Genomic DNA, 97864 nt, shown 5'->3' on the forward strand with positions numbered 1-97864 from the left:
TCGCGAGACCAACGCAAGAGGCCCGGTCCCGCCTGCTTGGTCAGGCGGGACCGGGCCTCTTGCGCGTCCGGCGCCGGCCGCGCGTCAGAAGCCGTCGGTTCCCGTGGCGCGGCGCACCTGACACAGGCGCAGGGTGGTCTCACGGCCGTTGTAGCGGATCGGCGCGCAGGTGTCGTCCAGACGCTCCAGGCCGTGTTCCCGAAGCGTCTGTTCCACGGGCGGGTCGCCGGTGCGGGAATCGATGGCGAAAAGCGGCTCCGGCAGGTGCCGCACCAGGGACAGGGCCTGGCGGCGCAGCAGGTTGTCTTGCCCGGGCTTTATGAGGTTGTTTTGCAGGGCCACGAAGCGGACGCGGGGGTCGAAAAAGGGAATGACGTAGGCCAAACCCTCGTCGTTGAGCAAAAAGACCGTGGACTCCGGCGGCAGGGCCGGCACCCGGGCATCCATGACCGTATCGCCAAAGGGGAGGCGGCCCCAGTCGGGATAGCGGGTCGTGGCCAGAAGGAGCGCGGCCAGGCAGGCCATGGCCCACAGCGCCCGGCGAGGGGACTGGAAGAGGACAAGGCATCCGGCGCACAGCAGGACGCCGGTCAGGAGTTCGAGGCCGGCCAGATAGCGCAGGATGGCGAATTTCTTGAGCCAGAAGGCGTAGGCCACAACCCAGAAGACGACAAGGCCCAGCCACGGCCGGGAGATGGCCGAACGACGCGCCACCAGCCATCTGCAGCCGGCCAGGAGGCCAATCACCAGGACCACGGCGAAACGTGGATCGCGAAGCGGCGGCTCGGACACCACCGTGGTCAGCCGCGTGGCCCAGACAAAGGGATAGGCCAGGGCCTGCCACAGGCCGGCCGGCAGAAAGCGCGGGTCGTCAAAGGGCAGCGGCGCGGCGTACGGGGAGTGAAACAGGTTATTGTAGAAGGGAAAGAACGGATTTCCGAAAAGCCGCCACATCTTCCACAGAAAAAATCCGTCCGTGACCAGGAGGCCAAGGCCGGCGGCCAGACAGAAGCGCCAGGCCTGGGCCGGAAAACGGCGCAGCCCGTAGAAACCGGCCAGGGCGGCGGCCACGGCCACGGCGTAGAGGGCAATGGTCAGCTTGAGGCCGACGGCGAGCCCGACCAGCCCGCCGGCCAGCCAGACGGCCCGGGAACTCCCGGCATCGCCGTTTTTCGCGTCGCGCAGCAGCAGGAACAAGGCCGCCAGGACCAGGGTCGTGGCCGGGGCGTCGTTCATGGTCGAGCCGACCACCGGCAGCAGGGCGGCCCCGGTGGCCCCGACCAGGGTGGCCAGCCCGGCCGCGGCCAGCGACAGGCCCGGAGCGCCCGCGACCACGAGCAAGAGCCGGGCGATGCGCCACAGGACGTAGTAATTGAGTCCCTGCCAGGCCCCGAGCAGAGCGGCCACCAGGCGGGGCCAGTCGTTTAAGACCTGGATCAGCCCGTAAAACGGCAGGTCCAGGAGCGGACTCAGAAACGTCTGGCGCTGGGCCGGGGCGATGTCGAAGCGGTAGCGGTCGCCGAGCCAGGCGTGGACGTTGTAGAAATGGTAGTTGCGCAGGTCCCAGTTGCAGTCCTGGCCCAGGGCCAGGCTGACCCCCGCGCCAAAGGCCAGGCTGAGCAGCAAGGGGAGCCAGGAAAAGCCCCGGCTCCCCTCGAAAAGGCCTTCCCGGCCCGTCATGCCCCCTCCGGCCGCCGCCTCCCGGCCGGGTAATCGGCCAGCAGGGCCGCCACGGCGTCGTGGAAACAGTCCCGGCTGTACTCCCGGTCGATGCGTGCGAGGGCCCCGGCCTGGACCGTGGCCCACAGGTCCGGCTCCCGGTAGAGACGCAGGCACTGGCGGGCAAAGGTCTCGGGATCGTCGCCGACGAGGAGTTCCACGCCGTCGTTCCAGCCGAGCTGCCGGGCCAGAAGCGAGGTGGCCACCACCGGCAGGCCGTAGCCGGCCGCTTCCACGATCTTCAGGGGAATGCCGGCGGAGAAACGGGTGGGGGCGACGAAAATCCGGCACTTGCCATACCAGGCGGACAGGTCGTCCACCCTTCCCAGCAGCACCACGTCCGGGCGCGCGGCAAAGGACCGGGGCAGGGCGTCGTTGCGGCCGGCCACGATCAGCCTGGCGCCGAGATTCGCCCGGCGCAACAGCGGCATGACCTTTTCCACGAACCAGACCATGGAATCGACGTTGGGCGAGCCGGGCGTGAAGAGGGCCCCCACAAACAGGATGTCGGCCCGCTCGGCAAAGGGCGTCCGGGTGGGGCAGGCCGCCACGGCGTGGGACAGGACCCGGACGTCGCCGTAGCCGCCCTGGCGAAAGACCTCCCGCTCCGTTTCGGACACCGCCAGCACGCAGGCCGCCGGCCGGGCCAGGTCCAGTTCCTGGCGCAGGGCCTGGGCGATCTGCCGCTCGGGCATGGGATGGCCGAACACGGCGGCCCGGTGGATGTCCCGGAAGGCCCACACGGCCTCGGCGTCGTACAGGACGGCCATGTCCCCGAGCAGCCCGGCCTGCTCCGTGAACAGGAAGGCCAGGCGCTCCATGTTGGACGGCCGGCTGACGAAAAACAGGTCGTAGTAGCCTTGCCGCGCTTCCAGAAGCTCGACCAGCTTGTCCGGGGTCAGGCCCGGCATGACCTCGAAGCCGGGCGGCAGCCCGTCGTCGGGACGCCTGGCCGGCGTGGTCATGGGTTCGGCCAGGGACACCACCGTGGCGAACAGGCCGTGTTCCCCCAGGGCGGCAAGCAGGGCCTGGGCGCGCGGAAACCCGCCGCCCAGGTCCGGACGCGGCACCCGGTCGTCGACGTAGAGCACGCGTGCGGCCCCGGTCCCGCGCATCCGGGCCCGGAGCATGGCCCCGGCCAGGGCGGCGGATTCCTGGTCGGCCAGGGCCCGGGCGTGCTTGGCCTGGAACCGTTTCTGGTTGGTGGCCATGCGCTTTGCGGCGGCCTCGCTCGATCCGGCGCTGCCGTATTCGTAGTGGTCGACCACGATCCAGGGGTCGTAGACCACCCGGGCCCCGTGTTCCCACAGGCGCATGCAGTAGTCGACCTCCTCGTAGTAGGCCGGGGCAAAGGCCTCGTCAAAGCCTCCGAGTTCCTTGAAAAGCCCGGTCCTGGTCATGAGGAAGACGCCGGAGCAGAAATCCACGTCCCGGCGGAACAGGGCCTCGGGCGCCTCGGCGGCCTCGCCCCGGAGGTAGCCGGCGCACGACCCGTCGCTCCACACCACGCAGCCGGCCTCCTGGAGCCGGCCGTCTGGCAGGAGGATGCGGCCGCCGACGGCTCCGATGCCGGCATCGGCCGCCAGGAGAGCCCGGGCCTGCCCGAGGCTCCCGGGACGCGGCACGGCGTCGTTGTTCAGAAAGAGGACGAGCGGCGCGGCCGCGGCCATGGCCCCCTGGTTGGCGGCCAAAAGAAAGCCCACGTTGTCCTGGTTGCGCAGGATGGTGGCCCCGTGGACCCGGTCGAGAAGGCTTGGCGTGGCGTCGGGCGAGGCGTTGTCCACGATGACGATTTCCACGCCCTCCCCGGCCTCGCCGGCCAGGGCCCGCAGGCAGGCCAGGGTCAGCTCGGCCTGGCCCCAGAGCACGAGGACAATGGACAGCCAGGGGCGGTCGCCCGGGGCGAAACGGATGGTCTCGTCGGAGGCCAGAAAGTCCCGGAACCCGGCCTCGGCCTGCTCCCGGAGCCGGGCCTTGGCCGTTTCCAGGGAAACGGCCGGATCGGCCGCCTCGCCCGCCGCCCCCTGGTCGCCCTTCCACTGGCGCAGGGCGAATTCGTAGAAAAGACGGGCCACGCCGGGCCAGCCGAACTGGCGGTACCGGTCGCGCAGGGTGTTCCAGCGGGTCCGGGGGCGCAGGCGATGGCGCAGCAACCAGGCAAAGGACCGCAGCTGCGAGGCCTGGACCGCGTCGATGCCGAACAGCATTTTCTGGAGATAATACCGGGTCAAGTGCCGCCGGGACTGGAGGATCTGGACCATGCCGGCCTGGGCCAGCCTGACGGCCTCGTACTGGCGCAGCAGGTTTTTGTAGCCCTCTTCGAGCCGGACATAGTGCTTGCGCAGGGCCTCGCTTTCTTCCAGCACGGCGGCGCACCGGGCGTCGTGCTGCGAGCCCTCCTCCCGCAGGTCCCGGCAGCGGTGGCCCAGGTTCTCGTTTTCGTCTTTGAGGTCCAGGTAGCCTTTTTCCAGAACAAGATAGTTGTTCTGCAAGAGGTCCCGTTCCCGGCGAAGGGCCGCATGGGCGCTTTTGAGATCGTCGTAAAGAAGCCTGAGGACCCCGTGCTCCTCGGCCGGGTCCGGCCCGGCCGGCAGTCCGGGCGCCTCCGGCCCTTCCGGCCCGGCCGCCGTGTCCAGACGCCGGCGCATGACCCTGGCCGGGTTGCCGGCCACCACCGCCAGGGGCGGCACGTCCGAGGCGACCACCGATCCGGCGCCCACCACGGCCCCGGCCCCCACCCGGCAGCCCGGCAGGATGATGGCCCCGGCCCCGATCCAGGCCCCGCGTTCGATGGCCACCGGCGCCGGGGCCGAGGGGTTCGGCGCGGCGCCGGCTTGGGCCGGCTCCAGGCCCTGCCCGGCCGAAAGGATCTGGACGTGGGGCCCAAGCAGGACCTCGTCCTCGATGACAAGGCCCCCTTCGCCGGACAGGTAGCAGCCCACGTTGACGATGACCCGGTCGCCGAGGGTCAGGCCCGAGGCCGGCGATTCCCGGGGGTCCGCCACCACCAGGCGCACGTTGTCGAGGAGGGTGCAGTCCCGCCCCAGGCGGATGAGGGCGGCATCGGCCGTGTCGCCGGGCCGCCGGACCGTGCAGGTCGGGCTGACCCGGCAGCCCGGCTCCAGAATGTCGATGCCCGGATGACTGGTGGTGAGATCCGGCACGCCTTGCTGTTTCACGTCAAAAGCTCCCATGGCCTTGCGGCTTAGGCGGATGCGCCCGGTTCGGCGCGGGTTTCCGGGACTGGGTCGTCGTGGGGGGGCCGGTGGGACAGGTAGGCGAGCTTTTTCGCCTCATGGCGGCCCGTGCGGACCAGATCGAGGATAAGTCCCGTAAAAAAGCAGTTCACGGCGATGCCCCCCAGGGCGGCGGCCAGAAAGGCCGACGGAAACCGGGGCACCACGCCGGTGGCGAAGTATTCGAAGACCACCGGCAGCCCGATGGCCAGACACAGCAGGGCCAGAACGGCGGCGATGCTGCCGAAAAAGGCCAGGGGCCGCTCGGCCCGAAGCAGGGTGAAAATGGCGCGCAGGATCCGCCCGCCGTCGCGGAAGGTGGCCAGCTTGCTGTGCGAGCCCTCGGGCCGCTCCTTGTACGGGGTCTTCACCTCGGCCATGGCCACGCCCATTTCCAGGGCATGGACCAGGATCTCGGTTTCGATCTCGAAACCCGAGGACAGGGCGGGGAACGACTTGACGAACCGTCTGGAAAAGACCTTGAAGCCCGACAGCATGTCCTCGATGCGGGCCCCGAACATAAGGCCGACCAGGCGGCTGAAAAAGGCGTTGCCGAACCGGTGGCCGGCCCGGTAGGCGGCCCCCCGGGTGGTGACCCGGGCCCCGTTGACCATGTCGCAGGGTCCCTGGCGCAACAGCCGGATCATCTCCGGCGCGCTGTCCAGGTGGTAGGTGTCGTCGCCGTCGGCCAGGACGTAGATGTCGGCCTCGATGTCCGCGAACATCCGGCGCACGACGTTGCCCTTGCCGCGCCGGGCTTCGGTCCGGACCACGGCCCCGGCCGCGGCGGCGATGCGGGCCGTGTCGTCGCTGGAGGCGTTGTCGTAGACATAGACCACGGCTTCCGGGAGCGCGCGCCGGACCCGGGCGACCACCTGGGCGACGGTCGGCGCTTCGTTGTAGCACGGGATGCAGACCGCGATCTCAACGTGCTGCGGAGCCATAGGCACCCTCCGAAACTCGATCCTGGTTTTTATGAATCCTCAAGCTCGGATTCCTGAAACCGCACGTCTTTGAGCAACAGCAGATGGCCGCTGTGCGAGACCCGGTCATGGGAGATGACCCGCAAGACCGAGGCATCGTGGACCCAATGGGCCAGCTGGTGGTCATCGTAGGTGCCGTCGCCGATGGCCACGGACAAGGGGTAGGTGCCGTCCCGCAGGAAGGGGAAGGTGAAGGTGGTCTCCACCAGCCGGCGCTGCCCCGGCAACAGCGGGGCGAGCGGCTGGCCCAGGGCCGAGGAGTTGGACCCCGTCACCGGGTTGCCCTTCTCGTCGGTGACGAAAAACCCGAAAAGGGGACTGTGCAGGGGCCGCACGGCGGTCACCACCGCCCGCAGGGAGACCGTTTCCCCGCCGGTCAGCACCGTGACCCGTTCCCCTCCCCCGGCCAGGCTCAAGGACACCTGCTCGATGACGGCCGCGCCGTTGCCAAAGGAATCGCGCCCCTCGGTCGATTCCATCACGCCCGGGGCGGCCACGGCCGCCTCGGCCTCGGGGGGCCCGGAGGCCGCCCGGTCCGTGTCCTCGGGCGGCAGTTCGCCGTAGGACATGTAGGAAATGAAATCGCGCACCACATCCTTGGTCACGCCCTGGCGAAAGACCTTGCCGTCCATGATCCAGACCACCCGGTGGCAAAAGGCCAGGATGGCGTTCATGTCGTGGGAGACGAAGAGGATGGTCTTGCCGCGCTTCTGGAACCCTTCGATGGTGCGCAGGCATTTTTGCTGGAACCGGATGTCGCCGACGCTCAGGGCCTCGTCCACGATCAGGATGTCCGGATCGACGTGGATGGCCGCGGCAAAGGCCAGGCGGACGTACATGCCGCTCGAATAGCTTTTGACCGGCTGGTCGATGAACTCGCCGAGCTCGGCAAAGGCGATGACGTCGTCCAGGCCGGCCAGGGCTTCCTTTTTGGTGCGGCCGGCCAGGGTGGCGCCAAAAAGGATGTTCTCCCGGCCGGTCAGCTCCGGGTTGAACCCGGCGCCGAGTTCCAGGAGGGCGGAAATGGTGCCGCCGACGGCCACCGTGCCGGCGGTGGGGGTGATGACGCCGGTGATGAGCTTTAAAAGCGTGGATTTTCCCGCGCCGTTCTTGCCGATGATGCCCACGGACTCGCCCGGGGCCACTTCCAGGTCCAGGCCGTTTAGGGCGTAAAAAAGGGAGTGAAACTGCTTCTTGAAAAGATGCAGGCTCTCCTTGAGCCGGTCCAGGGGCGAACCGTAGAGCCGATAGGCCTTGGTGAGGCCGGCGGCCACGACGGCTCCTGTGGCGATGTCCATGGGGCCTTCCGTATTCATCCGCAGGCCCCGGGCCCGGGACGCGGGCGGGCCGTCCCCGGCGCGGCCGGCACCCGCATCAGATGACGTCCGCGAAATGGGGGCGCAGCTTTTGAAACACGATGCGCCCGGTGAAAAAAATCGCCAGGGTGACGAGCCAGAAATAGCCGGTCAGCATCGGGCGTTCCCAGAACCATCCGCCGTAGAGAAAGGCGCGGCGATAGCCGTCGATGAGATAGTAGGCCGGATTGAGCGCAATCCAGGGCACATACCGGGCCGGCACCATCCCGATGTTCCACATAATGGGGGTGAACCAAAACCCGAACTGAATGCAGGTGGCGACCATGTAGCCGACGTCCGGAATGAAGACGATGAGGCTTGACGTCAGCCAGGAGAGGCCGACCAGCAGCACCAGCGAACCGGCCAGATAATAGGGGATCTGCAGCAGGGCCCAGCCGGGATGCTGGCGGTAGGCGACCAGGATGCCCACGACCACGACCAGAAAGAACATGTGGACGATGAGCGAGGAACCGATCTTGACCAGGGGCAGGATGCCCAAGGGGAAGACGATGTTTTTGACCAGATAGCGGTAGCCCAGGATCGATTGGGTAGCGGCGGCCCAGGCTTCCGAGAAAAAAAACCAGGGGATGAGCCCGGCCAAGAGCCAGAGGATAAAGGGCCGGTCGCCCTGGGGCCCGGCCCGAAAGCCGACCTCGAAGACGAACCACAGAAGCAGCACGGTGATGCCGGGTTGCAGAAAGGCCCAGACCACGCTCAGGTACGAGCCGAGAAATCCGGCCTTGAAGTCCCGCAGGACCAGTTCGAAAAAAAGGTGGGCGGTCCGTTTGGCCCGGGAGGCCCATGTGGGATATGACAAGCTGCTCACGTGTCCTGTAACGCTTGGGCCGTCTCTCGCGTCGGGCCATCGGGCCCGCCAGGCAAGGTCGGCTGTTTTCCACAGGCAGGCGCGCTGCCCGTTTCCCCGTCCCAGGGAGGCGGACCGACCGGGTGCCGGCGGGTGCAGGGCGCTTCCGGGGACCGCGCCGATCCAGGGAAACAAGGAACACCGGCGGCCTTACCATGTCCCCGGCACCTTGCCAATCGCGGCCCCGCGACGCCATTTCCCGGCGCTCAGGCCCGGCAAGGGAAGAGGGGAACGGAAGACCGTGGGGCACAGGCGGGACGTTGCCCGCCCCGCTTTCCTGGCGCCAGGCAAAAACGGAGGCCTCCAGGCCGCAACGGCCCGGATCGAGCGCTCCACGCGCAACATAGGAAGGTTTTGGGAAAAAGCGCCAAGGGGTGTGACGCGCCAACCGTCGGCTTCGGCTCCGGGACCCGGCAAGCGGGCGCCCCATGGCCAAAAGGGTGGCGGCAAAAACAAAACAAACGACGGAAGCTGTCGTGTTCCGTCTGGATTCCAGTGCTCTTTTAAAGATCCGCGGGGAGATCATCCCCTCGCCCGCCAGGCCGCCACAGGTGCCCGACGGGGGAAATGGTGAAACGAGGGACAATTTGGTCTGTCACCGGCGAGGTCTTTCCATCACCCTGAATATCAAGGAATTCTTTGCCTAATCCCAGCTTGCCCGTGTCTTCTCATGGCCGGCCAATCATTGTCGCCTCGTTTCACCTCCCTGTGTCGTTTTCCAGTATCCAGAAAGTTTTGGAGGAAGTCAACCTCCGTCGCGCCACCGAATGGCCGGGAATTGCATTCTTCCGGTACAGAGTCTCCGGAAAAATCGGCCGGAAACGCCGGGCCCGGCGGTCTCCGGCCTGGCTGCAACCCCAGGCGTGGCCGAGCCGGCGGCGGGCCTGGCCTGGCCTGCCCCGCCGCCGGGCGAGACGTGGCCGGGCCGGCGGCCTTGCGGCCAGGCGTGGCCGCTCAGGCGGAAACAAGGCGGGCCGGATTGCCCGCCACCCGGGCCAGGGGCGGCACGTCCCGCGTGACCACGGAACCGGGGCCGACCACGGCCCCGGCCCCGACGCAGCGGCCCGGCAGGATGATGCTCCCGGCCCCGATCCGGGCGCCCCGGCCGATCCGCACCGGCCCGTAGGTCAGGGCGTTGCCGACGATGGCCACGTGTTCCGTCCCGATGGCGTGGCCGGCCGAAAGGATCTTGACATGGGGGCCGACGACCACGTCGTCTTCCAGGGTCAGGCCGCCTTCGCCGGAAAGGTAACAGCCCACGTCGATGGCCACCCGATTGCCCACCGCCACCCGGGCCTGGGGAAAGTCGTCGGGCGAGGTCACGACGATGCGGACCAGTTCCCCGATGACCACCGCCTCGCCCAGGGCCACCACGGCCGGCGCGGCTGCCGGCCCTCCCCGGTCCCAGACGGAAAGGGAGGGGGCCAGCCGGCAGCCCGGGCCGAGGCTGGTGACGCCCGGATGGCCGGCCACGACCGGGGGCAATCCCATGTCGGCACAGGCCGCCCCAGCGGTCGGGGCTTCCGGGCCTGGCCCGTCAAAAGGCTGCAGGTCTTCGCGCATCGTGGGTCTATCCTTTCCGGAGCGTTCGTTCCAGAGGCTTGGGGTCCCGGGCCGGCCGTGGCGGCCATCCAGGCCGGGACCGGGGAAAAAAAGACCGGGGCCTGCGGTTTTGGGCCAGGGGGCGGATTTTGGCAAGCCTGGCCGGCCGGCCAGGGTACCCCGGGCCGGCCGGGATTGGCAACGTTGGGGCAAAAGGGTAACGTTACGCGTGGCGTTTCGGGCTCCAGACGAGGTATCCGGCCGCAATATGCCTCTTTCCGGTCGCGGCCTTTTTTCGCCCCAACGCACCTGGCTCGGCCTTGGCCGGAGCCGTCGCGCCGCATCCCCGCAGGGGGTGATCCGCAACGCCTTTTCCGCCAGAAACCCTAACCGGCAGCCGAGCCCGGCCTTTCGGGGCTCCGCCAGGGACGTTCGCTCATGGGCAGATTCACGTTGGAAAACCATCCCATTGTCTTCGATCCGGTCCAGCGCCTGGAAAACCCGCTGTCCTGGGCGACCCATATTCCCTTTGCCATGCTCCTGGTCGACCTGCTGCGGCCGAGGGTCCTGGTCGAACTCGGCGTGCACACCGGCAATTCCTATTTCGCCTTCTGCCAGGCCGTGCGCCGCCTGGGCGCGCCCACCCGCTGCCACGGCGTCGACACCTGGCAGGGCGACACCCATGCCGGTTTCTACGACGACGCCATCTACCAGGACGTGGCCGGCCACAACCAGCGGTTCGCGGACTTCTCCACCCTCCACCGCCGTCCCTTTGACCAGGCCGCCCCGGAATTCGGCGCCGGCCAGATCGAGCTGCTCCATATCGACGGGCTGCACACCTACGAGGCCGTGGCCCACGATTACGAGACCTGGGCCCCCCGGGTCAGCCCCACCGCCGGCGTGATCCTTTTCCACGACACCCAGGTCCGGGAACGCGGTTTCGGGGTCTGGCGCTTTTGGCGCGAAATTTCCGAAGGCCGGGTCGCCTACGAATTCAAGCACGGGTCCGGGCTCGGCGTCCTGGCCGTGGGCACGGCCCTGCCCGAGCCGTTCCTGGACCTGCTGGACCAGGCTTCGCGGTCTCCGTTTCTCGAGGACTTCTTTGCCAGCCGCGGCACGGAACTCGTTGCCAGCCACGTGCTGGCCCGGGACTGCCGGCCGCGCCCCGAACGCCAGGCCCGGCTCTACGTCGATACCGGCCTTGGCTACAACGAAAAGGAATCGTTCGCCAAAGCCATCACGGCCAAGACCATGGCCTTTTCCTGGGATTTCCCCGAGGACCTGCCGGTCAAACACCTCCGGTTCGATCCGGCCGACGACCTGTGCATCGTTCGGCTGCGGCGCGTGGCCGTAAACGGCCAGGACCTGCCCCTGGCCGACTGCCTGGAGCCGGAAACGAATTTTCTCAAGCAAAACTGGGATATCCTCTTTTTCGGCACCCTTGACCCGCAGATCCACGTCAGGCTGCCGGCCACCCTCGAAGGGCCCATCGCCCGCGTGGCCTTCGAACTCGAGTACCTCCTCGAGGAGGAGGCGTGCTACCACAGGATCGTTGCGCTTTATGATGAGATCCTGCGGCAACAGGCCTGCGACATGCGGCACAAAGACGCTACGCTGGCCCAGACGACGGGCGAGCTCGACCAGTTGAAAGCGGCCTTCGCCCGGGAAACCGCCGCCTTCGAAAAAGCCAGGCAGCAGCATCTGGCCAACGAAATCGAGCTTCGCACCGAGCTGTCCCGCCGCAAATACCACCTGCCCAACCCGAAATTCTGGAAGATCGCCCAGCCCCTGCGGCCCCTGAAAGCGAAGCTGGAGGAATTTTTCGGCGGCCCCAAGCGCCCGTAGGAAACTACGCCAGAAACACGAGCGGGCTCGACCCGAACACCTCGGCCAGCTTCCCGGCCATTTTCCTGCTGATGGGCCGACGCCCGTGCTCCAGGTCCGAGACCACGGTTTTGGAGACACCCAGGCGCCTGGCAAGTTCGATCTGCGTCCAGCCTTCGCGAGTCCGGCCGCCACGGATAAGGCGGCCGGGCTGGCGCGGCCCGAACACGTCTTCGGGGGTGTGGGCCAGGGCCGCATCCAAGGCCTTGCGAACTTCCCTGGCGATCATGTCCACGGCTATGGATTCGGCTTCCTTCCTGGGTATGCGGACCGTGATTTCAACATCGTCGCCCGTAATCGGCGCCCTCGTGACTTCCAACATAGCTCACCTCGATTTCGTTCTCTCCCGTCTCGCGCCACACCGCCACGTAGGTCGGGCGTCCCCGTAAGATATGGCAATGGTGGCAACGCGGATGGCCGACGATCTTTCCGTAGTGCGGCCACCTGGGGAGAACCGGGCCGGTCGATTCCAGGTCGGCGACTAGAAACTCCACGGCATCGCGGACTTTTGCAGGAAGCTTTTGCGTTTGCCGTTTCGTTGTCCCCGAGAATTTTACCGCCCAGTTCATCTACAAAAAGTACACTTTTTTTGTGAACTGTCAAGCAGCCTCTGCAGTCAAAGGGCAACATCTTCCCTCGCGTAGCTTCCGCCCTCCGGTTACCACGCTTTTTTGGAACGCTTGCCCCGCTTGGCGGCCTTTGGGTCCGAGACCACGCCGGCCTTGACGGAGCGGCGTCCGGTGTCCGATGCAACGCGGCATCCGACCCAAACGACTGGACGGTTGGGACCGGGATCGGCCTGGCGAGGCCGGCCGGCAACCCGTTTTCAAGCACGGGAGGAAACGACTTGATGGACAGGAACGGACGGAAACCCGGGAGCCGCTTGGCCCGGATCGTTGCGGCGAGCCTTTGGCTGGTTCTTTTGGGCAGCGGCAACGCCGCCGCCATTTTGCTGGAAAAACCCATCGACTGCCAGCCGGGGCGGGACTGCTTCGTGCAGAACTACGTCGACCTCGAGCCGGGACCGGGCTACGCCGACGAGGCCTGCGGGCCCCTGGCCTACGACAAGCACAAGGGCACGGATTTCCGCGTGTCCTTTGAGCAGATGCAGGCCGGGGTGGCGGTCAAGGCCGCCGCGCCGGGCCTGGTCCGGGGCCTGCGCGACGGCATGCCGGACATAAGTTTCAAGGCCGGCGGCAAGGAAGCGATCCAAAACCGCGAGTGCGGCAACGGTGTGGTCCTCCTCCACCCGGACGGCATGGAGACGCAGTACTGCCACATGCGAAACGGCAGCATCCGGGTCAAGCCCGGGGAGCAGGTGACCACCGGCCAGGTCCTCGGGCTGGTGGGGCTGTCCGGGCAGACGGAATTTCCCCACCTCCACTTCGAGGTGCGGGCCGGCGGCCAGACGCTTTGCCCCTTCACGGGCCGGATCATGGAAAGCGGTTGCGGCGGCGCGCCAAAGCCGCTTTGGAGCATCAATACCCTGGACGAGCTGCCCTACATGCCGAGCGGCGCCCTGGACGGGGGCTTCTCGGACGCGCTGCCCGACATCGACACCATTTTCGTGGGCGGGAAAAAGACCGATCCCCTGACGCCGCAGGCGCCGGCCCTTCTTTTCTGGGCGGGATTCTGGGGAGTGCGGGCCGGGGACACGGTGGCCATGCGGGTGACCGCCCCGTCGGGCGAGGTCTGGACCACGCCGGACCAGACGATCGACCGCAACAAGGCCCAACTCGTCCTTAGCCTCGGCAAGAAGCGCACCGCCCCCTGGGCCCCGGGCCCCTACAAGGGGGAGGCCGTGCTGACCCGGCAGGGCGCGAACGGCCAGAAAACGGTCATCCCCGTGGCCCGGACCTTCACCATGCCCTGAAAACGCGCCCGGGGGCGGGCCCGGGGGCCCGCCCCCGGGATTGGGCGGTTGCGACGGGGCAGACGGATGCGGCGGCTCAGGGCTCGCGCAGGCTTTCGTCCAGGCCCTGGATGATGGGATAGGCCAGATAGCTGATGACCCGGCGTTCGCCGACGACGATCTCGGCCGTGACGGTCATGCCCGGCAGAAAGCGGGTATCCTTGCTCACGTCGTGCAGGGTCGTGTTGGTCAGCTCCACCCTGGCCTGATAGGTCGGCACCTTGTTTTCCCCGCTGGAGCCGACGACATAGGCATCCTCGGAAACCACCCGCAGGTCGCCTTCCATGGTGCCGTGGCGCTGGAAGGGAAAGGCGTCGAGCTTGATGCGCACCGGGTCCTTGAGGCGCACGTAGCCGATGTCCTTGGTCTCGATGGAGACCTCGGCCTCGAGCGGGAAATTGAGGGGCACCAGGGTCATGATGGCCTCGCCTTCCTTGGCCACCGAACCGACGGAATAGTTGCCGAGTTCGAGCACCACCGCGTCAAAGGGGCTGGCCAGTTCCGCCAGTTCCCGATACCGGATGGCCTTGGCGTTCTGTTCGACCAGGGTGTCGCGTTCCTTGCGGGCCGTGGCCAGATTGTTGGCAATGTCGTTGCGCCAGTTGCTGATGAAGGCCTCCCGTTCGGCCTGGGACTGGGCGATCTGCTGCTGGCGGACCTTCATGTCGTTGGAGATGCCCTCGGCCTCGGCCTGGGTGGAGGAAAACCGGGCCTGGGCGTCCAGCACGCTCAGGCGCGAGTCCGCGCCCTGGGAAAAGACCTTCTGGCGCATCTTGAGGACTTCGTCGGCGGACTGCAGCTGTTCGCGCAGGCTCTCCAGCCGCTTCTTGAAGGACTCGTACTCGCCCTTGGCCTGGGCCAGCCGGCTGTCGTAGTTCTCGAGCTTGGCGTGGTACTCGTTTTGGCGCCCCCGGTAGAGGTTGCTCTGCAGGGCGGCCTCGCTCGGGTCCATGTCGCTTGTGACCTGGAACGGCTTGCCGGCCAGCTCGGCTTCCATCCGCTTGAGCTGCACGGACAGCGAGGCCAGCCGGGTCTGGACCTGCGCCTCGTCGGCCATGGCAAAGGTCGGATCCAGGGACACGAGGGGCTGGCCCTTTTTGACCACCTGCCCCACTTCGACATGGAACTTCTTGATGATGGAATTGATCAGCGGCTGGATGACCACCTGCTTGCCGGTGGAAATAAGGCGTCCCCGGGCGGTGACGATCATGTCCATCTTGGCCACGATGGACCAGACAAGGGCGGCGATCACCAGGGCCAGCAGAAAATAATAGGTCAGCCGGACACTGGTCGGCAGGGGCTGCTTTTCCAGCTCCACGGAATCGGCCTGGAACTCCAGGACCCGGTGGTCGAGGGCCTGGCGATCCCGGACCCGAATCGGATTGATCTTGGCTAAGAAATTTTTTCCCGGTTCTTTTGTCATGCCGATTGGACCTCAAGGACGGGTGCTTTCGTATGGCGGTTCTGGACGTCCCAGAGCTCGCGATACAGGGTGCACGTTTTGAGAAGTTCCTGATGTTTTCCCACAGCGATGACGCGGCCGCCGTCAATGACCACGATGCCGTCGCAGTCGGCGATCATGGAAAGCCTGTGGCTGATGATCAGCATGGTCCGGCCTTTGCTGATGGCCCCGAGGTTGCTTTGGATGATGGCCTCGCTTTCCGCGTCCAGGGCGGAGGTGGCCTCGTCCAGGATCATGATGCGGGGATTGAGCAGAAGCGATCGGGCGATGGACAGGCGCTGGCGCTGGCCGCCCGACAGGTTGGCGCCATTTTCCGTGATCGGCGTGTCGTAGCCCTGGGGCAGGCGCTGGATGAACTCGTCGGCCCCGGCCAGCCGGGCCACGTTGACGATCTCCTCGAAGGTGGCCGAGGGCTTGGTGTAGGAAATGTTCTGCCGGACCGTGCCGCGAAACAGGAAGTTCTCCTGGAGCACCACGCCGGTGCTGCGCCGCAGGTGGGGCAGGTCGATCTCCCGGATGTCCAGGCCGTCGATCTTGATGCTGCCTTCCTGGACCGGGTACAGGCCCTGGACCAGACGGGTCAGGGTCGATTTGCCGGAACCGCTGCGGCCGACAATGCCGACCGAAGCGCCGGGCGGCACGGAAAGCGTCACGTCCTGCAAGGCCGGCACGGTGCCCTTGGGATAGCGGAAGGTGACGTGCTCGAAATCGATGCGCCCGTTGATGGCCGGGGCCAGGCCGCGCACGTTCTGGGGCCGCTCGGTGGGCCTGTTCATGATGTTGCCGAGCATGTCGATGGAAAGGCCCACTTCCTGGTACTGGTGGAGCAGGGAAACAAAGCCGACCAGGGGCGAGCTGACGCGCTGGGACAGCATGTTGAAGGCGATCAGGGCGCCGACGGTCATCTGGTTGTCAAAGACCAGGGAGACGCCGACCCAGATTAGAAGAACGCTTGTTATCTTCTGAATGAAGTCCGTGATGGTCTGGATGGAAACGGAAAGCTTTCCCACCCGAAATTGCATGGAAATGGCCCGGGCGGACTGGTTGTCCCAGTTGCGCGACTGCAGGGGTTCCAGGGCCAGGGCCTTGATGGTCGGCATGCCGTGGATGGCCTCGACCAGGGTGGACTGCCGTTCGCCTTCCGCGTTGTAGAGATCCTGCAACCTCCGGCGGAAAATCGGAATGGCGAACCACAAGGTGGCGCCGATGATCAGCGACATGGCGACCACGATAAAGGAAAGGGTCACGCTGTACATGAAAATGATCGGGAAGACGACGAGCAGGACACTGAGGTCAAGGAGGGTGAACAGCAGTTTTCCCGTCAGGAAGCCGCGGATCTTTTCGGTCTGCTGCATGTGCTTGATCAGCACGCCGGCGGAACTGGCCTCGAAAAAGTCCGTGGGCAGGTAGAGCAGGTGGTTGAAGGTCCGCCGCGTCAGGCGCATGTCGATCTTGTTGGTGGCGTAAAGCAGCATGGTCTGCTTGATGTAACCGAAGGCGGCATCGAAAAGGAGCAGGACCCCCATGCCGATGGCCAGGGTCTGCAAGGTGGAAAACCCTTTGTGGACGAGCACCTTGTCGATGACCAGCTGAAAGAAGATCGGGCTGCCGAGCGCCAGGATGTTGATGATCATCGAGGAGACCGCGACATCCCGGAACAGGACCTTCTCGCGGATGATCTCAGGCAGAAACCAGCGCAGCGAAAACGGCTGGGATTCGTCGGAAATCTTGTAGTTGCGCTTGATGAGGATGGTGACGCCGTCCCATATCTCCTCAAACTCCTCTTTCGTCATGAGCTTGAAGCCGGCCTGAAGGTTCAGAGGATCCAGGATGGCCACGCGCTTTTCTTCCGTGACCTGGATGCCGGAAAGAATGATGCTCTTGCCGCTTTTCAGGCGGGCAATGGCCGGAAAGGCCCCGCCCATGCGGAACAACTTGTCCCAGCTCAAGCGGGCTTCCTTGGCCTTGAAATTGTGCTCCTTGGCAATCCGGAGCAAATGGGGGATCAAGACCTCGGCATCCTGCACCGCATACTTATGCAAAAGGCCTTCAAGGGAAAAATCAAGATGAAAATGCCGTGCCACCAGGATAAAGCAGATCAAAGCGGTATGGTTGGCAGGATTGATATTGGACATGCAGTTCCTCGCGTTGGAATCCCTCTAGGATGAAACAGAAAAGCGCTGCGCAGCGTACGTGATTTTGAGACAGGCCGAGGCGGCATCCCGACCTTTTCTTTCCTGAAAGGGGTAGGGGGCATGAAGACAACGAACCGTTTCACCTCTCGCGACAGGAGAGAACCAGCGGGTAGTCACGTGTGTTCGCATCAGCCGCCGTGCGTTCGAATTCTTGGAACGCGTGACAGAGGGAGCGCCGGGAATAACGCCCGATCGGCCGCCTAAACTGGACGAGACGGCCATTACAGCCATTCATGCCCTTTGTCGATGGCTTCTTCCCCGGGGCCGGCCGGGGGGCAAAAAGCCGGGCACCTTTTCCGTGGCGCCCGGCCGGCCGGGCACCGCGCGAAAAGGCCTCAGGCAAACGAGGACCCCAGCCCCTGTTTGCCGTCCACGCCGTCGGTGCCATAGATGTACTGCAGGGCCAGGACATCGTATTCCTGGTAATGATTGTACTTCGCAATATACTCCTGGGTGGTGCCCGGGGTATAGGTATAGGACATGATGGTGTTTTCCATCGTATCCAGAGACGACGGGAGGGTGATGCTGCCTTCAAACGGATGCTTGAGCCCCACGGCATGGCCGATTTCATGAATAACGACCTGGTACCAGCTGTCCGTCGAGGGATTATACGTGTGGTACTGGTCGTTATCGATGAAGACTTCGGAAACCACTTTCCCATTGTAGGAGGAAGGATAATAGGCCTCGCCGGCCACGCCCGGATCGAGATTGGCCGTTCCGAACAGAATGTTGGCCGCGCTCGCGTCCGTGGTCTGCACGAAGGTGAGGCCTGTTATCTTGGCGCAGTCGCCCAGGGCCGTGGCAACGGAATTCCGTTCGGCCTGGTCCATGGCGGCAAAGTTCACGGGATCGAAGGACAACACATCGTCGCTCGGGCTTTGCATGAAGGCGTAATAAATGATCGGGCCGGGATTGTCGTTTAACGTCGTGGAACCGTAGGTCAGGGCGCCGATGATTGGATCCGACGCGGCGCTGCTGAAGGCATCGGCATTGCTGGACGCCTTGGGGGTCAAGCCTTCCTTTTTCCCGTACAGGAGATAATGATCCACAGGATCGAGATTGCTGCCTTGAAAGGCTTCGGCCACTTGGGCGGCCGTCCAGTCGGTCCGGCCACCGGTGTGGTTCGTGTTGAGTTGCGTGGCCTTGTCCTGGTAGTATTTTCTGGTATTGAAATTTCGATTGGCATCGACGTCGATCTCGAAGGCGCTGTATTTAATATAATTCTCTTCCGGCGTCTGGCCGGCCGCTACAATGGCCTGCTTGGCGGTCTCGGCATTCCAATCCGTTTTCCCTCCGATCTGGCGGGCATTCAACGCATCGGCCTTGGAAATCAAAAAGAAGGATTCGTCAAACCAGTCCGCCATTTGTCCCTCCGGATCGGTCGGCTCTTTCTTGTGAAAAACATTTCCATTGCATTGGCATGCCGTTGCGGGAAGCGAGGAGGATCGGTAACACCACTTCCCTTTCCACGTTTTCTTTTGGAAACGTCCTAGGCCTGTTTCCGGCAGCAGTAGCCAAATTATTTTTCTTGATCAAGAACGCTGTGGTCCTGTCCTTTTCCCGTGGCCAACCGGTCAGGAAACACCGGCCGTCAAGGCCCGGGGCTCCCGTCCCCCCCGGGGCTCGTCCGGTACTGTTTCATCCACCGGCTTTTGAGCCACTGTTCCCTGGGTCCCCCCACGTAACCGACCATGGCCGCTTGGAGGGCCTCCGGGGAAAGGCCGGCCCGCCAGGCCTCGTACTGGGCCTGCTCCGCCCGCTGGCGGGTGGCGGCAAGCTTTTTGGCCGTCTCCTCGGCGTCGAGCAGGGCCTGCTCCTCCGGGGAAACGTAGCCCGGCGGCTTGCGGTAATAGCCGGTCCTGGCCAGGGACCGGAACACCCAGGAGCAGGGATCGGCCACGGGAACGCCGTTTTTGTCGAGCATCTTCCCGTGCTCCAACTCCCACTCCGCATGGTGCAGGCCCTGGACGACCTTGTCCGGCCCGGTCCCGAGTTCGGCCAGGGCCAGGACGATCTGGTCGACCTGGGGGACGCCGAAGCCGTGGCGGGCCAGGTGCGGCCAGGTCAGCTGGATCCGCTCTTGAGAGATAGATAGATTCTTCTTTCTATCTATCTTCATAACCGGCCTTTGGTCTGTCCGGTCGGTCTGTCCGGTTGGTGTGTCCGATCGGTCTGTCCGATCGGTCTGTCCGGTCCCTTGGCCGAGCTCGAAAAAGGCGAAGGCCAGGGCCCGGGTGTTCCCCTGCCACCAGTCGTTTTTTTTGAGGATGCCAACGGCTTCGAACTTGCGGATCACCGCCCGGACCGTACCCCGTGGAATGCCGATTTCATTGGAAATAACGTCGTAGGTGGTGACGTGGGAACCGTTTATCTGGAAGTAGCGGTAGACTGCGGCCTGGGCCGGCGTGGCCAGGGGGGAACGGGGGGTGAGCTTGACCCTGGTGGGGGCCTTTGGGGGCCTTCCTCTGTCCGGTACGATTGTCCGGTCAGTCTGTCCGGTTGGTCTGTCCGGTACGACTGTCTGGTCGGACAGTCCGATCGGACAGTCCGGTCTGTCTGTCTGTCCGGTCTGTCTGTCCGGTTGGTCTGTCCGATCGGACACACTAACCGGACAGACAGACCGGACAGACCCATCGGACAGTCCGGTTGGTCTGTCCGGTTGGTCTGTCCGGTACGACTGTCCGGTACGACTGTCCGGTTGGTTGGTCCGGTTGTTGTGTCCGGTCAGTGTGTCCGGTTGGTCTGTCTGGTTGGTCTGTTCGGTAGAAGTGTCCGGTTCGAGTGTCCGGTTGGTCTGTCCGATCGGTCTGTCCGGTTGGCCGGTCCGCCCGGCCGGGGTCAGGCCGGCCTTTTTCCGGGCAGCTTCTTCGTACTTGCGGGCATTGTCCTCGATTTCAGCCAGAAGGACCGCGTGTCCCGCCCCCTTGGACATCGTTGCCTGCGCCGAGGCGATGATCTGGTCGCGTAGGGTCAGACGGCGGGCCATGGGGCTACTCCTGGAACATGTCCAGCAATTCGAGGGCGAGTTTGCGGAACTTGATGGTGGCCGTGGCCTTGGGGGCCGCCCGGATCACCGTCTGGCCCAGGGCTTCGGCCTGTTTGACCGCCGTACACCGGGGAATCATCGTGTCAAAGACGAGCCCCGGATAGTTGATCATGGCGCTGGTGATAAAGGCCCGGTCCACGCCCTCCCGGCGATCTATCTGGTTGAGGACGAGCCGTAAAAAGCGCAGACTGGGATTGAGCGACTCTTGAACGTATTTGATCGTGTTGATGGTCCGGTCGAGACCGACGGCCGCATACTTGGATCCGCCGGTGACGGGGCAGATGACGAAATCGGCCGCCGTCATGGCCTGCAAGGTGAATAGGCCCAGGTTCGGCGGACAATCGATGATCGTGAAATCATATTTCTGGTTGACGTAGTCGCGCAGACGCTGTTGTAAAAGACTGTATCCCCTGTCCTCCCTGGCCATAAAGAGCGGCTCCAGGCCGCCGGAGTCCTCGGTATTGGGCAGAAAGAAAAGACGGTCGTAGGGCGTCGGATAAATGCATTTGCCTGGATCGAGTCCGTCGCCGTCCAGCAGTTCGTAAAGCGTCTCGTCAGGGACCTGCTGGAAGAAATTCGACGTGGCGTTGCACTGGTTGTCCATGTCCACGATCAGGACATCGGATCCCCTATTGGTCAGTGCATGGCCCAGATTGACCGTGATAGTCGTTTTCCCGACACCACCCTTGTTATTGACGACGGCGATGATCTTCCCCATGGGACGCCTCCTGCCTTTCTTCCTTCGCCCGATATCATGCGATAACCAAGGGTGGCAATAGGCTGTGGTCCTAAACAAACCCAAGGAAGCCTTCTGTCCCAAGGAGAGCATGGAGCCAAAAAGCTTCCATTGCAGGGGAAGATGCCCGGATTGTTTCCTTCCTCGGGAACTTGGCCCGGAGCCGTGGTCCGGGGGCGCTGCGGGCCGGGACCCACGCTTTGGCTTTCGGTCCTGTTCTTGCTAAAGCTTGGCCCGGCACGGAAGGGGGTCTTCATGCACGCACGCACCGCAGCCGACAGGCTCGCGGCCGTTCTCGCCAAAACGCCCAGGGAACACGACCGCGTGGTCTTTGTCGGCCGTTCGAGCGGCCTTTTCATCGACAACGGCAAATACGCCTTTCTCCATGCCCAGCGCCACGCGCCGCACCTGCGCACTGCCTTTATGACCTTCGAGCCGGCCCCGGCCAAGGCCCTGCGGGCCCACGGCCTGCCGGCCTTCTGTTTCACCGATGCCGAGGGCCCGGCCGAGCTTGCCCGGGCCGGCATCGTGGTGTCCGACGATTTCTGGTGGCGGATCAAGACCACGGCCCCGGACTGCACCAAGGGGGCCTTCATGGTCCAGCTGTGGCACGGCATTCCGCTCAAGGCCATCGGCTTTCCGGAAATCCGGTCCTCGGTGAACATGAACCCCCAAAAGGCCGAGGAACTGACGCGCGGCTATTCCGGCTACGACGCCGTGCTGTCCACCTCGCCCTTTTTCTGTGAAAAGGCCTTTTCCCGGGCGTTTGCGGCCGACCGGTTCTGGAATCTCGGCTATCCCCGAAACGACGCCCTGCTTCGCGCCCCGGACCGAAACGACATGCTGAACGTGGACGGGGCCTTGTACGCCGATCTGGTCCGGGCCCGGAAAAACGGCGACCGGCTGGTCTTTTACATGCCGACCTTCCGCGACACCGGCGGCAACGCCCTGAGCGCCGGGGCCCTCGATCCCCGGGCCATGGCCGCCTTTGCCCAGGCCAAGGGCATCCAGTTCGTGTGCAAGTTCCATCCGTACGAAGACACCCGGTTTGTCAGCACCCTGCCGCATTTCCGGTTTTGCGACGCCCACACCGATCCCTATCCCCTGCTGCAGCTGGCCGACCTGCTCATTACGGACTATTCCTCCATCTATTTCGATTTTCTGCTGACCGGCAAACCCGTGCTCTTTTTTCCCTACGATCTGGAAGACTACGTCACCCGGAACCGGGAGCTTCTCTTCGACTACGACTCCATCACCCCCGGGCCCAAGGTCCGCGATACCCCGGGCCTGCAGGCGGCCATGCTGGCGCTGCTCGACGGGAACGACCCCTTCCTGAAGCCGCGCCGGACCCTGGCCCGGCTGGCCTTCGCCCACCAGGACGCCGGCTCCGGCCAGCGCCTGGTCGACGCCCTGACCGCGGTTTCCCGGGAACTCGGCCGGGCCGCACCCTCCACGAACTCCTAACCACACGAGGCAGGCATGAAAGCGGTCATTTTGGCGGCAGGCGTGGGCAGTCGGCTGGGGCGGCCCTTTCCCAAGGCCCTTTCCCCGCTGCCGACCGGCGAAACCATCATGGGCCGGCAGATCCGGATTCTCCGGGAAAAGGGCCTTCAGGAAATCATCGTGGTGGTGGGCTTCAAGATGGGCCTGCTCATGGAATACTTCCCGAGCGTCCTTTTCAAGTACAACCCGGAGTTCTACCTGACCAACACGTCCAAAAGCCTTCTTTGCGCCCTGGAGCACATCGACCGCGAGGACACCCTGTGGCTTAACGGCGACGTGGTCTTTGACGAGCAGATCATCGGCGACATCCTGGCCCGGGGTGGCAACGTGGTGGCCGTGGACCGGAAAAAGTGCGGGGACGAGGAAGTCAAATACCGCACCGACCCGCGCGGCCGGATCGTGGAGATCTCCAAGACCGTGGCCGAGCCCGAGGGCGAGGCTGTGGGCATCAACACCATCGGGGCCAATCACCTGGAAGCGTTTCGCCAGGCCCTTCGCGAATGCGCGGACAAGGACTATTTCGAGCGGGCCATGGAACTGGTCATCGGCCGGGGGGTGACCTTCGTGCCCATGGACGTTTCGGAATTCCGCTGCATCGAGGTGGATTTCGACGAGGATCTCAAAAACGCCCAGCAGATGTTTTTGCCCTGAGCCGCGGACGTCTGAGCGACTGGCCCCGTATTTGCAAAAGAATTCCGGCTTCTGTCCGCTTTTCCGCCTCCGGGCACGTTGGACGTTTTGCGGTTGTCTATGAGGAGCACTCGATGGATCAGGCGCACCTTGCCCCGCCGGCCGACGCGCCCCCGTTTTTCAGCGTCGTCATCTCCACCTGCGAGCGCAAGGACACGCTCCTCGAGTGTCTGGACGCCCTGGCCCGGCAGAGTTTCCCGGCCAGCCGCCTCGAGGTCTTCGTCTGCGACGACGCCTCGACCGACGGCACGGCCGAGGCCGTGGCCGGCTGGTCCGGGCCGTTTGCGCCGGTCCACTGCCGCCAGGAGACCCGCCGGGGGCCGGGGCCGGCCCGCAACCGGGCCATCCGCCTGGCCCGGGGCGACTATCTCCTCTTTTTAAACGACGACGCCATCCTGCACCCCGAGGCCCTGGCCGTGCACGCCGCCTGGCACCGGCGGTTCGCCGGCAAAAAACTCAGCGTGGTCGGCCGGTTCCTGATGGACACGCCCTACGACCAGACCCTGTTCGGCTTTCTCCTCGACCACTCCTCCCTGTCGTTTCGCTTCCACGGCCTCGACTCGCCGGCTCTCTACGATTTCATGATGTTTTATACCTGCAACATCAGCGTGCCCCGGCTGGCGGTCCTGGAGGCCGGCCTTTTCGACGAGGATTTCGGGGCCCTGGCCCCGGATCTCGGGGGCGGCAGCCCCATTCCCCTTGGCTGCGAGGACCTGGAACTCGGCTACCGCCTGGAGCGGATGGGCTACGGCGTGCTCTATGCCGCCAACTGCCTGGCCCGGCACCGGCACGACTTGCGGCCGGCCAACTTCTGCCGGACCCAGATCGGCCGGGGGGCCGGCGGGGTGTTGCGCATGGTCAAGCACCCGGCCATGTCCGGCCATTACGACGCCATGACCCTCGGCGACGTGGCCCGGCTGCGGGAGAGCCTGCCCCGGCTCGAACCGGAGGCCGCGCGCCTGCAGGCGGCCATCGAGGATCTTTGCCGGGCCTTTTTCGTGGATCCGGCCCTGGCCGGGGCCGCGCCGCCGCCGCTTTTCCCCCTGGCCGAGCCGGACCGGAACCTGACCCACGGCCAGTGGCGGCTGCCCGAGGACACGGTCCGCCGGATTTTGGCCGCGGCCGCAAGGGAGCTCAAGGCCTTTTTGCCGGGCGGCGGCCCGGCCGGGCCGGACATTCTGGACGCGGTCTGCCGGGCCGGCATCCTCCTCAAGTGGCACTACGACACCGTGGGCGTGGTCACCTCCCCCTGGATCGAGCGGTTCGTGGCCCTGCGGGAGAAGGCCCGGGCGGCCCGGCCCCGGCCCGACGTGGCCGGGCTTTACGAGCGCTACCGGCGCGATCCCGGCAACGGCCGCACGGCCATGGACCTGGCCCGGGCCCTGCGCCAGGCCGGCCGGCCGGTGGAGGCCCGGCTCCTTTTGTCCCTCTACGTGGACCACCACCCCGGCGACGCCCATGCCCGGGCCATGCTGCGGCGCGGCTTCGACCACTTCGCCGAAGTCCACGCCGGCGGCCCGGCCAGCCCGGCCACCCGGCCGGACGGCCGGGGAAGGCCGCTTTTTTCCGTGGTCACCCCGTCCTACAACCAGGCCCGCTTCATCGAGGACACGATCCAAAGCGTGGTCCGCCAGGGCGTGGCCTCCTTCGAGCACATCGTCATGGACGGCGGTTCGACCGACGGGACCAGGGAGGTCGTGGCCCGCCATCCCCATGTCCGGTTCGTCTCCGAGCCGGACCGGGGCCAGACCCATGCCCTGAACAAGGCCCTGGCCCTGGCCCGGGGGGACATCGTCGCCTGGATCAATTCCGACGACTACTACGCGCCCGGGGCGTTCGCGGCGGTGGCCCGGGCCTTTGCCGCCGAGCCCGAAGTGGATATGGTCCTTGGCGGCTGTCTTTGGGTCTACGAGGGCACGGGCCGCTGCCGGCTGGTTTCCGGGCGCGACATGGCCTTGCGGGACATGCTGCGCTACTGGAACGACCTGACGCCGCCGCCCCAGCCGTCCCTTTTTTTTCGCCGCCGCCTGCTCGAGCGGGTGGGCTCTTTCGACGAGGGCCTGCACCTGACCATGGATTACGATTTCTGGTTGCGGGCCGCAGCCCTCGGACCGATCCGGGGCCTGCCGGAGCTCCTCGCGGTCTACCGCTTCCACGGGGCCTCCAAAAGCGGCGACCAGGAGGACTGGCGGCCGTTTTACGCCGAATGGCACCAGTGTTACGAACGCCACCGCCAGGCCGATCCGGACCTCGCCGCCGGGCCGCTGCTCACCGTGGCCCTGCCCTGGGGCGTGCCGTCCTTTGACGAGGAGGCCGGGCTGCGGGCCTTGCTGGCGCGGATTACGGGCGACAAGTTTCGGGACATGGAGGTGCTGGTGGTGGCCGGCGACGGGGTCCCGGTCCCGGAGGGACTTTTGGCCGGACTGCCGGTGGCGGTCCGGGTGGAACGGGCCGGCGGGCTGTCGCCGGACGGTTTCGTGGACCGGGCGGTGCGGGCGGCGCGCGGGCGCTTCGTGTGGTTTCCCCCGGCCGGGGCCGGCCTGGCCGGCAAGTGGTTCCTGCGGCCCTTAAACGCCCTGCTCGACGATCCCGGCCTGGCCTCGGCCGAAATCGCCGCCGACCTGCCGCCCCACGGCTTCCTGCCTGGGGCGGGCGGCTGGAGCGGCCGGCGGTTTTACCGCACGGCCCCTGTCCGGGCCGGCCGGCCCAGGCCCGCCCCCGGGGAAACCGCCATGGACACCGCCACGCGCCAAAAGGCCGTAAACGAGCCATGACCCGTCCGGCCGGGACTGCGAGGCCCGTTTCTTCCGGGAATGTCCGCCAAGTTCCCAAGCCGTCCGCCTGCCCGCCGCCCCGGCGCCGGGCAGGCGGACCCCACCCGGCGGCGCGGCCGCGCCGCCGGCACGGAGTGTTGCATGACTGAAAAAAGCAAAGAATTTCCCTGGACAGGCGAACGGATCGTCACTTCCTGCGCCCTGGACCACGGCGGCGTCATCGAGCACCTGCACCGCTACGCCTTTGCCCGCGACCTGGCCGCGGGCAAGGCCGTGCTCGATATCGCCTGCGGCGAGGGCTACGGCTCCAACCTCCTGGCCCAGCGGGCGGCGAGCGTGGTCGGGGTGGACATCGCCCCGGACGTGGTGGCCCACGCCACGGAAAAATACCAACGGCCAAACCTGGAATTTCGCCACGGCAGCTGCCTCGACATCCCCATGCCCGACGCCTCGGTGGACCTGCTCGTTTCCCTGGAGACCCTCGAGCACTTCGTCGAGCACGAGGTCTTTCTCCGGGAGATAAAACGGGTCCTGCGTCCGCAGGGGCTGCTCGTCCTGTCCTCGCCCAACCGGCCGGAATTTTCCGAGCGCCACAACATCAGCTATCCCCACCACGTGCGGGAACTGGATCGTCAGGAATTTGACGATCTCATTACCCCCCATTTCCGCAACATCCGCATGGTGTGCCAGCGGCTGCTGTTCGGCTCGTGCCTGTTTCCCGAAACCGAGGCCACGGCCCGGGTCGGCGTCTATTCCGGCACGTTCACCGAAGTGGCGTTCACCCCGGGCCTGCCCCGGGTCAACATGTTCATCGCCCTTTGCAGCGACGGGGAGATCCCCTCCTTTCCGGTCAGCCTGTACGAGGGGGAAAACACCGCCCAGGACCAACTGGGCGTGGTCCAAAACGAGCTGAACCGGGTCAACGCGGAACGCGAGAAACTGCGTCGCCGGGAGGCCGCCATGACCGCGGCCCTGGAAAAGAAAGTCGCGGAAAACGCCCGGCTGGCCCTGGAAATAAAGCGCCTGGCCACCCGTCCGTCCTGAGCCGGAACCGGCGGGCGGACGTTCCCCCGCCGCCGTGCCGCCGGAAGTCCAAAAGGAGCGACCCGCCTCATGAGCATGAACATCTGCATCGGGTTGGTGGAACACCTCGGGGACATCGTGGCCTGCGAACCCGTGGTCCGGTATCTGCGCCAGGCCCGGCCCGAGGCCAGGATTTTTTGGTGCGTGCGCCAGGCCTACGCCGATCTGGTGTCCCACCACCCCGACCTTTCCGGCATCATCGAGGTCGCCTGTCCGAGCGAATGGCGGGCGCTTGTCGCCGCCCAGGCCTTTGACGGCGTGGTCAGCCTCCACCTGGCCCAACGCCACTGCCCCCTGTGCAAAGGGCAGGTCGGGGTCCAGGCCCGGTTTCCCACGGTGACCGAGGTCAACTACTATTTCTACGGCTCCCTGCTCGAGGTCTTCGGCGCCTGCGCCGGGCTGCCGGCCCTTCGCGACCAGCCCCGGCTCCACCTGCCGCCGGCCTGCGTCCCGGCCGTGGACGCGCTTGGCCTGCCGCCGCGCTACGCGGTCTTTCACCGCCAGTCCCTGGACGAGGCCCGCAACTGGGACGACGCCAAATGGGACGTCCTGGCCCGCCGCCTGCCCGAGGCGTTCGGCCTGCCCGTGGTCGAGGTGGGCGGCCCGCCGGCCGCCGGGACCCCGGCCCTTGGCGGCGAGGGCCACCGGGACCTGCGGGGCCGGACCTCGATCCTGGAGACGGCCGAGGTCATCCGCCGGGCCAGCCTCTTTGTCGGCATCGACAGCGGGCCGGCCCACCTGGGCAACGCCCTGGGCACCTACGGCATCCTGCTTCTCGGCCGCTTCAGCGTCTTTCGCCACCACATGCCCTACACCGGGGTGTACGCCACCGGGGAAAACAGCCGCATCCTGCGGGCTGACGGCCCGGCCCGGGACATTTCGGCAGAGGCGGTCCTCGAGGCCGTGCGCCAGTGGGACGCGGCCGGGAAAAACGGGACCCTGCCCCGTTTCCCCGAGCTTGCCGCCTCGGTCGTGGCCCCGGGGGCGGCCGTCCCGGTCCGCCACCCGGGCGTCCTGGCCTTCCTGCGCCGGGAAGCGGCGGACAAGATCACGCCCGACCTGCTCCGGGACCTGGCGGCCGTGCGCCTGCACCACGGCGACGAGCCTGGGTTCGAGGCCCTTTTGGCCGAGCTGGAGGCCGGGGAGAATCCGGCCGCTGCCGGCTCCGCCCCGGCCGACCCCCGGGACGTCCGCCTGCGCCAGCTGGCCCGCCTGGCGGCCCGGGACCCGGGCGAGCGGGCCGTGGCGATCCGGCTGGTCCGGGAACTGCTCGACGCCGGCCAGACCCGGCCGGCCCTGGCCCACCTCAAGCCGCTCCTGGCCCTGCTGCGGACCCAGGCCGCCCGGCAGCTCGGTCTGGTCACCCGCCACCTGCGCCAGGGCACGCCGGCCTGCGCCGCCTTCCACGCCAACGCCTATCTGGACTACCAGTCGGAGCGCAGCCAGGCCCAGCTGCTCGAAGCGGCGGCCCAGCTGGCCGCAGGCGCCGCCTCCCGGGCCGACGCCCTCGTCGAGGCCGTGCTGGCCCAGCCCTTTGCCACCCCGGCCCTCCTGGCCGAGGCCGGCCGGCTCAAGGCGGCCCTGGGCCAGGCCGAAGCCGGGGCGGTCCTGGCCGCCAAGGCCGCCTCGGTCGGGGACAGGCCCGGGGAGCTGCGCCGGGCGTTCCGGGACCGGCTCCTGGCGAGCGTGGCCGAAGGCCTGGCCCCGGCCGCCGAAGCCCCGGCCAGGGGCCCCGGACCGAAAACCGCCTTTTTCACCATCTGCAGCGCCAACTACATCCCGACGGCCATGGCCCTTTTCAACTCGCTCATGCTCCACTGCCAGGAAGGGGACCTGCACCTGCTTTTATGCGAAGAGCCGGGCCTTCGCGAGCAGATCAACCTGCCCCCAAGCATCGCCCTCCACTTTCCGGACAAGCTCGGCATTCCGCGTTGGCGGCAACTGGCCTATTATTACAACATCACGGAATTCAACACCGCCGTCAAACCGTACTTCTTCCAGAAGCTCTTCGAACAGGGCTACGAACGCGTCCTCTACTTCGATCCGGACATCCGGTTCTATTCGAGCCTGTCCCCGCTCCTGGCCGAACTGGACGCCAGCGACGCCCTGCTCACCCCGCACATGGCCAAGCCCTACGAGGACGACGGGATTTTCCCGCGAATCGAGGACTGCATCCGGGCCGGCCAGTTCAACCTGGGTTTCATCGGCCTGGCCAAGGGGGCCCAGACCGAGGCCTTTTTGCGGTGGTGGGCCGGGGCCCTCTATGAAAAGTGCCTGGTGGAGACGGATTACACGTATTTCGTGGACCAGTTCTTCGCGGCCATCACCCCGTCCTTCATGGACCGGGTCAAGGTGCTGCGAAACGCCGGCTACAACATGGCCTACTGGAACATCTTCCAGCGGCGCCTGGCGTTGGAGGACGGCGAATACGTCACCGAGGACGGGCCACTGGTCTTTTTCCATTTCAGCGGCTTTGACGCCGCCTGGCCGGACCGGCTGTCCAAGTACTCCGACCGGGGCAGTCCCATCGCCCCGGGCTCGGCCCTGGCCCGCCTGACCGGCGACTACCGGGCGGAACTCGAAGCCAACGCGGCCTTTTACCCCTTTGGCGACATCCCCTATTCCTTCGGCCGCCACACCGACGGCCGCAGCATCACCGGGGCCGAGCGGCGGGCGTTTCTGAAGCTGCCCCGGGCCCGGCGGGAGCTCCTTGGCAACCCGTTCAAGCTGCCGGCGGCGGGCGTGGGCGCCGGGGCCGCGCCCGGAAGGGACCCGGCCCCGCGGCCCCAGCCGCCGGCCCAGCCCCGGCCGGCCGCGACAACGCCCCGGCGGCTCAAGGTGACCAAGGACTACATGGCCGGCGACAAGGCCGTGACCGTGGGCGGGCAGTCGGAATTCGCCCGGCGCCTGCGCGAGACCATCCTTGCCTGCAGGCCCCGGAAGGTCATCGAGACAGGCACCTTTTTCGGCACCGGCACCACCCGGGCCATTGCCGACGCCCTGCTGTCGCTTGGCACCGAGTTCCGGTTTTTCACCATCGAGTGCAACCCCGTGCACTACGCCATGGCCGTGAAAAACCTCCGCCAGGCCGGGCTCCTCGACGCCGTGCGCATCCTGCAAGGCCTGACCGTGCCCCGGGCCGTCCTGCCGACCGTGGAGGAGATCAACCGGGCCTGCGTGGAAAACGTGGAATTCGACGACATTTTCATCGACCACGCCGAACACGAGCGGGCCCTGCTCTATTACCAGGAAACCGACTTCAAGGACGCGCCCGACGACCTGCTCGGGGCCTGCCTGGACACCTTCGACCACCGGCCGGATTTCGTGCTCCTCGACAGCGGCGGCCACATGGGCAACGTGGAGTTCAACTACCTGATCGAGCGGCTGGCCCAGCCCTGCATCCTGGCCCTGGACGACATCCTGCACATCAAGCACCACCGGAGCTTTCACCAGATCCGAAGCGACGGCCGGTTCGAAATCCTGGCCTCCTCCCAGGAGAAATTCGGCTTTTGCATCGCCCGCTTCACGCCGGCCGGCTGGCGGGCCCCGGCCGCGCCCTCCGGCCGCCGGGTCCGGATCGCGGGCCAGGACGCCCACGGAGCGGACCTGACCGAGGTGGGGGAGACCTCCCGCTTCGCCCAGGCCCTCGAGGCCCTCATCCGGCGCGAGAAGCCGCGGCGGATCGTCGAGACCGGCACCTACCACGGCACCGGCACGACCGCGGCCATCGCCCGGGCCCTGCTGGCGGCCGACCTGGGGGACGCGGTCTTTTTCACCATCGAATGCAATCCCGAGAACCACGCCACGGCCGTCAAAAACCTGGAGGCGGCCGGACTCCTGCCCACGGTCCGCCCCCTCAACGGCCTGTCCCTGCCCCGGACCGCCCTGCCCACCCGGGAGCGGATCCAACGCGACTGCGTGGAGCGGATCGAATTCGACGACATCTTCGTGGACCATCCGGAAAACGTCCGCACCTCCCGTTATTACGCGGAAACGGACTTCGACGGGCCGGACGATCTGCTCGGCCAGTGCCTGGCCGCCTTCGAGCTGTGCCCGGACCTGGTCCTGCTCGACAGCGGCGGCCATGTCGGCAACGTGGAGTTCAACTACGCCCTGTCCCTGATCAAATCGCCCTGCCACATCGCTTTGGACGATATCTACCACATCAAGCACCGCAAAAGCTTCGCCCAGATGCAGGCCGATCCCCGCTTCGAGATCCTGTCCGCCTCGGACGAGAAGTTCGGCTTCGCCATCGCCAGATTCACGCCCTGGACCACGGACGACCGGCCCAAGCGCCTCCTGTGGGTCCGCACCGACGCCATCGGCGACAGCCTGCTCGCCGCGCCGCTGCTGCCGGTCCTCCGGTCCGCCCTGGGCGGACCGGAGGTCACGGTGGTCTGCCAGGAGATGGTGGCCGACTGCTACCGCCGCCTGCCGGCGGTGGCGGCGGTGGTGGGATTCGACAAGGGGCGCCTGGCCGCCGACGCCCCCTACCGGGAGGGCCTCATGGCCTCCCTGCGGGAACAGGGCTTCGACCTGGCCCTCAACACCGTCTATTCGCGCAACTGGTGCTCCGAGCTTTTTACCGTCAACAGCGGCGCCAAAAAGCGGATCGGCTTCCGGGGCGACGACAGCAACATCGCGCGCGAGGACCGGATCGGGGCCGGCCGCTCCTACACCCTGCTGGTGGACAGCCCGGCCGGCCATCGGCTGGAAGTCGACCGGTACCGGGACTTCCTGACGGGCCTGGGCCTGCCCGGGCAGGACATCCGGCCGCAATTCGCCGTGTCGGCCGGGGACAGGGAGGAAGCGGACGCGCTTTTGGCCCGCCATGGCCTCGACCCGGACAAGACGGTGGCCCTTTTCTGCGGGGCCCAGTTCGCGGTCCGGCGCTACGAGGGCTACGGCCAGGCCGTGGCCGGGATCTGCCGGGAAATGGGGCTCTCGGTCCTGGCCCTTGGCGGCGGGGGCGACGCGGCCATAAACGGGCGCAACCTGGCGGCCGCCGGCGGCGGGGTCGACCTGTCGGGCCAGACGACCCTGGCCCAGGCCGCGGCGCTCCTGTCCCGGTGCCGGCTGGCCGTTGGCGCGGAAACGGGGCTGGCCCACCTGGCCTGCGCGGTCGGCACGCCCCACGTGGTACTGCTTGGCGGCGGCCATTTCGGCCGCTTCATGCCCTATTCGCCGCTGACCCACGTGGCCTGCCTGCCCCTGGCCTGCTACGGCTGCAACTGGCAGTGCCGCTACGAGCGGGCCCACTGCGTGGCCGACGTCCATCCCGGGGTCATGGCCGAGGCGGTCCGGGCCGCCCTGGCCGGCCCGTCGGACCGGATCCGGGTGTTCATGCAGGCCGTTTCCCTGTGGCGGCCGGCCGGCGGCCGGCCGGCCTGGAAGGGGCCGGAGCGGTATCTCGCGCCCGGGACCTGCCAGCTGGTCCCGGTGGTCAAATCGGCCCTGGCGGCCGGGTGAGGCCTGGCGGCGCAAGGCAACGACCGACACGACAGTTCCCCGACAAGGAGAAGCCATGACAGCGAACGGCAAGACGGGCCGCAAGGCGCCAAACGACCTGGGCAAACTGCAGGAACGGCTCCTGGTCAAAAAGCAGCGGGCCCTGCTGCGCCTGGACGAGCCCGACCCGGACGGGGCGAACATCGTCAAGGGCCGCAACATGATGGAGGGCTATCTTCGCGGCAGCAACATCCAGTACGGCGACTACGTCCGGACGGTGGCGAGCGACCCGCTTTTCGCCCGGGCCTATGCCCTGGTCAAGGACCTGACCCTGGTCAGCCTGCCGAAACTGGTCAATCTCTATTCCCTCGTCCGCTTCTACCTGCCCCGCCTGGCGCCGGGGCAGATCGTGGAATTCGGCTCCTACCGGGGCGGCTCGGCCATTCTCATGGCCTTTCTGGCCCGCCAGCTCGGCCTTGAGGCCAGGGTCTACGCCCTGGACACCTTCGAGGGCATGCCCGAGACCGCGGCCGTGGTGGACTGGCACAAGCAGGGCGACTTCGCCGAGACGTCGCTCGCGGCGCTCGAGACCTACCGGGACGAACTCGGCCTCGACAACCTGCACTTCGTCAAGGGCCGGTTCGAGGACACGGCCGAGGCGCTTTTCGGCCGCATCGGGCCGGTCGCCCTGGCCCACGTCGATTGCGACATCGAATCCGCCGTGCGCTATGCCTACGACACGGTCAGGGAAAGGATGGTTCCCGGCGGGTACGTGGTCTTTGACGACCCCCTCGAATCCTGCTGCCTGGGCGCGTTCCAGGTGGTGGAGGAGTGCCTGGTGGCGCGCGACGGCCTCCTGGCCGAGCAGGTGTATCCGCACCTGGTCTACCGCTATCCGCCCCTGGCCGGCCGGACGACGCCTCCGGACGTTTCGGGGGTTGGGCCCGGGAGCGACGCCTGAGCCGGCCGTTTTCGCCAGGGGCGGCCCTGGCCGGGTGACGGCGAGACCGTGCCAACGAACGTGGCGGAGCGCTTCCGGCCCGCCCGGGACGAGGGGAAAGACATGCCAGGTTTTGCCTTTGCGGGAAGAAAAATAGGCGACAACCAGCCCGCCTATTTCATCGCCGACATCGCCGCCAATCACGACGGCCGGCTCGACCGGGCCCTGGAACTCATCCGCCTGGCCGCGGCGGCCGGGGCCGACGCGGCCAAGTTTCAGAACTTCCACGCCGAAAAGATCGTTTCCGAAGTCGGCTTCCAGGGCCTTGGCCGCCAGCTCGACCACCAAAAGACCTGGAACAAGCCCGTGGTCGAGGTCTACCGGGAGGCGTCCATTCCCGGGGACTGGACCGAGGCCCTGTGGCGGGCCTGCCGCGAGGCCGGCATCGACTACTTTTCCACGCCCTACGACCAGGAGTCCGTGGATCTGCTCGACCCCTTCGTGCCGGTCTACAAGATCGGCTCCGGGGACATCACCCACACCCGGCTGATCGACTCCATCGCCGCCAAGGGCAAACCGGTTTTCATCGCCACCGGCGCGTCCGTGCTCGAGGACGTCACCCGGGCCATGGACATCCTGCTGGCCCATCAAGTCCCGGTGGTGCTCATGCAGTGCAACACCAACTACACCGGTGCGGCCGACGGGTTCGCCTCGGTCAACCTGCGGGTGCTCGAAACCTACCGTCGCCTCTATCCCGGCGCCGTGCTCGGGCTGTCCGACCACACCCCGGGCCATGCGGCCGTGCTCGGAGCCGTGGCCCTGGGCGCCAAGGTGGTGGAGAAACACTTTACCGACGACAACGCCCGGCCGGGCCCGGACCACGGCTTTTCCATGACGCCGGCCGGCTGGCGCGAGATGGTCGACCGGACCCGGGAACTCGAACAGGCTCTTGGCGACGGCGTCAAGCGCATCGAGGCCAACGAGCTCCAGACCATGGTGGTCCAGCGCCGGGCCCTGCGGGCCGTCCGGGATCTGCCGGCCGGCCACGCCCTGACGCCGGACGACCTGGAGGCCCTGCGTCCCATTCCCGAGGACGGATTGCCCCCCTACGAACTGGACGCGCTGCTCGGGAAAACCCTTGCCCGGGCCCTTGGCCGAGGCGAGCACCTCACGCGTCGCCACCTGGCCCGGACGTAGCCGGCCCCCTCCCCAGGCTCCCGGCCAAAAGACCCGGAACGCCCGCGTCCCGGAGCTTTTTCAGGCGTCGCACGGCCTCGGCCACGGGCGGGAAAAACGAGGTCCCGATCAGGGCCGCCGCCCTGGAGGAATCCAGGCTGGTGTCGCCGGGGCGTCTGGCCGCAAGCGTCTGGCCGCTGCGGCCCGGCCGCACCAGATCTTCCGGATAGCCGAACTCCCGGCACAAAAGCCGTAAAAAAGCGTACTTGCTCACGGCGTCGGCGGCCCCGGCGTTGTAGACGCCCCGCGCCCCGGCCCGGACCAGGGCCTCGATGGCCCGGGCCAGGTCGCTGGCCAGGAGCGGGGAAAAGACGGCGTCGGTAAATCCCGTCAGCGGCTCCCCGCCGGCCTCGAGCCGGGCCAGGGCCCATTCGGCCAGGCTCCGTTTCGCCCGCCCGCTCCAGCCGAACAGGTTGGTGCGCACGATCAGGCATTCTCCCCCGGCTTCGGCCACGGCCTCCTCGCCCGCCAGCTTGGAGGCGGCGTAGGCGTTGACCGGACCGGTGGGGGCCGATTCGGCATGGGGCGCGCCGCCGGGAGCGTAGACCGCGTCCGTGGAGACGTGGACGAACAGGCTCCCGGCCGCCCGGGCGGCCCGGGCCAGCCGGCCGGGAGCCCGGGCGTTGACGGCGAAGGCCTCGTCGGGCCGGGCCTCGCAGGCGTCCACCCGGGTCTCGGCCGCGCAGTGCACCGTGACCTCGGGCCGGATGTCGGCGAACAGGGCCGCCACCTCCCCGTCCGACCGGATGTCCAGCCGCCGGCTCACGGTTCCGGCCAGGGAAAAGGGGTGGGCCGCGTAGGTGCCGACCACCTCCCAGTCGCGGCAAAGGGCCAGGGCCACGTTGCCGCCAAGGAGGCCCGAGGCCCCGGTCACGAGCAGGCGCCGCCGGGCGGCCATGGTCAGTTGAGCCTTGTAAAGCCGGTCTGGGCCGGCCGGCCGCGCAGGACCGCCTCGAAATCGCCTCGGGCCAGCACCCGGGCCGTTTCCGCAAAGGCCTTGTCCACCGCCTCCAGGTAGCCGGCCACGTGGGCCTCGGTGTGGGGCCACATGGCGTAAAAGAGGTTCGAGGCCAGGTAGCCCTCTTCGAGCATGTGCTGGATGAAGCAGGCCTTCATGGCCTGGGCCTGGGCGTGGCCGAAGCTGAAATGGCCCATGGGCGGCAGGCCGCCGACCTGGATGTCCAGGCCGTGGGCCAGGGCCGCCTCGCGCCATCCCCGCTGGACCAGGGAGCCGATCCGGGCCAGGTGGGCCGGCACGTCCAGGCGCTCGAACTTGTCGATGACCGCCAGGGCGGCGCTCGGCCCGATCCGTTCGGTCCAGTAGGTGCTGCTGATAAACGTCTTCTGGGTCGAGCGCATGACCGCCTCGCGGCCGAGGATGGCGGCCATGGGATAGCCGTTGCCGAGAGCCTTGGAAAAGACCGCCATGTCGGGGGAAACCCCGCCCACGACCAAATGGGCCCCGCCGGTGGTCAGGCGAAAGCCGATGGAAATCTCGTCAAAGACCAGCACCGCCCCGGCCGTGTCGGCCAGCCGCCTGACCTGGCCGAGGAAGTCGCCCTCGGGCAGGTCGTTTCGCAGGGGCTCCATGACGATGGCGGCCAGGGAGTCCCCGTGCTCGGCCACGATGCGCGAAAGCTCCTCGATCCGGTTGTAGCGAAACGGCAGGGCCGTGCCGCGAAGTCCCCGGGGGACGCCGGCCGGGGCGAGTCCGGGCAGCAGGTGGCCGTCCAGCGAATCGGTGTCCCCGAGATTGGCCGCCAGGTACCAGTCATGCCAGCCGTGGTAGCCGCAAAAGGCGATCGTGTCCCGGCCGGTGTGGGCCCGGGCGATGCGCACGGCCACGGCCATGGCCTCGCCGCCGGTGCGGGCGAACCGGGCCATACCGGCCCACGGATGCAGCCCGACCAGGCGTTCGGCCAGCTCCACCTCCTCGGGACAGTTGAGGGAACAGCTCGTGCCCGAGGCCACGGCCCGCACGACCGCCTGGTCCACGTCCGGGTCGGCGTAGCCGAGGGCATTGGCCCCGATGCCGCCAAGGCTCATGTCGACGTAGCGGTTGCCGTCCAGGTCCCAGACCTCGGCTCCCGCGGCCCGGGAGAAATACCCCGGCCAGACGCCGAGGGAAAACATGTCCGGCCGCTTGGAGAGCAGTTGCGTCATGCCGGGAATCAGCCGGGAGGCCCGGCGCTGCATGCCGAGGCTGCTGTCGAGGGAAAGAGGGCTTTTGGGCTTGGACATGGTGGTGTTTCCGGGGCGTCGGGCGGCTAGCGGTCCGCCGGCCACAGGCTGGGGTTGGTGACGGACTGCGGGGCCCCGGGCAGGCGGGCCCGCAGGCTGGCCGGCGCGGGCCGGACCCTGGGGGCGGCGGCAAAAGCCGCGTTTGCGGCGATCTGGGCCGGCAGCTCCGCGCCAAGGAGGAGCCCGGCCCCGGCATAGGCGTCCAGGGCGTAGCCAAGGGCCAGTTCGCGAAGGCCAAGGCCCGCCTCCCGGGCCACGCCCGCCGCCGTTCGGACGTATGTTCGGGCCTGGTCCAGGCGCGGCGGCAGGAGGGCCGGGTCGTCGCAGCACAGCAGGCCCTGGAGGAAGACGCTGCGGACGTGGAGCTCCTTGCCGGCCCGGCGGGCGGCCTCGAAAACGCCCGCCCGCTCGAACCGGGCATCGAGCAGGTTCGAGGGGAGCTGGACCAGTGAAATCCCGGCCAGGCCAAGGGCTTGCAAGGCCCGGGCCGGGGCATAGACCGAGACCCCGAGCCGGCCGACCAGGCCCGAAGCGGCCAGTTGCGCCAGGGTGTCGCCCAGTCCCTCGGACCAGCAATCCAGGGCCCCCTCTTCGTGGAGCAGCAAATCGAACCCGGTCCGGCCCAGGCGTCCGGCCGAGGCCTGGACCGCGCCCCGGACCGCGCCGGCGTCCCGGTAGTCGAGCCCCGGCGGCAGCTTGGTGACCACCCGGGCCGCCTCGCCGCCGGCCGACCGGGCCAGGGCCTGCCCCAGGGTCTCCTCGGCGCCGCCGTAGCCCGGGGCGGTGTCGAAGGTCCGGATGCCCCAGGCCAGGGCGGTCCGGACGATCTCCAGGGCCAGGGCCGGGTCCGGCCGGCCGGTGGTGTTCATGACCCCGTAGGGCATGCCGAGCTGGGCCGTGCCGAGGATCAGCCGCGACGCGGCCGTCACGTTCGCTCCGGCCGGTCCGCGGCCACGGATTTGGCATAGCCCTCGTTTCGCGAAATATCCGCGTTCAGGCGGGCGATTTCCGGCTGCCGCGTCACCAACTCCAGCACGTCGCGCCAGGTAAAGGCCGTGCCCCGGGCCGCGAAATGGGCGGCCACCCGCCGGACCATGGCCAGGTCCCGGGGCTCGTCCACGGTCCACCGGTGGTGCGAGAGGTCCTGGCCGGCGGCGAGGCTGGCCAGCCGGAACCGGTCCGGGTGCTTCCAGACATAGGGCGTCACGTGCTCGCGCTCCGAGGGGAGCCGGGCCTCGCGGTGGGCGCGCAGGAGGGTTTCGCGGCCGAAGACCTCGACGTCCAGGCCGTCGGGGAAGGTGGCCGTGGGGTAGGCGTTGCTCAGGTAGTCGCACGCCTGGCCGAGGAAGGCCGCGACGCAGGCGTCGATGACCCCGGGGTCGGCAAACGGGCAGTCCCCGGTCAGCCGGACCACCACGTCGGCCTCCCGGGCCACGGCCGCCTGCCGGTAACGGTCGAGGACGTCGTCGAGGCTGCCCCGGACCACGGGAACGCCGAGCCGGGCGGCGGCTTCGGCCAGCCGGTCGTCGGCCGGCCCGGCGGAGGTGGCCAGGCAGACCTCGTCGAGCCGGACGGCCCGGGCGGCCCGTTCAAGGACCCAGTGCACCAGCGGCCGTCCCGCGACCGTTTCGAGCATCTTGCCCGGCAGGCGGCTGGAAGCCAGGCGCGCCTGGACGATGGCCACGCATTTCATTGCGGCCCCCCCTCCCGGTTGCCGGCCCGCTTGAGCCGGTCTTCCAGGGCATTGTAAAACGTGTGGAGGCGCTCGACGTTGTCGTTCCAGACGGCCCGGCGGCGGACCGTCCGCCGGCCCTGCTCGCCCATGGCCGTCCTGGCCCGGCCATCCATGGCGGCCACGGCCAGGAGGGCCCGGGCCGCCGCCGCCGGATCGCCGACCGGGAACAACCGGCCGGTTCGGCCCGCCGCCACCCATTCGCGGTTGCCCGGGATGTCGCTGGCCACGACGGGCAGCCCGGCGGCCATGGCCTCCAGCAGCGAAACCGAGGAACCGTCGCTGCGCGAGCCGGTCAGGTAGCAGTCGCTGCCCCGGTAAAAGCGCCGCAATGCCGCCTGGGAAAGGCGGCCGGGCAGGACGATCCTGTGGCCCGCGCCGCACCGCTCCACCGCCCGGCGCACGGCCCCGGCCTCGGAGCCGTCCCCCGCCAGGGCCAGGCAAAGGCGCGGATCGCGCGCCGCGGCCAGGCCGAAAGCCGCGACAACGGTCGGCACGTCGTAGACCGGCTCGAAGGAACGGCAGGCCAGGACCAGGAAACTCCCGTCGCCAAAGCCCAGTTCCCGGCGCAGGGCCGCGTCGCGCCCCGGCTCCAGAAAGGCCTCTTCCACGCCGTAGGGCAAAACGACCGTCCGGTCCCCGGGGATGTCCGCCAGCCGCCGGGCGGCCGCGGCCACGGCCCGGCAGTCGCACACCAGGCCGTCGGCGGCCCGGAGGGTCGCCGCGGCGCTCTCCTGCGACCGGGCGTCGCGCCAGGCCTCGGTGAGGATATCCGACCCCATGGACAGGAGAACGAAGGGGTGAAAGCCGCTTGCCGCGACGAGCTGGCCCGGGCCTTGCAACGGGCCGGCCTGGACCGCGTCCACGCCGTGCTCGGCCAAAAGCCGCCGCAAGGCGGCCACGGCGCTTGTAAAGGCCGGGTTTTCGGGTGGGCCCGGGGGGTGGGGCAGGGCCAGCTCCCCCACGCCTTCGGGGAGCGGACGCCTCTCCAGGCGGCCCGTGGCGCGCAGCGGCAAAAAGGAGACCCGGCCGCGTCGCGACAACTGGCCGAGCAGGCGATGGTCGTGGGTGGAATAGCCGTCGGAAACGTGAAGTATGTGCATCGGTGTCAGCGACCAGGCGCCTTGTGAGCAGGCCATCGCCTTGTGACGCCAGTATCGGCGTTTTTCCCCGCTTCCATAAGGGAAGATCGCCAGACTTGGGATTTTTTCCGGGGCCAGTCAAGGCCGCCCCGTCGCAGGCGAGGCCGCCCGAGACGTGGGTCAAAGGGGGAAAGAACCACGGAAAGCCTTGTCAGGTGAAAGAAAAAGTGTCTACGTTCTTCCCCTCGGCGTAACGAAAAAAGGAAAGCGAACATGATCGACGGAGCCTCCCTGCTCATCACCGGCGGGACCGGATCCTTTGGCAAGGCCTGCATCCGGATCGTCCTTAAGCGCTACAAGCCCCGCCGCCTGATCGTCTACAGCCGCGACGAACTCAAGCAGTGGCAGGTGCGCCAGGAATTTCCCGAATCCGAGTATCCCTGCCTGCGGTTCTTTCTGGGCGACGTGCGGGACAAGGACCGCCTCTACCGGGCGTTCAACGAAGTGGACTACGTGATCCACGCCGCGGCCATGAAGCAGGTCCAGGCCTCGGAATACAATCCTTTCGAAGCCATACGGACCAACGTCTTCGGGGCCCAGAACCTGATCGAGGCGGCCATCGACAAGGGCGTGAAAAAAGTCGTGTGCCTGTCCACGGACAAGGCGGTGGCGCCCATCAATCTCTATGGTGCCACCAAACTGAGCGCCGACAAGCTCTTCCAGGCGGCCCAGGCCTATGTCGGGGCCGCCATGGCCACCTCGTTCGCCGTGGTCCGCTACGGCAACGTGCTCGGCAGCCGCGGCAGCGTGGTGCCGCTTTTCCTGGACCAGCGCGACAAGAAGGGACGGGTGACCATCACCGATCCGGCCATGACCCGGTTCTGGATCACCCTGCCCGACGCGGTGGATTTCGTCCTGCAAACGTTTCACCGCATGCAGGGCGGGGAAATCTTCGTCCCCAAGATTCCGAGCATGTCCATTTTCGACCTGGCCACGGCCCTGTGTCCCGGCTGCGCCCATGAGAACATCGGCCGCCGCCCCGGCGACAAGATGCACGAAACCATGATTTCCACCCACGACAGCTTCAACAGCATCCGCTTTAACGACCACTTCGTCCTCGTTCCCTCCACCGGCAACCGGGACCGCTACATCGAACGGCACGGCGGCACCGCCGTGGAGGACGGCTTCGAATACAGCTCGCACCTCAATGACTGGTGGATGACGGCCACAGACCTCTTCGACATGCTCGGCGCGGACTCCCAGGGCAACTTCTGGCGGCGCACCCAGTTCGAAAAGCAGGCCGGGGCGGCGGATGGTCCGCGCGACTGACGACGGCCGGACCGGGACAACGTCCCTGCGGGTGGGCGTCGTCGATTCCGGACTGTGCAATCTTGGGTCGGTCATGCATGCCGTGCGCTGTCTCGGGGCCGAGCCGGTCCGCCTGGAGGGCCCGGCCGGCATCGCCGCCTGCGACAAGTTGCTTTTGCCCGGGGTCGGCACCTTCGGCCAGGGCATGGAGAACCTGGGCCGCCGGGGTTTTGTGGGCCCCCTGGAGGAGGCTGTGCTCGGCCGGGGCACGGCAATCCTCGGCATTTGCCTGGGAATGCAGCTTTTCGCCTCTTTGGGCACGGAAAAGGGGACCTTTCCCGGCCTGGGCTGGATTCCCGGCCGGGTGGAGCGGCTGCGGACCGACCTGCGGCTGCCGCACATGGGCTGGAACGAGGTCCGGTTCCGGGCCGAGACCCCGTTGCGCCAGGAGGCCATCGACGGCGCGGACTTTTATTTCGTCCACAGCTACGCCTTTGGCTGTGACGATCCCGGGCACATGGCCGCGACCACGGTCTACGGGGCCGCATTCGCCTCCGTGGTCCGCCGGGACAACATCCACGGCGTGCAGTTCCATCCCGAGAAAAGCCACCGGGCCGGCCTGCACCTGTTGCACCGGTTCCTCTACGCCGACCGGGATTCGGTGGACGTGGGGAGCGGACCGGTGGTGGAACAGGTGCTGACCAACGCCCTTTCCGACGACCGCAAGGTCCACGGCCCCAGGCGGTTGCCCGGGCCCTAGGCCGGGCCACGCGAAAAACGCAGGGGGTGTTCCATGGTTTCCACCGTCGCCCCAGGGCGCAGGCAACGTAAAAGGACGGGTCGAAGCCCGGGGCGGCAGCGGCCCGGGCCGGCGCGAGGCGTTCGATGCTCAAAAAACGGCTGATCCCCGTCGTTCTCGTCAAGCAGGGCCTGGTGGTCCAAAGCATCGGGTTTCGCCGGTATCTGCCCGTGGGCCGTCCCAAAATCACCGTGGAATTCTTCAACCGTTGGGACTGCGACGAGATCGTCTTGCTCGCCATCGACCGCGAACCGGACCTGGCCAGGCTGGCCGGCCTGACGGCCCACGTGAGCGGCGCGGCCTTCGTGCCCCTCACGGTCGGCGGCGGGGTGCGCCGGATCGAGGATTTCCAGGAGCTTTTGCGGGCGGGCGCGGACAAGGTCAGCCTCAACACCGCCGCCTTCCGCGATCCGGAACTGATCACCCGGGCCGCGGAAGCCTTCGGCAACCAGGAAGTGGTGGTCTCCATCGACGCCAGGCGGCATGCGGACGGGCGCTATGAAGTCTTCGTCGGCGGCGGACGGGAGGCCACGGGGGCCGATCCCCGGGATTTCGCCCGAGAGGCCGAGAGACGCGGGGCGGGCGAGATCCTGCTCAACGCCATCGACCGCGACGGCGGCAAGCAGGGCTATGACCTGGAGTTGGTCCGGCGGGTGGCCACGGCGGTTTCCATTCCGGTCATCGCCCTCGGCGGAGTGGGCCGGATCGAACACGTGCCCGAGGCCATCGGGGCCGGCGCGGCCGCGGCCGCCGCCTCCAACATCTTCCACCACATCGAGCACAGCACCATCTTGGCCAAGCAGGCCATGCACAAGGCCGGAATCGCCGTCAGGCGGGGTGGCACCAGCGCGTGCGCCACGCCGGGAGGGTAAGCGCCCCATGATCAGTGTCCACACGCGCGACTGCCCCGGCTGCGCCGGCAGACGGGGGCGGGTCGTCCACAGCCAGGATTTCCAGAGCCTGCAGGGCTTTGAAAACGAGACCTTCACCCAGGTCCTCAAACTCTGCCCGGACTGCGGCCTGGCCTTTGTGGATCCGGTGCCGGATCCGGCGGCCCTGGCCCGGTACTACGGTGAATTCTCCAACTATGAACACGCGGAATATGATTACACCTGTCCGCCCCACCGGCTGGCCATGGCCCGGCGACAGGCGGATTTCGTGTGCGCCCACCTGCCGGCGGCCCGCTCCCTCCTCGACATCGGCTGTTCCAGCGGCTACGCCCTCGACCATTTCCGAAGCCGGGGCTTCACGGACGTGACCGGGGTGGAGCCTTCGGCCACCAACTGCCGCATCGCCAGGGAGCTCTACGGCATCGACATCCGCCAGGGACTCTACGAACCCGGCCTGTTCGCCGGGCGCAGCGCGGACGTGGCCCTGCTCAGCCACGTCCTCGAACACCTCACCGCGCCCCGTGACGTTCTGGCCGACCTGCGCGGGGCCCTGGCCCCGGGCGGGGCCTTTTTCATCGAAGTCCCGGACGTGGAGCTGTTCGAACCGGGCCAGGAAGGGCACATCGGTTTCGAGCATTGCAACTACTTCGGCCTGTCGAGCCTCGGCGGCCTGATGGCCCGCGTCGGCTTCCGGCTCCTGGCGGAAACGGTCTTTTCCAACACCGACACGGTCCCCTTCTACCCGACCCGGGGATCGCTGTGGGTGCCAAGCGACGGCCCGCCGCCGATCGTGGCCGGCCGGGAGAGGGCCGAAGCCCACCTGCTCGGCTATCTGGCCGCCGAACGGGCCGAGCGGGAGGCCCTGCGGCAGAGGGTCGAGGAGATCCTCGGCCAGGGCGGCCGCCTCGGGATCTGGGGCGTGGGCACGACCGCGGCCTCGCTCCTGGCCCAGACCCGGCTCGGGGCCCGGACCGTGGCCGCCGCCTTCGACAGCAACCCCAAACGCCACGGCCAGACCCTGCACGGCATTCCCATCCACCCGCCTTTTGCCGACCCGGCCCGCTACCAGGAACTCGTGGACGCCATCCTCATCGCCTCCCGTTCGAGCCAGGAGGAAATCCACCAGGCCCTGGCTCCGCTTCTGGCCCACGGCATCCGTCTTCACCGTCTGTGGGACCGGAAAGGGGCCTGACCATGGCCGCGACGCCACTGCTCGAAGCCCGCCTGCGGGACTTGGCCCGGGGCCTGGCCGATATCCTTGGCGGCCTGGAAGTCGAACCCGGCCGTTACCGGATGAGCCCCTCGGCTCCCGGGCCGAGCCTCGACGCCACGTCCCTGGGCCTGGACCTGGAACGGATGCTCGGCCTTGGCCGGACCGAGGCCGGGCGGGACGCGGCCAAGGCCGTGCTCGACGGCTACCAGCGGGAGGACGCCTTTTTCGGCGGCTTTTTCTGCGAGCCCGAAGCGGAGCGGGTCCTGGCCGATTCGCCCGTCGACCGGGTCCTTGAGATGCACGCCAACTACATCACCTTTCAGGCGGCCGGGGCCTATGCGGCCATCGACCGGCTGCCGGCCCGGCCGGTGCGCTTCTACGACCAATTCCTGCCGGCGGCCGGCGGCCAGGGCCTGGCCCGCTACCTGACGGAACATTGCCCCTGGCACCGCAGTCCCTGGGGCGCGGGCGGCATGGTGGACAACCTCGGCACCATCCTCGACCTGAACCTGCGTCTGGGCCTGTCCGGATACCGCGGGCCCCTGGCCGAATTGCGTCAATGGCTTGACGCCAACCGGGATCCGGAGACCGGCCTGTGGGGGAGCGCGGACGTCCAGGGCCTCAATGGCCAGATAAACGGGGCCTACCACCTGATGCGCGGCACCTATTGCCTCCAGGACTGGCCGTTTGGCCAGGCCGAGCGGATCGTGGACGCCGTGCTGGCCGACCTGGCCGCCCACCCCGCCTTCACCCCGGGCCGGGCCCACGGCTGCCAGGACCTGGACCACTTCTTTTTGCTGGAACAGTGCGCGGCCAAGGCCCCGGGCCACCGGACGGCAGACGTGCGCCGGGCGGCCCGGGCCCGGCTGGCGGCCATCCTGGAAGAAAGCGCCTGCCCGGAAGGCGGATTCTCCTTTGAGGCGAAAAACGCCGTCACCGTGCACAACTACCTGCCCCGGACGTCGGGGAAAAAAGAACCGGATCTTCTCGGCTGCGTCTTTTACGGCCAGGCCCTGCTTTCCATCGGAACCATTCTCGGACTGGACGTGCCCTGGGCGTCGTCGTCGACCCATGGCCTGCCGGCGAGCAGGAGCGGCCGGACGGCTTCACGACAGTAGCACGGAAATTGCATTTTTAAGGCAGCGGGATCGCCATAGGCCCGGCGGCCGCCTGAAGACGGCGGCTTCAGGGAGGCCCGGCACTCTCTTCCCGCCCAAAGGATTCACCCTTGCAATACTGCACCCGTTGCCTATACCCGGCCAACCACCCTTACGGCATGTTCTTCGATGACGACGGCGTCTGCAGCGGCTGCCGCGTCGACGAGGAACGGAAAAACATCGACTGGACGGAGCGGTTCGAGGCCCTCAAGGAGTTGGTGGCCAAGTACCGATCCAAGGACGGCTCTAATTACGACTGCGTCATCGGGGCCAGCGGCGGCAAGGACAGCCAGTACATCGTCCACGTGGCCAAAAACCTGCTCGGCTTGAACCCCCTGGTCGTCACCTACAACCACCAGTTCAACACTGCCGCCGGCATCCGCAACCTGCAGCGGATGGTCAAAGAGTTCGACGTGGACCACCTGCGATTCACGCAGAAGCCGAGTGTGGTGCGGCGCATGGCCCGGGCGGCCATGACCATGATGGGCGATTTCTGCTGGCACTGCCACGCCGGCATCACCACCTATACCATCCAGATCGCCGTCAAGTTCAAGATCCCGCTCGTCCTTTTCGGAGAATCGGGCCTGCAGGACATGGTCGGCATGTTCTCGCGGGAGGACATGATGGAGTGGACCAAAAAGGTCCGCAACGAACATGGGCTGCGGGGTTTCTCCTGGAAGGACTTCGTGGGCTTCGAGGGCCTGACCGAACGGGACCTGCTCCCCTACGTCTATCCCGATGACGCCGAACTGGAGGCGGTGGGCGTGCGGGGGCTGTACCTGTCCAACTTCATTTCCTGGAGCGGCAAGCGCAACGCGGAGTTTCTCATCGAGAAGCATGGATTCGAGACCCGCCGGCCGAGCCTGTCCCACAACTGCTATTCCAATGTGGAGTGCTGGCACTGCAGCGGGGCCCACGATTACCTGAAATTTCTCAAATTCGGTTTCGGCCGGGCCACGGACCATGCCGTGGCCGACATCCGGGCCGGCCGCATCAGCCGCGAACAGGGCCTGGAGCTTGTCCGCCGCTACGACGGCAAGCGGCCCGGGGACCTGGATGTCATCCTGGAATTTCTCGGCATGACCGAGGCGGAGTTCGTGGCCTGCGTGGACGACATGCGCGACCCCGACGTCTGGGAACGAGACGGCCAGGGGTTGTGGGTCCAACGGGACAGCGTGCTCAACCACGCCTCCGGCCCGGCCGTCGAAAAGGCCCGGCTGCCCCTGGCCAACGCCCGGGAAGCCGCTTACCGCGACAACCAGTCCGACGAGCCCGAAACAGGCCATGTGTTCATGTAAGGAAACGCCGTGAAGGAATCCGCCATCCGCGACTACGACGACATCGAGATCCGTCGGGAGAACTACCGCCGCGACCAGGAGGCGCTTTTGCGGCACAAGGACCGCTTCGTCGCGGTCGCCTGTCCGGCCTGCGCCGCGGACGCCTCTTCGCTTTTCTACCGCCGCGACGGCTTCGAGTTCCGGGAATGCGCCGGGTGCGGCACGGTCTACGTCTCCCCCCGGCCGTCGGAAGCGTTGCTCGCCGAACACTACCGCACCTCGATTTCCGAACGGTACTGGAGCGAGGTGGTCTATCCCCGGTCCGAGGAAGGCCGGATGCGCCACCTGGTCGAGCCCCGGGTGAAGGCCATCCTTTCCCTTTGCGACAGGTTCGGGACGGGCGAGCGGGGCTTGGCCGTGGACGTCGGCGCCGGTCCCGGCACCTTCGCGGCCGTGCTGCGGGAGCAGGGCGGTTTCGGACGCGTGGTGGCGGTGGAGCCGAGTCCGGTCAACGCGGCTTTTTGCCGCAAAAAGGGCCTGGAGGTCGTGGAAGCGCCCCTGGACGAGGTTCGGGGCCTTTCGGACGCGGATCTGGTGGTCAGCATCGAGTGCCTCGAACACGTTTTCGACCCCGCCGCCTCTGTGCGGGCCGTTTGCGGCCTCCTGCGGCCGGGCGGGCTTTTCGTCCTGACCGTGCCGAACATCCGGGGCTTTGACCTTTTGTTGCTGCGGGACCGTTCGGACAACACCACCGCCCCGGACCACCTCAACTATTTTCACCCCGAGTCCCTGGGCCGCCTGCTCGAGCGCCTGGGGCTCGAAGTCCTCAGCCTCTCCACACCCGGCAAGCTCGACGTGGAGCTGGTGCGGTCCAAGGTCCTCGAAGGCCTTTTCCGCGTGGACGACCAGCCGTTTCTCAAGCGCCTCCTCGTGGACGACTACGAGACCCTGGGTCCGTCCTTCCAGGAATGGCTGGCGGCCAACGGCCTGTCCTCGCACCTTTTCGCCGTGGCCCGGAAACCCCTGCTCCGGCCATGACGCCGGAGGCGGTCCACGCCTATGTCTGTACCTGGCGCGAGGCCGAAAATATCGGCCCGTGCCTGGCCGCCATCCGGGCGGCCGGGGTGCAAAGGGTGTTTGTCGTGGACGCGGGCAGCGACGACGGCACGGCACAGCGGGCCAGGCAGGCCGGCGCGGAGGTGCTGGCCGCGCCCCGGGGCCTGGCCGGCCAGCGCCAGGCGGCCATCGACCACTGCCGGGCCGATCTCCTGCTGTTCGTGGACGCCGACGACCGGCTGCACCCGGACTGCGTGCGCCGGCTTCTGGCGGACATGGCCGGGCACGACTGCGACGTGGTGCAGGCCTCCAACCGGGTCCTTTCCCCCCGCCGCTACCTGGAACGGGGCATGGACGCGGTCATGGCGCTCGTTACCTCGCGGCCGGGACCGACAGCCATGGTCGGCCGGCCGGCGCTCTACCGCATCGGGCCCCTTCGCCAGGCGGGCATGGATCTGGAATTCAACGGCGTGGGCAACGAGGATGCCGCCCTGGCCATCCGCCTGGAAGGCCTGGGGGCGCGCCAACGCATCGGCACCGGGCTGAGCTTTCGCCGCCATCCGGCCGGGTGGGGCGACAATATCCGGGCCTGGCGCAAGTACGGGCACGGGGACGCGGCCCTTTTCCGCCGTTATCCCGACAAGCGGCGAAACGTCCTTCGCCATCTCCTCTACGTGTATCCCGTCGAGCGCAGCCGCCTGCTCTGGGCCGCCGGCCAAGGGCGTCTCGCCGGCTACACGGTCCTTGTGGGCGCGGCCCGGTTTCTTTTCATGCTGGAGGGGCTCCTTCGCCGGCGGCCCCCTGCCGTCTCGTTGCGGCCGGCCGCCGGCGTTTCGCCCGAGCGCTCCGGCAACGGGACAGGATGATCCCCCCGCCGGACCAGAGCAACGCCGCGTGGCCACCCCCGGACGGGATTGGCAACGGTTGCCAAATGACCGACACAGGGCCAGGCCTGCCCAAGAAGCAAGGCCGCCGGCCACGAAAAGGAGAAGGCCTTTATGCCAGACAACTATCCGATCTTCATAGGCGGGATGCAACGCAGCGGCACAAGCCTGATGCGCGCCATGCTCGGCTCCAATTCCCGGTTGGCCATTTTCGAGTGGGACCTGCAGATGTGGCCGGTCATTTACAGCCAGCACCGGGAGATGTGGGGAAAGTCCGGTATTGACGAGATTCAGGATGCGCTTCTGGAAGCGATCTACACCAGCGAGAAGGTGGTCTGCGCGGTCAAGCGTCCCGAGCGCTCCCTGGTCGAGGCCTGCATTCGATCCAAACGGGCGGCAAACGAGTTTACGAGCATGGAATCCCTGGCCGCCGGCGTGTTCCAATGCTTTCTCGACAGCTACCGGGATCTGCTCGACCGGGCCCGCTGGGGATTGAAGACCCCGGAAAACGAATTCTATTCCTCGATCATCCTCCGGGAGTTCCCGGACGCCAAGTTTGTCTATATCTATCGGAACATTGTCAGCGCGGCCGCTTCCACCAAAAAGATCGGCTGGATGCCCTACAAATACCCCTACGGCCTGCTCCAGTACGCCATGCATTGGAACAGATCGTTTGAAACAGCCTGGGAGAATTGTGCCCGGCACCCGGACCGTTACGTCGCCGTCTGCTACGAGCTCCTGACGGAATTCCCCGACGAGCACTTGAAACTGCTCTGCGCCTTTCTGGACCTTCCCTACGAACCGGCCATGCTGGCCCTGGCCGGCCACGGCAACGGCGATCCCCTGGCCAAGAGCTCCTCCTTTGACGATCAAACGGACCAAGGCGTCAATCCCCAGATCGCCAAGAGAAAGATCCATGATTTTTCCGAGGAGGAACTCCAGCTCCTGCGGCTGGTCACCACCATGAACACCGCGACCAGGCAGGGCTTTTACAAGGAATACAATCCCGCGGCCTTTCCCCTCCAGTCCCTGGAGTGGCTTGTCCAGGCGTCCGTACGGGGGCAAAACGCCCAGGTCCGGCGCTTCGCCCTGGAGCTCATGCGCAAGATTTCCAGGAGGCCGCAGGCCGGCTGGAACCCCTTCGGCCGCTGCGGGTGAAACCTGGCCGCGCCGTGCTTACGGCCGGGCATTGGCGCCTGAAAGCGCGAAAGCCTGGCCGAGCAGTTCGGCGCCGGCCGCGACCACGGCCGCGCACCGGGAAACGGCCGCTTCAGGCCGGTCTTTTGCCAGCTGGTCCAGCACCGCGCCGTAGTGTTCCCGGCAGTCCGCAAATGACCTGCTTTCCGAGGCCAGGGCCACCAGCAACCCCAGACGGGCCTGGGTTGCCGGCGTTGCCTCCCCGCCCCGTATCCGCCCCTTGAGGGCGGAAAGGCCGCCAAGGACCGTGGCCCGGTCGATGCGGGCCGCCACAGGCGCCGTCTGGCCCGAGGCGGCTTGGCAGGCCGGTTCGTCCCGGAGCCGGCGGTGGGGGACCCGGCCCCTGGCCAGGGCGTGGATCAAGCCGGACAGGCGCGTAACGGCCTGGCCAGGGGCGTGCCGATGGTAGGCCAAGGCCTCGCGCTGCCGCGCCACGACCCGCTCTCGAAAGGCAGGGTCGGCGCACAGGCCGCGCAGCGCCGTGGCGCACTCCCCGCCCGTCGGCACAACGAGCTTGCCCCGCCGGGCCGGCACCACGGCGCCGTCGGCCACCGGAACCATTTCGAAAACAAGGGCCGGACGCTCCATGAGCATGATCTCGCCGATCATGGACGAATAGCCGAACACCATGGTGAAATCCGAGGCGACGATGGCCTGGGCCTTGTCGTCCAGGTTCAGGCGGACGTCGTGCAGGCCAAGGCCCTGGAGCCAGGCGCGGTACACCTCGAACCGGGCCGGCAACGGATCGGTCAGGCCCGGGGCCGAGGCTTCGGCCGGATGCGGGCGGCACAGCAGCACAAGATCCCGGCCGAACTCGGCCAGGACGCCAGCCATGCGTTCCATGATCCGCGTATTCTCCTCCAGGGCGGCAAACCACGGCGGGTGGTTGATTTCGTGGTAATCCGTGCACAAAAGGGCCACGGTCTTGTCCCGGGGCAGTCCCAACCGGTCCCTGGCCGTGTTCCGGTCCAGGCTGCGGGCGGCATGCAGGTTGATGTCCCAGGGGACGCTTCCGGCGAGCAGGATTTCGTTGGGGCGGGCAAATCCGGCGCGCAAAAGCTCCTGCCGGCTGTTTTCCCCAAAGACGGCCAGGTAATCGGAAATGAGCCGGCGAAAGCCGGCCGTCTGGTAGGGCGAGCCGTAAAAGTCTCCATGCATGACCTGGAGGGTGGGGCGGCCGGCGGCGCGCAGGGTGTCGACCAGCGTCGCGCCGCGGCCGTAGCAATCCACCCCGAACACGCCGACGCCCAGACGCCGGCGGGCCAGAAGCTCCCGGGCCGTGTGCCGGACCTGGAGCTGCGAGCCGGCATTGCGGAGGAACTGGACCAGGAAATCGACGGTCAAAACCCTGCGGCCCCGGGCCGTGAATGCTTCCAGGGCAGCGGGATCGTGGAGGGCCGCGCACAGGCCCGCCACCACGGCGCGCAGGGCTTTGGCCACGGCCGCGTCCGCCTCCGGCGTGCGGAAGTGGTCGAAAGGGGTGAAGGCCACGCCCAGCCGGCGCAAGGCCGCGGCCAAAGCGGTCTCGTTGACCACCAGCTCATGCCCCATGGCCGCCAGGGCCTGGGCCACCACGGCATAATCGGCCAGGAAACAGTCGTAGATGAGCACGGCTTCCGGGCGCATCAGTCGTTTCCAGCGGCCAGAATGCCGTAGATGGTCAGGGAGAGGATGCCGTTGAGGTCATACTCGGCGCTTTGGCCCAGGTTGACGCCTTCGCTGCACAAGGCCTCGCTCCAGGCCGGCACGCCATGCCACCGTTCCAGGATGGCGTTGCTGCACTGGGCCTGGGCTTCGGCCTCGCCGGCGTCGAAGTGGGGCACGAACCGGGCGAGCAGCGCGCAGGTGGCTCCTGGACCGAAGGCCACTTCCCGGTGGCAGGCGGGGCAGGTGAACCGGACCAGGGGGACGGAGGCCACCGTGCCCGCGACATGGTCAAAGGCGGTCCGGCAGGCCGTGCAGCGGACCCGGTAAGTGAATTGCAGGGGCCCGACGCCGGGGCGAGCCGTGACATCCAGAATTTCCATGTATATTATGCCCGCCAGAGATCTCGTCCGATTGCGTGGCCCGGTCTTGAAAATCTTTTCTCGGCCACAGTTCCGGCACGCAGTAGCTAAAAAGGAAACCACGAACAAGGCTCGGTTGCAAGCCGCACGATTTGCCGTAAAGCAGGACTGCTCCGTGGTCGGGAAAACGCTTTGCCGTCTCCGGAGAAGTAATGCTACCGATTTTCCAAGAGCACGCCGCGCTCCACGCCGTTGGCAGCCGGAGCGGGAAAGGCGCAACCCTCGAAAAAACTGCCGGGGCGGAGTGTGGCCGTTCGGGTAAAAACAGGGGAAGAGCATGACTTGCAACAGGGTGCTGCTCATCATGCCAGACGTCTGCCGGTACGACCACTATCAATGGGTTCCGAGCAGCTTGCTTTTTCTGGCCGCAACTTTGCTGGATGCCGGCTATCGTCCCCTGGTCATCGACGACCGCATTCAGTCGCGGGAGGCGACCTTGCAGGCCGTCCAGGCCCATCTGGACGAGACCCTGCTCGTGGGCGTCGCGGTCTCAAGCGGCGAACAGCTCGCCCACGCCGCCCAAATCCTGGAAGCCATCGCGGCCGTATCCGATGTCCCTCTTGTGGTCGGCGGTCCCCTGCCCTCGGCCCTGCCGGAACAAATGTTCGAGCATCCGGCCGTTGATTTCGTTATTTGCGGCCGGGGCGAAGGCCCGATCCGGCAATTGTGCGATAGGTTGCGCGATGGCCGCAACGACTTCGATACCACGCCGCGCCTGTGGTGGCGCACGCCGGAAGGTATCCGGCAGTCCAGCGCCGCCCGGCATTCGGAACGCGTCAACGACTTGCCGCCTCTGCCGTATCTGAACAAAGATGTCATCGACATCTGGAATTATATCAATCCGGAAACACACGCCTTCAACTACAGTACCGCTGTTGGTTGCGTGGGCCGCTGCAGTTTCTGTTACTGGCACGACTCCTATACATATTCCTGGTTCGACAACCAGCGTGTCGTAGACGAACTAGAGTCGCTCGGCCGGCAGCTTTCCCTGCGCAACGTCACCTTTGACGACCCGACCTTTTTTGTCGGCCGTTCGCGGACCATGGATCTGGTCGAACGCCTGCTGGCCAGCGAGGTGCGCTTCAAGTGGCGGGCCAACGCTCGCGTGGACACCTTCAAGCCTTTCACCATTGAAGATGTGCACACCATGGAACGTTCCGGCTGCCACCTCATCCACGTGGGCATGGAATCGGGTTCCCAACGCATCCTTGACCTCATGCACAAAAACATCACCGTCGACGACGCCCTCGACATGGCCCGCAAGTTCGCGACAAGCTCCATCCACCTGCGGTGCCACCTGATCATCGGCATTCCCGGCGAGACCATCGACGATATCCGCCGTTCGGGGGAACTGATCACCGAGATCGGGCGTATTAAAAAAGAGTTCGATTATACGGTCAACATCTTCATTCCCTATCCCGGAAATGCCTTGACAGAACTTGCCGCGACCATGGGCTATACCCCCCCGGACACCCTGATGGGGTATGTCGGCGTGGAACAGCATGGCTGCCTCCAGCGCACCAACGCCAACGGCCAGGCGCTGCCTTCCCTCTGGGACATCGACTACCGGCTGGACTGGTTTGAGCCTGCATATCAGAAGCAGCACGAAATTGCCTGGAAGGCCCTGCTCCCCGAGCTGGGAAAAATTCGGACCGTGGACGGCCGGTCATACCATTTTCACAAAAAAGGGGAGGTCCCGGGCCTGTCGTGACGGGACCGGGACCTTTCCTCTTCGGGCCGGCGCGAGGAGGTTGGAAAAAGCGATTCTTTCGTTGCCGCCTTCATCGACAAGGGGCCAGCGGGCCGCCGGATGCCCGTGCCGGCCCGCTGGCCGGGCTACATGTAGCCAAGCGAGCGCAGCTGCTCCATGGCCTCTTCCTTTTCCTGGTCCCGGCCGGCCCGCTCGCCCGAGCGGTCCTCCAGGTCCTGTTCCCAGGCGGGCAGGTCGCTTTGGCGCACCGTGCCGGTCTTGGTGCCAAGGCTGCGGTAGCCCTTGGCGTAGAGTTCGCAAAAGGGGATGCCGCGCGACCGGGTGATGTCCCAGACGTCGCGTTCGCGCAGGTGCAGGATCGGGTGGACGCGCAGGTGCGGCGGGTCCTCGCGCGGGCTCTCGTAATCCTCGTTCGCCCGGGCCGGGTGCTCGTCCCAGCGGATGGCCGTGGCCAGGGCGGCCACGTGGTTGTCGCGCAAAAAGCCGTTCATGGGCGCGACCTTCATGAGCTGGTTGCCGACCGGCGATTCCGGGTCAAAGGGGAAGCCCTCGCCCGTGAACCCGGCCCGGGCCACCTCGGCCCGGCTCTCCGGGGACAGGTCGGCCACGGCCAGGTAGTCGCCGATGGCCGGACGGCGGGACAGGACGTCGGTGTTGGCGGCGACCGTCAGGTCAAGCCCCCACTCCCGGACCATCCGTTCCTGAAAGGCCTGGATCTCCGGAAACGGGTCGCCCTCGTCGATGGTCAGCACCCGGGGCATGGGCAGGGACCGTTCCCGGCAGGCCTCCCGGGTCAGCCACAGGACCAGCGTGCTGTCCTTGGCCCCGGTCCAGGCCAGCCAGAAATCCGGGCCGAAACGGTCGATGGCCGCCAGGACCACGGCCTTCCCGGCCGCGATCTTCTCTTCCAGGGGCAGGGCCCAGCGGGCCTGCCGTTCGGTGTCGTTCATGCTATCTCCTTGGGATGGCGAGGACTACGGTCCGGGATCGCTTGGGAGGGAGTCCGGTTACAATCCCAGCCACAGGGCCAGGGTTCGATTGATTTGCACCATGACCGCATCATCCAATCGGCCCACCACCTGGCGCAGGCGATCGCGTCTGACGGCTGAAATTTTATCCACCATGATTTGGGATGTCGTTTCAAGCCCGTTGGTGGCAGTCGGTTCCACGGAAATCCGAAAAAGCGGCGCATCGATCAGGCAAGACGAAAAGGGGCAGACCACAATGCTGGCATGGGTCGGGTTGGCCTGGTCATGCTGCACCACGACGGCCGGACGCATTTTCCCGTAGTCGCCTGACAGGGAAACGATGACGACATCGCCGCGTTTCATGGCTCATCCCAAGCCCGGACATCGTCCAAAAAGGTCATGACCTCCTGTTCTTCCGGGCTGCGGCTGGCCAGGAGGGATTGACGCCGCAACGCGCTGGAAATAGCCGGGGAACGCGTGTCCGGTATCCAGATCTGGACGGATCGAAGTCCCTTTTGCTTCATCTTGCAGCGGTATTGCCGCATCTTTTGGCCGGGAGTGAGGGGGGCGGTTTGCATAGCCATTCTCCTGCCTCCGTAACGTAGTTACCGTAAAATCGTCTGTCAAGAAGGGAGAATCGAAAAAAATAATTGGTTCACGTTTCCCCTTGGAACGGTTCCGGGAAAACGTGGCGCGCCGGGGCAGCCGCGCGGTGGTCACCCTTGCCAGGGCCGGACCAAAAATGCCATAAAACACACCGCTGTATCGGTGTGCACCCGGGGCAGGCCTTTTCGCGCGATCCTTGATCTTCCACAGGCGGCACAGGACATGAGCGAGACGCGAACCGACTCCGGCCCCGGCCCCCTGGCCGCCGCCCGGACCCGCGTGGCCGCCCTCGAAGCCCGGGTGGCGGACCTGCTCGCCCGCCAGGAGCGGTGCGAACTGTTTTTCCAGCACTCGGTCATGGGCATCCTGATCGGGGACGCCGCCGGCCGGATCCTCGACGCCAATCCCCGGGCCCTGGCCCTGCTCGGCTATGCGGCCGGGGAGCTTTGCGGCAAAAACATCCGCGACATCGTCCATCCCGACGACCAGCAGGCCGTTTCCGTGGACGCGGGACCGCAGGCCGCCCGGCTGGGCCGGTCTTTTTCCATCGAACGGCGGTGGCGGCGAAAAAACGGCTCCTGGCTGCCGGTGCAGGTCGATTTCAGCCAGCTCGACGCGGCCTCCGGCCTCTTTCAGGTCATGATCCAGGACATCACCGCCCGAAAGGCCGCCGAAGAGGCCACCATCGCCGCCCTGGCCCTGGCCGAGACCGCCAGCCAGGCCAAATCCGCCTTCCTGGCCAACATGAGCCACGAAATAAGGACGCCCTTAAACGGCGTCATGGGCATGCTCCAGCTTCTTGCCGGCACCCCGACCACGCCCGAGCAGGCCGACTACCTGGCCACGGCCATGGACTCGGCCTCGGGACTGCTGCGCATCCTGTCCGACGTCCTCGACATCTCGCACCTCGACAGCGGCCGCATGGTCCTGGCCGACGAACGCTTCGCGCTGACCGACGTCCTCGAACCGGTGGCCGCCTCCTTTGCCCACGAGGCGGCCCTCAAAAGCCTGGCCTTTTCCCGGCGCGTGGCCCCGGACACCCCGGACGAACTGCGGGGCGACCCGGGCCGGGTGCGCCAGATCCTCTACAATCTCACGGCCAACGCCATCAAATACACCCCAAGCGGCGAGGTCCGGCTGGAAGTGGCTCCGGTGCCCGGGGAGGCCGACGCGGCCGGGGCGACCCTGGAATTCCTGGTGGCCGACACGGGCATCGGCATCGCGCCGGCCATGCAGGAGCAGGTGTTCGAGATCTTTTCCCAGGCCGATCCGTCGGTCACCCGTTCCTATGGCGGCACCGGCGTGGGCCTGGCCATCGTCAAGGGCCTGACCGACCTCATGGGCGGCCGGGTGACGCTTTGCAGCCAGGAAGGCTTTGGCACCGAGGTCCGGGTGCGGCTGCGGTTCGCCCGGCCCGGGGACGCCACCCGGGCCTGCGCCGCCGGGACGCCCCCCTGCCTGTCCGGCCGGCGGGTGCTGGTGGTCGAGGACGAGACCATAAACCGGCTGACCATCCGGGCCATGCTGCGCAAGTTCGACTGCGAGCCGGCCATGGCCGAAAACGGGAGGCAGGCGCTGGCCCTTTTGGCGGAAAAGGATTTCGACTGCGTACTGATGGACGTGCAGATGCCGGTCATGGACGGCCTGACCGCCACCCGGGCCATCCGGCAGGGGGAGGCGGGGGTGCGCAATCCCGGAGTGCCCATCATCGCCCTGACCGCCCACGCCATGGACGAGGACCGCCACGCGGCCGAGGCGGCCGGCGTTACCGGTTATCTGGTCAAGCCCGTGGACATGGACGCCCTGGTCCGGGCCATGGGCAAGGCGTTTTGCGGCGGCGACCGGGAGGAATGAGGAGGAGAGGGGACGCCTGTTTAGGCCACTTTGGGCGTCAGGCGTTCCACGGCGATGGCGCAATTTCGCTGGCGGACCTGGGCCAGATCGTGGCGCATCTGCATTCCAAGCCAGGTGTCCGCCGTGCTGCCGAAGGCCTTTTCAAAGCGGACGGCCATTTCCGGGGTGACGGCGCTGCGCCCGGCAATGACGTTATGCAGTTGCTGGCGCGTGATGCCTATTCCCCTGGCGGCTTCCGCGACGCTCAGGCCAAGATCCTCAAGGCATTCCTTGACGAGAAGGCCGGGATGTACGGGATTTTTCATCATGCGCGGCAGTGGTCCACGGCGTCGAACCGGGGAATGGAGCCGATTTCCGCTTCCTTGTCCTCTTCCAGGCGGTCTCGATCGATCTCGAAAAGCATCTGCAGATTCATCCAATACTGGGGCGTGGTCCCGAAAAACCGGGCCAGCCGCCGGGCCGTGTCGGCCGTGACGGTACGCTGGCCCCGAAGGACCTGGCTGATCCGGTTGGCCGGCACCTTGAGGTAGCCGGCCAACTGGTTGGCGCTCATGTGCAGCGCTTCCAGCTCTTCGGCCAGAATTTCGCCGGGATGAATAGGGGTGCGCATGGTCTTGTCTCTCTTCTTTTGTACGATACGAGACGTGCTTCCGGCCAAACCGTCGTTTCGGCTCAGTGGTAATCCACGATCTCCACGTTTTCCGCTCCGGAGGGCCCCCAGGTGAAGCAGAGCCGCCATTTGTCGTTGATGCGGATGCTGCACTGCCCTTCGCGGTCGCCGTGCAAGGCCTCGAATCGGTTGCTCGGCGGCTGGCGCAGGTCGATCAGTTCCACGGCCGCTTCGAGCTTGCGCAAGGCCCGTTCCGCGCTTCGCTGAAAGGCCCGGAACCGTTTGTCGCAGTCGCCGTCCTCATAAAGTTTGCGGGTCTTTTTGCAGCGAAACGACTGGATCATGTCCTTCTCACCGGTCGGGTGGAATGCGGCAACGGCTGACTGAATTTAAGACGCTATACGTCATACGTCAAGAAAAGGGGGAGCGCGCTTCCCCAAATTCTGGAATCTGCATTCTCTACTTCCCCTCCGCCGCCAGTCGGTAGGCTTCCAGGCACAGGGCGACGGCCGGGTCCCAGGTCAGTTCCCTGGCCCGGGCCAGGCCCCGGGCGGACAGATCGGACGCCAGGGCCGGGTCGGTGAGGATCCGGGCCAGGGCGTCGGCCAGGCCGGCCGGGTCGCGGGGATCGACGAGGAGCGCCGCCCCGGCCGCCACCTCGGGCACGGCCGGGGCCGTGCTCGCCACCACCGGCGCGCCGCAGGCCATGGCCTCGGCTACCGGCAGGCCGAAACCCTCGCCGAAGCTCGGATAGGCGAAGACCGCCGCCCCGCAATAGAGCGCCGGCAGATCGGCCTGGGGCACGGACCCGGCAAAGACGAGGCCCGCCCCGCCGCCGTCGGCCGTGATGCGGGCGTGGAAATCGGCAAAAAGCCGGTCCCGGCCGCCGGCCAGGACCAGGGCCGGCGCGTTCTCTCCCAGCCGTTCCCGCAAGATCCGGTAGGCGGCCACCAGGCCGGGGATGTTTTTTCGCGGCTCGATGCGCCCGACCGACAGGATGTACGGCCCGTCCGGGATGCCCAGGCGAGCGCGCAGGGCGGTCATGGCCCCCGGATCCCGGACCGGCGCGAACTCCTCCCCCACGCCGAGATGGGCAAAGGCGATCCGGTCCGGCGGCACCTTGTAGCGGGCCACGATTGCGTCGCGGCTGAATTGCGAGATGGTCAGGACCCGGGCCGCCCGGCGGGCGTTTCCCGGGTAGCAAAGGCGCATGAGCGACCCGAGCCCCTTGGGGAAAAATTCGGGCATGGTCTCGTGCAGGATGTCGTGAATGGAGACCACGCAGGCCGGGCCGCCAAGAAGCGGCCCCAGGTACTGGCAGTGGAGCACGTCCACCTCCCGGGCGGCCCGGGCCGGAAACGGGGCCACCAGCCGGGCCAGCCGGCCGGGGGGAATGGGGCGGCGGGTGACGTTCGGCGCGTCCGGGGCCAGGGCCCGGATGGCCGGCGCGTCCGGGTCCGTGGCGTAGAAAACGAAGTCTATATCCGGCGCGGCATACGGCAGCCGGGCGGCCAGATTGGCCATGTAGGTCCGGGAGCCCTGGCGCAGGCCGGACAAGGTGTGGAGATCGAGGCCGACCCTCACGATTGGCCCCGCCGGCTCCGAAGCAGGGTACAAGCCCGGCCGGCCAGCCGCTCCAAAACGGCCCAGGCCGCGCCGCCGGCAAAGGCCAGGGACCGGGCCAGGACGAGTCCCGGGGCGGCCACGGCCAGGCCCCGGTCCCGTTTGCCGGCAAAGGCGGCAAACGGCAGGGCCGAGCAAAGGACCGCCACCCCGCCCGCCAGGGCCAGGACGCCGCCAAGGGCGGTCACGGGCCAGAAGATCAGCCCGAGGGCCAGCAGGCCGGCAAGGGCGGTCTGGAGCCGGACCACGCCCGGCGTATAGCCGTCGCGAAGGACCTTTTCCGGGTGGTCCCGGCAGGCGGCCAGCCGCCAGTAGGCCCGCCAGAACTTGATGCGCAGATACTTGCCCAAGGTCGCCGGGTGGCGGTGAAAGACCAGCGCCTTGGGCGCGAAGACCAGCCGGTGCCCCAGCCGGCACAGGCGGTAGGAAAATTCCGTGTCCTCGTTGTTGGCTACGGGATAGGAGGTGTCGAAGCCGCCTTCCTGCAGAAAAAGTTCCCGTCGGAAGGCCGCCGCGTAGGTGGCCACCAGATCCAGGCAGGGGAACCGGGCCGTGAAGGCGTAGCGGTCCTCGAATTCGGCCTGGGCGAACCGGGCCACCAGCTGCGGTTGCCGGGTCCGGTAGGCACCCTGCACCCCCGAGACGCCGGGATCGGCCAGGGGCCGGGTCAGTGCGGCCAGGAAATCCGGGTGGGGCTCGCAATCGGCGTCGGTGAAAACGAGGAGCTCCCCGCGTCCGGCCGTGGCGCCGGCGTTTCGGGCCGTGGCCGGGCCCTGGTTTTTCTGGCGCAGGACCGTGGCCCCGGCCGCTTCGGCCACGGCCGCCGTGGCGTCGGTGGAGCCGTCGTCCACCACGATCACCTCCACCCGGCCGGCAAACCTCTGGGCGGCAAGCCCGGCCAGGGTCGCCGGCAGGGTGGCCGCCGCGTTGTAGGCCGGCACCACCACGGTCACGTCCACGGATTGCGGCATAGGGTGTCCTTTGGAGGGAAGACCGGGGCTCTGCCCCGGACCCCGCCGGGGGGAATCATCCCCCCCGGACCCCCCGAAAGGGGGATAGGTTGAAACACCCGTGGGTTCAGACACGGGAGCCGAAGAGGAGGTGTTTGAGGAAGACCTTGCCGGCCCGAAGCGTCCGGGCCATCTCGCCGGGCGAGGCCAGCGAAAGGAGCGCCCGTTTGGCCAGAAAGGACGGGCGCAGGTAGAACCGGCGGCGGGCCAGGTCGCACAGCCGGACCAGCTCGGCGGCCGAAAGGCTCTCGTTTCGGATCACGCAGTTGTGGAGCCCCGAGGGCGTCAGCCAGTCGCGGTAGCTTGCCGCCGTCACGTGGCCGGCGGCATTGTACTCGGCATAGGCCTCGGTGCCGGGGTAGACCATGACCGGATAGAACTGGGCCGTGTCGGGGTTCAGTTTCAGGGCGAAGTCGATGGTGGCCAGGATCGATTCCCGGGTGTCGCCCGGGAAGCCGAAGATGAAGCAGCCGTGGACCTTGATGCCGGCCGCTTTGGCGTCGGCCCGGAACTTTTCCATGCGCGAGGCGGCCAGCCCTTTTTTCATGGAGGCCAGCGCCTTGGGGTCGGCCGACTCGAACCCGACGCAGACCTGCCGACAACCGGCCCGGTGCATGACGGCCAGAAGCCCGGCGTCGAGATCGGCCCGGCTGTTGGCCGACCACTCGAAGCGAAGCCCCCGGCGCAGGATGGCGGCGCAAAATTCCCGGCACCGGACCCGGTCGGCGGTGAGCGTGTCGTCCTCGAAAAAGATGGTGCGAAGGCCCGGAAAGTTGTCCAGGCACCAGCTCACTTCGTCGAGCACCTTTTCCACGGACCGGCAGCGGGCGGCCCGGCCGGTCAGGGTCTGGGGGTGCAGGCAAAAGGAGCAGCGGTAGGGACAGCCCCGCGAGGTGGCGAGTGTCACCATGGGCGGCTTGGCGTTGGGGTTGAAATAGTGGCGGATGTCCAGGTGCCGCTTGTAGACCGGGGCCACCGGGGGCAGGCGGTCCAGGTCGTCCAGATACGGCCGGTCCGGGTTGTGGACCACCCGGCCCGTGGCGTCCACGAAGGACAGGCCGTCGATCGTGGCCAGCCGCTCGGGCGTGGCCGGGCCGGATTCGAGGACCCGGGCCAGCTCCAGCACGGTCAGGTCGTACTCGCGCCGGGCCACGGCCGAGACCGCGCCGGGCGTGGCGAGAAGGACCTCCTCGGCCAGGGCCGTGGCGTGGGGGCCGACCAGCACGGTGAAGAGGCCCGGCAGGGCGGCGCGCAGGGCACCGGCCGCGGCCACGTCGGCGTCGATGCTCGGGGTGGAGGTGTCAAGCACGGCCAGGGCCGGCCGGTCGGCCCTGGCCCGGGCCAGGACGTCCTCCAGGCTCAGGTCGGCGGCCGGGGCGTCCAGGAAGGTGACGGCATAGCCGTCCTCTTCCAGTACGGCCACGGTCTGGGCCAGAAACAGCGGGAAATACAGGGTGCCGCTTTTGGTCACGGCCGGCGACCGCTGGGGCCGGGAAAATTTGGGCAGAAAAGGCGGGTTGAGCGCCAAAACAGACATCATGCGGTCGTGTCCTCCGGGGCGTGGTGGTCGAACATCGCCCCCTCATAGGCAATGGGCGGGAAAGCGGCAACCGTGTCGTGGGCCGGGCGCGCCGGCCCGACCGCTCCAGGCCACACTGCAAGCCTGTCAGTAAGCCGGTCACAAGACCACACACGCTCTCTGGGCCGCCGGCTCCGGCCGCCCCGTCCCTGGCGTTTTTGGTTTTTCCTTATTTATGATAGAATGTTACGATATAAAATTGCCGGCCGGAAAATATTGACGAAAACTCGCCGGACATTGTCCGTCCCGGTGCCTAGATTGGGAACCGGAAAACGGTTTCCGGCCAACGGTTCGGACGCCGTTTCTCCATGGGGCACCGGCGAAAGCAACGGCCCCCGCCCGGCCACACCATACCTGACCCGACCCATGATCCGACGGATGACCCGACAGGCGACCCGACCAGGGCGTTTCCCCGGGATCCGGGAAAGGGAGCAAAAAGAAGCTGATTTTTTGCAAACTCAACTGAAGCACCTTGACATAAAGGAATTTTTTCCGGAAGAAACAAGTGTCAATCCATAGAAAAGCAGGTGCTCCGTGGGAATCATCATCACGATCGCCAACAACAAGGGCGGCGTCGGCAAAACGACCCTGACATGCAACCTGGCCCACGCCCTGGCCCTCAAGGGGGGGCGGGCCCTGGTCATCGACACGGATTCGCAATGCAATGCGACCAGTCTTTTGACCGGCGGAAACATATCATTTCAAAATTCATTATATGATATTCTGACATCCCGAGATTTGGCCCCCAAGAAAGCGATCATTGAATCATCAATCAAAAAAATAGACCTGTTGCCGAACAGTTCCGATACGGCAGTCCTGGAATACGACTTGTCCCAGAACCTGCCGGAAAACTATTCCATCCTCCGTTCCAGAGTTCGTGATTATGTAAAAGAAAAGTATCAATATGTTTTAATAGATACTCCTCCAAACCTTGGTTATTTTTCCCTTTCCTCCCTTTTCGCCGCTGATTTCTGTATCGTTCCCATTTCCGCCGGTTCCGCCTACAGCATCGAAGGCCTTTTGCGGGTTTTGGCGATCATCGAGAAAATCCAGGAAGACGGCAATCCGGATCTCCGTTTCCTGCGCCTTCTCGTCAATAACATCGACCGCAGAACGGCCATGGGACGGGTTATCGTTTCCGAGCTCGAAAAGAATTTCAAAGGCAAAATGTTTGAAACGCATATTCCGCGCAGCACGGTTTTCGAACAAGCCGAATATATCAAATCGACCGTGTTCGGGAATCATGCGACAACCTATGGCGCAAAAGCCTATCGTGAATTGGCGACCGAACTAAAGCGCATTCTCGGCAGCCCTGAGTAGCCGACGATCCATCGGGGGACGCGATGCCCGAGCCCAAGCCCAGGCGATCCATTTTCGACACGCTCAAAAAGTCGGCGGACGGCCGGCTCGGCCTGGCCGAAGCCGCGCGCATGGCGGATAAGATCAGCGTCTTCCCCCAAAAGAAGCCTGACCCCACGTCTGATTCGATGTCTGGGCCGACCTATGATCCGACGGATGCCCCGACTCTTGACCCGACAGGTGATCCGACCGTCGGGCCAAGCGACGGTCCGGCAAAAGAGCCGACCCATGACCCGGCCATTGACCCGACCCGACACGCGGGTCACGTGTCGGATCATGAGCCGACACGTGACCCGACAGGTGTCGGGTCATCTGTCCCGACCGGGGTCCCGACCCGTGATCCGACTCCTGACCCGACCATTGATCCCACCCTTGGCCCGACCGCAAAGAGTGATCCGACCCATGATCCGACCGGTGATCCGACCATGCGGCGATTGGTCCGCAGCCTGCCAGAGAGCAAGCGCCGCTTCCTGCACTGGATCATCGACAACGAGCCGTCCGGCGACGATTACATCATCAGCCGGCGAACGGTGGCGAACACGCTCAAACTCACCGAGATCTCGGTCAAAAGATACTTCGCCGAGTTCGCGGGTCTGGGCTTTTTCCGCAAGGAAACGTATCGGCACGGCATCTGCCAGGGGGTCCGGTTGTTCCTGGTCCGATCCCGATGCCAGGCGTTCAAGCGCTGTGCCCCGACCTATGATCCGACAGGTGGTCCAACCACCGGGCATGATCCGACCCTTGCCCCCTCGAAAGACCCGACCCCTGATCCGACCGCTTCTTATGAAGAGAGACAGAAAGAGAATCTATCTCTCTCTCTTTCCGCCGCCCGGATCGCCGCGACCTGGCCGCACCTGTCCCGGTCCGGCTTCGGCCGGGAGCAGCTCGCCCAGATCGGGGCCGCCCTGGCCGAGCTCGGCAAGCCCGCGGACAAGATCGGGCAAAGCCTCGACCACGCCGAATGGGAGCTTTTGCGCGGGGCCATGCGCGACAAGGACGGCCGGCCCGTGGCCGATCCGTGCGCCTGGGTCTTCCGGTCCCTGGCCCGGACCGGCTATTACCGCCGCCCCAAAGGCTACGTGTCGCCCGAGGAGCAGGCCGCCAGGGATGCGGAGGAGGAGGCCCGGGCGGTCGTCGCCGCCCGGCAGGCGGCCGAGCAGGCCCGGTTTGCGGCCTGGCGGGACGGCCTGACCCCGGACGGGCTGGCCGCCGCCATGCGCGGCCACCCGGGCGGGCCGAAGGAGGCGTGGTTGAAGTCCGTGTGGAAAAGGCAGGAGAAAGGCTCCCCTTCCGTCGCCCGGTAGCGTTCCGCCCGCCCCTGGATGGCCGCCCGGCCAGGAAGGCCTGGGTTTTTGGGCTTGCGCGGATTTTTCCCCCATGTTCTTCCTGGATACACGGCGGCTTTGGGCCGCCGGCGGCGGAAAAGGCCGGCCAGAGGATGGCGGGACCGGACAAACGAGGAGAAAGGAGCGGGACATGGTGCGAAAGACAATGGCTATCCTGGCGGTTTTGACCCTGGCCGCGGCGCTTGGCGGCTGCGCCGGGAAAAAGGGCTATGCCTCGGCGGACGAGGTGTTCGTCAAGTACGACACGGACAAAAACGGCGTCATCACCAAGGAAGAGTTCACGGCCAAGTGGCAGGACAAGCAGAAGGCCGAAACCGCCTGGAAAAAGATCGACGCGAAAAACAACGGCTTTGTGGACCGGGTGCTCAGCAACGACATTCCGCTGAGCGTCTGGAACGACGTGGAGAGCCAGGACACGCCCTACTAGGCCGGGCACTTGAAAAGCGTCCGTATTTTTCGAGAGAATACCGGTTTTCCCGGTAGGCCCCAGGCAAAAGGGGCGGACACGGGCTTCGGGGACGCGAAACTTCCGGTGAAAGAAAAAGGCCCCGGCCGGCGCAGCGGGGGCGTTGCGCCGGCCGGGGCCGGATAGGCGGGATGCCGGGCGGACGCCGGCCGGGTCGCCCTACTTGGCGGGCAGGCTGGTGACGAAGAGGCTCAAGGACCCGTCCTCGTCGCGGTAGACGTTGCCGGTCAGGGTCACCTGCCTGCCCTTGAACCGCTTGTGAAACGCCTCTTCGGCCTCGAGGGTGATTTCTTCCGGCGTCAGGATGAGGTAGGTGGCGCCCTCGTCCGTGGACAGAAGCAGGCCGTCGGAATAGTCGTCTTCCACCACGCCCGTGATCGTCACCCCGGATTTGAGGGGTTTTAAATCCTCGTCGGGCGTGGCGGCCAGGCACGGGCCGGCCAGGAGGAACCAGACGGCCAGGACCGGTCCGAACGCCAGAAAAGCCATACGCATCGTCTTCATGCCGCCTCCGCGCGACGGGTCTTGGGCGAAACGTTCCGCCAGGCGCGCTCCGGCGGAACCGACATGCCTTTATACCGGAACGCGGCGGGCGGCAATCGCCGGAGAACCGGCTGTCCGGCTTGCCAAAAATGATTTCCCGGGCGTAAAACGCCCCCTGCTCCACAGAGGTGATCCCATGACCCTGGAGACCCCAGACAGGCCGGACAGGCCCGCCAGGCCGGCGCCGTCGGACCGGCCTGTCCCGCCCGGCCTTTTTGCGCTGATCGAGCGAAACGCCAACGCCAACCCTTCGGGCCTGGCCATCCGCTGCGGCCGGGAGGCCGTGACCCACGCCGGCCTGGCCGAGGCCGTGGCCCGGGCGGCCGGCGGCCTGGCCGGGCTGGGCCTTTCCAAGGGGGAGCGGCTGGCGGTTTTTTCCCGCAAGACCCCGGCCGCCATGCTGGCCTTTCTGGCCGCCGCCGCCGCGGGCGGCGTTTTTTTTCCCCTGGACCCCAACCAGCCGCCGGACATCACCCGGGGCATCCTGTCCCGGCTGACCCCGGCCGTGGTCTGCGCGGCGGCCGAGTTCCTGCCGGTGCTGGACGCCCTCTATCCGTCGGGTCCGCCCTTTGCGGTGGTGGCCATGGACGGGCCCGGCCGTCCCGGCGCGGTCCGCCTGGACGACCTGGCCGCCGGCCCCTGGCCCGCCTCCCTGCCCGCCATCGGCCGGGACGACCCGGTCTATTTGAACTTCACCTCCGGCACCACCGGGGCGCCCAAGGGGGCCGTGACCACGCTCGGGAACCTGCTGGCCAACACCGAGGCGGCCAACGAGGCCTTTGGCCTGACCCCGGAGGACGTCCACCTGTGCATGATGCCGGTCTTCGTCCACCCCCACGAGACCCTGATGCGGCCGCTTGTCCTTGGCGGCACCATGGTCCTTTGCGACCGGGTGGCCGCCCGGACCGTGGCCGAGACCTGCCAGACCCAGGGCGTGACCGCGCTCATGGCCGTGGCCGCCATCTACGAGACCCTTTTTCGCCTGCCGGCCGGGGCGGACAATCCGCTTTCCCGGCTGCGGGTGGCCGAATCCGGCGGCATGCACGTGCCCTCGGTCCTGGCCGCCGGCTTTGCCGCCCGCTTCGGCGTCGGCCTCTCCCCGGTCTGGGGCAGCACCGAGACGACCGGCATCGCCCTGGCCAACCGGCCGGGCGACCCCTACGCCGCCTGCTGCCTGGGCCGGCCCGTGCCGGGCTACGGGATCGAGGTCCTTCGCGAGGACGGTTCCGCGGCCGGGGACGGCGAGCCGGGGGAGCTCACGGTCTCCGGGCCGGGCGTGTGCCCGGGCTATTTCGGCGAGGCGGGGGGGCCGGAATTCCGGCTCCACGGCGGCCGGTTTCGCACCGGCGACATCGTGCGCCGGGAGGCTGACGGCCGGTTCTATTTCGCCGGCCGCCAGAGCATGCTCCTCAAGGTCGGGGGCATGAAGGTCTTTCCCGTGGAAATCGAGGAGGCCCTTCGCGCCCATGCCGACGTGATCGAGGCCATCGTCATCCCCATCGCCGACGACCTGCGCGGCGAGGCGGCCAAGGCCGTGGCCGTCTTGCGCCCGGGCGCGGCCGTGACCCCAGGCGACCTGCGCCGCTTCCTGTCAGGGCGGCTTCACCGCATGAAAATGCCGCGCGTCATCGAAATCCGAGACGCCCTGCCCCGAACCCCCGGAGGAAAAATCGCATGGCGCGCCCTCGTGTCGCCCTAGGCCACGCCCCCATTCCCGAGTCCCCGGACGCCTGGACCGAAAAGAGCCTTGCCGCCGTCACCCGGCTGGCCGGGGAGGTGGTCGGCGCCTGCTGCGACCTGCCGGCCCTGGTCCGGGGGCAGGTCGTCCTGGTCAAGCCGAACCTGGTCCGGCCCAACCCCTGCAATCCCTGCGCCGTGGTCACGGACGAGCGGGTCATCCTGGCCATGGTCCGGCTTTTGCGCGACGCCGGCGCGGCCCGGGTCCTGGTCGGAGACAATCCGGGCTACGGCCTGTCCCTGGCCGAGGCCATGGCCGGCATGGAACCGTTTCTGGCCCGGCTGGCCCAAAGCGGCGGGGAGCTGGTCCACTTCGACGCCGGCGACGCCGTGGCCGTCGCAAACCCGGACGCCTTTCTCTACGACCCGGTCACCCTGCCCCGGGTCCTCCTCGAGGCCGACCGCTACGTCAACCTGCCCAAGATGAAGACCCACGTGCACACCCTGGTCACCCTCGGCATCAAGAACCAGTACGGCCTGGTGCTGGACGACGAGCGGATGTTTTGCCACCGAAACGACATCAACCCCAAGATCGTGGACATCCTGCGGGTGGTGCGGCCGGACCTGACGCTCCTCGACGGCCTGTGGGCCGTCCAGGGCCAGGCCCCGCTCTCGGGCTCGGCCGTGCCGGACATGAACGTGCTTTTGGCCGGCACCGACGTCGCGGCCGTGGACACCGTGGCCGCCGACCTCATGGGCATCCGGGCCGAGGAGGTGGCCATGCTGCGCCTCGTGCGCCAGGAAGGGCTTGGGGAGACGGATCTGGCCGCCATCGAGGTGGTCGGGGCCGATCCGGCAGCCCTGCGCCGGCCCTTCGTCCGGCCGGTCATCAGTTCCATGGGGGCCTACGACGCGGTGCGGGTGGTGGAAGGCGGGGCCTGCTCGGGCTGTCTGTCGGCCCTGCGCCACGCCCTGGACAAGCTCGGGAGCGAGGGCCTCTTTGCCGGCCGCGATCCGGTCACCCTCTACGTCGGCCGGCCCATGGCCGAGCGGCGAAATCTCCGCAACGTGCGCGGCGACCTGTGGTGCTTCGGCTCCTGCGCCGCCCATCTCGTCTTCAACACCCACAAGCGGGAGGAAAACGCCGGCTTCGTGCCCGGCTGCCCGCCCCACATCCTGGACTTCTACAAGGCCTACAAGAAGCGGTACTGCGGCTAGGGCCGGCCGGCCTTTGAAAGACGCCTCCGGCGGCCAGAGGGGGGGACGCCCCCCTCTGGCCGCCCCGAAAGGGGAGGGCGGCCGGTCCGGCGGCCGGCAGGAAGCGCCGGCGGTTTACGGTCTGTTCCCGGAAGACCTCGTTTCGGGCAGGATCCTACCGCTTGCGCCCGGCGGCCACCGGATCGCGCCGCCACAGGCGGCCGAGCCAGCCGGTGATGCGCGAAACGTTCCCATGGCGCAAGGCGTCCGCCCCCTTGGCGGCCAGACGGCAGCCTTCTCCCAGCACATAGATGATTTTATAGACAGGCGATCGTTCGAGTCGTTTGCCTATGGCCATGGCCCGGGGTGTCTGGAGGAGGGCCAAAAGCCGTTTGGGGATGCGCCGGAAGGTGAGCAGATAGAGCAGAAAGCCTGCATACGTCCGGCGCGGGGGGATGAAAAACGGCCGGCGGTAGATGTCGGCCGCCTCGTCCGCCAGGCGGCCTTCGGCCCGGGCCTTGGCGTAAAGGGCGGTGTCCGGGAAAAAGAGGAGGCTCGCGATGGCCAGGCCAAAGGGCTTGGGCAGCCGAGCCAGGAGCCGGACCGTGGCGAGCAGGTCTTCCTCGTCCTCCCACGGGGCGTCGATGATGACGTGGTAGTCCGGAGGCAGGAGCCGGCCCTGCCGGGCGTGCAGAAGCGTGGCCCCGGAGAGGACCTGCCCGTCGGATTCCGGCCGGCGGTAGAGGGCGCGCATCTTGGGGCTGCCGGTCTGGATGCCCATTTCCACGTAGCAGAGCCCGGCCTCGATCAGGGCGTCGAGCTTTTGGGCTTCGAGGGTGGCGGGCGAGGCCTGGCAAAAAAGGGGCAGCCCGATGTCCGCCTTGTAGGCCGCGGCAAAGGCCTCGATCCAGGCCAGGCTGCGGGAGAAAAACGTGTCGTCGAAAAGCTGCACGCCCTGGATGAAGGGGTACCGCCGGGTCACGTCCCGAAGCTCGGCCAGGACGTGGCCCACGCTCCGGTGGCGAAAGTAGGGGGTCGGGCCGGGCCGAAAGAGGGCCTTGACCGTCGGCACGTTGCAATAGGCGCAGTGGTGCGGGCAGCCCCGGTCGGTCATGGTCCGGTAGACGCGAAGGAGCCGGCCGTGGCGGTAGGGGACTTGCGGCAGGGCGCGGCGCAGCACGCCCGGCGAAAGCGGCACGATCCGGCCGGCCTCGGGCGCGTGGACGTACTGGTTGTCTCCGCTGAAATCGAAAAACGGCAGGCTGTCCAGGTCGGCCACCAGCGGGGCCAGGCCGTTGTCCACGATCTCCTCCCCGTGTCGGCACCAGATGCCGGGCACGGCCTCGGCCCCCCGGCCCCGAACCAGGGCGTCGAGCAGGGCGGGCAGGGCCTCTTCCCCTTCGCCCCGGCAGACGAAATCCGCGTGGGAAAGCCCCTCCTCCGGGCGCAGGGTGGCGTGGATGCCGCCCCAGACCACGGGCAGGCCGAGCCGTTCCCGCACGGCCCGGGTGAGCTGGACGGCCCGGTCGAAGTAGCTGGTGAAAAAGGACACCCCGACCAGGTCGGAGCCTGCCGCCAGTTCGAGGGCCTGCCCCACGAGCCGGTCCGGGTAGCGGTAGGCAAACGAGCCGTCTTCGCGCAGCCGGCCGATGCTGCCCGGCAAAAGGACCAGCCGGACGTCGCAGCCGGCCGCCTTGAGGCTGGCTTGGAGGCTGCGGACGCCAAAGGCGGACAGGTCCGGCGGGGTGGGCGAAAAAAGGGTCAGCCGTTGCATGGGCGGATCCGGGACGGCATCAGTCCCCTGCCGCCGGCCGGGTGGCCGGGCACCGGCCGCAAAGAATTCCGTCACGCAGGTCCCGGCGCGAGGGATCGGCCAGCAAGGCCCGGGCGGCTTGGTATTTGCCGTTGTTCCAGACGGCGGCAAAGGGTTCTTCGAGCACGTTGCCGAAATCGGCGGCCCGGTCGCGCGGGTCGCGGCAGCAGGGGATGAGCCCCCCGTCCCAGTTGACGTAGGCCGCCCGGTAGAGCCAGGAGCAGCCGCCCCCGGCAGCGGCGGAACCCGCGTCCGGACCGGAAGCGGTCCGGCGCGGGAAGCGGCTCGAAAACCAGTCCGCCGGCGCGTCCTCCGGGAAAAAGGGCCGGATGCACCGGAGCTGGTCCACGCCGAGCCGTTTGGCCGCTTCCCTGGCTGCCGGGATCTCGTGCTCGTTGAAGCCGGTGACGCAGTACTGCCAGTCGATAAAAGGCGTCCGGCTCCCGGCCGCCCGCCGCGCCTCGATCACGGCCGCCAGCGTGCCAAGGGCCAGGTCCGGGTTGCCGCCGCGCATGAACCGGCCGGCCGTTTCGTGGGACAGGCCGTGGCCGGAGAAGATGAGGACCTCCAGGCCCGAGGCCACGATCCGCCGGGGCAGGTCCGGGTCGCGGTGGTTCAGGTTCGTGGACACGGCCACGCCGATGTTCTTGTCCGTGGCGTAGCGGACCATGTCCAGGGTTTCGGGGAAAAGGAACGGTTCGCCGAAGCCGTAGAGGTTGATCTTGAAGAGCCGGTCCCCGACCTGGTCCACCAGGCCTTGAAACTGGGCCACGGTCATGCGGCCGTAGGGACGCTCGCCCGGGGCCGGGGGCCGGCGGTCGTCGTAGCAGTAGGCGCAGCGCAGGTTGCAGATGTTGGTGGTCTCGATCTTGAGGATGTAGGGCAGGCTGTCGAGCACGGTGCGGCCCTTTATCCGGTTGCGCTCGGCCTTGGCGAAGTTCCAGAGCTTTTGGGGCGTGGCGTGGCGCAGGAAGGCCTGGCCGTGGCGTTTGAGGATTTTCAGGCGTTCGGCCGCGTCCGCGCCCTTGGTGGCCAGCCCGGCATCGAGGAGTCCCATGGATCAGGCTCCCGGGCCGGACGGTTTGGCCAGCAGGTGGGCCGCCATCTTGAGGCCCTGGGCGGCGGCGGCCGGGGCCAGGCAGAAAAAGAAGCCGCCCTGCCGGCCCACGGCATGGACGTTGTCGCATTCCCGGACCGGGGCCGTGGCCGCGGCCAGCCGGGCCTCGTAGTCGAGGGGATAGACGGGCATGGCCGCCGGCAGGGTGACGGCCCGGGCCGCGCGCAGGGCCGAACGGGGGTAGAGCCCAAGCCGCTCCACGTCGGCCACGGCCCGGGTGAGGGTCTCGGCCTCGGTCGGCGCGTCCCCGCCGTCTCCCTCGCCGGGCAGGTTCACTTCCAGGCACAGGCCTTCCCGGTCGGCCGGGCCGCGTTCGCGGAAGATCGATTCCGGGTAATAGACCCGGTTGGCGGCCAGGGCCGGGTCCGGGTGGTAGGTGTAGACGTGGGGCCGGGGCAGGCGGCGGGTCCGGGCGTAGGTCAGCAGGGCCAGGCGCAGGGTGACCGTGGGCAGGCCCGGCGCGGCGGCGCCAAGGGCCGCGGTCAGGCCCCGCAGCGGCGCGGTCCAGACCAGTTCGCCGACCGGAAGGGGCGGCCGGCCGCCGGCCACGGTCACGGCCGCGACGCGCCGGCCGTCCCGGACCAGGCCGACGGCCCCGACCCCGGTCCGGATCTCGCCGCCGGCGGCCCGGATGCGGTCGGCCAGAATCCGGGGCACCTCGCCCAGGCCGCCCAGGGGATAGGCGTAGGCCCGGCGCAGGCTGCGAAGGACGGCCAGCACGGCCGGTTGCCGGCCACGGGGCGGCCGGGGCTCGTTGCCGTTTCGTATGGTCCGGTCCGGCCGCATGAGCCAGTGGCGGTGCAGGTCGTCCGGGGAAAGAAGCGTCTTTTTGGCGAAAAGGTCGCGGAAAAGGAGGGCATAGAGGCTTGGCCCGCACTTGGCCGCCAGCTCCCGGGCCGCGGACACCGGTTCCGGCGGCGCGCCCCTGCCCCCGGCCCAGGCCGCCCGCAGGGCTTCCACCTGGAACTTCAAGGGATAGCGAAAGATATCCAGGTGGTTGGGGAAGTTCCATAACCGGCCGCCCGCGTCCACGGCAAAGGCGAAGGCCCGGCGCAGGCACGGCTCCCCGGCCAGCACCGCACGCAGGAAGGTTTCGCCCCGGCCCGGGCCGTCGAGAAAAAGGACATGGGGCCCGAGGTCGAAGGTCACGCCGTCCAGGATGCAGGAGCGGAGAAGCCCGCCCACCTGCCCCTCCTTTTCGAGGACCACCACCGGCCGGCCGGCCTCGGCCAGGGTCACGGCGCAGGCGAGCCCGGCCACGCCGCCGCCGACGATGACCACGGGCCGGGCGTTCATGGGGCGCCTTGCGCCCGGCCCCTGGCGGGCCGAGGCAGGCAAGGCGCGCCAGGGGCCGGGCCCTCCCGGGAGGAAAGGACCGACAAAGCAACCCGGCGGGCCGGCCGGCATCTGGGAGGAAGGTTCCTTGGCGTCACGGTCCGGCGTTCATACCATGCCGTTTTTCCGGGGCAAACGGTTTTTCGATCGGGATTTCCGGCCCGGCGAGGGGAGGGCTTCACAGCGCGCCCAAGCGACGCCTCCCGGCTGCTCCGCGTTCTTTACGGGCCTGGGTCCATTTGGGCTATGGCCGTTCTTGCGGCGGCGGTTGACATGTTGTCATACAAAGAATACATGTATTTCAAAGGAAAAAAACCATGCTGACCATCCGACTCCCGGCCGAGCTTGAGAACCGATTGAACATCCTGGCCGCCACCACGAAGCGGCCGAAAAGCTTCTACGTGCGCGAAGCCCTCGAACGCAGCCTTGCGGACATGGAGGACGTGTACCTGGCCGAGGCCGCCTTGGAACGGTTCCGGGCCAGTGGCGAGAAAGCCATCCCCTTGGAAGAACTGGAGCGCCGCCTTGGCCTGGACGATTGAATTTACGCCTGAAGCGTACAAAACCCTTCTTCGCCTTGGCCGAGAGGAGGAAAAACGGGTTTTAGCGTTCCTGCGCCAGAGGATTTCCAAACTTGAGGACCCGCGCTCCCTGGGAGAACCGCTCAAAGGCTCTCGATTTGCAGGATTGTGGCGTTACCGTTGCGGGAACTACCGGATCCTTTGTGAAATTCAGGATGGAAAAATCAGCATCCTCGTGGTGCTGGTCGGCCATCGCCGTGATGTCTATAAATAGTTCAGGTTGGTAGAGTTTTTCCCGGGAATGCAAGCCTGTCAATGCGCGAAGTGCGGGCCGTCCATCTCGACGCGCTCGATTTCCCTGAGTTCAAATTGCTCGAGATACGCGTTGGCCTCGGCATCCCCTCGCAGCGTGCAGACCCGCCACGGTCCCGCGACACGTTCGGCCCAGAGGTCGGCGGTATTTTCCGAACGATAGGACACCCCCCAGAGGGGCCGGCCCCCCTGGCCATGCCGGAGCACATTGGCGTGGAAAATAAGCGGCCACACCTTCCAATAGTTTCCGGCCACGTGGGTGCAGCCCAGCTCCAGAATCCGTGTCGCATAGACGCCCAGACGTCTGTCCAGGGCCTCTTCCAGGCGGGCCGGGGAGGGAAGGCCGTACGATCCCACGGAAACCGGCGCAATCAGCACCACCAGCGAAATCGTCAAAATTTTCAGCCTGTTTCCGAGAACCAGCCGGAAGGTCATGGCCGCCGCGCCGCAGACCAGGCCGGTGGCAAGGAACTGGACCATGGAGAGATAGCGCCCCTCGGAATGGTTGATCCTGACCCAGGCGTTGGTGCCGTAGCCCAGGTAATTGGCCAGGGAAGCCGCCACCACGAGACAGGCCGCCGCCAGAAAGGGAACGATCTCCGGCCGGCTGGAGGCCGTTTTGCGCCACAGGCGAAAAAGTGCCGCGCCCGAGGCCAGGGCTAGGCCGGCGAGGACGGCATTTCTCCCGGGGTTGGAATAGAAAAGCGCCACGAACCTGGCCGCGATCGCGGCCAGGGCTTCCGGCCAGAGGGGCAACGGGAGATAGCCGTAGTCGGCCGTGGCGTATCGTGCGGCAAAAATCCTCATGAGGAGCATGTTCACGGCCAAGGCCAAGACCGTCAGGCCGCCCGCCCACAGGGACCGCCGGACCCGCCTTCCCCACTCCGGCCCGCCTTGGGCAGGGGTGCCGCCCAGAAAACACGAGCCCAAGGCCAAGGGCAGGGCCGTGAAAAACATGGCGAGGTTGACCCAGAAACTGCCGCACACGAGCCCGAGGCCGGCCAGCATCCGGACGGGTTGGACGGGTTCGCCGGCCGTGTTGTCCCGTCCGATTCCCAGAAGCGGCAAGCCCGCGAAAAGGAGCGCGGCCGACGGCGCAAAGGACTGCCCGATGCTCAGGTAGTCCCCTCTGGGCTCCAGGGGAGGCCACAGAAGGGCGACAAGCGTCATGGCGGCGCCGGCGGCCAGCCAGTCGGTCTTGCCGAAAAAAAACCGGCAGGCGGCGAAGAATGAGGAAAAAGCCAGAAAAGCGCTCAGAAAATTCTGCACGACGAGGTTGAGAAAGGGGTCCCGGATGCCGTGGGCGAGGAGGGGGAGGAGCATGCCGAAACGATCGGCCCCCCAGTAAAAAAGGCTCAGGTGCTGGGTGCTGGCCAGGACGGGGACGAGCTCGTCGCCGCTGGAAAGGCCGTGCAGCGGACTCACGGCATAGGCCCAGGAGGCGAAACCGACCGCCGCAACAGCGAGAACCGCGCGGGCGGTGGAAGATTTGTCAGCCGGACAGGCGGCGGTGCTCATCATGAAGGGTGGGAAACATGGTCCCTTTGTTCTGGCGTGGGGTGCGGTCCGGGTGGAGTCCTTGGATTCGAACGCATGGAAAAGGCGCGGGCACGAATGCCGCCGACGGGCCCCCTAGGTCCGGTCCTCCCCGGCCGGCACGTCGGCCTGGCGGATGCGGCGGATGATGTCCGTGGTGCTGGCCTCGCCCTCCAGGTCGATGAGCTCGACCCGGCCGCCGTAGGACCGGACCAGGTCCGCGCCGACCACGGTGGCGAGGGTGTAGTCCCCGCCCTTGGCCAGCATGTCCGGCCGCACGGCCCGGATGAGGTCGAGGGGCGTGTCCTCGTCGAAAAGGACCACCGCGTCCACGGAAGCGAGCGAGGCGAGCATCCTGGCCCGGGCCGCCTGATCCTGGACCGGCCGGGTCGGGCCCTTGAGGCGCTTGACCGAGGCGTCGGTGTTGAGCCCGACGATGAGGCGATCGCACTTGGCCCTGGCCCGGGCCAGGACCGAGGCGTGGCCGGGATGGAGCAGGTCGAAGCAGCCGTTGGTGAAGCCGACGGCAAGCCCGAGCTTGCGCCACAGGGCCACCGTCTCCAGCAGCCGCTCCCGGGACAGTTCCTTTTGCCGGGCGTCCTCGCCCTCGCGGCGCAAGATGGCCTGGCGCAGTTCGTCCGGGTGGACGACCGCCGTGCCGACCTTGCCGACCACGATGCCGGCCCCGATGTTGGCGAGGGCCGCGCACACGGGCAGGGGCGCGCCCACGGCGAGGGCGGCCGCGAACAGGGCGGCCACGGTGTCGCCCGCGCCGGACACGTCAAAGACCTCCCGGCCGGCGGCCCGGATGTGGTGGGCCGCCCCGCCGGCCGGATAGAGGGTCAGGCCCTCCTCGCTGCGGGTGACCAGCACCGCGCCGAAATCGTGCTCCTCGATCAGCCGGCGGGCGGCGGCCTCGTAGGCGGCCTCGGTCTCGAGCGCCATCCGGGACACGGCGGCCAGCTCCGCCCGGTTCGGCGTCACCACCGACGCACCCCGGTAGCGGCCGTAGTCGAGCCCCTTGGGATCGACCACCACGGGCCGGCCGGCCCGGCCCGCCTCGGCCAGGAGGGCGGCCAGGAGCGCCGGCGTCACCCCGCCCTTGCCGTAGTCCGAAACCATGACCACGGCCGCCCCGGCCACGAGCTCCGGCAAAAGGGCCACAAGCGCGGCCTCGCTCTCCCGGGACAGGGGGGCGACGGTCTCGAAATCCGTGCGCAAAAGATGGGTCGGGCCGGCCACGTAACGGGTCTTGACCGAGGTCCGCCGGCCCTTCTCGGCCACCAGCCGGGACGGCGGGCCCGGAAAGGCGGCCAGCAGGTCCCGCAAAGTCCCGCCGGCCCCGTCGTCCCCGACCACGCCGGCATAGACGGCCTGGCCGCCGAGGCTTGCCAGGTTTCGCAGCACGTTGCCCGCGCCGCCGGGCATGGACAATTCGTCCTCGATGGCCAGGATCGGAATCGGGGCTTCCGGGGAAATGCGGGTGACCCGGCCGTGCACGAACCGGTCGAGCATGATGTCCCCGACCACCAGGAGCCGGGCCTGTGGCAGCCGGTCGCAGACATCGATCAGTTCGGACAGGCGGGCGGCCTCGGAAACGTCGGGCATGGAGTGCCTTTGCGGTCAGCGGTAGGGATTGTCGGCCAGCAGGTGGCGGGTCACATAGTCGGCCACGGCCGCCTCGAGGGCCATGGGGGCGTGGGGGTAGCCGGCCCGGCGCAGGCCGCCGAGGCTCGCCTCGGTGAAATACTGGTACTTGCCCCGGATTTCCAGGGGCATGTCCACGTATTCGATGGCCGGCTCGCGCCCGGCCGCGGCAAAGCCGGCAAGGATGCAGTCCTGAAACGTCCGGGCCGTGCCCGTGCCGACGTTGAAAAGGCCGCTCACTTCGGGGTGGTCCAGGAGCCAGAGCATGACCCGCTCGCAGTCGCGGACGTACACGAAGTCGCGCTTCTGGCCGCCGTCGGGGTAGTCCGGATGGTGGGACTTGAAGAGTTTGACCGGCCGGCCGGCCCGGATGTCCGGCCAGACCTTGGTCAGGACGCTCTGCATGGCGCCCTTGTGGTGTTCGTTCGGGCCGAAGACGTTGAAAAATTTGAGCCCCACGCACTGGGGGGGCAGGGCCGCGCCGGCCGCCCGGCGGCGGCTGACGATGCCGTCAAAGGCGTGCTTGCTGAAGGCGTAGAGGTTTAAGGGCGTGAACCGGGCCAGGGCGTCCGGATCGTCGTCGTCGGCAAAGCCGGCCGAACCGTCGCCGTAGGTGGCGGCCGAGGAGGCGTAGAGAAAGGGGACGCGGGCCACGGCGCACCAGTCGAGGAGGTCCAGGGAGAAGCGGAGGTTTTCCCGGGCCACGGCGTCGCCGTCCGTGACCGTGGTCGACGAGATGGCGCCCAGGTGGCAGACGGCGCGCAGGGTTTTTCCCTTGCCGGCCAGCCACAGGGGCAGGTCCTCGGGGGTGATGAGATCGTCGAACCGGCGGGCCCGGATGTTCTTCCACTTTTCGCCCGAGCGCAGCCGGTCGCACAGGATAAGCCCGGTCTCGCCCCGGTCGTTCAGGCCGGCGGCCAGGTTCGAGCCGATGAATCCGGCCGCGCCGGTAATGAGGATCATGCGGAAACCTCCGGGTGGACAGGGAAAGCGATGGGTCCGCTCCGGAGGATGCCGGCCCGGGGCCGCAGCGTCAACGTCCTTGGCGCGGTTCGGCCTGGCTGGCGCTAAACGCGCGCCGCGCCGCGTTTAGCGCGGTCTGGTAGCCTTTTTTCCGCCGGGCCCGAAACCAGACCACCACGTCCCGGCCTTTTTCCATGGGGCCAGCCATTCCTCGCAGCCTCCATACAAATCGAAAATCCGCGCGTTGAGCCGCAGGCGAATAAGCCAAGGCCGGCAGGGCAGGATGTGAGGTACTTGTACCTTACCTGTCCTGCCTCCGCCGCCTTTGTCATTTTTGCGGATTTTTTGTCAGTGCTGCTATTGAGTGATATCGGCTGCTATTTGCTGACGTATGACGATTTCAGACCGCTTGGGACAATATTGGCCGGTATAGGTTGACATTCGCTGGCAACGGCCGGTAAAGTCTGCGAAACCAGGGGGAAGAAAGAAATGAGTGATAACGTGCACCGGATTGACCGATGTATGGGACGTGTCGAATTTAGAGCTTGCGAGGCCGAGATTCTCGATATGCACCAAAAAGGGTACGCGAACAAACACATCTACAAGAAATTGGCAGAGGATGGCAAGCTTACCCTGGCCTATTCAACGTTTAATGGGCATCTCCGCAAACTCTTGCAGCCAAAAAATCCAAAAGCGACCAGAGACAACCAAGTTGAAGTGAAAAAGACTTTTACGGTTCGTCATGACACGGAGCTGGTCTAGTATTTGGGATATGGGTAAAGCAGCAACAATGGGAAAACGCACGTTACTTCTCTTTCCAAGTATAGCCTATCATATCAACCGAAAATCCAGGGTATTCTTTGGCGTATTCCTTCTCAAAAAATTCAAACATTGTTTTCTCGTTTCCGGTAGCATAAAAATCCAGCATTTTTGTGTTATACGCTAATACGCTTTTTGACGGGACGCTAAACGGCATAAGTCCATTCGAGATAAATATGCCATTCATCATAAGGAGGCCCGTGCGTTTGTTGCCATCGTAAAAATATTGATTTCGCGCCATGTCAAGAGAGGCAATAACGCCTTTTTCAAAGTTATTCTTTATCCTCTGGATTCTCAGACATAAACCTTCAAATTTCTCATCTAAACCATCATGCTGAGGAGGAACGTAGCCTGTCCCTCTGATCCAGACTTGACCATCACGGAACTCTCCAGGATTCAGTGCCTCGTCTTTGGCTACTATTTTTTGAAGATCGCAGGCAACAGATTTTGAAAAATTAAATTTATTGTGTTCAATAAGTGAAATCAAGTACTTCCAGGCCAACGCTTGTTGCTTGAGTTTTTCTTCATCTTCAACTTTATGGCCCCCGACAGTTATACCTTGCAAATATGTCTGCACTTCAGGCAGGGTAAACGGCATCCCTTCAAGTGTTTGAAAGTCATATACAAGGCTGGCCAAGTTCTTCTTGGCGATAAAAATGGCTTTTTCTCTCTCCTTTGGATTGATCGGCACAACCACATCCTTGGTGTCTTTCTTATTGGCGGAGACAAGCGGGGGCCGGGGGCCGGGGGCCGGCCCCCCTCGGCGCCTAGATCGGGCCCTTGCCGTACTTCGGTTTCGGGCCGCGCTTGGGGCGCTCCATCTTGTCCAGATCCTCGCTTTTGATCAGCCAATCCCGGCCTTTTTTCTCGGCCGGCAACCGCCCCGACAGGATAAGCTGGCGAATCCAGGACGTGTCCACCTGGAGTATCGCGGCGGCCTGGGAGGTGGTGAGGATCGTCTTTTCCATGTTTCGTGCTCCGTCTGTTTCCGGCCCGGGCCTGTTCCCGCGCGCCGTGGACCAATAACTTACGCGCTCGCGAGTAATTGGCAACCCGGCCCTGTCGCGGGACGCGCCGGGCCCCGGCGGGAAACCGTCCGGGCCGCCTGGGGGCTCTCTTTCACGGCTCTCCCGGCGACCGGCGTCAGGGGAAGACGTGGGCTTCGAGGCCGGGCCACCAGCCGGGAAACGGTGTGATGGCCCAGGGCTTGTCGGCCATCACAGGAACAAGTCGGCGTTGACATGGAACCGCTTGGCCAGTTTCTTGGCCGTCTCCTTGCTGATGCCGCGCTTGCCGGCCAGGATCGCGGAAATATGGCTTTGCGGCGCGCAATCGCCCAGGTCCGACTGGTTGAGCCCGTGCTGTTCCATGAGGAACCGCAAAACCGCCTTCGGGTCGGCTTCGGGGATCGCGACGTGCGCCTCCTCGTAGGCTTCCATCTGGATCGTCAGGTAATGCAGCACGTCCGAAAGGGGGTGCGTCGCATCGTCCCGGATGGCATCCAGCAAGACATTCACCAAAGAGGCGATCCGGTCGTAATCCGCCTGGCTTTTGATCGTGGTCGGTCCGACCAGTTCTTTAAAAGGCAACCAGGCTTGAAGGATGGCGGCAGGATCCAGGGTCGGGTGCGGGCCGTTCATTTTTCCCCTCGCTTCCAGGCTCCCTTGTCGTATTCCCTGTGGGTCAGGACCGCCCGGATATAAACTTTTTGCCAATCATAGCGGACCACGGCAATCAGGCGGAACTTGTTGCCGCCGATGTCGAACACCGTGAACCCATTGACATAATCCGCACTCGCAAAAGTCTTTCGCAGTTCGCTGAAGTTCTGGAAGGTCTCGCGCCGCATGATCCGGTACCATGTGTCCAACGGTTCCTTGGCGGCTGGATGGTCTGTCCAAAAATCGACGAGCGCCGGTTTTGCGATGACGTGCATACTTTTTTGGTATATACTTTTTCAGTATACAGTCAAGCGCAAACGCCGGAGGAAAGAACCACCAGGGGCCTCTCTTCGACTTTTCCGGTGCTCACGCGGCCCCGTCGGGGAACCGTCCGGGCCGTTTGGGGGCTCTCTTTCACGGCTCTCCCGGCGACCGGCGTCAGGGGAAGACGTGGGCTTCGAGGCCGTGCCACCAGCCGGGGCTTTGCGCGACGACGGCGGCGTAGCGGGCCAGGCAGTCGCGGGTCAGGGCCAGGGCCACGGCGTTTTTGTCGGCCGGGCCGGGCGTATCGGGTGTTTCGGGCAGGGGCAGGGGCGGGTCGATCCGCAGGCGAAAGGGGGTCCGCTCGCCCGGGGTGAGAAAAGCCGGGCACAGGGCCGCGCCCGAGGCCAGGGCCAGACGGGCCGGGCCAAGGGGGGCGCAAAGGGGGCCGCCAGGGAAGGGAAAGGTGGCGTGATGGCCAAAGGGCGGCTGGCCCGGGCCGTCGTCCATGGTGGTCATGACCAGCCCGCCGCCGCGCAGGTGGGCCATGGCCCGGCGCGCGCCCGGTCCCGGCGGCACGATCTCGGCCGGGATGCGGGCCTCGTAGAGCCGGCGCAGGCGAAAGGCCACGGTTTTTCCAATGAAGGACAGGCCTTCGTCGTTCTGGAAACCGATCTGGAGCATGGGATACCCCAGCACGCCAAGCGCGGCCAGGGGCAGCTGGGACGGGCCGAAGTGGCCGATGGGCAGGACCACGCCCCGGCCGGCCGCCAGGGCCGCGTCCAGGTGGGAGAGGCCCTCGATGGCGAGGATTTGCCCCAGGTTGTCCCGGGTGAGGCTCGGATAGACGAAGATGGAGAGCTGGTTGACGTAGTGGGTGCGGAAAAATTCCACCACCTGCCCCCTGCGGGCGGCCTCGGGCAGGTCCGGGGCCACGGCGGCCACGGCGGCCGCGATCCGGCCTTTGCGTCCCCCGAGGACGGAGGCCAGGGCGGCGTGGACCCGGCCGAGAAGCCCGAGGGCCCGAAATCCAGCCCGGGGCGGCAGGCGCTCAATAAAAAGGCGCAGCGGATACCAGACGACCAGACGCAGGAAGTCCCGGGCCGGGCTTTCGGTGACGCGCACGCCTATTTCCCCGCCGCCTGAAGCAGCCGATCAAAACATTTTTCGATATAGGCTGTCCTTTTCTGGCTATACATGACCGGGGCCAGCAGGTCCGCGTCCGGGGCAACGACCCCCTCGGCCACGGCCAGCTTGGCCAGGGCGGTGTGGGGCTCGACCCGCAGGCTGTTGAACTCGAAATGGGCCCGCCGGCCCATCTGCAGCCGGGCCCGGACCACGAAGCCGGCCATGGCCAGAAAGGCGAAAAGCGTCTGCCCGGGCGGGTTTTTAAAGAAATTGTAGCTGACCTCGAACGAGCCCATGTCCCGGACCAGCCGGTAGGCGGCTTTGATCTCGGCCACGCTGGTGGCCTTGCCAAGGCGTTTGAGGGCCCGGTCGCCAAAGGCGTCCGGCGAAAAGATGACCGTGTCGCAGCCGGCCCGGCGGGCCAGGGCAAGAAACTCCCGGTCGAGCCCCCGCTCGGTGAACCAGGCCGACCAGGAGAGGGTGAGCTTCCGGTCGACCATGGCCTGCATGACGGCCATGGCCTGGTCGCGCGGGAAGTTGAAGACCGAATCCAGGAAGGTGAACCGGGTGAGGCCGAAGTCCTCCTGGAGCCGCCACAGCTCGTCGGCCACCCGGGCCGGGTCCTTTTTGCGGTAGGCCTTGCCGTTTAAAAAGCCGTAGGGGCAGTACACGCAGGCAAGGGCGCAGCCCCGCTTGGTCTCGACGCCGATCCCCCAGGGGACCGTGGCGTAGGGTGCAAGCGGCAGCACGGAAAAGTCCGGGGACGGCAGATCGGCCAGGGGGCTGGCCGGGGCGGGGCCGGTGAAACGGACCGCGCCGTTTTCCCGGTAGTGGAGGGAGGGCACGCCGGCCACGTCCGCAGCCGGCCCGGCCGTCTGCTCCGGTCCGTCCGGTCCGTGTGGCCCGTCCGGCCGGTCTGGCCGCAGGGGCCCGGCGGACCCGTCTGGACGATCGGACCCGGCCGGCCGGGCCAGGGCGGCGGCCAGGGCGGCAAAGGTCCGTTCGCCTTCCAGGGCCACGCCGTAGTCGATGGCCGGAAAGTCGGCCATGATCCGGTCCGCGAACATGGAAAACCCGGACCCGCCGACCACGAGGGGGCCGGCGAATTCCCGGCGGACGGTCTCCACCACCCGGGCGAAGGGGGAGAGGTAGGAGACGTTGACCCGGGTGTTGGTGGAGTCGATGTTGCGCAGCGACACCCCGACCAAATCCGGGGAAAATTCCCGCACCCGGGCCGCCAGCCCGGCCAGGGGCTCGGCCGCCACGTTGGGATCGAAGCAGGAGACGTCATGGCCCGGGAGGCTCGCGGCCAGGCAGGCCAGGCCGACCGGGTAGACCGGCGGGCCGTCGCCGCCGAGCCAGGATTGGACGAGGAGGATTTTCACGGCCGCCCCAGAATCCGCTTGACCAGCCGCCAGGCCGGGCCCGAAGCGGCAAAGGCCGGCCGCCAGACCGGAGAGAAGACCCGGGAGCCGAGAACGGCCACCACCGGGCCGGAAGCCAGGAAGGCCAGGAGCCGGGACGGAAACCAGCCGTCCTTGGCCAGGAGCGTCAGGAAATTGAGATAGTCCGGCACGCGCATGGTGTAGCTCTTGGCGTAGACCTGCCGCCGCTCGTCGGTAAGGAGCCCGTCGGCCGCGGCCATGGCCGCGAGCTTGGTGCCGGGATAGAGGACCAGGGAAAAGAGCTGGAGCCGGAAGGGCTTGGGAATGCGGCTGATAAAGCGCACCGTTTCCAGCCGGTCGGCCGGCACCTCGTAGGGCGTGTCCAGGATGATGTCGTAGCTTGGGGGCAGCATGCGGTCCTTGTAGCTGTTGATGACGGCCATGGCGGCCAGGATCTTGTCGTTGCCCATGGACTGGCGGCCGAAAAGGGCCTGAATGCGGGCCGAGCCGCTCTGCACGCCCATTTGCAGGTAGATCATGCCGGCGTCAACCAGGGCGTCCATTTTTTCCGGCGTGATGGTGGCCGGACTGCCGAGGCAGGTGAAGGGGAGGCCGATGCGCTCCTTGTACTGCCGGCAGAACTCCCGGATGGTGGCCAGCGGCCGGGCGAAAAAGGCGTCGTCGGAGATCCAGACGTAGCCGATAAACGGCATCCGCCGCACCGCGTCCTCGAGCTCGGCGATGACGTGTTCCACGCTGCGCCAGCGCAGGTAGCCCTTGGCGCCGTACAGGGCCTTGACCGCGTCGTTGACGCAGTAGGTGCAGCGGTGCGGACAGCCCCGGTCGGTCATGGTCTGGTAGCCGACCCGGCCGAGCACCCGGGACAGGGTGCCCCGGGCCAGGAATTTCCGGGTCCGGTCCGGGGTCAGGGGCACGATGCGGTCCCCGCCGTCCCATATATGGTGGTCCTGGTGGGACCAGTCCGGCGGCGGCAGGGCGTCGAGGTCGCGGGCAAGCGGCCGGACCGGATTGGCGGCCACGGTGCCGTCGGGCCGGCGGGTCTGGATGTTCGCAATGGCGTCCACGGGCTTTCCGGCGGCCAGGGCCCGGCAGACGTCGAGGATGGCCTCCTCGCCGTCGCCCACGCAGACCATGTCGGCCGTCTCCAGACATTCGGCCGGCCGGATGGTCGGATGGATGCCGCCCCACAGGACCGGGACATCGAGCCGGGCCTTGACGGCCCGGGTGATCTGGACGGCGTTGTCCACATAATTGGTCATGAGCGACACGCCGACCAGGTCCGCGTCGGCGCACAAGGCCAGCAGGTCGTCCAGGACCGCCGGCGGATACCGCTCGGGCAGCTCGCGCAGGGCGTCGCCCAGGGGATCGGGCAGAAAGACCAGCCGCGTGTCCACGCCGCTGGCCCGGAGGGAGGCGGAGATGCCCCGCACGCCAAAGGCCGTGATATCCGGATAGGGAGAGACGAGGACGACGCGCATGGGCAGGGCTTCCTTTGGGCTCGGCTTTCCTGACTGTGACAGAGATGCCGGCCCAAAGGGGCTCTTGTCAAGACGCGGGGGCGAGTTGGGGGACGGACGGGCCTAGCCGGCGGCCTCTTTGATTTTGGCGTCCAGGGCCTCGGTCAGGGCGGAAAACCCCTCCTGGGCCAGGACCACCAGGATGTCGCCCTTGGCCAGGTAGCGGGCCAGGGAGAAATGGGCCCGCACGTACAGGGTCACGGTGCTGCAGGCCTCGGCCACGCCGAGGAGCGGGGCCAGGCTCTTGCCGGTCGAGAGCGGCTGGTAGTCCACGTGCAGGCCGAGCATGGTGCCCATGGCCCCGAGCACGCCGACCAGGACCACGTTGCCGACCTCGCGCAAGGTGTCCACCCGCATCTGCTCCGAGGCTTCGAGGATGCCCATGGCCTCGGTCAGGCCCGTGACCAGGGCGGCGGCGTCGCCGTGGGAAAAGGCCAGGGCGGTCATGCCGCGCATGGCCCCGGAAAAGGGCAGGAACACGCCCTCGCACACGGCCGGGCACCGGTCCGAGGCGGCGGCCGTCAGGCTCGGCCGGCTCATGACCCGGATTTCCGGGGCGAAAAGGACCACGTGGCTGGCGCACATGCGGTTGAGCGCCTCGGCCGCCCGGCCGAGGCCGATGTTGATGCACTCGCCGAGGAGATCCATGCGGGACTCAAGGCTGATGGCTGGCACGGCCGTCCTCCCGGGATTTGCCATGGGCCTTCACATACGCATAAAGCGTGGGCTTGGAAATCCCCATCAGGCGGCACAGTTCGGCCACCGGATACCGGCCTTCGGCGTACAGCCGGGCGCACAGCTCCCGTTTCGCCAAGTCCAGGGCCGGCGGCCGGCCGCCCCGCCGGCCCCGGGCCCTGGCCGCGGCCAGGCCGGCCATGGTCCGTTCGCGGACCAGCCCCCGCTCGAATTCGGCCAGGGCGCCAAAAAGGTGGAAGGTCAGCCGGCCGGCCGGGGTCCCGGTGTCGATGTGCTCGGTGAGACTCACGAACCCGACCTGCCGGGCTTCCAGCTCCCCGACAAAACCGATCAGGTGCCCAAGCGACCGGCCGAGCCGGTCGAGCCGCCAGACGATCAGCGTGTCCCCGGCCCGCAGGAGATCCACGGCCCGGTCGAGCCCCGGCCGGTCGGCGGCCGCGCCCGTGACCGCGTCCTCGAAAATTCGCTCGCACCCGGCGGCGGCCAAGGCGTCGCGCTGCAGGGACAGGTTCTGGTCCAGGGTGGACACCCGGGCATAGCCGATCTTCATGGGCCGACCGTAAAGAAATCCGTTCCCCGGGGGAATAGGTTTCCTTTGATTTCCTGACCGGGTTTCCTGCCCGGCCCGGCCGCCACAGCCGGGCCGGGGGCCGGGGCGGCCGCTTCGGGCAGGAAAACGGTCGTTTTCCTGCCGCCGGACCCGGTCCAAACGGCGGCCGCCTCCTCTTCCGGCCCGGTCACTGGCCGGGCCGGCCGGCCGGGGAGCGTTCCCAGATCGTCTCCAGCGCCTTTTCCAGGTCCCGGGCCAGCCGCCGGCCGTCCAGGAGCGGCGAGCGCCGCATGGTCTCGCGCAGGCTGTGCCGTATGGCCCGGAGCGCGGCCGGGTCCGAGGCGAGGGCCACCGCCTTACCTATGTAGTCGGCCTTGTCCGTGGCGGCCCAGGCCGTGGCGTCGAGGGACGACAGGACGCTCAGGCCCACCCGGCTGTGGTGCTGTTCCCCGATCAGCGTCACCACCGGCACGCCCATCCACAGGGCTTCGCAGGTGGTGGTGGTGCCGTGGTAGGGGAAGGTGTCCAGGGCGATGTCGATGGTGCCGTACTGGGAGAGGTGCTCCTGGCGCGTGGGCGAGCCCGGGAGCAGGGCCAGGCGGTCCATGGGCAGGCCGGCCCTGGCGCAGCGTTCGGCCAGGGCGGCCCGGCAGCCGGGGTCGCTTAAGGCGATGTCCTTTATCCGCAACGTGGCCCGGGGCAGGGCGGCCAGAATCTCTTTCCACAAGGCCAGCGTCGTGTCGGACAGCTTGGCCAGCTTGTTGAACGAACCGAAGGTGACGGCGCCCGTGCCGCCCATCGGCGGCTCGGCCACGTCCGGGGCGCCGGCCGGCGGGCAGTAGCACAGGAACGGGGCGGGCAGGTATTCCAGGCGCTCGGTATAGGCCTCTTGCGTTTGGCCGGGCGGGTCGGCCAGTTCGTCGGTCAGGCGCACGTCCATGTGGCGCAGGCCGGTGGTGGCCGGATAGCCGAGGTAGGTCACCTGGACCGGGGCCGGGCGTTGGGCGAAAAGCGGCAGCCGGTTGCCGGAGGTGTGGCCGCCGAGGTCGATCAGGATGTCGATGCCGTCCTCCCGGACGCATGCGGCCGCCTGGGCGTCGGACAGGGCGGCGATGTCGCGCCACTGGTCGGCCAGGGACTTAAGCCGTTCGGTCATGTCGTCGTTGCCGGGGAAGGCGTGGTAGGCGTGGACCTGGAACCGCTCCCGGTCGTGGTGGCGCCACAGCTCCTGCAGGAAATAGGCGACGGAGTGGCGTTTGAAGTCCGAGGAGACGTAGCCGATGCGGAGCTTTCCGTCCCTCGACCGCCGGGCCGGGGCGGCGGCCGGCTTCTCGAAACGCTCTCCGAACGAGAAGTGCAGCCGGGTCAGCTCCTCCTGGCCGAGGGTGTCGCAGTGGAGCGCCGTCAGCAGGATGTTGCTCAAGGTGTGGGGATTGTCCGGGCCGAGCGCGTCGGCCGTTTGGAGCGCGGCCAGCGCTTCGGTCGGCCGGCCCAGGATGTTTTGCACCACGCCCAGGTTGCCGTGCACGTCCGGCCGGTGCGCATCGAGGCCCAGGCACTGCCGGTAGAGGGCTTCGGCCGCGCCGAAGCGGCCGTTCTCCTGGGCCAGGACGCCGAGGTTGTAGACGGCCGTGGCAAAGCCGGGATGGATGGCCAGGGCCCGGCGGTAGCACAGTTCGGCGGTCACGGCGTCGCCCCGGGCCCGGTGCACGTTGCCGAGGTTCAGGCAGGCGTCGGGCAGGGGCGCGCCGGTCAAGACGGCCCGTTCCCCCTCGACCCAGGCCTCCTCGATCCGGCCGAGCCGCAGCAGCGCGGCGCAGAGCTGGGTGCGGGGCCACGGGTTTTGCGGCGCAAGGTGCGCGGCCTGGCGCAGCCAGGCCACGGCCGCCTCGGTCTCGCCGGCCTCGTAGCAGTACCGGCCGAGCGTGGCCCGCACCGCGTCGTCTTGCGGAAAGCGGGCCGCCGCCGCCTCGGCCACGGCCCGGGCCTCGTCCCGGCGGGCCAGGGCCCACAGCGCCTCGGCTCTTTTGAGGGCCACCCGGCCGTCGCGCTGTTCCCCGGCCGGGCAGTCGTCCAGCACGGCCAGGGCCTGCCCGGCCTGCCCCTGTTCCAGAAGGATCTGGGCCAGGGAGACCGTGGCAAAGGGCTGGCCGGGCGCGGCGGCCAGGGCGCGCCGGTAGGCCTCGGCCGCCTCGTCGCGCCGGCCGGCCTGATGGCGGGCCGTGCCCAGGGCGAGCAGCATGGGCACGTGGCCGGGCTGGCGCGTGAGCACGCGCGTGGCGTCCTTGGCGGCCTCGTCGCACCGGCCCAGGGCGAGGAGGCTTTGCACCCGGCCTTCCCAGGCTTCGAGCAGCCCTTTCTCCAGGGCGACCGCCTTGGAAAAGGCTCCCTCGGCCGGCCCCGGCTGGCGCAGGGCCTCGTGGACGCGGCCGGCGGCCAGCCAGGCCCGGGCATCGCGCGGGTTTTGGGCCACCAGCGCCTTGGCCGCGGCGGCGGCCTGGGGAAAAAGTCCCTGTTGCAACAGGGCGTAGACCGGTTGGTATTTGTTCTTCATGGCGGATGGTGTGGCCGCGAGGCGGGTTGCAAGGATGCGCGGCCCGGGGAAGGCGTGGGCCGCGTGTGCAGCCCATGCCACAAAACCCGGGGATGGAGAACCGGCAAATGCCCGGCCCGCCTGGGCCGGATTTTGCAACCCCGCCGCAACCCGCGTGGTTGCCGGGTTTTGCCCGGGCCGGCTCTTTTTTCTGCCGCAATGCCGACCGTTGCAGTCGTATTCCATCAAAACAAACAATTTCAACATGTTGTCATGAATTCTTGCCAGCAGTCCGGGCCCCCGGCCGGGGGGGCGGGCCGGAATCCCCGAGGGCCTATGGAAATTTTTGTTGACGAAAGGCCGTGTGTTGTTGCTAAGCAATAGGACGCACTCTTGGTCTGCGCCCGGGGAGGCTGGGCAGGGACCTTTTATACTTGCCAAAACGGTTGTCCCGGTGTAATTTTTTGTATGGATTTTTGCTGAAAACAGGGACAGTGTCCTCCTGGCTTCCGGTTGCGGGCCGTTTCGGCCGGCGCGTCGGGGGTGCTGGAAGCCGGGAATCAAGCTTGGTCGCGGCATAACGACAGAGCGAAAACCAGAGTCGAATGCATTACGTAAATTTTCTTCCCAATGGCTTGGCATACATTCCGTGCCGCCCCGGTCAAGGACCGGGCGGGCGGTTTGCCGCGCCCTGGGGAGGTTTGCAATTTCAGTCGAGCCTCGTTTCCGATGACGCTTTGGGGGAGCAACCAAGGGGGCTTTGGACGAATCGGCTGAAACCGTCAATTTTGATGGGTGGCCCTGTGTCAGTCGAGTGTATCGATTCAACTTCGAGGAGGACTTCTCATGGCTAGCAGTTGGTTTGACGATTCCTATTACCTGTCCGCCAAAGCGGCGTACAACAATGCCCACGCCATTAACGGCCTCACCACCTGGACCGTCACCAGCGTCCAGGCGTCCCTGAACGCCGCCGGCATGACCGCCGAGCAGCACTATTCGCAGTACGGCTGGACCGAAGGTCTGAGCCCCAACGCCTATTACGTCGAAAGCCAGTACGTCACCTCCAAGGTGGCCGCGCTGAACGCCGCTGCCGTCAACGGCAAGACCGACTGGACCTCTGCCGATTTCTACGCCTCCCTGAACGGCGCCAACCCGTTCATGCACTACGTGCAGTACGGCGCCTACGAGGACGGCGTCGAGCCCAGCACCGGTTTTGACGACGACACCTACTATGCCGACAAGGCCATCTACAACAACGCCAATGCCGTCGGCGGCATCACCACCTGGACCGCTGATACCGTGAAGGCCGCCTTCCAGGCCAACGGCCTGACGCCCATCGGTCACTACGAGTTGTACGGCGCGACCGAGGCCTTTTACACTCCGACCCCGAATCCCGTGACTGGGCAGACCTTTACGCTGACGACTGGTGTGGATATCATGACTGGTGCCAGCGCGGGCAATAACGTGTTCAACGGAGTTGTCGATACTGCTGCGAACGGCGGCACGTTGACCCCGGGTGACACTTTGAGCGGCGGAAGCAGTCTTAATAATACGGCAAACTTTGTCATTACGACTGCTGGAAAATGGACGGCCGCTGCTACTCTTGACGGCATTCAAACCATCAATTTCCGCAACACTGTTGCGGGCGGCGATACCCTCGATACATCCAATATCACGGGTGCAACGGCATTTTATACTTCAAGCTCGATTGGCGACTTGAAGCTTGATAGCATTCAGTCGGATGCCACCTTGGGTGTTAAAAACACAACCAAAACTCTTACGGCCAACTTCAAGGATGGTACGGTCACGGCTGGCGAAACCGTTTCCCTTGATTTGAGTGCTGCTGGAACGAAAGTTGGATCTACAATAACGCGTTCTAAAATTACTGTCGGTCACGATGCCGCCGCTGGCACTGCGACAGACCTCACCCTTGGCATTAATGCTACTAATGCCAACTACATCACGTATGATGATGGGGCCAACTCCACGGGCACATTCAAGACCTTGACGGTGACGGGCCAAGGCTCTGTGGATATTGCTCCGAACGGCACGGAATTTGACAACCTCACGTCCGTGAATGCTTCGAAGAATACTGGCGGATTGACTATCGGTCTTGGCGCTAATGCCAAGGACCTCACAATCGTTGGCGGATCGGGGAATGATTCCTTCGATCTGACTGGTGGCACGTTTAACGGAACTGATTCTGTGGATGGTGGCACCGGGACAGATACCTTGTCGATCAAGCTCGGTGATGCCGCTGCCTTTACCAAAGCAGCCCCCGTGACCAGCATTGAAACGCTGGGTCTGAAGTTGGGTGGTGCGCTTGCAGCAAATACGGCGGTGAATGCCAGTTACTTTGGTATTTCGAACATAAAAATCCTCGATGCCTTTACTGGGGCCGGTGCCGGCATGGATACGCTGACTCTCAACAATCTGACGGATGGTACGAACGTAACGTTTGACGCGTCGTCCGCTGCGGCAGGCACAATTGTTGTAGACGTTACAGGAGCGGTTGCCGGCACTTCCAATTCGGCGACACTGACCTTTGGCAAGGGTGTGGACTACAACACCAGTGCTGTAAATGTTTCTGCTACCGGTGTTGAGACAGTGACTCTGGCCACCAGCACGACCGCTGGTGCGGGTGCAGAGTTGAGTGCCCTTACTGACGCCGCGCTGACCACGTTGAACATTACAGGATCTGATGGTATTACGGTTGCTACAGCATTCGGTGCATCCAATGCTGTCACGACTGTCAATGCTTCTGGCGTCGTCAAAGATTCCACCGGAACTGTTGGTGGTGTTTCGATTACCATGACTGGTAATACGAAAGCTGTGACTTTCACTGGTGGCCAGGGAGCCGACACTTACGTCGCTTCGGCCAAGGGTGATACTGTCACGGGCGGAGAGGGTGCTGATATCATCACGCTTGCTGCTGGTAATGACATCCTGGTTTACAATGCCGCAAATGAATCTACCGCGACAGCAAAAGACGTCGTGGGTTCCTTCGTTACGACGGCAGATGTCATTCAATTCAACTCGTCTCTCCTCGTGGGAACTGCAAGCTGGAATGGTGCCGCAGCGTTCACAGCGACCGGCCACACGCAATTGAATATGTCCGGAGCTGACCTGCAGATCGACTACAATGGTGACACTGTCATCGACTCCGTGATCACTTTGACAGGTGTAACCTCCGCAACGTTTGGTTCTTCGAACTTTACGTTTGCCTAGGTAAGACACTGGTAAAAAGGCCGCTCCTTCGGGGGCGGCCTTTTTTATGGATGGTGATAACGATAAATTGTCTGTAAGCAGTAGTATCTATAAGTTCTCAAAAAGATTATTTTGAATACAATAACGACATATCCCTCTGGGGATTACTTTTTCATATAAGACAAACATTTTTTAATCAGGAGATCCTGATGCAAGACTGGACCGCTGGCTATGTGGCTGATATTGGTTATACTTACGGCTATTATACGGAACTGAACCCCTTACGGGTAAAATTGGCGTTTCTGAACGCCGGTCTACGATTTCCGGAAACAGGGACGGCTTGTGAGTTGGGCTTCGGTCAGGGGCTGAGCGTCAATATCCACGCGACAGCCGCCGTCACGCAGTGGCACGGCACGGACTTCAATCCTTCCCAAGCCGGGTTTGCCCGGGAATTGGCGACGGCCTCCGGCGGCGGGGCCAGACTCTATGACGACGCCTTTGCCGATTTCGCCACGAAACCCGATCTGCCCGACTTCGACTTCATCGGCGTGCACGGCATCTGGAGCTGGATTTCCGACGCCAACCGGGCGGTCATCGTGGACTTCGTGCGCCGCAAGCTCAAGGTCGGCGGGGTGCTCTACATCAGCTACAACACCCTGCCCGGCTGGGCGGCCTTCGCGCCCATGCGTCACCTCATGACCGAGCACGCCACCATGATGGGTTGCCAGGGCCAGGGCATCGTTCCCCGCATCGAGGGAGCCCTGGACTTTTGCGACAAGCTGCTGGCCGTGGAGCCGCTCTTCGCCAAGGCCAACCCGCAGATTGGCGAGCGCTTCAAGAAGCTCGCCGAACAGAACCGCCACTATCTGGCCCACGAGTATTTCAACCGCGACTGGGAGCCCATGCACTTCCGGACCATGGCCGAGTGGCTCTCGCCGGCCAAGCTCGACTACGCCTGCTCGGCCCACTACCTGGACCACGTCGACGCCCTGAACCTGACGGCCGCCCAGCAGGCCTTTTTGCAAGGCATCCCGGACCGGCTCTTTCGCGAATCCGTGCGCGACTTCATGGTCAACCAGCAGTTCCGCCGCGACTACTGGGTCAAGGGCGCACGGCGATTGAACGCGCTTGAACAGGCGGAAACGCTGCGCCAGCAACGCGTGGTACTGTTGACCCACCGGGCCGACGTCTCCCTTAAGGTTGCCGGGGCCTTGGGCGAAGCAAGCTTGAACGAGACGATCTATGCGCCGATCCTCGACGCCCTGGCCGACCACAAACCTAAAACCATCGGGCAGATCGAACAGGCCGTCGCCGGCAAGGACCTGAATTTCGCGCAATTGATGCAGGCCGTCATGGTCCTCGCCGGTTCGGGCCAGATCGCGGCGGCCCAGGACGAGGCCACGATCGGCAAGGCCAGAAAACAGACCGACAAGCTCAACGCCCACCTGATGCAGAAATCCCGGGGAAGCACCGACGTCAGCTATCTGGCCAGCCCCGTGACCGGCGGTGGGACAGGCGTCAATCGCTTCAAGCAACTGTTCCTGCTGGCCAAGGCCAGCGGCAGGAAGACGCCAGAGGACTGGGCCGGCACCGTCTGGCAGCTCCTTTCCGCCCATAACCAGCGGCTCATCAAGGACGGCGCCACCCTGGAGTCCCCGGAGGACAATCTCGCGGAATTGACCGCCCAGGCCAGGGAATTCGCCGCAAAAGAGCTTCCCATCCTCCACGCCCTCGGCATAGCCTGAGCCCCTGCCGTCGCGCCACGGACGACGGAACGTTCCAACGGAGGCAATGACGCCATGCGAAGACTGCACATCCTGTTCTTGTCGGTCGGGCTCCTGGTCGCGGCCATGACCCCGCCCGGGGCCCTGGCCGCGGACATCGTCGGCCAGTACACCCTGGACGGCGCCAATCCCGGCGGCCAGGGCCGGTACGCCGGCACGGCCCTGGTCCAGAAAAAGGGCGACACCTATGTCGTCGGCTGGAAGATCGGCAACCAGGAACTGGCCGGCACCGGCATCCTCGAAGGCAATTCCTTTGCCGTGGTCTACATCCCCCGCGACGCCAAGGGCGCCCCGGGCCTGGTGCTCTACACCCTCCTGCCGGGCGGCATGCTGACCGGCAAATTCACCAACCTGGGCGGCACAACCCTCGGCACCGAAACCTGGACGCCGGCGTCCAAGTGAGGCCGTCTCGCCCCAAGCCCCCCCGGCGGGCGTGAAGCCGACACCCGGGCCCTTTGCCGCGTCCCTGCAAAAGGCCCGGCACCTGGCCCAAACCGGCCGGGCGGACATCTGTCTGGCCCTGTGCCAGGACCTGGCCGCGCGCCACGGCGACGATCCCGAAGCCCTGCTCGCGGTCGGGGCGCTCCTCCTGTCCCAGGGATTCCTGGCCCGGGCCAGGGACTGCTTCGAGGCCGGCGGGAAGCTTGCGCCCCACGACCACCGCTTCGGCGTCAACCTGGCCAACGTGGACCGGGAGGCCGGGGACCACGCCGCCTGCCGCCGGCGCTACGCGGCCCTGGAACGCCTGCTGCCCGACAACCCGGTTCTGCGCCGCAACGCGCTGGTCAGCCTCGAATACGACCCCACGGCCACGGACGCCGAACGGCTGGCCAAGGCCCGCCAGTGGGGCGCCTGGGCCATGGCCCGCGCCGGGGGAACGCCCGACCGCCCTCCCCTGTCCGCCCTGTCTGGCCGGCCGCTGCGCGTCGGCTATGTCTCGGCCGATTTCTGCCAACACCCGGTCGGGCTCTTCGTCCAGGACGTGCTGGCCGCCCACGACCCCGGCCGCGTGGTCGTCCACACCTACGACGCCGGCAGCCACCGCGACGACGTGACCGAGCGCATCCGCCGCGTGTCGGTCTGGCGCGACGTGGCCGGGCTTGCCGACGCCGCCCTGGCCGGGCGCATACGGGCCGACGGCATCGACGTGCTGGTCGACCTCTCCGGCCACACGGCCGGCTCGCGCCTGACCGCCTTCGCCCTGCGCCCGGCCCCGGTGCTGGCAAGCTGGCTCGGCTACTTCGCCACCACCGGCCTGCCCGTCCTGGACGCCGTCCTCCTCGATCCCTGGCACGCCCCGCCCGGCACCGAAGCGTGGTTCACGGAAACCGTCGTGCGCCTGCCCCGCTCCCGGTTCTGCTACCGGCCGGTCCCCTTCGCCCCGGACGTGGCGCCGCCGCCGTGCCTGGACCGGGGCCACGTGACCTACGGCTGCTGCAACAACACGGCCAAGCTCAATCCCCAGGTGTTCGCCCTGTGGGCGGAAATCCTGCGCCGGGTGCCGGACGCAAGGCTCGTCCTCAAGTGGCGCACCTTCCGCGACGACGCCCTGCGCCAGCGCGTGCGCCAGACCTTCGCCGGCCTGGGCGTGGACCCCGGACGCCTGGACCTGCGCGGCCCGTCCTTCCACGCGGACCTGCTCCAGGAATACGCCGACATCGACATCGCCCTGGACCCCTTCCCCTTCAGCGGCGGCCACACCAGCTGCGAATGCCTGTGGATGGGCGTCCCCGTCGTCACCTGGCCCGGCTCGCGCCTGGTCTCGCGCCAGACGCTGGCCTTTCTCGCCAACCTCGACCGCCCCGACTGGCTCGGGCAGTGGGTGGCGGACAATCCGGCCGATTACGTCACCAAAGCCTGCGCCCTGGGCGCAAAACAGCACCAAATTGGTACAATCCGACACCAGCTGCGACCGGCCATGCAGGCCGCGCCCCTCACCGACGCCGCCCGATTTACGCGGGATCTGGAAGCGGCCCTTATCAACCTCTACCAAACCACCCGCGCAAAACAGCACCACCCCATGCCACCAAAACACACCGCCCTGCACATCGGAACCGACCCCCTGCCCAAAACCCTGCAAACCGAAGACTGGAAGGAAGTCCCGGCCGCCTCCCTGGCCAACCTCCCCGCCCTGCCCGACGCCAGCCTGGACGCCGTCCACTGCGCCCACCAACTCCAGTACCTGCCCCCCCACGAAGTGCCAGGGATGCTTGCCCAAATAGCCCGCGTCCTGCGCCCCCAAGGCTTCGCCGTCCTCACCTGCCCCGACCTCGAAGCCGTGGCCCAGGCCGTGGTGGAAGGCAAACTGCTGACCCCGGTCTACAACGCCGCCGCCGGCCCCATCACCCCGCTGGACCTCCTCTACGGCTACCGCCCCGCCCTGGCCGCCGGCCAAGCCCACCTCGCCCACCGCTGCGGCTTCACCCTGCCCGTCCTGACCCAGATCCTGCGCCAATCCGGCTTCGCCACGGTCGGCGGCCTGCGCCGCCCGGCCGGCCTGGATCTCTGGGTCCTGGCCAGCAAGGCCACGCGCGAGGAAGCCCCCTTCCGGCAGATGGTCCAGGCCCTTCTGGCAGGCTAGCCGTCACTTGACGCCGGGAGGCCGCAACCGGCATAGATGTCGGGTCTTTCCTGCCGTAAAGATTCAAAAGACCGTGTGCCGCGTCCAAAAAGGCGCACCAGCGGAAAGGGGTTTCCATGCGTCCTTTTTACAAAACGCTTCTGTGTGTGGGAGCCATGATCCTGCTGGTCATGGCCTTTTTTTTCCCCCTCCTGCGCGGCATGACCTTTTCCACTGTCGCCGGCTACCAGAACGAGGTCTATCCCTGGGCAGCCACGCCCAACGAAATGCATTTCACCCCGCAGTCAGACCAGGCGGAGCTGAGCTACCCGTGGCAGTCCTTTATCCACAATTCGCTAGCCAAAGGCGACCTGCCGCTGTGGAATCCTTACAGCTTTCTGGGAGAACCCTTTTTCAGCAACGGCTCGTCCGGCCTTTTCTATCCGCCGCGCCTGATCGTCTCGGCCTTGGGACTCTCACCGAGCCTGGCCCATGACGTGTTGTCGGTCTTCAACATCCTTGCCGCAGGGCTCTTCATGTTCCTCTTCATGCGGGCCCTGCGGTGCCGCCGGATCGGGGCGCTTCTGGCCGCGATCGCGTGGATGCTTGGCAGTTTCAACCTGGCCTGGCTGCATCTGGAAGTTTCCTCGCCGCTCACCATGTTCCTGCCGCTCGATTGCCTGTGCGTGCTGCGGGCCACGCGCCTGCGGCGATGGCAGGACTATTTCCTGGCCTGGGCCGTTCTCGGCCTGACCCTGGCCAGCGGCCATCTGCCGTTTCTCGGCATCGTCTTTGGCACGGCCGCCGCCTACGGCGCGGCCCTGGAGCTGGGCCATCTGGTGTCGGCCTGGCGCGGCAAGCGGCCGCGTTCCCACCCGCTTTGGCGGATGGGGTCGTTTTCGGTCCTGCCTCCCCTGCTGGCGGCGGTCGTCCTGGTGCCGACCCTCTGGTCCATCCACAGCTCGGTCAGGGGCAGTTACACCTACGAGACGGTCCACGAATCCCTGCGTGTGGCTCCGTTCGCCTTTTTGCATTCGTTTTGGCCGGCCTGGGGACCGGTGACCGAAAAAACCATGCACGAGATGGCCTTCGTCGGCACGCTCCTCCCGCTTTTGGCCCTCATCGGGCTTTTGCGGCGCAGACCCGGCCGGCTTTTTTTCGGAACCCTGGCCGTGGTCGTCCCCCTGCTCCTGCTCGACACCTTCCTCCTGCGCCTGGTCTTTACGGTCTTTCCCTGGATCGGCATCGTCCACAACCTGGGGCGGCTCTTTTTCCTGTGGAACTTCGCCCTGGCCGGGCTGGCCGGCATCGGCCTCGGCAACCTGATCGCCTGGGGCCGATACCGGCTCCGGCACAAGCGGCTCGCGCCCCACTGGAAACGGCGGCTGGTCTGGCTGCCGCTTGGGGTGGTGCTCTTCACGGCGGCCCAGCTCGTGGCCTATGGCTACAAAATCAATCCGACCTTCCACCCCCGCACAAGCGCGTTCCTTTTCCCGGCCACGCCGCTTGTGGCCGCGCTCCGGGGCTTGGACCCAAGCGACCGCATCGTGCCCCTGAGTCCCACCGCCCCGGACGGCACCTGGATGAAGCCCCTGTTCAACGCCGCCACCACCATGGTCTGGTCCATCCCGAGCGCCGGCGGCTACGACAGCGTCATCCCCGGCCGGACCTACCGGCTGCTCGAGATCGTGCGCGGCCGGTCCCTGGAGGAGATGCTGCAAACGGCCAGGGGCGAAACGATCATGGCCGGCTTCAACCCCAAACGGGTGCGGTTCGACCTGCTGCCCCGGCTGGGAATCAGCTATCTGGCCGGCGTACCCCAACTTGGCGAGAAGCAATACTGGCCGGACGGCGGGGCTCCGCCCCTGGAACTCACCTCCGTGTACGACGGCCCGGACGGCATGGTCTGGCGCGTGGCCGGCGTCCAGGCCGGCCCCCGGATCGCCGCCAGGGCCCTGGTGGTGGACGGACCGGACGCCGCCCTGGCCGCCGTGGCCGGGCCGGCCGGGCAGGCGGCCGGATCGGTCATCCTGGAGCGAAAGGACGTCGAGGACGGCCCGTCCGCGCCGGCTGGATCGGACGGGCCGGCGGAGGCGGACGCGGGGGCCCGGATTTCCGTGCGCCACCGCACCAACAACGCCCTTGTCGTGGAGGCGAACTCGCCGGGCGCGGCCTTTCTGGTCGTGCCCGAATCGTGGGATGCCGGCTGGTCGGCCAGGGTCAACGGCCAATCGACGCCGGTGCTCCACGCCGACTACGCCTTTCGCGCCGTCCGCATCCCGGCCGGCGTCTCCGAGGTCGCCTTCACCTACCGCCCAGCCGGGCTGATCGCCGGGGCCCTCCTTACCGTGGCCGGGACGGCCGGGGCGCTGTTCGTGGCCCGACGCCTGGGCAGGAGGCCAGGGCCCAACGCCTGATCCAGGGCGGTCCAGAAGCGGCCG

General features: G+C 66.8%; 80 protein-coding genes. 34 read left to right on the forward strand and 46 right to left on the reverse strand.

The window, feature by feature from the left end; genetic code table 11:
* Positions 1 to 84: 84 nt before the first annotated feature.
* From DFW101_RS18140 to DFW101_RS18160, 5 genes are all read right to left on the reverse strand, one after another.
* Positions 85 to 1680, reverse strand: a complete 1596-nt coding sequence (locus tag DFW101_RS18140; protein WP_009182972.1) for a hypothetical protein — start codon at positions 1678 to 1680, stop codon at positions 85 to 87.
* Positions 1677 to 4898 (reverse strand): glycosyltransferase, encoded by a 3222-nt coding sequence (locus tag DFW101_RS18775; protein ID WP_009182973.1) that lies wholly within the window; start codon positions 4896 to 4898, stop codon positions 1677 to 1679. The genes DFW101_RS18140 and DFW101_RS18775 overlap by 4 nt, the downstream gene beginning before the upstream one ends.
* 26 nt (positions 4899 to 4924) lie before the next feature.
* Positions 4925 to 5899, reverse strand: a complete 975-nt coding sequence (locus tag DFW101_RS18150) for a glycosyltransferase family 2 protein (RefSeq protein ID WP_009182974.1) — start codon at positions 5897 to 5899, stop codon at positions 4925 to 4927.
* 29 nt (positions 5900 to 5928) lie between these two features.
* Positions 5929 to 7236 carry an ABC transporter ATP-binding protein gene (locus tag DFW101_RS18155; protein ID WP_009182975.1) on the reverse strand — a complete coding sequence of 436 codons (1308 nt, stop codon included), beginning with the start codon at positions 7234 to 7236 and terminating at the stop codon, positions 5929 to 5931.
* A 76-nt stretch (positions 7237 to 7312) separates the two neighbouring features.
* The gene (locus DFW101_RS18160) at positions 7313 to 8119 is read right to left on the reverse strand and encodes an ABC transporter permease (RefSeq protein WP_050805064.1); all 807 of its coding nucleotides are present in this window, start codon (positions 8117 to 8119) and stop codon (positions 7313 to 7315) included.
* Positions 8120 to 8586: 467 nt separating this feature from the next.
* Between DFW101_RS18160 and DFW101_RS19705 the strand changes: the two genes are divergently transcribed.
* Positions 8587 to 8805 (forward strand): hypothetical protein, encoded by a 219-nt coding sequence (locus DFW101_RS19705; RefSeq protein WP_157137701.1) that lies wholly within the window; start codon positions 8587 to 8589, stop codon positions 8803 to 8805.
* A 307-nt stretch (positions 8806 to 9112) separates the two neighbouring features.
* Here the strand turns inward: DFW101_RS19705 and DFW101_RS18165 are convergent, their stop codons facing one another.
* Positions 9113 to 9721, reverse strand: coding sequence for an acyltransferase (locus tag DFW101_RS18165; protein ID WP_009182977.1), 609 nt, complete (start codon positions 9719 to 9721; stop codon positions 9113 to 9115).
* A 417-nt stretch (positions 9722 to 10138) separates the two neighbouring features.
* On the opposite strand from DFW101_RS18165, the gene DFW101_RS18780 reads away from it, so the two are divergent.
* Positions 10139 to 11545 carry a class I SAM-dependent methyltransferase gene (locus tag DFW101_RS18780; protein ID WP_009182978.1) on the forward strand — a complete coding sequence of 469 codons (1407 nt, stop codon included), beginning with the start codon at positions 10139 to 10141 and terminating at the stop codon, positions 11543 to 11545.
* Positions 11546 to 11549: 4 nt separating this feature from the next.
* Here the strand turns inward: DFW101_RS18780 and DFW101_RS18785 are convergent, their stop codons facing one another.
* On the reverse strand, positions 11550 to 11906 hold the full coding sequence (locus DFW101_RS18785; protein WP_009182979.1) for a helix-turn-helix domain-containing protein: 357 nt from the start codon (positions 11904 to 11906) through the stop codon (positions 11550 to 11552).
* A 528-nt stretch (positions 11907 to 12434) separates the two neighbouring features.
* Here DFW101_RS18785 and DFW101_RS18180 point away from each other — a divergent pair.
* A complete protein-coding gene (locus DFW101_RS18180; protein WP_009182981.1) occupies positions 12435 to 13457 on the forward strand; it encodes a M23 family metallopeptidase in 1023 nt (340 codons plus the stop codon).
* 76 nt (positions 13458 to 13533) lie between these two features.
* On the opposite strand, the gene DFW101_RS18185 is transcribed toward DFW101_RS18180, so the two are convergent.
* The 5 genes from DFW101_RS18185 to DFW101_RS18205 all read right to left on the reverse strand — a co-directional run bounded on the left by DFW101_RS18185 (position 13534) and on the right by DFW101_RS18205 (position 20917).
* Positions 13534 to 14919: an HlyD family type I secretion periplasmic adaptor subunit gene (locus DFW101_RS18185; RefSeq protein ID WP_009182982.1), complete on the reverse strand. Its 1386-nt coding sequence runs from the start codon at positions 14917 to 14919 to the stop codon at positions 13534 to 13536.
* Positions 14916 to 17093, reverse strand: a complete 2178-nt coding sequence (locus DFW101_RS18190; protein ID WP_009182983.1) for a peptidase domain-containing ABC transporter — start codon at positions 17091 to 17093, stop codon at positions 14916 to 14918. The genes DFW101_RS18185 and DFW101_RS18190 overlap by 4 nt, the downstream gene beginning before the upstream one ends.
* A 395-nt stretch (positions 17094 to 17488) precedes the next feature.
* On the reverse strand, positions 17489 to 18517 hold the full coding sequence (locus DFW101_RS18195) for a matrixin family metalloprotease (protein WP_009182984.1): 1029 nt from the start codon (positions 18515 to 18517) through the stop codon (positions 17489 to 17491).
* Between the two features lie 227 nt (positions 18518 to 18744).
* Positions 18745 to 20139, reverse strand: a complete 1395-nt coding sequence (locus DFW101_RS18200) for a hypothetical protein (protein ID WP_009182985.1) — start codon at positions 20137 to 20139, stop codon at positions 18745 to 18747.
* Between the two features lie 4 nt (positions 20140 to 20143).
* Positions 20144 to 20917 (reverse strand): ParA family protein, encoded by a 774-nt coding sequence (locus tag DFW101_RS18205; RefSeq protein WP_009182986.1) that lies wholly within the window; start codon positions 20915 to 20917, stop codon positions 20144 to 20146.
* 273 nt (positions 20918 to 21190) lie between these two features.
* Between DFW101_RS18205 and DFW101_RS18210 the strand changes: the two genes are divergently transcribed.
* The 7 genes from DFW101_RS18210 to DFW101_RS18240 all read left to right on the forward strand — a co-directional run bounded on the left by DFW101_RS18210 (position 21191) and on the right by DFW101_RS18240 (position 34570).
* Positions 21191 to 22399 carry a CDP-glycerol glycerophosphotransferase family protein gene (locus DFW101_RS18210; RefSeq protein WP_009182987.1) on the forward strand — a complete coding sequence of 403 codons (1209 nt, stop codon included), beginning with the start codon at positions 21191 to 21193 and terminating at the stop codon, positions 22397 to 22399.
* Positions 22400 to 22414: 15 nt separating this feature from the next.
* On the forward strand, positions 22415 to 23089 hold the full coding sequence (locus DFW101_RS18215) for a phosphocholine cytidylyltransferase family protein (protein ID WP_009182988.1): 675 nt from the start codon (positions 22415 to 22417) through the stop codon (positions 23087 to 23089).
* Positions 23090 to 23202: 113 nt separating this feature from the next.
* Positions 23203 to 25902, forward strand: coding sequence for a glycosyltransferase (locus tag DFW101_RS18790; protein ID WP_009182989.1), 2700 nt, complete (start codon positions 23203 to 23205; stop codon positions 25900 to 25902).
* A 141-nt stretch (positions 25903 to 26043) separates the two neighbouring features.
* Positions 26044 to 26946, forward strand: coding sequence for a class I SAM-dependent methyltransferase (locus DFW101_RS18225; RefSeq protein ID WP_009182990.1), 903 nt, complete (start codon positions 26044 to 26046; stop codon positions 26944 to 26946).
* Between the two features lie 69 nt (positions 26947 to 27015).
* Positions 27016 to 32454 (forward strand): glycosyltransferase family 9 protein, encoded by a 5439-nt coding sequence (locus DFW101_RS20220; RefSeq protein ID WP_009182991.1) that lies wholly within the window; start codon positions 27016 to 27018, stop codon positions 32452 to 32454.
* 55 nt (positions 32455 to 32509) lie between these two features.
* On the forward strand, positions 32510 to 33394 hold the full coding sequence (locus DFW101_RS18235; protein WP_009182992.1) for a TylF/MycF/NovP-related O-methyltransferase: 885 nt from the start codon (positions 32510 to 32512) through the stop codon (positions 33392 to 33394).
* Positions 33395 to 33496: 102 nt separating this feature from the next.
* The gene (locus tag DFW101_RS18240) at positions 33497 to 34570 is read left to right on the forward strand and encodes an N-acetylneuraminate synthase family protein (RefSeq protein WP_009182993.1); all 1074 of its coding nucleotides are present in this window, start codon (positions 33497 to 33499) and stop codon (positions 34568 to 34570) included.
* Here DFW101_RS18240 and DFW101_RS18800 read toward each other — a convergent pair.
* From DFW101_RS18800 to DFW101_RS18805, 5 genes are read right to left on the reverse strand one after another with little or no spacing between them, the layout of a single operon-like run.
* Positions 34542 to 35507, reverse strand: coding sequence for an SDR family oxidoreductase (locus DFW101_RS18800; RefSeq protein ID WP_009182994.1), 966 nt, complete (start codon positions 35505 to 35507; stop codon positions 34542 to 34544). The genes DFW101_RS18240 and DFW101_RS18800 overlap by 29 nt on opposite strands.
* Positions 35508 to 35509: 2 nt before the next feature.
* A complete protein-coding gene (locus tag DFW101_RS18250; RefSeq protein ID WP_009182995.1) occupies positions 35510 to 36850 on the reverse strand; it encodes an aminotransferase class III-fold pyridoxal phosphate-dependent enzyme in 1341 nt (446 codons plus the stop codon).
* Between the two features lie 26 nt (positions 36851 to 36876).
* On the reverse strand, positions 36877 to 37779 hold the full coding sequence (locus tag DFW101_RS18255; protein WP_009182996.1) for an aldo/keto reductase: 903 nt from the start codon (positions 37777 to 37779) through the stop codon (positions 36877 to 36879).
* Entirely contained in the window at positions 37776 to 38543 is a 768-nt protein-coding gene (locus DFW101_RS18260; RefSeq protein WP_009182997.1) for a cytidylyltransferase domain-containing protein, read from the reverse strand. Before DFW101_RS18260 ends, DFW101_RS18255 begins: the two co-directional genes overlap by 4 nt.
* Positions 38540 to 39685 carry a glycosyltransferase family 4 protein gene (locus DFW101_RS18805; protein ID WP_009182998.1) on the reverse strand — a complete coding sequence of 382 codons (1146 nt, stop codon included), beginning with the start codon at positions 39683 to 39685 and terminating at the stop codon, positions 38540 to 38542. Before DFW101_RS18805 ends, DFW101_RS18260 begins: the two co-directional genes overlap by 4 nt.
* A 252-nt stretch (positions 39686 to 39937) precedes the next feature.
* Here DFW101_RS18805 and pseB point away from each other — a divergent pair, with 252 nt between their 5' ends.
* The 9 genes from pseB (at position 39938) to DFW101_RS18310 (ending at position 49406) form a co-directional block, all read left to right on the forward strand.
* Positions 39938 to 40993: a UDP-N-acetylglucosamine 4,6-dehydratase (inverting) gene (gene pseB / locus DFW101_RS18270; RefSeq protein ID WP_009182999.1), complete on the forward strand. Its 1056-nt coding sequence runs from the start codon at positions 39938 to 39940 to the stop codon at positions 40991 to 40993.
* Positions 40977 to 41732 carry an imidazole glycerol phosphate synthase subunit HisH gene (gene hisH, locus DFW101_RS18275; RefSeq protein WP_009183000.1) on the forward strand — a complete coding sequence of 252 codons (756 nt, stop codon included), beginning with the start codon at positions 40977 to 40979 and terminating at the stop codon, positions 41730 to 41732. Before pseB ends, hisH begins: the two co-directional genes overlap by 17 nt.
* A 125-nt stretch (positions 41733 to 41857) precedes the next feature.
* Positions 41858 to 42643 (forward strand): imidazole glycerol phosphate synthase subunit HisF, encoded by a 786-nt coding sequence (gene hisF, locus DFW101_RS18280; protein ID WP_009183001.1) that lies wholly within the window; start codon positions 41858 to 41860, stop codon positions 42641 to 42643.
* A gap of 7 nt (positions 42644 to 42650) precedes the next feature.
* Positions 42651 to 43853, forward strand: coding sequence for a methyltransferase domain-containing protein (locus DFW101_RS18285; RefSeq protein WP_009183002.1), 1203 nt, complete (start codon positions 42651 to 42653; stop codon positions 43851 to 43853).
* A gap of 2 nt (positions 43854 to 43855) precedes the next feature.
* A complete protein-coding gene (locus tag DFW101_RS18290) occupies positions 43856 to 44992 on the forward strand; it encodes a hypothetical protein (RefSeq protein ID WP_009183003.1) in 1137 nt (378 codons plus the stop codon).
* Positions 44993 to 45102: 110 nt separating this feature from the next.
* Positions 45103 to 46329 (forward strand): N-acetyl sugar amidotransferase, encoded by a 1227-nt coding sequence (locus DFW101_RS18295; RefSeq protein ID WP_009183004.1) that lies wholly within the window; start codon positions 45103 to 45105, stop codon positions 46327 to 46329.
* A gap of 9 nt (positions 46330 to 46338) precedes the next feature.
* Positions 46339 to 47346 carry a class I SAM-dependent methyltransferase gene (locus DFW101_RS18300; RefSeq protein WP_009183005.1) on the forward strand — a complete coding sequence of 336 codons (1008 nt, stop codon included), beginning with the start codon at positions 46339 to 46341 and terminating at the stop codon, positions 47344 to 47346.
* Positions 47343 to 48230 carry a glycosyltransferase family 2 protein gene (locus tag DFW101_RS18305; protein ID WP_009183006.1) on the forward strand — a complete coding sequence of 296 codons (888 nt, stop codon included), beginning with the start codon at positions 47343 to 47345 and terminating at the stop codon, positions 48228 to 48230. The genes DFW101_RS18300 and DFW101_RS18305 overlap by 4 nt, the downstream gene beginning before the upstream one ends.
* 132 nt (positions 48231 to 48362) lie before the next feature.
* Positions 48363 to 49406 carry a sulfotransferase family protein gene (locus DFW101_RS18310; RefSeq protein WP_009183007.1) on the forward strand — a complete coding sequence of 348 codons (1044 nt, stop codon included), beginning with the start codon at positions 48363 to 48365 and terminating at the stop codon, positions 49404 to 49406.
* 18 nt (positions 49407 to 49424) lie between these two features.
* Here the strand turns inward: DFW101_RS18310 and DFW101_RS18315 are convergent, their stop codons facing one another.
* Both DFW101_RS18315 and DFW101_RS18320 read right to left on the reverse strand, forming a co-directional pair.
* Positions 49425 to 51071 (reverse strand): hypothetical protein, encoded by a 1647-nt coding sequence (locus tag DFW101_RS18315; RefSeq protein ID WP_009183008.1) that lies wholly within the window; start codon positions 51069 to 51071, stop codon positions 49425 to 49427.
* Positions 51071 to 51472 (reverse strand): hypothetical protein, encoded by a 402-nt coding sequence (locus DFW101_RS18320; protein WP_009183009.1) that lies wholly within the window; start codon positions 51470 to 51472, stop codon positions 51071 to 51073. Before DFW101_RS18320 ends, DFW101_RS18315 begins: the two co-directional genes overlap by 1 nt.
* 316 nt (positions 51473 to 51788) lie before the next feature.
* Between DFW101_RS18320 and DFW101_RS18325 the strand changes: the two genes are divergently transcribed.
* A complete protein-coding gene (locus DFW101_RS18325; protein ID WP_009183010.1) occupies positions 51789 to 53222 on the forward strand; it encodes a B12-binding domain-containing radical SAM protein in 1434 nt (477 codons plus the stop codon).
* Between the two features lie 125 nt (positions 53223 to 53347).
* On the opposite strand, the gene DFW101_RS18330 is transcribed toward DFW101_RS18325, so the two are convergent.
* The 3 genes from DFW101_RS18330 to DFW101_RS18340 are packed head-to-tail and all read right to left on the reverse strand — an operon-like array spanning position 53348 to position 54774.
* Complete coding sequence (locus DFW101_RS18330; RefSeq protein WP_009183011.1) at positions 53348 to 54172, reverse strand: phosphoadenosine phosphosulfate reductase family protein; 825 nt, start codon at positions 54170 to 54172, stop codon at positions 53348 to 53350.
* 57 nt (positions 54173 to 54229) lie between these two features.
* Entirely contained in the window at positions 54230 to 54553 is a 324-nt protein-coding gene (locus DFW101_RS18335; protein WP_009183012.1) for a type II toxin-antitoxin system PemK/MazF family toxin, read from the reverse strand.
* A complete protein-coding gene (locus DFW101_RS18340; RefSeq protein ID WP_336469894.1) occupies positions 54550 to 54774 on the reverse strand; it encodes an antitoxin MazE family protein in 225 nt (74 codons plus the stop codon). Before DFW101_RS18340 ends, DFW101_RS18335 begins: the two co-directional genes overlap by 4 nt.
* Positions 54775 to 55018: 244 nt before the next feature.
* Here DFW101_RS18340 and DFW101_RS18345 point away from each other — a divergent pair, with 244 nt between their 5' ends.
* Positions 55019 to 56650 (forward strand): PAS domain-containing hybrid sensor histidine kinase/response regulator, encoded by a 1632-nt coding sequence (locus DFW101_RS18345; protein WP_009183014.1) that lies wholly within the window; start codon positions 55019 to 55021, stop codon positions 56648 to 56650.
* A 20-nt stretch (positions 56651 to 56670) separates the two neighbouring features.
* Here DFW101_RS18345 and DFW101_RS18350 read toward each other — a convergent pair whose 3' ends face one another.
* The 6 genes from DFW101_RS18350 to DFW101_RS18375 all read right to left on the reverse strand — a co-directional run bounded on the left by DFW101_RS18350 (position 56671) and on the right by DFW101_RS18375 (position 61433).
* Positions 56671 to 56958, reverse strand: a complete 288-nt coding sequence (locus DFW101_RS18350; protein ID WP_009183015.1) for a HigA family addiction module antitoxin — start codon at positions 56956 to 56958, stop codon at positions 56671 to 56673.
* Positions 56955 to 57260 (reverse strand): HigA family addiction module antitoxin, encoded by a 306-nt coding sequence (locus DFW101_RS18355; protein WP_009183016.1) that lies wholly within the window; start codon positions 57258 to 57260, stop codon positions 56955 to 56957. Before DFW101_RS18355 ends, DFW101_RS18350 begins: the two co-directional genes overlap by 4 nt.
* A 62-nt stretch (positions 57261 to 57322) precedes the next feature.
* Positions 57323 to 57604, reverse strand: a complete 282-nt coding sequence (locus tag DFW101_RS18360; protein WP_009183017.1) for a type II toxin-antitoxin system RelE/ParE family toxin — start codon at positions 57602 to 57604, stop codon at positions 57323 to 57325.
* Between the two features lie 115 nt (positions 57605 to 57719).
* Positions 57720 to 58844, reverse strand: coding sequence for a glycosyltransferase family 4 protein (locus DFW101_RS18365; protein WP_009183018.1), 1125 nt, complete (start codon positions 58842 to 58844; stop codon positions 57720 to 57722).
* Entirely contained in the window at positions 58841 to 59854 is a 1014-nt protein-coding gene (locus DFW101_RS18370) for a glycosyltransferase family 2 protein (protein WP_009183019.1), read from the reverse strand. Before DFW101_RS18370 ends, DFW101_RS18365 begins: the two co-directional genes overlap by 4 nt.
* Before the next feature lie 106 nt (positions 59855 to 59960).
* On the reverse strand, positions 59961 to 61433 hold the full coding sequence (locus DFW101_RS18375) for a B12-binding domain-containing radical SAM protein (protein WP_009183020.1): 1473 nt from the start codon (positions 61431 to 61433) through the stop codon (positions 59961 to 59963).
* A gap of 573 nt (positions 61434 to 62006) precedes the next feature.
* Between DFW101_RS18375 and DFW101_RS18380 the strand changes: the two genes are divergently transcribed.
* The 3 genes from DFW101_RS18380 to DFW101_RS18390 all read left to right on the forward strand — a co-directional run bounded on the left by DFW101_RS18380 (position 62007) and on the right by DFW101_RS18390 (position 64604).
* Positions 62007 to 62792 (forward strand): ParA family protein, encoded by a 786-nt coding sequence (locus DFW101_RS18380; protein ID WP_009183021.1) that lies wholly within the window; start codon positions 62007 to 62009, stop codon positions 62790 to 62792.
* 464 nt (positions 62793 to 63256) lie between these two features.
* Positions 63257 to 64135: a hypothetical protein gene (locus DFW101_RS18385; protein WP_232286249.1), complete on the forward strand. Its 879-nt coding sequence runs from the start codon at positions 63257 to 63259 to the stop codon at positions 64133 to 64135.
* Positions 64136 to 64307: 172 nt separating this feature from the next.
* Positions 64308 to 64604 carry an EF-hand domain-containing protein gene (locus DFW101_RS18390; RefSeq protein WP_043643646.1) on the forward strand — a complete coding sequence of 99 codons (297 nt, stop codon included), beginning with the start codon at positions 64308 to 64310 and terminating at the stop codon, positions 64602 to 64604.
* Between the two features lie 198 nt (positions 64605 to 64802).
* Here DFW101_RS18390 and DFW101_RS18395 read toward each other — a convergent pair whose 3' ends face one another.
* Positions 64803 to 65147 (reverse strand): hypothetical protein, encoded by a 345-nt coding sequence (locus DFW101_RS18395; protein ID WP_009183024.1) that lies wholly within the window; start codon positions 65145 to 65147, stop codon positions 64803 to 64805.
* A gap of 175 nt (positions 65148 to 65322) precedes the next feature.
* Between DFW101_RS18395 and DFW101_RS18400 the strand changes: the two genes are divergently transcribed.
* The gene (locus DFW101_RS18400) at positions 65323 to 66885 is read left to right on the forward strand and encodes a class I adenylate-forming enzyme family protein (protein ID WP_009183025.1); all 1563 of its coding nucleotides are present in this window, start codon (positions 65323 to 65325) and stop codon (positions 66883 to 66885) included.
* Positions 66861 to 68081, forward strand: a complete 1221-nt coding sequence (locus DFW101_RS18405) for a DUF362 domain-containing protein (RefSeq protein ID WP_009183026.1) — start codon at positions 66861 to 66863, stop codon at positions 68079 to 68081. The genes DFW101_RS18400 and DFW101_RS18405 overlap by 25 nt, the downstream gene beginning before the upstream one ends.
* Positions 68082 to 68235: 154 nt before the next feature.
* Here the strand turns inward: DFW101_RS18405 and DFW101_RS18410 are convergent, their stop codons facing one another.
* From DFW101_RS18410 to DFW101_RS20110, 3 genes are read right to left on the reverse strand one after another with little or no spacing between them, the layout of a single operon-like run.
* Positions 68236 to 69834: a B12-binding domain-containing radical SAM protein gene (locus DFW101_RS18410; RefSeq protein ID WP_009183027.1), complete on the reverse strand. Its 1599-nt coding sequence runs from the start codon at positions 69832 to 69834 to the stop codon at positions 68236 to 68238.
* 19 nt (positions 69835 to 69853) lie between these two features.
* Positions 69854 to 70930, reverse strand: a complete 1077-nt coding sequence (locus DFW101_RS20105) for a radical SAM/SPASM domain-containing protein (protein ID WP_009183028.1) — start codon at positions 70928 to 70930, stop codon at positions 69854 to 69856.
* Positions 70931 to 70933: 3 nt separating this feature from the next.
* Positions 70934 to 72286 (reverse strand): protoporphyrinogen/coproporphyrinogen oxidase, encoded by a 1353-nt coding sequence (locus DFW101_RS20110; protein WP_009183029.1) that lies wholly within the window; start codon positions 72284 to 72286, stop codon positions 70934 to 70936.
* A gap of 356 nt (positions 72287 to 72642) precedes the next feature.
* Here DFW101_RS20110 and relB point away from each other — a divergent pair, with 356 nt between their 5' ends.
* Together relB and DFW101_RS19270 are read left to right on the forward strand one after the other, a co-directional pair.
* Entirely contained in the window at positions 72643 to 72867 is a 225-nt protein-coding gene (relB, locus tag DFW101_RS18425; RefSeq protein WP_009183030.1) for a type II toxin-antitoxin system RelB family antitoxin, read from the forward strand.
* A complete protein-coding gene (locus DFW101_RS19270; protein ID WP_083838523.1) occupies positions 72851 to 73120 on the forward strand; it encodes a type II toxin-antitoxin system RelE family toxin in 270 nt (89 codons plus the stop codon). Before relB ends, DFW101_RS19270 begins: the two co-directional genes overlap by 17 nt.
* A gap of 38 nt (positions 73121 to 73158) precedes the next feature.
* Here DFW101_RS19270 and DFW101_RS18430 read toward each other — a convergent pair whose 3' ends face one another.
* The 4 genes from DFW101_RS18430 to DFW101_RS19710 all read right to left on the reverse strand — a co-directional run bounded on the left by DFW101_RS18430 (position 73159) and on the right by DFW101_RS19710 (position 77512).
* Positions 73159 to 74679: a hypothetical protein gene (locus DFW101_RS18430; protein WP_009183031.1), complete on the reverse strand. Its 1521-nt coding sequence runs from the start codon at positions 74677 to 74679 to the stop codon at positions 73159 to 73161.
* 111 nt (positions 74680 to 74790) lie between these two features.
* On the reverse strand, positions 74791 to 76302 hold the full coding sequence (gene rfaE2, locus DFW101_RS18435) for a D-glycero-beta-D-manno-heptose 1-phosphate adenylyltransferase (RefSeq protein WP_009183032.1): 1512 nt from the start codon (positions 76300 to 76302) through the stop codon (positions 74791 to 74793).
* Positions 76303 to 76317: 15 nt separating this feature from the next.
* Complete coding sequence (rfaD, locus tag DFW101_RS18440; protein WP_009183033.1) at positions 76318 to 77304, reverse strand: ADP-glyceromanno-heptose 6-epimerase; 987 nt, start codon at positions 77302 to 77304, stop codon at positions 76318 to 76320.
* 70 nt (positions 77305 to 77374) lie between these two features.
* Positions 77375 to 77512, reverse strand: a complete 138-nt coding sequence (locus tag DFW101_RS19710) for a hypothetical protein (protein ID WP_157137702.1) — start codon at positions 77510 to 77512, stop codon at positions 77375 to 77377.
* A gap of 281 nt (positions 77513 to 77793) precedes the next feature.
* Here DFW101_RS19710 and DFW101_RS19275 point away from each other — a divergent pair, with 281 nt between their 5' ends.
* On the forward strand, positions 77794 to 78066 hold the full coding sequence (locus tag DFW101_RS19275; protein ID WP_009183034.1) for a TraK family protein: 273 nt from the start codon (positions 77794 to 77796) through the stop codon (positions 78064 to 78066).
* 43 nt (positions 78067 to 78109) lie between these two features.
* Here DFW101_RS19275 and DFW101_RS19280 read toward each other — a convergent pair whose 3' ends face one another.
* From DFW101_RS19280 to DFW101_RS18485, 10 genes are all read right to left on the reverse strand, one after another.
* Positions 78110 to 78814, reverse strand: coding sequence for a Fic family protein (locus tag DFW101_RS19280; RefSeq protein WP_009183035.1), 705 nt, complete (start codon positions 78812 to 78814; stop codon positions 78110 to 78112).
* Positions 78815 to 78890: 76 nt separating this feature from the next.
* Positions 78891 to 79091 (reverse strand): helix-turn-helix domain-containing protein, encoded by a 201-nt coding sequence (locus DFW101_RS18445; protein ID WP_009183036.1) that lies wholly within the window; start codon positions 79089 to 79091, stop codon positions 78891 to 78893.
* Between the two features lie 249 nt (positions 79092 to 79340).
* A complete protein-coding gene (locus DFW101_RS18450) occupies positions 79341 to 79763 on the reverse strand; it encodes a helix-turn-helix domain-containing protein (protein WP_009183037.1) in 423 nt (140 codons plus the stop codon).
* On the reverse strand, positions 79760 to 80056 hold the full coding sequence (locus tag DFW101_RS18455) for a type II toxin-antitoxin system HigB family toxin (RefSeq protein WP_009183038.1): 297 nt from the start codon (positions 80054 to 80056) through the stop codon (positions 79760 to 79762). Before DFW101_RS18455 ends, DFW101_RS18450 begins: the two co-directional genes overlap by 4 nt.
* Positions 80057 to 80219: 163 nt before the next feature.
* On the reverse strand, positions 80220 to 81167 hold the full coding sequence (locus tag DFW101_RS18460; protein ID WP_009183039.1) for a lysophospholipid acyltransferase family protein: 948 nt from the start codon (positions 81165 to 81167) through the stop codon (positions 80220 to 80222).
* Between the two features lie 2 nt (positions 81168 to 81169).
* Positions 81170 to 82555 (reverse strand): B12-binding domain-containing radical SAM protein, encoded by a 1386-nt coding sequence (locus DFW101_RS18465; protein ID WP_009183040.1) that lies wholly within the window; start codon positions 82553 to 82555, stop codon positions 81170 to 81172.
* Positions 82552 to 84054 (reverse strand): B12-binding domain-containing radical SAM protein, encoded by a 1503-nt coding sequence (locus DFW101_RS18470; protein WP_009183041.1) that lies wholly within the window; start codon positions 84052 to 84054, stop codon positions 82552 to 82554. Before DFW101_RS18470 ends, DFW101_RS18465 begins: the two co-directional genes overlap by 4 nt.
* 102 nt (positions 84055 to 84156) lie before the next feature.
* Positions 84157 to 84768, reverse strand: a complete 612-nt coding sequence (locus tag DFW101_RS18475) for a hypothetical protein (protein WP_009183042.1) — start codon at positions 84766 to 84768, stop codon at positions 84157 to 84159.
* Complete coding sequence (locus DFW101_RS18480) at positions 84749 to 85339, reverse strand: recombinase family protein (protein WP_009183043.1); 591 nt, start codon at positions 85337 to 85339, stop codon at positions 84749 to 84751. Before DFW101_RS18480 ends, DFW101_RS18475 begins: the two co-directional genes overlap by 20 nt.
* 187 nt (positions 85340 to 85526) lie before the next feature.
* Positions 85527 to 87893 carry a tetratricopeptide repeat protein gene (locus DFW101_RS18485; RefSeq protein WP_009183044.1) on the reverse strand — a complete coding sequence of 789 codons (2367 nt, stop codon included), beginning with the start codon at positions 87891 to 87893 and terminating at the stop codon, positions 85527 to 85529.
* An 825-nt stretch (positions 87894 to 88718) separates the two neighbouring features.
* Between DFW101_RS18485 and DFW101_RS18490 the strand changes: the two genes are divergently transcribed.
* The 5 genes from DFW101_RS18490 to DFW101_RS18510 all read left to right on the forward strand — a co-directional run bounded on the left by DFW101_RS18490 (position 88719) and on the right by DFW101_RS18510 (position 97840).
* A complete protein-coding gene (locus DFW101_RS18490) occupies positions 88719 to 91100 on the forward strand; it encodes a beta strand repeat-containing protein (protein WP_009183045.1) in 2382 nt (793 codons plus the stop codon).
* Positions 91101 to 91288: 188 nt separating this feature from the next.
* A complete protein-coding gene (locus DFW101_RS18495; RefSeq protein WP_009183046.1) occupies positions 91289 to 92824 on the forward strand; it encodes a class I SAM-dependent methyltransferase in 1536 nt (511 codons plus the stop codon).
* Positions 92825 to 92878: 54 nt separating this feature from the next.
* On the forward strand, positions 92879 to 93265 hold the full coding sequence (locus DFW101_RS18500) for a hypothetical protein (protein WP_009183047.1): 387 nt from the start codon (positions 92879 to 92881) through the stop codon (positions 93263 to 93265).
* A gap of 31 nt (positions 93266 to 93296) precedes the next feature.
* Complete coding sequence (locus tag DFW101_RS18810) at positions 93297 to 95444, forward strand: O-linked N-acetylglucosamine transferase family protein (protein ID WP_009183048.1); 2148 nt, start codon at positions 93297 to 93299, stop codon at positions 95442 to 95444.
* 116 nt (positions 95445 to 95560) lie between these two features.
* Positions 95561 to 97840, forward strand: coding sequence for a YfhO family protein (locus DFW101_RS18510; protein WP_009183049.1), 2280 nt, complete (start codon positions 95561 to 95563; stop codon positions 97838 to 97840).
* The last annotated feature ends 24 nt before the right edge of the window (positions 97841 to 97864 follow it).

The organism is Solidesulfovibrio carbinoliphilus subsp. oakridgensis, from assembly GCF_000177215.2.
GTDB lineage: Bacteria > Desulfobacterota > Desulfovibrionia > Desulfovibrionales > Desulfovibrionaceae > Solidesulfovibrio > Solidesulfovibrio carbinoliphilus.

Excerpts from the sequence above, each read along its gene's own strand:
- DFW101_RS18140 (WP_009182972.1), bottom strand. The coding sequence starts at position 1,680 with ATGACGGGCCGGGAAGGCCTTTTCGAGGGGAGCCGGGGCTTTTCCTGG.
- DFW101_RS18150 (WP_009182974.1), bottom strand. The coding sequence starts at position 5,899 with ATGGCTCCGCAGCACGTTGAGATCGCGGTCTGCATCCCGTGCTACAAC.
- DFW101_RS18155 (WP_009182975.1), bottom strand. The coding sequence starts at position 7,236 with ATGGACATCGCCACAGGAGCCGTCGTGGCCGCCGGCCTCACCAAGGCC.
- DFW101_RS19705 (WP_157137701.1), top strand. The coding sequence starts at position 8,587 with ATGGCCAAAAGGGTGGCGGCAAAAACAAAACAAACGACGGAAGCTGTC.
- DFW101_RS18165 (WP_009182977.1), bottom strand. The coding sequence starts at position 9,721 with ATGCGCGAAGACCTGCAGCCTTTTGACGGGCCAGGCCCGGAAGCCCCG.
- DFW101_RS18780 (WP_009182978.1), top strand. The coding sequence starts at position 10,139 with ATGGGCAGATTCACGTTGGAAAACCATCCCATTGTCTTCGATCCGGTC.
- DFW101_RS18785 (WP_009182979.1), bottom strand. The coding sequence starts at position 11,906 with ATGTTGGAAGTCACGAGGGCGCCGATTACGGGCGACGATGTTGAAATC.
- DFW101_RS18180 (WP_009182981.1), top strand. The coding sequence starts at position 12,435 with ATGGACAGGAACGGACGGAAACCCGGGAGCCGCTTGGCCCGGATCGTT.
- DFW101_RS18185 (WP_009182982.1), bottom strand. The coding sequence starts at position 14,919 with ATGACAAAAGAACCGGGAAAAAATTTCTTAGCCAAGATCAATCCGATT.
- DFW101_RS18190 (WP_009182983.1), bottom strand. The coding sequence starts at position 17,093 with ATGTCCAATATCAATCCTGCCAACCATACCGCTTTGATCTGCTTTATC.
- DFW101_RS18195 (WP_009182984.1), bottom strand. The coding sequence starts at position 18,517 with ATGGCGGACTGGTTTGACGAATCCTTCTTTTTGATTTCCAAGGCCGAT.
- DFW101_RS18200 (WP_009182985.1), bottom strand. The coding sequence starts at position 20,139 with ATGGCCCGCCGTCTGACCCTACGCGACCAGATCATCGCCTCGGCGCAG.
- DFW101_RS18205 (WP_009182986.1), bottom strand. The coding sequence starts at position 20,917 with ATGGGGAAGATCATCGCCGTCGTCAATAACAAGGGTGGTGTCGGGAAA.
- DFW101_RS18210 (WP_009182987.1), top strand. The coding sequence starts at position 21,191 with ATGCACGCACGCACCGCAGCCGACAGGCTCGCGGCCGTTCTCGCCAAA.
- DFW101_RS18215 (WP_009182988.1), top strand. The coding sequence starts at position 22,415 with ATGAAAGCGGTCATTTTGGCGGCAGGCGTGGGCAGTCGGCTGGGGCGG.
- DFW101_RS18790 (WP_009182989.1), top strand. The coding sequence starts at position 23,203 with ATGGATCAGGCGCACCTTGCCCCGCCGGCCGACGCGCCCCCGTTTTTC.
- DFW101_RS18225 (WP_009182990.1), top strand. The coding sequence starts at position 26,044 with ATGACTGAAAAAAGCAAAGAATTTCCCTGGACAGGCGAACGGATCGTC.
- DFW101_RS20220 (WP_009182991.1), top strand. The coding sequence starts at position 27,016 with ATGAGCATGAACATCTGCATCGGGTTGGTGGAACACCTCGGGGACATC.
- DFW101_RS18235 (WP_009182992.1), top strand. The coding sequence starts at position 32,510 with ATGACAGCGAACGGCAAGACGGGCCGCAAGGCGCCAAACGACCTGGGC.
- DFW101_RS18240 (WP_009182993.1), top strand. The coding sequence starts at position 33,497 with ATGCCAGGTTTTGCCTTTGCGGGAAGAAAAATAGGCGACAACCAGCCC.
- DFW101_RS18800 (WP_009182994.1), bottom strand. The coding sequence starts at position 35,507 with ATGGCCGCCCGGCGGCGCCTGCTCGTGACCGGGGCCTCGGGCCTCCTT.
- DFW101_RS18250 (WP_009182995.1), bottom strand. The coding sequence starts at position 36,850 with ATGTCCAAGCCCAAAAGCCCTCTTTCCCTCGACAGCAGCCTCGGCATG.
- DFW101_RS18260 (WP_009182997.1), bottom strand. The coding sequence starts at position 38,543 with ATGAAATGCGTGGCCATCGTCCAGGCGCGCCTGGCTTCCAGCCGCCTG.
- DFW101_RS18805 (WP_009182998.1), bottom strand. The coding sequence starts at position 39,685 with ATGCACATACTTCACGTTTCCGACGGCTATTCCACCCACGACCATCGC.
- pseB (WP_009182999.1), top strand. The coding sequence starts at position 39,938 with ATGATCGACGGAGCCTCCCTGCTCATCACCGGCGGGACCGGATCCTTT.
- hisH (WP_009183000.1), top strand. The coding sequence starts at position 40,977 with ATGGTCCGCGCGACTGACGACGGCCGGACCGGGACAACGTCCCTGCGG.
- hisF (WP_009183001.1), top strand. The coding sequence starts at position 41,858 with ATGCTCAAAAAACGGCTGATCCCCGTCGTTCTCGTCAAGCAGGGCCTG.
- DFW101_RS18285 (WP_009183002.1), top strand. The coding sequence starts at position 42,651 with ATGATCAGTGTCCACACGCGCGACTGCCCCGGCTGCGCCGGCAGACGG.
- DFW101_RS18290 (WP_009183003.1), top strand. The coding sequence starts at position 43,856 with ATGGCCGCGACGCCACTGCTCGAAGCCCGCCTGCGGGACTTGGCCCGG.
- DFW101_RS18305 (WP_009183006.1), top strand. The coding sequence starts at position 47,343 with ATGACGCCGGAGGCGGTCCACGCCTATGTCTGTACCTGGCGCGAGGCC.
- DFW101_RS18310 (WP_009183007.1), top strand. The coding sequence starts at position 48,363 with ATGCCAGACAACTATCCGATCTTCATAGGCGGGATGCAACGCAGCGGC.
- DFW101_RS18315 (WP_009183008.1), bottom strand. The coding sequence starts at position 51,071 with ATGCGCCCGGAAGCCGTGCTCATCTACGACTGTTTCCTGGCCGATTAT.
- DFW101_RS18320 (WP_009183009.1), bottom strand. The coding sequence starts at position 51,472 with ATGGAAATTCTGGATGTCACGGCTCGCCCCGGCGTCGGGCCCCTGCAA.
- DFW101_RS18325 (WP_009183010.1), top strand. The coding sequence starts at position 51,789 with ATGACTTGCAACAGGGTGCTGCTCATCATGCCAGACGTCTGCCGGTAC.
- DFW101_RS18330 (WP_009183011.1), bottom strand. The coding sequence starts at position 54,172 with ATGAACGACACCGAACGGCAGGCCCGCTGGGCCCTGCCCCTGGAAGAG.
- DFW101_RS18335 (WP_009183012.1), bottom strand. The coding sequence starts at position 54,553 with ATGAAACGCGGCGATGTCGTCATCGTTTCCCTGTCAGGCGACTACGGG.
- DFW101_RS18340 (WP_336469894.1), bottom strand. The coding sequence starts at position 54,774 with ATGGCTATGCAAACCGCCCCCCTCACTCCCGGCCAAAAGATGCGGCAA.
- DFW101_RS18345 (WP_009183014.1), top strand. The coding sequence starts at position 55,019 with ATGAGCGAGACGCGAACCGACTCCGGCCCCGGCCCCCTGGCCGCCGCC.
- DFW101_RS18350 (WP_009183015.1), bottom strand. The coding sequence starts at position 56,958 with ATGATGAAAAATCCCGTACATCCCGGCCTTCTCGTCAAGGAATGCCTT.
- DFW101_RS18355 (WP_009183016.1), bottom strand. The coding sequence starts at position 57,260 with ATGCGCACCCCTATTCATCCCGGCGAAATTCTGGCCGAAGAGCTGGAA.
- DFW101_RS18360 (WP_009183017.1), bottom strand. The coding sequence starts at position 57,604 with ATGATCCAGTCGTTTCGCTGCAAAAAGACCCGCAAACTTTATGAGGAC.
- DFW101_RS18370 (WP_009183019.1), bottom strand. The coding sequence starts at position 59,854 with ATGCCGCAATCCGTGGACGTGACCGTGGTGGTGCCGGCCTACAACGCG.
- DFW101_RS18375 (WP_009183020.1), bottom strand. The coding sequence starts at position 61,433 with ATGATGTCTGTTTTGGCGCTCAACCCGCCTTTTCTGCCCAAATTTTCC.
- DFW101_RS18385 (WP_232286249.1), top strand. The coding sequence starts at position 63,257 with ATGCGGCGATTGGTCCGCAGCCTGCCAGAGAGCAAGCGCCGCTTCCTG.
- DFW101_RS18390 (WP_043643646.1), top strand. The coding sequence starts at position 64,308 with ATGGTGCGAAAGACAATGGCTATCCTGGCGGTTTTGACCCTGGCCGCG.
- DFW101_RS18395 (WP_009183024.1), bottom strand. The coding sequence starts at position 65,147 with ATGAAGACGATGCGTATGGCTTTTCTGGCGTTCGGACCGGTCCTGGCC.
- DFW101_RS18400 (WP_009183025.1), top strand. The coding sequence starts at position 65,323 with ATGACCCTGGAGACCCCAGACAGGCCGGACAGGCCCGCCAGGCCGGCG.
- DFW101_RS18405 (WP_009183026.1), top strand. The coding sequence starts at position 66,861 with ATGGCGCGCCCTCGTGTCGCCCTAGGCCACGCCCCCATTCCCGAGTCC.
- DFW101_RS18410 (WP_009183027.1), bottom strand. The coding sequence starts at position 69,834 with ATGCAACGGCTGACCCTTTTTTCGCCCACCCCGCCGGACCTGTCCGCC.
- DFW101_RS20105 (WP_009183028.1), bottom strand. The coding sequence starts at position 70,930 with ATGGGACTCCTCGATGCCGGGCTGGCCACCAAGGGCGCGGACGCGGCC.
- DFW101_RS20110 (WP_009183029.1), bottom strand. The coding sequence starts at position 72,286 with ATGAACGCCCGGCCCGTGGTCATCGTCGGCGGCGGCGTGGCCGGGCTC.
- relB (WP_009183030.1), top strand. The coding sequence starts at position 72,643 with ATGCTGACCATCCGACTCCCGGCCGAGCTTGAGAACCGATTGAACATC.
- DFW101_RS18430 (WP_009183031.1), bottom strand. The coding sequence starts at position 74,679 with ATGATGAGCACCGCCGCCTGTCCGGCTGACAAATCTTCCACCGCCCGC.
- rfaE2 (WP_009183032.1), bottom strand. The coding sequence starts at position 76,302 with ATGCCCGACGTTTCCGAGGCCGCCCGCCTGTCCGAACTGATCGATGTC.
- rfaD (WP_009183033.1), bottom strand. The coding sequence starts at position 77,304 with ATGATCCTCATTACCGGCGCGGCCGGATTCATCGGCTCGAACCTGGCC.
- DFW101_RS19710 (WP_157137702.1), bottom strand. The coding sequence starts at position 77,512 with ATGGCTGGCCCCATGGAAAAAGGCCGGGACGTGGTGGTCTGGTTTCGG.
- DFW101_RS19275 (WP_009183034.1), top strand. The coding sequence starts at position 77,794 with ATGAGTGATAACGTGCACCGGATTGACCGATGTATGGGACGTGTCGAA.
- DFW101_RS18445 (WP_009183036.1), bottom strand. The coding sequence starts at position 79,091 with ATGGAAAAGACGATCCTCACCACCTCCCAGGCCGCCGCGATACTCCAG.
- DFW101_RS18450 (WP_009183037.1), bottom strand. The coding sequence starts at position 79,763 with ATGAACGGCCCGCACCCGACCCTGGATCCTGCCGCCATCCTTCAAGCC.
- DFW101_RS18455 (WP_009183038.1), bottom strand. The coding sequence starts at position 80,056 with ATGCACGTCATCGCAAAACCGGCGCTCGTCGATTTTTGGACAGACCAT.
- DFW101_RS18470 (WP_009183041.1), bottom strand. The coding sequence starts at position 84,054 with ATGCGCGTCGTCCTCGTCTCTCCCTATCCGGATATCACGGCCTTTGGC.
- DFW101_RS18480 (WP_009183043.1), bottom strand. The coding sequence starts at position 85,339 with ATGAAGATCGGCTATGCCCGGGTGTCCACCCTGGACCAGAACCTGTCC.
- DFW101_RS18485 (WP_009183044.1), bottom strand. The coding sequence starts at position 87,893 with ATGAAGAACAAATACCAACCGGTCTACGCCCTGTTGCAACAGGGACTT.
- DFW101_RS18490 (WP_009183045.1), top strand. The coding sequence starts at position 88,719 with ATGGCTAGCAGTTGGTTTGACGATTCCTATTACCTGTCCGCCAAAGCG.
- DFW101_RS18495 (WP_009183046.1), top strand. The coding sequence starts at position 91,289 with ATGCAAGACTGGACCGCTGGCTATGTGGCTGATATTGGTTATACTTAC.
- DFW101_RS18500 (WP_009183047.1), top strand. The coding sequence starts at position 92,879 with ATGCGAAGACTGCACATCCTGTTCTTGTCGGTCGGGCTCCTGGTCGCG.
- DFW101_RS18510 (WP_009183049.1), top strand. The coding sequence starts at position 95,561 with ATGCGTCCTTTTTACAAAACGCTTCTGTGTGTGGGAGCCATGATCCTG.